This window comes from Rossellomorea sp. LjRoot5 (assembly GCF_964253455.1).
Classification (GTDB): Bacteria; Bacillota; Bacilli; order Bacillales; family Bacillaceae_B; genus Rossellomorea.
The window spans coordinates 1,204,862-1,319,669 of record NZ_CAXUQN020000001.1; the positions used below are offsets into that span (position 1 = coordinate 1,204,862).

Sequence of the window (114,808 nt, forward strand, 5' to 3'; positions counted from 1 at the left end):
GGCAGCATTCTTGAATAACAGAAATAGAATGGAAGGGGGATTAAAAAATGAGGAAATCAGCAGTTGAAGCTGCAAAATGTTTTGTTATAGAAGAATTTCCAAATAGTGATTTTGCTATATTGGCTGGGAGTGCTTCCAGAGGAGAAGAAACGCCTTCTTCTGATTTAGACATAATTATCTTTGATGCAAATTCGGAAAGTTATAGAAAAAGTGTTGTTCTTTATGATTGGAGAATTGAAGCTTTTATCCATAACTATCAGTCATATTTGATAGAATTCGAACGAGAAAAACAAAAAGGAAGACCTATTTTAGGTAATATGATTTCCGAAGGTAAAATTCTAAAAAATAATAACGAATATTTACAAGTCAAAGACAATGCTTTTCAACACGTATCAAGTGGACCTGTTCCCTTAACTGAAGAATATATAAAAGCATCAAGGTACTTCATTGGAGACTTATTAGATGATTTTATAGATGCGAAAAGCAATGAAGAAGCTCTGATAACGTTAAATAACCTTTCATTGGAAATGCCAGATTTTATTTTAAGGTTGAACAAACAATGGTCTGGAAGAGGGAAAGGACTAACTAGGGCTTTACGCTCTTTTGATGAAGGTATTTATGATGAATTTTTCAATTCTCTAAACGAGTTCTATATAGGTAACAATAAACAACCATTTGTCGATTTTGTGAATAGAGTTTACAAACCACTTGGAGGACTATTGTTTGAAGGCTTCTCCACTAAAAAGTAGCGTTATTTATTTGCAGTATCCAACAATCGGTGGCAATAGCAGAATCAATGATCCTGCTATTGTCCTTATTCAATTATTAGGCAGGTTGATGGAAGATGCTTAAGTTAATATATATTGGTTATGTAACATTGTTTTTAAATTATGAGTTGAAAATTTGAACTTAAGGAGGAGTGTCCATTGAGCAACACAGATATAGATTCTAAAGAAGTTCTGACTGTGCGTGGCACATTAACGTTTAAAGAATATAAAAAGTTCTCATCTTTTCATAGTAGAAGATGGGTTATATGGTTTACGCTTTCTACATTTATACTGTTCTTTGCTTTAAGTATTTACTTTCTTTATAATCCAGGAGACATTTTTTCTTTTGGAGAAATGGCAGCCATTTTATTTGTGAGTTCTACGGTTTCAGTTTTTATTTCAGTAATATTTTTTCTTTACGCCAAAGCAGTTATTAGAATAAAAGCTACAAGAGAATATAAGAGTGACCAATTGATAAAGAAAGAATTCATTTATACATTTAGTGAAGAAGGGATAAATCAAAATAGAGGTAGATCGATAAATTATATTGAATGGAATGAAATTGTTTTTGTTCGAGAAGACCCTCCTATGTTTCTTTTATATGTGTCAAAAAATAAATCCATCGTAATACCGAGAAGGTTTTTTGAATCAATTGAAGAATTAAAGCTATTTAAACAAATTATTAGAGAGAATGTTCCATCAAAAAATAATAACATTACCTAGAGATTTCCTCCATTAAAGGGGGCGTTTGCTGAACAAGCAGCCGCCCTTTGTTCAAGTAAAGGGCAGGTTAATTGAATAACAACAGAATTAGGAAATATAGGGGTGATCAATTTGGAACTTATTTTAGCATTATTAGGTATTCTATCTACCGTAGGCATTCTTTATTATATGGGGAAGTCTGGATTTGAATGGGGCAAGAATATCGACGAAGATGAAAAGTGACAATAAGGAAAATTTAGGTCTTTCATTAGATGTTCAAGTAGAGGAACTCTTGCTGAACAATCAACCACCCTCTATTCCAGTAAAGTGCTGGTTAACGGAATAATCGAAACACTGGTGAACTATAAATCGTCTAACTAAAGAGGAGGAGTGACTAATTTGAAGAAAATGTACCTTTTAATATTTGTCTTAATGATTGCTTTTCTAAGTGCCTGCGGTAGTAATACGTGGGTGTTGGAGAAAAATAAATTGGATGAAGTGGAAAGTGTAAAGAACTATGTAGAGCAACTACAAAATGACTACACGGATTTTAGAGGGTTCAAAGTCTTTACTATATCAGAAGGTAAGAAAATGGTGGTTGTTTCATCAGGTACAAGTAACCAGGCTCTGGAATTTAATGGAGCAGATGTGTCGAATAACAGCACAACAATAACTGTTGAAGAGAAAAGTACGGAGACGGACGAAGAAAATCCCTATATTCTGATAGGTATAGATGAGATTGAGGGAGAATTTTCTGTGGTTAATGAGAGTGGGGAGAAATTTAAAGAATATGAATAAGTTAAAATCGGTACCCTTCAATTAACGGGGGCGATAATGGCATAAAAGTCTGTACCCTATTTACATATAAGGGCCATTTAAGATAATAACTTCTTGTAAAGGCCCTGGGAAAGGGAGGCTCTCTGTATGAAGTATGTAGTGGGTTTGTATATAGTTATGGCAGTAATGGTATTTGTTAATGGGGCAAGTGTATTTATTTTTAAAGACGAATTTTCTGCCATTGCAAGCTGGCTTACAGTTATGTTATTTCTTTTGGGGACTATATTTTTCGTTAATGTGAGATATTTCTATCCAAGAAATAGCTTTTGGAGTTCTTGAGGAAAGAGGCCCATACTTCCAGAATCGGGCGCCTTTATTGAAGAATGCGTCCTTTTCTTGTTTTGGGCCATAGATTGGATTACAGGTCAGATTATTCATTCAGAAGGTGGATTTAGAAGATAAATCAAACTGGGCTCTAGATTTAGAGCCTTTTTTGTTGTGAGACATTGTATTAAAAATAACGGGTAGTGATCTTTCAATTAGCGCAAGCCGACATAATGGATCTTCCGCAATCGGGGGCAATAACTGAAGATCGGGCAGCTGATCTCCAGCTTTTTCTTTGTTCCGTTAACGGGCAGGCTAGTTGAATAAATCGAAACTTAAATAATTCGGCTTCGTCTAATTAGTAAAAGGTTATTATAGAAAAAAGGAAAGAGGAGGGATTTGATGAGTGTCTTGAGAGTAGGAATAAATATACTAATTCCTTTTCTAATACTATTCTTGGTTTTTGCTACTTGGATGGGTTATATCGCTGAAAATATTAGGGATTACTATAATTTTAAATGGGGTGCGATTTTACTATTGTTAGCAGGATACATTCTTCAATTTTACAAAAAAACAATTGGCCTTATTCTCGTAGGGTTAAGTATTGTTAGTTGGTTCTTGTTATAAACCCATTTTTCAAGTAAAGGGCAGGTTAACGGAATATTCGAAACTTGTATACTTTGGTGTTCGTCAAACTTAGGATAAATTCAACTAAAAGTAATTTAATTTTAGGAGGAATTATGAAAAGGTTAGTTATTATCACAGTAGGTAAAACCCATAGTGGAAAAACTACATTCGCAAAAGCTTTAGAAAGTAAGTTAAACAATTCTTTTATAATGGACCAAGATAATAATGCTGAATTTTTAAATACATATTATAAAAATCTATTACCAAAACAAGGACCTAACGTTCTAAAGCATTCTATATCAAAGGTAATTATTGATTATGCTAAAGAACATACGGATTTTCATATTATTGCTAGTAGTGCTAATCGTACTAGAAAAGGGAGAAAATATTTGCTCGAAGAAATATATGATAGGGATGCGTTTGTAAGTATCTTGGTTCATTTTGATATTCCTGATGAAGTTCTTCGTGAAAGAGTAACTAAAAGTCAACGAAGTGCCAATATACTAAGGGGGAGTTATTCTAACTTTGAGGAAGTGCTTGTTAGTCAGCAGAATGGTTCTATGAATAAGGATGTTGTGGACCCAGAAGAAGGGGAAGCTGATTATTTATTTGTGATTAGAAATAATAAGGAAGTTGATTCTATAATTAAGGAGATCGTTCAAATAGCAAAAAGTTTATGATTCATTTTCATCCATTGTTAAGTTAACGGGGGCTTATCCGGAATATGGGTGAGCTTCTTTTTTTGTTTGAATTTCCCTTGAGTATGCTGCTCTATTTTGAAATAATTGGAATAATGAAATGTATTTTGGAGGCTTGCAACAAATGAAGGTAAATCATTAATAGATATCGTAAAAAGGACACATCCGGATATCCAGATAAATGAAGTACAGACAAATATCAATGGATGGGATAATGACATTCTCATTCTGAATAATAATATTGTTTTTAGGTTTCCGAAGTCGAAAGGAATAGCAGCAAAGGTTAAAGATGAGGTGGCTTTGATGAGCCAGTTGCAGTTAAAGAACCCTTTGGTTCAAATTCCTAAATATGAATGTGTTTACTTAGATGGAGTATTTAGAGGTGTGAGATATGAATATCTAGATGGCGAATCTTTAAGTGACTTAGAAGTTATTAATACATTAAAACCACAAAATGCAGAAATTATAGGGGACTTCCTTACAAAACTACATAGTATTGACTTATCAAAATTAAAGGATACAAAGATAGTACCGATCCATACCAAGGAATATTGGGAAGACTTATATAACTCTGTAGAGACTTTAGTTTATCCATACCTAAAACAGCCTCAAAAAACAGAAATTAATAACCTCTTTAAGAACTTCTTTAATAATTCTATTTTCTTAACCCGCAAAAAGGTATTGATCCACGGAGACTTGACAATAGCAAATATTCTTTTTCAAAAGGACAAAGGACTTGTAAGTGGTATCATCGATTTTACAGATGCACAAATAGGAGACCCTGCATTTGACTTTGCCGGGCTATACTGGTCTTTCGGTCCTGATTTTACAAATAAAGTTCTATCTTTTTATCAGGTTAAAGACAAAGAGTCCATCTTTAACAGAGTACAGTCTTTCTATGGATTACAACCGATTTTTCATAACTTGCTTTATGCAATAAAAGAAAATAAATATGTGGATTGGGAAACAGCGCTAGACAGGTTCTCATCCCTTTATTCAATAAGAAATAAAAGATTTTAATGAACCCTTGCCAATTAAGGTACAAAGGGTGCCCTTTTAATGTTATTCAATTATTGGGCAGGTTACTTGAATAAAGCGAAACTTAATGCTCTTGCCTTATGTCTAATTCAAAAAGGTGGAGAACTGGGTTGAAATCAAGTGAAAGTACACCGTCAGAGGAGGAATTATTTGAATACATCAGTCTTAAATTTTTTGGCAGGATTTATTTTTCCGTTATTTATAGTGGTAGCTTTTGTTTATTGGACGATAAAAATTAGCTACCAAAAAAGATTTATACCAACACTTACGGTAATATTCTTAGCCATTTTAGCGTTTTTCTTGCCTTTTTTACTTGCTACCCTAGATGTAATAGATAAAGGTTTTGGAGCAGGCATATTAAGTATTTATTTCTCAGGTTTCCTTGGGTTGGGTGTATTGGTGAATATTATTGTAGCGACTTCTATAAAGAAGAAAAAAGAATCTAATAATAAATTATAGGGGCAATAACTGAAGATCAGTCAACTGATCTAGCCAATTGTCTTCTTCCATTATTGGGCAGTTTAGTCTAACAAGGATTAACTATAATATGAGGTGTGATAATGAAAATTGAATTCTATAATATAGGATCAGTAAATGATAAAGAATTAAAATTTGCTGTAATAAGTGCAATTTATAAAGATAAGTGGGTTTATGTTAAGCACAAGGACCGAAACACTTGGGAAATTCCTGGTGGGCATAGAGAATCAGGAGAAACAATTGATGAGACAGCTAAAAGAGAGTTATTTGAAGAAACAGGGAGCAAGAAAGCTGATTTACTTCCCATTTGCGATTACTCAATGAATAATTCCGGTCAAAAAATTTTTGGGAGGTTATTCTTCGCGAGAATACAGGGAACTGGTCAATTACCTGTATCGGAAATTGACGAAGTAAAACTATTTGAGAACCTCCCATTAAACCTAACCTATTTCGAGACTCAGCCAAAATTATTTGAGAAGACACTTGCTTTTATTAAAGATTGTAATGATTTACTCTTAAACTAACAGGAGCATTTGCTGAAAAACGCCCCTTTCTTCAAGTAAAGAAGCAAGATATATTATGGAATAAAGATATGAAGGGTGATTATATGGAAATCATTATCGGATATTTACTTGGCGCTTTTGTCTTAGTTTTATTCTTTGTTTCGTTGTTTAAAATGGTGTCCAATCGAATGAAAAACTCCACTAATGAAAGGATAAATAACTTAGAAAAACGTATAGAGGATGTAGAAAACAAGTAATTATTCTTCAACTATAAGGGAGTTCGCTTAACACGCAGCCGCCCTTTGTTCAAGTAAAGGGGCAGTTTTGTTGAAGAACGGATTTTATAGAAATATCTTGATTAAAAAACTAATAAAGGGGTGATCAGATGAAAAAGATTGGACTTATTCTAGGTATTGTAATAGTTATTATTGGTGTGTTCATATTTGTAAATAAACCATATTATCCCTCTCTTCCAATAGAAAATTTATCAGCAAACCAAGCAATTGATAACCTAAAAGAATCGGATAGTAAGATAGCTGAAATTGCAGTGGAAGGGGATTTTATTTGGTATATCACAAGTAGTGAGGATAAAGGTATATCAATTGCTGATGAAAATATAAAGAAATTGATTGTTTCAAATGGATGGGAATTTAAAGATAAAGATGGTGCTGGTCTATTCTTTGAAAAGGATGATAATAGTTTAATTGCGACCACACAGATGTGGACTAAAAATTATCTTCTCGTTAAAATTCCGAGTGATTTTAAACAGCTGCCCTCTTAAGTAACCAAATGTTAGCATCCTCAGCTAGAGGGCAGTTTTGTAGAAGGAACAGTTTCAATATTCAGGATAATTTAAATATTTTGGCATTAATCAATATACATCTTCTATGTATTTAGAAAAAAAGTATTGCAAGATAAGTTGAGTCAAATGAAATCCAGGGGGGACAAAGTGATGAAAACGATTGGACTTATAGGTGGAATGAGTTGGGAATCCTCAGTAAAGTATTACAAAGTAATTAACGAAGAAGTAAAAGAAAAATTAGGAGGTTTACATTCAGCAAAGTGTCTATTATACAGCGTAGACTTTGAAGAGATTGAACGCTATCAAGCTGAAGGTGATTGGGAAAATGCGGGTAGAGCATTAGGAGAAGTTGCCTCCTCTTTAGAAAAAGCAGGTGCAGAATTCATAGTCATTTGTACAAATACGATGCATAAAGTCATTGATCATGTTGAGGCACGGATCAACATTCCGGTATTACATATTGCGGATGCAACAGCAAATGAAATTCAAAGAGCCGATATGAAAACAGTTGGCTTACTTGGGACTACCTATACAATGGAGCAAGATTTTTATAAATCTCGGATTCAATCTAACGGAATTAACGTGCTGGTTCCAGACAAAGAAGAAAGAAACAACATCAATAAAGTTATTTTTGAAGAGTTGTGTTTAGGGAAAATGGAACAATCATCTAAGGATTATTATATGAGTGTTATTCAAAAATTAGTGGATAGAGGAGCTGAAGGAATCATCTTGGGATGTACAGAAATCGGATTGTTAGTTAAACCCGAAGATTCAGAAGTTCCATTGTTTGATACAACAGTTATTCATGCGACTGAAGCAGTAACTACGGCTTTAATTAAGAATTCTTAAAGTAGCGGGGCAATAATTGAAGATGTGTTCATTGGTCCAACTACTGCTCTTATTCGATTATTGAGGCAGGTTAGTACTTCCTATTTAAATTCTTATATAAGCTATAGGGCAGTTTAGTAAAAAAAGGATAGGTGGAGGGGATTATAATTCAAAACAGTAATAGTAGTCTCTCAAATGAAAGGTTATGGTTAAGGGAATTTACTACGAGTGATTGGATGGATGTACATACATACGCATCAAAAGATATAGTTTGTCAATATCAACCTTGGGGACCAAATACAGAAAAAGATTCGCAGGATTTTGTAAATCAAGCGATAAAAGACTCTACAGAAAACCCAAGAACAAGGTTTATTTTTGCAATAATATATGATGGAATTTTGATTGGAGCTGGAGAGTTTAATATAAGGGACTTTACTAATAAAGTTGGAGAAATTGGCTATATTGTTAATCCAGATTATTGGGGAAAAGGGATAGCCACAGAAGTTGCAACGCTATTAATTGATTTTGGATTTGGAGAACATAAACTTCATCGTATATATGCAACCTGTGACCCAAGGAACATAGGTTCATCAAGAGTTTTGGAGAAAGTTGGAATGACCAAAGAAGGTAGAATGCGTGAAGGTTTGTTAATGAAAGATGGTTGGCGAGATTCATTACTATACAGTGTTTTGGAACACGAATGGAAATCGTAATATAACACGTGGGCTATAGCTTAAGATCTATCGGGAAGCAAATCTTTAGCGTTTTTTCCCTGATCATTCAAGGTTCACTTAATGGCATAAGAGGATTAATTAAAATGATATATTCTTTATTGTAAGATGTTTACTCATTATATAGAGGTGGAATCATATGCCCAAAATTGACAATATGCTAGCCATTCTATGGATGCTTCGTTCAGGTAAAAAAGTGACGGCACAGCAAATTTCAGAAAAGCTAGAGATGAATATAAGGACGGTGTATCGTTATATTGATACCATTTCTACAAGTGGCGTACCGATCGTTTCAGAACCAGGACATAACGGTGGATACTCTTTATTGAACCATTTTGTTGAGGCTCCGCTTTTTTTTGATTTTGAGGAGCAAACTTCACTATTTCATGCGGCTGTGTTTGCAGAGGAAGCCGGATATTATGGAGGGGAAGCACTCGATAGGGCCATATCTAAACTAAGTCACCACTCCAATCAAGAGCAGGAAACAAAGTTCAACCAACATGTATCGAGTCTTGAAGTCATAAGTCGATTACGTTCACACCCTATGGAACCTTTTTTGAAAGATTTGGAGCAGGCCGTAGCTGACGGGTACTCAGTCAACATTCTTTATCATAAAAGTGGCGAACAGCCGTTAAGTGAAAGATTGGTCGATCCGTACAGAATGATTTATTGGAATAACAAGTGGTATGTGATTGGGTTTTGTCATCTTCGAAATGATATCCGTAGTTTTAGAGTGGATCGAATGGAAAGTTTGGTGCTAACCGAAAATACGTTTATCCGGCCGGAGAACTTTTCAGCACGTGACTTTTTCGTGAAAAGCCTTCTTCCAACGATAGAAGATAAGGAAGGAATTATTTCTTTGGTTCTTAATGGGGGAAAAAGTGCATTGGATGATATTTGCCAACATTGGTTTTTAGGGCATTATTTACAAGTACGGTCGTCCAATAAAGCCGTCTTTCTTCTTGAAAAAGATGTGATACATACCTATGTACCTTATTTACTTTTACCGTACAATACCTCGATTAAAGTGATTGAGCCAATCAGTCTTAAGAAAAGAATTATTGAAGTTTTGGCGGAATTAATAGAATTTCATCAAGTATGAGAACTTCCCTGACGCTAGCTGTCAGGGAAGTTTTATTATAATGGCTATATCAATGGTGATTGGAGTGTGATTGGATGCAAACAACAAAAGCTTTTCTCTATGTATTTGATACAATGTCCGACTGGGAATATGGATATTTAATGGCTGAATTAAACTCAGGAAGATATTTCAAAAAAGATGCAGCACCTATAAAAGTCATGACAGTAGGAGCTACTAAAGAAATGATTACGACGATGGGAGGACTGTGCATAAAACCGGATATTTCGGTTGATGAATGTACTCTTGAGAGCAAAGATCTTTTGATTTTACCGGGAGGGACTACTTGGAATGAAGAAATTCATCAACCGATCTTGGAGAGAATTAGCCACGCTTTAGAGCTTGGCACGATTGTGGCTGCCATCTGTGGTGCAGTTGAGGGCCTCGCAAATATGGGGTACTTAGATACCAGAAAGCATACAAGTAATAACTTGGAATATACTAAAATCGTATGTCCTAACTATAAAGGAGAAGAGTTCTATGAGTCGGGACCAGCGGTAGCTGATGGGAATTTAATTACGGCATCAGGAATAGCTCCTCTGGAATTTGCGATGGAGGTACTGAAAAAAATTGATGTGTTTACGCCGGAGACATTACATTCATGGTATCACCTGAATAAGACTCATCAACCCCAATACTTCTTTCAGTTAATGGATTCAATAAATAGATGAAGGTACTGAAAAGCTCAATTTCTCTTTTTAGTTTTTGTAGAGAAATGGAAGAATTGCAGTTAGTGAAAAAAGCGGATGGTAAGGTTGTGATGACGGATCATCCGGGGGTGTTTTTGGATTATCTATAAAAACTAAAGGGAACTGTCTAAAGGGTACCGATTCGAGGTGCTCGTACATAAGTATAGTGTCACTCTTTTTGACACTTAAACTGGCAGCAATAAAGAGATTCGTCTATTGACGAGTCTCTTTGTTTTGGAATATAAGTTATTTGCGACATATTAGCGAGTATGCACGAAAAAATTATATTTCTGAAGGAGTAGTTCTGGAAGCAGCCAATGCAGTTAAAGCCTTCTCAATATAACTATATACTTCTTCTGCAATCCCCAGAAATTCTTCAACATCTACATTACTATCCATGTAACACGCATACAGATAGTCCACTAAAGCTGAATCAATAGTGCAATAATTTGATATCGCACTCTTCATCTTAGTGATGTCATCTTGCCAAACCCCTGTATCTGCTAAAACCAAAGAGTATAATGCACGAATTAATTTCTTAGAGTAACCTTTGGTATATCTAGATTTCAGTGTATCATCATTGGCATTAGATAGAAATCCGCGAACGCGCTCCACTGCCTCTTGAGTGTCTGAATTCAAGTCTAATATGAACTCAGGTGAAATAAGAATAGGCGGTACTTCTTCGCCAATATCAGTACCATGTATACAAACACAGATTATCTTGATCCAAAATCCCCATTCATTGGGCTTACTTCTTACATCATCCAGTGAACAAATAACCGTATCAATCTTAGTTACGAATCGATATTTTAGTAAAATCTGGTCCTTCAGACATGATACTCTATCATAATCTATATCTTCGGGTCTTTCACATACTATTGTAAAATCTGCATCAGACTCAAATGGCTTAGCAGTACCTTTAGGAATTGAGCCACATATATAAATACTGTGAATCTTCCCATTGAATTCTGAAAGCAAGCTAGCTGTATACTCATCTACAAAAGTCTTGTACTCACTCTGAATATTGATCTTCTTAATAGCCTTCTCCAAAACCATATCTGGTCTCTTTTTATCTTCTAAAATCATGTTATCTCCCCCTCTTTATAAGTATATTATTTTATGAATTTTTCTCTTATTGCTTTTTCACTATCCTGCCCCGATAATGGAATAACTTAAATTCTAATCAATTTCTTTGAACTCGATGTACGGCATATCATCTTCCTTTGCCTTTTTCCTTGAACGATACAACTCTAAAACTTCTTTTTCATACTTGTTTTCCGCACCGAAATTTTCTTCATAATACTCACCTATATATATTGCACGATACTTATTACCCTCATTGTCGATAACGTCTACCAATCCTGAAGAAAAGTGGTCATTCAACCCAGAAAAACTATCTGCAACATACAGTCTAGCAGCTTCTTCACCCACCTCTGCTATCTCGACCTCAGTGTATCGCATTGTTGTATTGTCCATCTCTTCCTTGCTTAGTAGAGTGAACTCTGGAACAGCTTCATCCTGTGATACTTCTAGCTTCTCAAAAACTATTGAATCCCTTGAATCATCAAAACATCCGACAAGAAGTAAGGCAACCATTATTATATAAAAACAATACTTGATCATAACGCCCCCTTTTGAATTAGATGAAACCCAATAGAATTAAGTTTCCCGTTAGGATATACCTCTTATCAAGAACATGGTTGATCTTTTAGAAATAATAAAAAAACCTTTGGGTCCCCTTAATCTTTAGACTTCTTCTTTTCAATCATGGATAATATCGAATACATGATAATTCCACAGGCGATCATCAGAAGAAAAGTGTTTGTGATCAGGTTAAAATCAAGCTCATGAATGACTTGTTCTACTTCTCCGTTACCACTGACCGTAATGTATTTCCAGCCATCATATTCGAGGGTAAAGAAAGCGATAATCAAGCCTGAAATAAATCCACCGACCATTGAAATCCAACCTTTTTTCATTGTTTCACCCCTTAAAATAAGTATAAAGGAACAAATGATATATTATTAGTAAATTCTGTAATATAGGTTGATATCGGAGGTGGTTTTTTTTGAGACAGGCAACATTCAATAAACCTAATAAGAGGACAAAACAAACAAAACTATTGCAAACGATTACAAACATATGTTACCTTATATGTAACCGGTTACATAATAACCAACCAAGCGAACAGGAAGTGACAAGCGTGGCAACAATCAAGGATGTGGCGAGTGAAGCGGGGGTGTCGGTGGCGACGGTCTCCCGGGTGCTGAATGATAACGGCTATGTAGGAGCCGAGACGAGGAAGAAAGTGCTGGGGGCGATCGAGAAGCTGAATTACAGCCCGAATGAGGTGGCCCGCTCCCTTTATAAACGGGAGTCGAGACTGGTCGGGCTGCTGCTTCCGGATATCACGAACCCATACTTCCCGCAGTTGGCAAGAGGGGTCGAGGATGAAGTGAGCGAGGCAGGGTTCAGGCTCCTCCTTGGAAACAGTGACGAGAACATCCAGAAGGAGCTGGATTATATCCAGACCTTCGTTCAGAACAATGTCGTCGGCATGATCTCAGCAACCAATCATGTGGAGCATGATCAGCTGTATAGTGAATTGAATCTCCCACTCGTCCTCCTTGACCGAACCACGGACAACTATCCTGCTGTCTATGCGGACGGCCGCAAAGGAGGACGCCTGGCGGCAAAGACCTTAGTTGAAAAAGGAACGAAGCGGATCACCGTCATGAAGGGGCCGGCCCACGTGAAGCCGGCACAGGACCGATTCCGTGGAGCCGTCGAGTACTTAAGCGGGACAGACGTCGATTTCACCGTGATGTCCACGACTTCGTTCTCCTTTGAAGAAGCAAAGGGCTGGGCAGAGGAACTGTTCGCCACCTATCCTGATACGGACGGGGTCATCGCGAGCAATGATATTGTCGGGATTGCGATTCTCCATGAGGCACTCCGGCTCGGGAAGAAGATACCTGAAGACGTACAGATCATCGGTTACGATGACATCCCTCAGAGCAGCCTTTCGTATCCGGCGCTCTCCACGATCAGGCAGCCGGCATACGAAATGGGCAGGCAGGCCGCTGCACTTCTGATGAAATTGATAAAAAAAGAAAAAGACATCGATACAACGGTTCAGCTTCCCGTTGAACTCATACAGCGAAACACAACACGAAAGGGATGAAGGAAGATGAAAAAAGCGAAGATTGCCGTGATCGGCAGTTCATCCATGGATCTGGTGGTGACATCAGCGAAACGCCCCGGAGCAGGGAAAACAGTGCTTGGCGACAGCTTTGACACGGTACCCGGCGGAAAAGGAGCCAACCAGGCCGTCGCAGCAGCAAGGCTTGGGGCTGAGGTTTACATGATCGGATGCGTCGGCGATGATCCGTACGGCAAAGAAATCTTGGGAAACTTTAAGAGCAACGGTGTTCATACGAACTATGTGGAACCGGTTACAGGTGAGAAATCCGGCACCGCTCATATCATCCTTGCTGAAGGGGATAACAGCATTGTCGTCGTAAAAGGAGCCAATGACCTTGTGACACCAGAGTACGTGGAGAAAACAGCCGATTTCCTCAAAACCTGCGATCTCCTCATGATTCAGCAGGAAATCCCGGAGGAAACAGTCGAGTATGTGGCAGACCTTTGCAACAAGATTGAAGTACCATTGCTACTAAACCCGGCTCCGGCACGAAAGATTTCACAAAAAGTTATCGATGGTGTCAGCTACCTGACACCGAATGAACACGAAGCAGATGTCCTTTTTAACGGAATGAAGCCGTCGGAAGCGCTGAAACAATATCCCGACAAAGTCATCATAACCGAAGGAGCAGCGGGAGTCCGCTACCATAATGGAATAAAAGAAATTCTCGTTCCTTCCTTCAAGGTCGAGGTCGTTGATACGACAGGGGCAGGCGATACCTTCAATGCCGCATTCGGAACAGCCGTGGCTGAAGGACAATCAATGGAAGAAAGTCTCCGATTCGCAAACCGCGCCGCATCGCTTTCGGTTACCGGATTCGGGGCACAGGGCGGAATGCCGACAAGAGACGAAGTGGAAAGGAAGCTGGCAGAATGAAACGACATGGCATCTAGTCACATTGCAAAAATACTAGCGGATGCCCATTGGGTCATGTAACAAAATTAGTGAGACAGCCACTAGGTCTTAAAAAAATTTTGATTTATATTAACATATAAAGCGTGAAAAGGACCTTCTACCCCAAATTGAGTTGCATTCAAGGAGAGCGACCAATTTGAAAGAACTACTAGGAAGGATTGTCAGGATTTTTATTGAAGTTAATCTATAAATGGTGTGGATAGTTTACTAGAAGAACATAGGAAATCAATGGACGGTTTACACTCAGTTGAAGCTAGCATGAAGAAAACAGAGTATTAACGATTAAGTAAAATTGTATCTGGAATTATTGAGTTACTTAATTAAGAATAAGATTAATGGCACTTAACATAACAGTGGAAATTTTGAATAATAATTATAATACTTAAATGTACCGAGCGTGTAGTACGGCTCCAAATGAAGAATAACTAGGGGGAATTTGATTGTGAAACATTTTGCAGAAGTATGTGGACAGGGAGAAAAAACAGCTATATTTTTACCTGGTACGGGTTGGGCAGGTAATTTCGGAATGCCCATAGCAGAATTATTAGTAGATGAATATATGATTCATATGCTGGACTTGCCTGGAATTGGTAGGAGTGATGGGCTTGATGGTATAGTGAAAATGAATGATGCAGCTAACTGGTTAAATGAGTATTTAGAAGAGAAAAAAATAGATAAAGTTACAATAATTGGTCATTCTCTAGGTGGAGGTATCGGAATGTCTTTTGCTTATTATTATCCTGAAAAAGTAGTAAAGATGATTTTACTTGATATTGGTTTTGCTAGAATTGAAAGGTTTCCGGTTGATATGTTTGGTTCAGTAGGGTACTTCCTTCCGATGATAAGTATGTTACATAGGATTTTTGGACAAAGATTTTTAGGAGAAGAAAAAAACAATAGTACTAATACAGAACAGATCTCTCAAGAAGAAATAAAAGAAAAAATCAAGAGTTTTGGATTTGAAGACAATGAATTCATCAGGAATGCAATGAAAAATCAACAAGAGGCTTCTTCAAAAGGCCTTAGTCTTCTCTTGGCATTATATCGTTGGAATTTACCAAAAACGTTAAACCGAATTAAAACACCCTGTCTTGTTTTATACGGGAATCGTAAGGACAAACCAATTAAATTTCAAAAAAAATTACATCGTCAAGTTAATCGAATAAAGAATCCCAATATTATTTTTAAAAATCTAAATGGTGGACATTATGCTCATGTTAATGATAACCGAGCATTAAGTATTATCAATTCCTATTTACAATAATAAGGGGCAGGCTTCCGGTCAAATTAAATAATGAAAGTATTTGGAGCGTTTGTGTTCCCTTTAAAAAAATTTTTTAACCAGTTTACGACATAAAGCGAAATAAGGCTTCTTCTTTAGCTATCCCAACATTCAAATGTTTCTATTTTGTTTGAGGGAAAACTAAGCGCTTGGATAAGGCGATTCCCCCCTCATCAATGTCTGGCAATATCCATCCCTATAATAAGTGTCTGTTCATTGATTTGCTTAAGGCGTTCATTTTGTGTAAAATCGTCTCCCTTCGATACTTACTTCGAGGTCATGTATGACACTCTCTATCGTACCAAGGGGGCTTTTTTTATGCCCATCAAAAACTTCAATATAACCCTAATTTACTTTTTGTTACAGAAATTCCAAATCAGTGCCTCTCCTGCGGGGTCTCACATATTCCGCATTTCCCGTAGAAGTCTTAGCCTTGCGCTCCGTTCAACAGCTTGAACCAGTAAAAGTACACATTATATGTTATATAAAAATATGTTATATAAAAAAATCCGAACGAATTCGAGTTTCATTACGGAATTTCGAAGATCGTTAGGATTTTTCTTTGGCTAAAACACTATTCTCCCAGTCTCATCTTTTAGTTCATTAGATTTAAACAAAGAAAGATTGGCAAGGGAATATGAGAAAACACCTATATAGAACAAAAGGCAGTTCATATTAGATATTTAATATGAGGAATTTACAGGTTTATTAATGATTTCATAGGCATATTGTCCTTTCGCTTGCATTAATTGTCCCGTAATTATCGTTTTTTATAAAAAATAATTGAAATATTCCTAAAAGAATATATATATAGAATATTAAAGAAATTGACCTTATTCATTACTTTTTTGGATTAAAATGGATAAAATAATTAATTTAACAAATTTGGATATATTTAGAAAAATGATATTATATGGTTGTAAGTTATTTCTTTAAGTGTTTCATTTGAAGGAAGAATGGTAGAAATTAGTTCCGAATTACTAGATCTATACTACCGCTTGTTTCAAATATGAACCTTATTTAGAGGAGGTGAAAATAATGAAAGCAGTAAAAAAAGAAGAAGTTTCAGTGGATATCGTTATTACAAAATTATGATAATTCATCAAGGGACTTAGAAAGCAATTGATATTATCAGTACATCAAAAAACCAGACAAATTGGGTATGAAGAAGTCTTCCATACCCAATTTGTCTGTCTATCTACAGAAAACGCTGACTTGCTCTTTTGAATGATGAATGTTTAACAAAGGATATTTTATCAAGAATGAGAATGGTTGGGATTTAGAGATGAAGAAAAGGTATGGGAATATATTATTGCTAATTAATTTCACTGATGGGTTAGTATCTTCAACTTATGCCCTTGCGATTCTATATTTTATGCAATTAAATAGTAACAGTATTTTTAAAAATAGTGTTATAGCGAATTTAGGATCTATCGCATTAATATGTGTAACTTTATTATTAGGAGCATTTATTGATAGGAAATCAAGTAAGTTCATTCTAATAACAGCAAATTTAATCATGTTTATCATAGCTTGGATTCCTGGACAATTTGTTTCGTCTGCCTACTTTTTTCTAATTGTACTAATTGTAGATTTGGTGGTGACCTTGCTAAATTTGATGATTAGTATTACTTCTGAGGCATTTATTAAGCTTATTATTTCTGAAGAAAATATGAGTAGATATGTTTCCGTTTCAAGTGGCCTCGTAATGTTGGGAACAATTTCTGGGATCGTATTCCTTTATTTTGGTTTTGATAATATTAGACCACAGTTTATTTTTTTGCTAATGGCAAGTGTTTTTCTATTGAATGTATTATTATCACTATTATTGCCAAATAAAAAGGTGGTAAAACATGAAGGGGAAAAGATAAGCACGTGGGAAGAGTTAAAAGAAGGAATTAGATACATGAAGTCATCTACATATCAAAAGAATAATTTGTTGTTGTATACAATTCTAGGGACAATTCATACTGTCTCTTCCAGTTTAATTATCTATTATTGGGCACAAGTCGATAAGCAATTTATAGAAAGTTCATTTTTACTTTATGGGCTTGGCATTGGAATTGCTGTAGGTGTAGTTCTGACAAATGTAATAAAAAAACATAACTTAACAGTACTATGGATATTTAGTATTCTCATTTCTCTGGCGTTGTTCTCGTTAACGGTTGCGCATACTCCACTTATGTTAAGTGCCGTTTTTGGTAGCATTTTAGGGTTTTTAGTTGTACCTTTGTCCATATTAAAGACCGTAAGAATTAAGAGGACAACTTCTGAAATGCAGGCAAGGGTATTGAGTATGAATCGTATGTTTATAGCGATTTTATCACTTGCCGTCGTTATGATTTTTGGTGCAGTCGGAGAGTTCACTGGTTTTATTTATGCACCAATGGTATTTCTAGGTGTATTAAATATTATAGGTTTAATTGTTTTTTCAATAAGAGATTCAAAAGACAGCTTTACACAGCATGTCGGAGAATTAGAAATGTCTAGTAGCGTTTCAGAATAGATAATCTAGGTGGGATTATATTATGAGTGTTGTAATCACAGGGTTAGGGCAAGTATCTTCATTAGGAAGTAATATCGAGGAATTATGGTCAAATATTTTAGTAGGTAATCGGGGAATAAGTAGACTAAAGAACATTGATACTTCTGGATTCAGTACATTAAATGGAGCGCAGATAGAAATCGAGAAGATAAAACAGGTAATTCCATTAAGTAAAATGTTCGAAAAATCTATTCAAATATCTCTTGTAGCAATGGATGAGGCTATAAAATCAAGTGAACTAATTATTGAGAAAGATGATTTATCAACAGGAATCGTAATTGGAACTTCTTTAGGTGGAAATGAAAGCTTCTTTAAATGGAAAGATAGGCTAGAGGGGAAAGATATTAATCAAAAAGAATTATTACCTCTTGAAGTATTATGGAATAATGTATCGAAATTTTTAGCAAGAAGGTACAACATTTCTGGACCAAACTCAACAATGGTGACAGCATGTGCAGCTAGTGCCAACTCATTAGCTTATGGATATAACCTAATCGAGACTGGAAAATGTAAACGAGTGATTTGTGGAGGATTTGATTTATTAAGTAGAACTTCCTTTTTAGGTTTCTCCGCATTAAAATCTCTCGCAAAGGATTATTGTCGCCCATTCGATAAAAATAGATCAGGAATATCGATTGGAGAAGCTGCAGCATTCCTTGTATTAGAAGCGGAGGAGTCTGCAATTGAAAGAGGAGCAAAAAATATGGTTAGATTCTCCGGTTATGGTATTGGAAATGATGCTTACCATGCAACAAGTCCTGATCCGAGTGGAGTAACTGCTCAATTTGTAATGGAAGAAGCAGTAAAAAAATCAAAAAAAAGTTTAAAATCTGTTGATTATATCAATGCACATGGGACCGGAACATTATTAAATGACAAGATGGAAACTTTAGCCATAAAAAATCTTTTTGGTTCTGATGCATATTCAATTCCCGTGAGTTCAACCAAGTCTATGCATGGGCATACCCTTGGAGCTGCAGGAGCCTTAGAGGCCATCATAACCATTTTGGCTATTAAGAATAACGTAATACCTCCTACTATTGGGTATGAGCATCAAGATTCAGAATGCGATCTGTTTTATTGTCCCAATGAGGCTTTAAGTAAAAATGTCGATTTTGCAATTAGTAATTCTTTTGCTTTTGGGGGTCACTCCGTATCGTTAGCATTTGAAAAGATGGGGGATGTTTGATGATGGGCGGTAGATGTGTACTCTCTGGTATCGGTATTGTCACTCCAGGTGATAACATGGTAGGAACAAGGGACATATTAAAGAAAATAAGAGAAACAGAATCTCTTTTTTCATTTGATAAAGGAGAGTGTTATCCTTCAAAGGTTGGAATTGTAGATAAACAACTTGTAAATCAAAGTCTATCCATACCAAAGAATAAGCAAAGGAGAATGGATAATTTAACAAAGTATCTGCTTCTAAGCACTCAGTTTGCTATTGAGGACGCAGATCTAGATGTAAGTAAGGTTACCCAAAGAAGATTTGGAAATATTACTGGGACATCATTTGGATCATTTAGCGTAACAGAAAAATTCCATGATGATATCAATGAGAACGGAGTAGAAGCTGCAAGTCCTTTACTATTTCCAAACACTGTACTCAACCAGGCTACAGGGCAAGTAAGTATCCAATATAATGCAAAAGGTGTGAGTACAACTATAAATGGTGCAGGGAATTCAGGTTTACAAGCTTTAAGCTATGCAATAGACAACATTGAAATGAACATGTTGGATGTTTGCATAGTAGGTGGAGTAGACTTGATTTTTCCGACATTGTACAAAACATATAATCATTTAGGCTATTTGGCTAATAAAGGGAATAATGAAGAATTTTCAAGCCCATTTGATAGTAGTAAAAGCGGACTGATTTTAGGTGAAGGGTCTGTATCCTTAATAATTGAAAGCGAGGAACATTGTATTAATAGGGGTGGTAATCCTATTTGTTATATAGATAATGTGTCTTGTTCTTATAGTTTGGACAAACAGATTTCAAAAAATATTATGCTGAACACCTTAGTAAATGCTTTGGAAACTTCGAAAATAGAGTGGGACAATATTGATTATATTTCTTCAAATGCACGGTCAGATTACTATGATGACATTGAATTAAGCATCTATCAAGAAATGGTTAATAAATGCAACAAGAAATCATCGCCCTATATTACTTCACTAAAATCAATCACAGGTGAGCTTAATGCGGCAAGCACATTATTATCAATTGCGGATGGAGGTTATTCTTTACATTCAAATGAAGTCAGTCCATTAAGGAATTTTCACAAGAACGAAAATTATGAGATGTTAAATTTGGGTGGGGAAAAACCAGAAGAGATATTCACTTCATTAGTCGTTGACTTTGATCCTTCAGGATATAATGCTATAACAGTTTTAAGGAGTTTATAGAAATGAATATTGGACAAGAGGAAAAATACAATTTACATTCGTCTTGGCTTTCCTGGACAGATATGGACTCATTTATTAATGACTGGGGTGGAACGGTTTTTGTAGATTCATATGATAATACTTTGATAGATAATAAGGGAAAACATTATCTTGACTTATCCTCTGGTCTTTGGAATGTTTGTTTGGGATATAGTAATCAATCTATAATCGCATCAATTCAAAAACAGTTTGAAGTTCTACCATTTGCATCTAATGCTTGCTTCTCAAATGAGCCCGCAATTAAATTAGCCACAAAACTCTATGAAATAACAGGATATGAACATTCCTTCTTTACTTCTAGTGGTTCAGAAGCAGTAGATACGGCACTAAAAATGTCGAGACAATATTATTACAATCAAGGATATAAATTCAAAACAGGGTTTGTTTCTTTAGAAAAAGCATATCATGGCTCAACATTTGGTGCTTTAAGTGTATGTGGAATTGAAGAAGATAAAAAAGCCTTTGGCCCACTACTAGAGGATTCTTTCCAAATTCCTGCCCCTGACTGTGATTTTTGTCCGTTCAAAAAAGAAAAAGGAAGCTGTAACTTAGAGTGTGCCTATGCTCTGGAAGATTTAGTGTATGAAATTGGGACCGAGCGAATTTGTTCATTTATTGCTGAGCCGATACTAGGTTCGGGTGGTGTGATAATTCCCCCGAGCGGTTACTTTAAAACAATAAAGCGAATTTGTGAAAAAAATGACATCTTGTTTATTTCTGATGAAATTGCTACAGGTATGGGAAGAGTCGGAGAATGGCTTGCTTTAAAGAAATCAGAAGTTAAAGCAGATCTTGTGTGTATGGGGAAAGGACTAACCGGTGGTTATGCGCCATTAAGTGTGGTTCTTAGTACCTCTGCTATTTATGAAGGGTTCAAAGGAATTAATCAAAATGATAAAAAGTTTTTTAACCATGGATTCACATCATCAGGAAATCCAATTGGCTGTGTAGCGGCGCTCAAAACAATTGAATATATTGAACAAAATGATGTCTTAACCCATATTAAACAATTAGAAAAAGAAATAGAGGAAAGTTTACAAAAAATTTCATCTGAAAATTCTCATGTGAAGAGAATTACAGGAGAAGGGCTAATGTGGGGCATATGGTTTGAAGACAGACCAAGTAAGATGAATCCTAATTTTAACCTGGTGGAAATAATTTGCTATGTCGCGAAAAGATTGAATATTTTGTTGTTTCCCACAAATGGTAATTGTCTGATTATTATCCCCTCTTTTAGTTTTGAACCTACTGAACTAAAACTTGCTTTAGAAAAAATTAACCGGATATTAAGGATGGTAGAGTAATGGAGATGAAATATTCAAAGAAGAAAATCATTCTTCCCCATGGATGGACGACATTTTCTAAACTAGCTGAAAGGTATTTTAGTCAAAATGGATTTCATGTTGTAAAGCTGAATTCTAAATTTCTCAATACAGTGAACTCAATTAATTGGGAAGGTCACTTTGAGCAGCATCTTAACGAGGAAGCCATTGTTATTATTGGACCACTGGATTACTTGAAATCGACCTCAATAATTCAAGAGTCTAAGGAAGTTATTCAATCTATTACAACTTTAAATGAATATTTAAGAGGAGCCTCTACTAGAGTAAAATTAATAACCATTTTATCACTAGCTTCTATATTTCCTAGGTTTTTTGAAAATTCAACACATGTTGTTCAACATGAATGGAAAGTAGAAGGAATGACTCTATCAAACATTCACGCTTTAGGTAGGTTGGGTAGTGAATCTATTATTGTTAAATGTGGAATAGTAGACTTCTTAGAAGATATAAATGAAATCCTATCAAACAAGGAAATTAAAAGGGAGTATTTTGTTAATGAGAAGGATATCATTTCCCAAGAGGAGTTATTTGATGCCATAAGTTTTTTTACTGAGGATCAAGCAGGCTATATATATGGTAATTCTTTCACGATTGATAAAGGGGTATTCATTCAATGATTATGGAAAAGAAGTATGCGGTGATTACTGGTGGAACAAGAGGTATTGGAGCTGCCATTACAGAAAAATTTCTATACGAGGGTTATGAAGTTATTGCAACGTATGTTTCAAATTATGAAGGGGCAATGGCTTTCAAGCAAAATATGATTGATAAGGGCTTCAGTCCCGAAATACGGAGATTGGACATTAGAGAAGAAAAGGAGGTACTAAAATTTTTTTCAGAAATAGAGGAAAAGGTAGGCTGTCTTGATATTCTGGTAAATAATGGAGGGGTTACCGACGACAATCTCATTACAGAACTAAGTATAGATAGTTGGAATAATGTGATAAACGTTAATTTAGCAGGTACATTTTTATGTTCAAAATATGCAATACCTATGATGAAAAATAGTAAGGATCCAACTATTATCAATATGTCATCTATCAATGGGAAATTTGGATCGGTAGGACAAGTAAACTATTCTTCCTCAAAAGCAGGAATCATTGGCTTTACAAAGTCATTATCAAAAGAATTAAAAAGATATGGAATTAGAGTCAACGGAATGATGCCTGGTCTTATCAAGACAGACATGACGGAAAAGGTTTCACCAAGAATGATAAAAAGATACTTAGATTCAACATCTTCTTGTGAAATTGGAAAGAGCTCTGAGGTAGCAAGTCTTGCATACTTTTTATCAACAAGAAAATCACGAGGAATTAATGGACAGATGATACCAATTTGTGGTGGATTTCATTTATAAATTGAGAGGGGAAATAAAAAATGAAAACTGAAATATTAAATCGAGAAGAATTAGTAAATCGATTAAGAGAAATGATTATTAGGCGGCTTGGATTAGAAATAGAAAGTAGTGAGTTAAGTGAAGAAGAGTTATTATTTGACCCCGAAGGAGTCGGTCTCGATTCTATAGATGCATTTGATATTGCGCTAGGATTAGAATTGGAGTTCGACTATAAGTTAGAAGAAGAACAGTATTCAACTAGCTTAGAATCTCTAAAGAAGATAACTGATTTATTATTATCAAGAGAAGAGGTTAATGTAAATAATGATGTATGAAATTGAAGGGATGGAAGGGGGATTATTGGAATTTGTTACTTCTAAAGCGGATGAGAAGATCCTTTTTTCATCCGCTGTAAATAATCTTCAAAGGTTGAATCTATTTGATTCCTATACAGGGGACCTTGAGCATATAATCTATGAAACGAAGTATAACTTTGGCAGTTTTAATTTTATTGATAACAATAAAAAAGTATTCTTTTCTATTATAAATTCTAGTGAAATATGTTCACACTTTATATATGATTTGGCATCTGAATATGTGGAAGAGATTCTGATTAGTGACACAGTTACAGATGGAATGTGTATGGAGAATGTTTATTACTATGTAGATAGAAATAGCAGTAGTGACCAAAATAACGTTTTTAAACTGGACCTTAATACAGGGAAGATTGATCAAATTTATGAAGGGACTAGTGGGGTATCGTCTATATTAAACGTATCACCTTATGGAGAAAGTGCAATTATATCTCAAATGTATAGTTCCACCACCTTCAAAGCATTATTTTACCACTCGGAAAACATAATCGATTTGCACTCAATTTCTAAGTTGAGCTCCATTCAATCAGTAGATTTTTTGAATGAAAAGGAATGTATGATTTTAGGTCGCGAGGAAAAGGGCAGTTTATGCATTTTCCGTTACATCTATCCAGACCAAATAACGAAACTAGCAGAAGGTATTGAGGATGAAAGTTATTGTGTACTGTATAATTCAGATTTAAATAAATGGGTTAATGTTGTTCGTAAAGGAGTCGTAGATAAATTATATATCTTAGGCGAAGATTTTAAATTGGAAAAAGTAATACTAGATGGTTTCAAAGGAGTCATTCACGATATCCAGAAGGTAGGGAAAGATTATTTGGTAAGTACCTCTTCAGTGAAGGAAAGGAAAAATATATATAGGATAAGGAGTAGCGGAAAAGTAGAAAAAATCACGAGTTTTTCACTATATGAAAGTTCCATAATTCCAAGCATAGAAACATTTAGGAGTAAAGACGGTACTTCAATAGAAACTTTACTCTATAAAAATAATGAGTATGATGAAGCTCCTGTCATTATCTATTTACATGGTGGGCCACATGCTGCAAACCGTTATCAATTCTCTATATTGCCACAAATATTAGTTTCGGAAGGGTTTCATGTCATGCTACCTAATTTCAGGGGGAGTACCTGTTATGGTGAACTATTTGAAAAGGAAGTTTATGGAGATTGGTCAACTAAACCCTCAGAGGATATTAAAGCAACTATAAATTTTGCTCGGAAATTAGGTCTTTCACAGGATAAGTTTATTCTTTTCGGAGCTAGTTATGGAGGGTATCTTTCATTGATATGTGCAGGTAAATACCCTGATTTAATTTCAGGAGTCATCAGCATGGGAGGACCGACGGATTTAGAGGCATTTATTAAGCACGTTCCATCAAGTTGGAGTTCTATGATGAAAGAGTGGTTTCCATCAAAGAATTCAAGATCTATGTCACCTTTACATTATATTGAACAATATTCTAGTTCTACCCTATTAATATACGGTGAGGATGATATCAGAGTACCTTATCAAGCTGCTGTGGAATTTCATGATGAACTGATAAAAAAGAATATTGACTCTACATTTGTTAAATTGTCCGGAACTGGTCATGATTTTTCAATAGCAACTTCTCAGATTTCTGAAGCTTGTACATCCTTTTTAACCGAAGTCATTGAAAAGGAGCAATTAAATTAATATGTTACATATTCTGAATTTTATTGAATTTAAAAAAGACCCTGATTTTATCCATTTTTTTGATAAAAGAAAAAAAGTAATAAAAAAATATAAACAAAATGAGGAACTGTGGTACTTTTTGACACTTTTAGAGGAGACAACTTTAAGTGAAGAGGAAATCTTTCATAAGGTAAAGGAGAATTTTCCTACATTGACTAAGGAGGAATTTTCAGAAACTGTTCAATTGCTTATTGAAGATTCCATATTAGGTGATGAAACATCTGCCGTAACTTTAGAGGAAAATATATATGATTATGAAAGAAATAATATATTTAAATACGATAATTTAGAAGGGTACAATCCTTTATTTCATGCATTAAATGATCAAACAGCTGATGAATTTCTACAAATTTTAATTCAGCTAAGAAAACTTGATGAAAAGCATGTAGGTTACCTACAGTACAAAAATGAAGTTGTCGAAAAGATTCGTGAAAATTTAAAATTCACGAATCTTTCTCATCAAGAGGAACTATCACAGGGGATTTTTGAACAATATCGAAAATCTTTGATGTTGACTTCATTTTTTCTAAATCTCTTGAATAGAAATAACCTGCATAACTATGTGGAGTTTGAAAATTATGAACTGTTTGAAGAGGTGTATGAATCTGGAGGGGTTATTTTATTTCAGCATCATGGGGATTATGAATTAGGTATTGCAGTTCTTTTATTAATGGGATATGAAAATCTGGTGGTTGTAGCAGACGAGAAAGCGATAGATGGTTATAAATCAATTTCAAATGTTGGAAAATATAAATCCTCAAATGAATACCTTGCAGTTAATGATGAATTCCTTTTAATGAATTGTTATAAAAAGTTAATGGAAAAAAAGACACTTGTGATGGCTGGAGATCATTCTACCTCAGTGAATCGACCAAAACGAGAGACCATTGACTTTTTAGGAGCACAAATAGGCGTACCATTAGGTTCATATAAGTTGTCTGAAAGGGCAATTAAACCAATTATTCATTTCCATGTGTACATTACCCAAGAAAACAAACTAAAGATTATTTTCAACCACAAAATAAACGTACCAGGAAGAGATTATGAAGCACCTATTAAGAGCACCTTTCAATGTTTTGAAGAGCAAATTAGAGAAAGGCCCGAAAGCTGGATTGGGTCATGGAATTTCAACCATATGCTTATAAAAAATTGATAATTGAATGGAGTATATTATTATGGGAATTAGTTTAGGGATTGATGAAATTATAAAATTATTGCCTCATAAATACCCTTTTTTACTATTAGATAAAGTAATTGATCTTGAACCTGGAAATTTTGCAAAAGGGATAAAAAATGTATCAATTAATGAAGAATATTTTCAAGGACATTTCCCGAAGGAAAAAGTAGTACCTGGTATTCTGTTAGTAGAAAGCTTAGCGCAGCTTACTGCAATAGTATACTCATATGATGCACAGCAAATTAATAATAATCAGTCATCTGAAAAGGTAGGCTATTTGGCCGCAATCAAGAATGTGAAATTTATAAAAAAAGTAATTCCTGGTGACCAGCTTATTTTAGAAGCAAGAATAAAGAAAAAAATCGGCATGCTAAGTGAAGTGGAAATAAAGGCATTTGTAAACAATGTTATTGTTTTAAAGGGTGAAATTATTGTTAGTGAAAAAGAAGAGGGAAAGGATAATGATTGATAATAACATGTTTAATGTAAATGATCATGTTGTGATAATAACTGGTGGAGCAGGAGAGATTGGTCTTTCCATTGTTCATACTCTAGTGTCAGCGGGGGCATTAGTAGCAATCCTTGATTTCAATCTGGAGCCGATCAGAGAAGTTTTTTTCGAAAATGACAGAGTGAAATTATACAAGTGTGATGTGACAAATGAGAGGAGAGTAACAGAAGTTGTAAAAGAAATTCAAAATCATTGGGGAAGAATTGACGTTCTCATAACTGCAGCAGCAGTCATTGAGGACGAGAAAATGAGTGGAACCAATGTGACTAGTTATTCGACTAGTGAATTTAGTCACATTCTAAATGTGAATGTAAATGGAGCGTTTATCATAAGTAAGCAGGTCTCAAAAGTGATGATGAAGCAAAAATCAGGATCCATCATCTATTTATCCTCAATATTTGGAAAAGTAGGAGAATTTAGTGGGAAAATAGGTTATTGTGTATCAAAAGGAGCAATAGAGCAACTTACAAAGTCTTTAGCTGTTCAATTGGGGGATTATAATATTCGAGTCAATAATGTAGCACCCGGATTTATCGATACGAAATTTTTCTCGAGAGAAATAAATGGGAAAAATAAAATGATTTTATCTGAACTCAAGAGAAGAACACCACTTAGAAAATTAGGTACAGTTCAGGATCTTCAAGGAATCCTCCTTTTTCTTTCTTCAGATTCTTCATCATTTTGTACTGGTTCAAGTTTCGTCATTGATGGAGGCTGGGTTGCACAATAATGAAAGGGGAAGCATATTGAATTTGGGACCTAAATTCATTTCAAAAACTATTCACTATCAATTTCCATCCCTTCTTTCAAATTTCTTTATTATATCATTTGGGTATTTGCAAAATGAGAGTGAGCTTTCATTAGAATGTCTTGATCCTCGTGAAACAGAAGACCTAAACAAAATATATCGTGTGAAAAGAAGAAGGGATTACCTCATAGGTAGATATCTTGCTAAAGTTTCAATTGCTAAGTATCTCAAAAATATTGAGCTGAACCAAATAATCGTCTATCGAGGTCTTGCTAATCAACCAATTCTTTCACTACCTTCCCACCATACGCATAATCAAGTAAGCATAGCACATAGTAATGGATATGGAGTTACGGTTGCTTATAAAGAAGACATTCTTTTAGGAGTAGATGTTGAATTAATAGATCATTCAAAATCTCATTTTTTTGGAGAATACTTGGAAGGTCTTAATCATAACTTGCCTTTTTCTAATAATATAGTAGGATTATTAATTTTTACAGCAAAAGAGGCTTTAGTAAAATCAATTAAGCTAGGGTTAATATTTCCTATACACTTATTAAGGGTTAAAGATATTATCATGATTGATAATTCTTATTTCGTTATAAAGTTTGAAAATTTCGATAAATTCAAGGTGATTTGTATTAAAATATACGACGTCATCATATCAATTGCTTATCAGGAATCTTTGGGACTGTTAGAAAAAGACCTAAAAGAATTTAGTTCAAGCATGGAAGAGTTTTGTAATAGTGGTTTATTTTAATTAGTAAATAGCAGGGAGATTTGGTTTTGATTTAACTTTTTTAAATTATTTACGTAAATAAATATTACTAGAAGGGTGCATCTTGAATGGGAGAATTTATTGAAATTAAAGTGAATGTGGATTTACAGACTAAAAAAAGCCTCAATAATATTGTGCATGAAAAATATAATAATAAACATGAAGATTTTTATCGTGACTTGATAGAAAAATATCTCCAATCACAAATTCCTTATACTGAATTAAATTTTGCTATGGGCATCTCTTACCTGACAAAAAGAAAGTTAGAAAATTTAGTGAGAAATAACAAGAAAGTTAATGTCATTCTTATAGGTACAATGGTCTTTAGTAGAGAGATTTCTTTTGAACTTGCAAAAAAAACCTTAAATTCTTTAAAAGTATACGGGATTTTAATATGTAATAGTAAAATGAAAAAAGAATTGATATCTAAACATATATTAATTTAATCAAACTGAATGTAATCGATTTAAAAAATGGAAAATGAACAGTTATTCTGATGCACATTGGGACTGTTTTCATTTGTGATAGATAAAATAATACTGATGCCTTTCAAAATAATTAGTATTTTGAGTAGGTTCTTTTATACTTGTAAAAGTATTAAATCGATAAACTGACGCGGAACCAATAAACTTAGAGAGGAAGAATTATCATATATATGAAACCAAGAATTCGTGGGTCTCAATGCACTAACGCTCATCCTGAGGGATGCCGTGCTCAAGTAAAAAAACAAGTGGATTACATAAAAGAACAACCAAAAATATCCGGCCCCAAAAATGTGCTAGTCATTGGTGCCTCAAAAGGGTATGGTCTTGCAGCTCGAATTGTTTCTGCATTTGGTGCAGGTGCAAGTACAATAGGAATTTCTAATGGAAAACCAAAAACCAAATATCGTAGCGCTTCCGCTGGTTGGTATAATACGATTGCATTGGAGGAGTGGGCAAACGCTGAAGGAGTGTATGCTAAAAGTATAAACGGGGATGCTTTTACTCACGAAATCAAGCAGAAAACAATAGATTTGATTCGTCAAGATTTAGGTGAAGTGGATCTAGTTATTTATAGTTTAGCTACTGGGAAGAGAGTTGATCCTCAGACTGGTAACTTTCAACATTCAGTGCTAAAACCAATAGGAACTACTTTTACCAATAAAACGGTTGACTTCCATACAGGTAATGTAACAGAAGCTGAGCTACACCCTGCTTCGGAGGAAGAGATCGCTGATACAGTAAAGGTAATGGGGGGAGATGACTGGAAAGAGTGGATACATGCATTGAAAGAGGCAAATGTACTGAGCAACGGTACTAAAACAGTTGCCTTCTCCTACATTGGTCCAGAGATGTCGTTCCCAATTTACCGTAATGGGACAATAGGACAAGCCAAAAGTCACTTAGAAGCGACTGCTCATGACCTAACCAAATATCTACAAATGATTAATGGACAAGCTATTGTGACTGTTTGTAAAGGTTTGGTAACTCAATCTAGTACTGCAATTCCCGTCGTACCTCTTTATTTATCAGCACTTTATAAAGTAATGAAGAAAAAAGCTATTCATGAAGGCTGTATTGAACAAATGCATCGCCTTTTTAATGATTTTTTATATACCAAGGGCACATTTCATACAGACGAAGAAGGTCGTATTCGAATTGATGAATGTGAGATGCGAACCGATGTTCAAGCTGAAGTATTGGAAATTATGCAAAAAGTTAACTCAGGGAACATCTTTGAACTTACAGATTTACATGGCTTCCGAGAAGATTTCTTCCATTTGTATGGATTTGAATTAAACGATGATCTCGAAAGACAAAAGGACCATTCCCCGACTGTGAAATAAATACAAATGTCACAAGGAATCATGGCAATATTGTCATGTTTTTTGATTTTTGTATTGTTAAGGAGAAAATTATAAGCTTCTTTCAGCAAAAAAAAACATGCCATTTGTGAGCATACTCATCTCGGGCATCCAAGTCATGATCTACTCCATTGGCGGTTCAATGTTGGCATTTGTTGTAGCTATCTCGACTCGCGTTCAGGACGAAGCGAAGAAACAAGGCATGGAAGTCGTCGTCGTCGATGCCCAGAACGATGCCGCCAAGCAGATCAATGACGTAGAAGACCTCATCCAGCAGGGCGTCAACGTCTTACTCATCAACCCGACGGACTCAGCGGCCATTTCCACCGCCGTTCAATCTGCCAACAGCCTGGGCATCCCCGTCGTCACCCTTGACCGCTCAGCGGAAAAAGGAGATGTCGCCACACTCGTCAGCTCGGATAACGAAAAGGGTGGCGAAATGGCCGGAGAATACCTCGTCAAACAGCTAGGGGAAGGTGCGAAAGTAGCAGAACTTGAAGGGGTCCCTGGAGCATCCGCCACTCGTGAGCGTGGAGCCGGGTTCCACAACATCGCGGATGAAAAGCTTGATGTCGTGGCCAAACAGACGGCGAACTTTGATCGTACCGAAGGATTGAATACAATGGAAAACCTGATCCAGGGGAATCCAGATATCAAAGCGGTGTTCGCTCATAACGATGAAATGGCATTGGGAGCACTGCAGGCGATCCAGAGCTCCGGTCGTGACGTTCTAGTCGTTGGATTTGATGGAAATGAAGATGCGATGACTAGCATTCGGAATGGCAACCTGTCTGCGACTGTCGCTCAGCAGCCTGAGAAGATTGGTCAGTTGGCCGTTCAGGCTGGGGCTAATGTGTTGCAGGGTAAGAAAGTGAAGAAGAAGATTCCGGTGCCGTTGAAGTTGGTGACGGAGGAGAATATAGAAGACTCATCAGAATAAATTGTGGTGGTAAACCTCATTCGTGCATTTGTACGAATGAGGTTTTTTCTTTTGTTGATCAAAGTAGTGGAGAAAAGAATTCAGCTTTTCTTGCTTGCGTTTGCTCTAAATGAGTTGGGGGTCGCCTTGTTTTTCAGATAACTATTGGATGGAGATGTCTGTAAAAAGGAGGTGTGATGATTCTGGGATTGACCGACTTAATGATAAAAAATCAGGATTGTACCAATCATTAAGATTTGAACAAAACTACATTTTACCTTGCAATAAAATAGGTTGTCAACAATGAATTTGTATTTTTACCAAAAAAATGCTATAATTACTACCTAGTAATTTTTTGAATTGAACGTTTAGTTAAATACCTTATTTATTCCCAAGGGAAATTCGAACAGTTTTTGTGAGCTTTTTAGGCAATAGTACCCAAGTTATTATACAAGGAGGACTAATATATTGAATTTAATCAATAAGAAAGTTACACATGAGCGGTTTGGTATGGGAAGTATCGTTAAACATAATGATACGGTAGTTGAAATACATTTCGCCTCGGAAAATAAAAAATTTGTTTACCCGGATGTATTTGGACAGCACTTGAAACTACATGATAAAAATGCTGCCAATTCACTTGAAAAAATTTTACACGAGCAGGAAATGGAACTCAAAGAGGAAGCAATGCAGAAGGAAGAGGAAAAGGCAAGGCAAAGAAAATATCAGGAGCTTCGAGTGGGTCATGAAAAACTTATGAAAAATCATAAACTTCATCCCGAATCGCAGATGGTTTACAGGTGCGATACAGAAGAAGAACAGAGTAGCTCCTTTTCAGATTGGACGGTTTTCTCTGGTGAAATAAAAAGTGGTAATAATAAGGGTAAGCCAAACAAGCCCAGTCGCTTACACCAAAACAGTGCGGTCCTGCTGACAACGGTCGATCCCGGTATGCCTGAAAAAGACAGACGGATATTAGGAGTCTATATGGTGAAGGATAATTTCATCGGTAAACTTTGTGAAGATGGGAATATTCCTGCCCATTCCCATTACAGACTCAAACTTACAGACGAGGAATCGAAGCAGATGCCTTTTTGGAAGTACTATGTCAATGAAAAATCCCCTCAAAAAACGACATGGAATACAGGTAAGTATCGTTATTTTGATAATTCGTGGATGGCTCAGATTTTGCGCGACATCGTTTCATTGAAAAGTGATACGGAGGAACAAGAGCTGGCACAACAATTTCTGGACCACTTCTCTAAGATGAATCAAATAGTAGAGCAGGAGTTAAAAGAACCAAATGGAGCATTAATGCGTGCTTAGATAAGAACAGCGGGGGAACTGGCACATATAAGGTAAGAGAGTGTGTTAGGTTCACTGCGAATAGTGTTAAAAAGGGACAAGGCGGCCGCCTTGTCCCTTTTGGTGGTTTTTGGACACTTTACTTGTTCCTTGGTTTCCCTGATTTAATGGTGAATCGTTAGTACGGGGAAAACGCCCCTAAAATGTTGGTGTTGAAAGCACCAACAAGGATGTCTCCAACACCATTCATATAGCAGGAGTGACTACCACTCTGCAATCGATCCATCCTTATGACGCCAGATCGGGTTGTGCCAGTCGACTTCGGTTTCCGCGATTTTCCTTACGTGGTCTTCATTGATGTCGATCCCAAGTCCTGGACCTTGCGGGATGTTCACATAGCCGTTTTCGTATTGGAATACGTCTTTATCGGTGATGTAGTCCAACAGATCGCTGCCGACGTTGTAATGGATGCCGAGGCTCTGTTCCTGGATGAATGCGTTATGGGAAGTCGCATCCACCTGCAGACAGGCTGCCAAGGCGATCGGGCCGAGCGGGCAGTGCGGCGCCACGGCTACATCAAAGGCTTCTGCCATGGAGATGATTTTTTTGCATTCGGTGATTCCTCCTGCATGCGAGAGATCAGGTTGGATGATATCGACATATCCATCCATCAGTAATGGCTTGAACTGCCATCTGGAGAACATTCTTTCTCCGGTTGCGATAGGGGTGGACGTGTGATTGGCGATCTCTCTCAGTGCCTCATTGTTTTCAGGCAGGACCGGTTCCTCGATGAACATCGGTCGGAAGTGTTCCAGCTCTTTCGCTAATGTTTTCGCCATCGGTTTGTGGACGCGGCCGTGGAAGTCGATTCCGATGCCGACGTATGGGCCGACTGCTTCACGTACAGCTGCCACACGTTCCAGTACCTGATCAATTTTTTCGTGCGAATCTACATATTGAAGCTCTTCTGTACCGTTCATCTTAACAGCGGTAAATCCGGTGTCGACGACTTTCTTGGCGGCAGTGCCGACGTCGCTCGGGCGGTCGCCGCCGATCCAGGAGTAGACCTTGATGGAATCGCGGCATTTTCCGCCGAGAAGCTGATGAACAGGAGCATTATAGAATTTCCCCTTGATATCCCACAACGCCTGATCGATGCCGGCGATGGCACTCATCAAGATCGGACCGCCACGGTAAAAGCCGGAGCGGTACATCATGTTCCAGTGGTCCTCAATATGGGCCGGATCCTTGCCAATCAGATTGGACATCAGTTCGTGGACGGCGGTGCGAACCGTTGCCGCTCTGCCTTCAATAACGGGTTCACCCCAACCGGTGATGCCTTCATCCGTTTCAATTTTTAAAAACAGCCATCTTGGCGCGACCTTAAAAAGTTCATAACCTGTAATCTTCACAATGATAACCTCCTACATTTATTGAACAGAAGCAACTTTATCTTTGAATCGGCGTGCTTTCTCGGTAAGTTTCTGCAGATTTTCATCTGTCACGGCTTCCCTGGAGTTGACAAGTGAGCTGCCGAGACCAACACCTGCAGCCCCTTTTTCGATGTATTCAGCAATATTCGTCAGATCGATTCCTCCCGTCGGCAGTAATGGTATCTGGGGAAGCGGACCGTGAATATCCTTTACAAAACCGGGTCCGAGGGAAGAAGCAGGGAAGACTTTGATGATGTCGCCACCTGACTCATAGGCCTCAAGGATCTCGGTCGGGGTGAATGCCCCGGGGATGCTGACGGCGCCGTAGCGCTTCGTCATTTTAATTGTGTCACGATTGAGGGAAGGGGAGAGGATGAACTGGGCACCCGCGAGTAAGGCCGACCGAGCTGATTCCGGATCAAGAACTGTTCCCGCACCCACTACCAGATCATCTTCCAATTCACTGCGGACCTTCTCGATGGAAGAGAGGGCTCCGGGTGAATTGAGTGTGATTTCAATGGCACGAACTCCGCCTTTGTACAATGATTTTGCAATCGCGAGAGCCTCACTTGGTTCGGAACCGCGAATGATGGCAATCATCTTTTCCTGTTTGATCGTTGAAAGAACATGCATACTCTTCACTCCTTATCTTGAAATATCTTCGCCTATGGTGCTGCTCATGAATTGATGAAGCCTTTTTTTATCGGGGAGGCCTTCATAATCACCTTTGACGGTCACGGTCAGGGCTCCCATCGCACAGGCTCGTCTAACTGATTCTTCTATGCTTTCGCCGTCCAGGAGTCCTGAAAGCAAACCGGCGGCAAAACTGTCCCCGGCACCGACGGGATCTACCATTTTTCCGACGTCGAAACCTTTGACGAACCCGTTCTTGCGCCCATCTGTGTAATAGGCACCGTCTTTACCTGTTTTGACAACCACGAGTGATGCACTAAGTTGTAAAAATGATTCGGCCATCTTCTCGGCATCATTCGTTCCAAAGAGGAATTCCCCTTCACTAAGGCCGGGCAGAATGATGTCAGATTGTCCTGCGATCTCCAGTAGGGTCTTTTTCGCGGTTTTTTCATCCCATAGTTTCTTTCTGAGATTAGGATCGAATACAACCTTGACGCCATGTTCTTTCGCGGATTTTATACTTTGAAAAATGGCTTCTTTGGCAGACGTGCTCAACGCCGGAGTGATCCCGGTGATGAACAGATATTTTGCTTTTTTTATATAGCTTTCCTGTATGTCGAAGGTACTGATTGTACTTGCCGCTGAATAATCCCGGTAATACTGAATCCTGACTTCACCTTCACGGATGATTTCCTTAAAAAAAGTGCCGGTACGGTATTCCGGATCCATCTGAACCTGGCTTGTATCGACGCCTTCCCCGCGGACGGCCATCAGGATCCTGCGGCCGAACTCATCGTCCCCTAGCTTGCTGATCCAGCCAGTCTCATGACCGAGCCTGGACAGGCCGATCAATGTATTGGATTCTGCTCCTGCGATTTTGGCAGTGAACGAATCAGCATGTCTCATGAGCCCTTCTGATTGAGGGGAAAACTGAATCATCGTTTCACCGATCGCGACTACATCCATTCTATCTCCCCCTTGTTTGGCGTTTGCGGCCGTCCGCCGATGTTCACTGTAATCTTTCCGGCGGTTTCGGTCAGTGATTTCACGATGGCTTCTTTTCTTGAAAGCATCCGTTGTTTCGGGCCTGCAACACTGATCGCAGCGACCAGCTCTCCTGCTGACCCGAATAAAGGAGCCGCCAGGCAGTAGAGCCCCTCTTCGTTTTCCTCATCGTCAATGCTGTAACCTTGTTCTTTAAAAACGTCCAATTGGGCTTTTAACTCTCTTCGGTCCGTGATCGTGTGCTCGGTGATTGGAATCAGTTCTGTCTCATCGAGAATTTGTTCACGTATGCGGGGCGGCATAAATGCAAGGAATGCCTTCCCCAGTCCGGTGCAGTACAGGGGCTTCCTAAGTCCGGGCTGGGCGGTCGTGCGGATGGACCTGTTGTTGTCGATCTTAGCCACATAAAATAATTCTTCTTCAGATAATACAGCCATGAATACCGTTTCCTGTACTTCTTCCATTAATGAGGTTAAGTACGGGGTACCCACCGTTGAAAGATCGAAGGAATCCATGGCGCATCGGCCGATATGGATGAGCTTCGCCCCGAGCTTATACTTTTTCCCTGAGTCCTGGGAAAGGTAGCCCTCAGTCTCAAGTGTCTTAATGACATTGAACGTACTGCTTTGCGGTGCTGAAAGCAGGTGACTTATTTCCTTTACTGTCAGCCCATTAGAATAGGCAGCCAGCAGTTCAAAAATATCGAGCACTCTTTTTGCAGATTTTACAGACATTATTCTTCACCTAAAATTCATATATGAGATTTTGATTCACAAATGTGAATTTGTTAATAGAACCCTATCACTTGAAAGCGTTTCAGTCAACTGAATTTATTTTATTCAAATAATTTAAAATTTAAGTTGAAGCGCTTTCAACCGTGTGTTACCATATGGAACAAATAAATCGCATATATGAATATAAATCACATATGTGAATTTTAATAAAAGGAGGAAATACAATGAGTGGAGGTACTTTAATACTGATCGCCGCACTTGGGGTGGCATTATTGCTATTCCTTGTCATGCGCACGAAGCTTCAGGCGTTTCTGGCATTAATCTTGGTCAGTTATATTATCGGATTGGTAGCAGGATTGACTCCTGCAGAGGTGTTGAAAGCCGTCCAGGACGGAATGGGAGGCACCGTCGCAGAGATCGCGGTCATCATCGGGATCGGTGCGATGTTCGGTGAAATTTTGAAAGTATCGGGCGGAGCAGAACGGCTTGCCCTGACGTTAATGAAGAAGTTTGGAGAAAAGAGAGTCAACTGGGCTTTAATGCTGACAGGTTTCATCATTTCGATTCCTGTATTCCTTGATGTAGCATTTGTTATTCTTGTTCCTATTCTATACAGCTTGGCCCGCAAGACAAAAAAATCACTTCTATACTATGGGATCCCGCTACTCGCAGGTCTTGCCGTCACGCACAGCTTTGTCCCGCCAACACCGGGACCGATCGCCGTATCTTCTTTACTCGGAGCCAACATCGGGTGGGTCATCCTGTTCGGGCTGATTTGCGGTATCCCTGCAGCGATCCTTGCAGGACCAGTATTTGGAACCTATATCTCAAAGAAAATCCACGTCAAGGTTCCTGAAAATATGATTCCTGAAATGGAAGAAAGTAAAGATGTAAAAGAACTGCCGAGCTTTAGTATGATTGCGACTCTTGTAGGGCTCCCCCTCTTGTTGATCCTTCTTAATACTGTTCTATCAGCTACCCTTGCAGAAGGGAATAACTTGAGAACGACAATGTCATTCATCGGAGACCCAGGTGTGGCCCTGACTATCACTGCGCTTCTTACCTTTTACTTGCTGGGAACGAGAAGAGGATATACGAAAGAAGAAATCCAGACGATTGCCACGAAATCCCTGGAACCTGCTGGAATCATCATCCTGATCACTGGTGCCGGTGGTGTATTCGGACAGGTGCTCGTTGAAACCGGGGTAGGGGATGTTCTCGCTGAAACGATGTCCAACCTGAATGTACCGATCATCGTATTCGCATTCGTCGTAGCTTCAGCTGTCCGTATAGCGCAAGGTTCTGCGACAGTCGCCATGATCACAACAGCGAGCTTGATCTCGCCAATCATCGACTCACTCGGAATCGGCGGGCCGATGCTTGCGCTCCTTGTAATCACGATCGCATCCGGTGCAACAATCGCGTCCCACGTAAATGACTCCGGATTCTGGATGGTCAACCGATTCTTCGGACTTACCGAGAAAGAAACACTCAAATCATGGACAGTCATGGAAACAATTATCGCATTTGTCGGTTTCGGAGTTTCATTATTGATCAGTCTCTTTATCTAGTTTCATAGTTTGACAGAAAAGCCTGCCGGTTGATTGGCAGGCTTTTCTGTTTTGTGCCGTGGGCAACGAAAATATGTTGCGTGGTGGCCGGTTTATAATAAGTAAGGTGGCGAGCTCTACGATCGGCAGCCTACTCGGAGCGCTAAAGGGAAAAGGAAAAATTGCCCCATTTATCGGGACATTTGCTACGATGTCGATGTTCCGTGTTTTGATGCTAGTGTAGCGTATAGAGGATCAGACTCTGATTTTAAAGTAATAATTATCTTTAAGAAAACAAACCTGCTCTTCATTTTCTCCTCCACTTCAAGCGTTTAGCCTTCCTCTACTTAATAACAACATATTTTAAAAAGAAAATTGATATAAGGGGTATCCTTTCCCAGCCAATCTCACTATATAAGGGTTGAATACATATTGAAACAGGAGTGAATCAAATGGATAGATGGAGAAATTTAAACCAATGGATGTTCGATGTGGATACATTTAATCACCTGTATTTGTGGATTCTGTTGAATGCCATGTTTGAGGGCCGAGTTAAGTTAGGGTGTGTAGTGTTCGGTGAAAGGAACTATATCTGGTAGATTGAGAAGTTTCGAGATGGTCTGTTTTATAAAGTGTGTGGCCATTTTGTAAGTGGTTGGAGTCTGAGAAGTATAAGTATGGGAGTGTCTGTACGTTTAAGCCGATGAATGATTTAGCTTTTGGGTATTATGTCTATTGGATCGGTATGTCTGTAAAAAGGGATGTGATGATTCTGGGATTGCCAAGCTTGATAATAAAGCTGATTCCGGAATGTCTTCGTGTGGCGAAAAGCATGTGAATTGGGTGCGGAAATAACCTTGCAAACAGACTTAAGATCTTAGAGAAAGAATAGATATTATAGAACACCACCAACATAGCGACGCTAAGTATGTAGATAGAGTGTAGATTATGAGTGGACATTTTGTTAGCAGTGAATCCTGGAGTCTTGAGGTATTGGGGTCAGACCCTCGTCACGGTGAAGCATTAATGGGTCGGGGGTCTGACACAGACATTCAAAAGGCGTTCTAATAAATTATTTATATCTTTTCCGCCTATCTGCTTTCTTTATTTCATTGCTAGTCATTATTGGGCTTATTCTTTCTCTAATTCTATTGTGAATAAATTCTTCATCAAATCCAAACTCTTTAAGTAAGTAATATTCTAGTATGTTACGAAGGATATGGAAGGCAGTTATTAACTCTTCCCCTTTAAGAGCCTTATGTTCTAGGTTTTGATTATAGTGAGTATAGTAATTCCTTGTTTTTGCAACAATTTGAGGAAAATCCGTTAATTTGAAGTCACCAGTATGAAAGATGAAGCTATATTCTGCTAGTAAGAGGTCTGCCAGGCGACATCTTAATGTGACAAAACCTCTGCAACCTTCTAATAAAAATTTCTTATCTTGTTCATGGAAGGGTTCTGGTCGTACTTCAAGTAGTTGCTCTACTCTTTTCTTAAAGTCATCAAGAGAGTATGCAATTCTTCGAGAATGATAAGTCTCTAAAGCCTGTATCATGTTCAAAAAATGTCGACTTACAGAAAGGTCTTTATTGTACAAACTATCAATATATAACTCTATAATTGGCTCCATAATGGTTGAAACCTCTTGCCATTTTGGAAAGTCACCTTGTTTAAGTTCGTTCAAATTAAATAAAAAGTCATGCTTTAACTTATTTTTAGTGTTGTTTACTTTACTCATGTTCTGCTTAAAAGCATGAACAACTTCTAACGGCCGAATATGTTTCTTATCGTTACCGTTTTCAAATTCATAATTTATTTCAGGTGACTCTACAACCATAGAATCAAAACCTAATGGGATACCTACAGCAATTTCAATTAATCTTTTCATTTGATTGGCTATTTTCATAAACCACTCAATTGGTTGGCCTGATTGAGCTTCAATAATAAGATAAGGAATTTGTTTTAATATGATCTCCTCCCTCATCATTTCAAATGGAGAGTTAAAAGTTAAGTCGTAAGATAAAGTGTAATCTCTACATGAGTATATTTCAATCGGCTCTATAATCTTTAAACCGATAAGAGTTTCTCTATTATCTATATCAGGTATTACGTAGTTTGAGGCATCCCCCCATTGAATAATTCCTGGTATACTAATCCTCATTTTAGTGAATTTGATTTTTTCTTCTTTATTAAAACTTACACCCTCGATCATAAATTTTGCCTCATATCCGAATACTTCTTCTGATCCAATCCTGCTTTGTGTGCTTATTCTTTTACAATCGATAAGTGTAAATTTAGCTCCATTTGGTGTGGACCCGGCAATAAATGGGATGGTAAGAGGTAGCTCCAAATAGCTCATAATAGAACTATTATTAGGTATGCGAATATAGAGAACTATTCCTCCCTCATCTTTATTTAAGTATAAGTCTCCGTGATAGTGTTTATTTGAATTATCTATTTTCCAAGTTCCAGTCGCGGATAAATTTATATTTATGATGAGCACCTCCCTATTTTCTCTTATTAATTATAACAATATTTCCCTTTTTTGTATCGTTGGATAGAAAGAGTGATAGTAAAGATAAAATAGAAATGTATTAGGATATCATTGCAAACTAAGATGCTCTTTTCTAAATAGCTCCATTTTCCAAAACATTATCTAAATCTCTTCTGCCATCTTCTACTGGTGTTACAAGTATGTGAACAGCTTTGATATTGTGTTTGTCCATTTATTTTTTATGTTTTACTAAATAAGAAAATAGGAAATTTTTAAAGGCCATTTACTATAGTTAAGGTCTTTTATTTTATGTTATTATTTGAATTATTTGGTAGAATGTTAGTATAGAAGAAGAGGGGAATGCGTCTTAATGGCTATAGATTATAAAGACAGTATACAATTTTTTGATGAGCAACATGATATAAGCAACCATATGAGTTATCTCCAATCATTACCTGACTTTTGTCCAGTGTGTACTTATTCAATTTCACCTAGCTACATCCTTATGTATGATAAAGATGATTTCACATCAGAATTATTATGTGGGTGTCCAAGGAATGAATGTGGCTCATTATTTATTGCTGAGTATAGAGGAAATGGACATTACTTCTCATTGGCTAGGTGTTACCCAAATAATAAATTAACTAAGGAATTTCCTGATGAAATATCTGAATTATCAGCTGATTTCTGTGAAATATACAATCAGGCTCATCATGCTGAACAGGAAGGACTTGACTTGATATGTGGAGTAGGGTATAGGAAAGCACTAGAGTATTTAATTAAAGACTATGCTTTAGAAATTAGTCCAACTGATATTACAAAAATTCAGAGAATGAATTTACAACAATGTGTTCAGAAATATATCACTGAAACAACCATAAAGGAAATGGCAGAGAGGGCAGTTTGGCTAGGAAATGATGCGACTCACTATGTAAGAAAATGGGAAGGTAGGGACATCCAAGATTTAAAAAACCTGATTGAGTTAACTGTTTTCTTTTTAAGTATGACTATGAAAGCTAAAAAGTATATAGATATAATGAATTAGGATAGTTGTTAGTTGGAGGTTTAAGATGAATTTAAGATTTATTCAAAACACCTTAAAAGAATTGGAATTAGAGAGATATAATGTTCATGACCTTATTAATAAGGTATTAAGGATTGCCCAACATAAGGTAGATTTGGATGTAATAATCTATGCAAGATTAAATAAAATTACTATCAATGAGGATAATGTACTTCAAGTATTTAGAGAATTATATAAAATTGCTGTAAAGAAGAAGCAGAATTCTTCTTTTAAAGATCTATTTGAGAAGATCTATCAACAGGTAATAACAATGAGAACAGTAGATATGTATGATGTTAGTACAAAAAAAATAGAAAAGAATTGTATAGTAGCTTCCTCTATAAGTGAGATGACTAGTCATTTAAGTCATCTAGAATTTCTTGTGGGTAATAATAAATTACCTGAGGGTTTACATACTCAAGATATGTACTTTGCGAATGAAAGAAAACAACAACTTGATATTGCTTACTTTAATCAAATTGGGAATTATAAGAGCATTTTAAATAAGGTTAAGGAGCACCTGGTTGATTATTTAATTAGAGTAGAAACTGATATGCTAGAAATAGAGGAGAGAGAAAACTTGGATGCAAAAAAGGAATTAGAATTGTTAATAGAAGATGGTAATAAAGTATTCCACCAATGTATTGTGAGAAGTCAGGATGGCTATCTGGAATATATTAAAGGCTCAGAATATATAGCTTGGATTGAAAGAAGTAAGAGTTTTATCAAAACAAATATAAGCGATAAAGATATTTATGAAGAATTCTTATCATATTCAAAAAATGCAAATGGTAATGATGAGAGTCATTATGAGGGCATGATAGGGATATTAACTGCCGTGCAGGGTATGGAACTGTCCAATAACCAAAATACAGAGGCAATAAAAGACACTAAAATAAAAAAAATATTTATTAGTCATGCTACCAAAGATAAAAAGTATGTTGGGCACTTAGTACAATTGCTAAATGATATTGGAATAACTAAAAGTGATGAGAAGATATTCTGTAGTTCTTTACCTGGATACGACATTCCTTATGGTGAGAGCATTTATGACTTTTTAAAAGGGGAATTAAATAATAGCAATATCATGGTTCTTTTTGTCTTGTCAAATAACTATTATAAAAGTGCAGCATGCCTAAATGAAATGGGAGCTGCTTGGGTTACATCTAAGGCACAAAATTTTATATTACTGCCTAATTTTAATTTTAACCAGATTAGTGGGGCAATAGACGCCTCTAAGATTAGCTTTAACATGGACGATGAGCATGGACTAGACAAGTTTAAGGATAAGATAGTTGAAATATTTGAACTGGAGAACATAAACTACAAGATTTGGAATGAAGATAAAGCTAAATTTCTTGAATTCATAAACACCCTAGCAAAAGAAGATCAGGCTGTTATGACATCTAATATTGAATTAGAAAAAGTAAGGAAAGTGGAAAGTAACTTAGAGTTTCAATTGAGGTTAATTAATAATACTGACAGAGCAGTTGAGTTTAAGTTTATTGACATTGAGCTGACTGATTCTTATGGTAAAACAGCTACATTTTCTTTAGAGGATGAACTTGATGAATTTATTTTGTACAAAAATGAAAATAAAATTACTAATTGGTCACTTCCTATTGGTGATAAAGATATTAGTGCAAGAAGAATTGAAAATAGTAGAACAAGAATAAAGTATGAGGTAAGTTGATTTAGTTTTTTATTACAACTCTCTTATTTATCAAATAATTCAGTGAATGGAAGACTTATTTGCATGAAATATTCCTCACAAATCTTAAGCAATTATCTGGATAGATACTCGGTAATTGAGTGAAAATGCAGTTCCAGTAAGAATAAAAGTTGAACAGACCCTATCCCTCTTTACGCTTATCACTAATATACCTTGACAGGGTAGAGGTCCATTGTAATAGACATAATTATCATCATGTGTAGTTAATTCGAGATGTTAATTCTACATTATGGAGGACATAATGTTGAGATAATGATGCATATTTTTACTGGAAGGACAGGTATTTACATTGACTATTCCTTGGATATTATTGATCAAGAAAGAGTGAACCTAACAAACAGGTTCACTCTTTTCACTTAACCAAGTTTCTGAACAGGCTTCTGTTCTTCCACCTTACTTGTTTTTTTACTAAACACATATATAATAGAGGTCAAAATAAAACAACTAAACCCCGGCGAAAACGAATCAGGAATCCCCAAATAAACCACCATCCCAATCACTAAAATGTACAACGCCTCACGATTAAAATTCGACTCCCCACTCGCTAGCCTCACAAGCGCACTCTCAGAAATCCTCCCTTTCCTAATAACCAAATAATCAGCCACCACAATCGCCGATATTGGAATGATCAGGATCCCGAGATAAGAAATATACTCCTGAGCATTATAAACCAGCTGCGGAAATGAGCTTAAAATAATCCCGGCGACACTAAACAACAGGGCACTTTGAATTCGCGACAGGGACGGCAATGCATTAAGCAAACTATATCCCCCTGTATACGCATTACTAAGATTAATCGAAATCATCGACACCATCGCACAAGCGGTGATTACCAATAGTAGCAGACTGGAGTCGGTCAGCTGCCCAGCTGCCACGAATGGATTCAGATCCTTGAACAAGCTGGCACTCAATCCTCCAAGAAGTGCGGTCATCATGAATCCGACGACGTTTCCTCCGTACAGTCCCCAGAATCCGTGGCGGTCGCTTTTGCTGTAGCGGGTGATGTCGGAGGATGCGCTGACGCCTGAGATGTATTGGACGAAGACGAGGCTTGAGTAGAATAGGAACGTTCCAATGGAGAAGGGTTCCTGGCCTTGTGTTAGTGTTGAAAGGGAATCGGCACCTTTCGTTAGGAAGAGGTACAGGATAATTCCCTGGCCGATCACGAGGATCGGGATGAATAGTTTGGTCGCTTTCTTGACGGCTTCGAAGCCGATGAGGGCTAGAAGGGTCATGATGATGGCGAGTCCGATGGCGACGGGTACGAATGGTATAGTGTACGGTGTTACTTTTTTCACCATGGAGATGATGACGAAGGTGCCTCCGATGGTTTGGACGCTGAACCAGTAGAGGGACGTCAGGGACCGGATGGGGGATGCGATGAGCATCGACAGCCGGGTTCCGATGATGGATCTCAAGACGTATTGAGCGGGCAGGCCGTAGCGTGAGCCCGGTAGTGATAGGAATGATACGAATAGGAAGGCGACGCTTGCTCCGAGTACGGTGGCTAGAAATGCTGCCTGGAAGGATAGTCCGCCTTCAAGGACGGCCAGTGCCGGGATAAGGAAGTTTCCTGCGTTCACGGAGAAGGCGAGCTGTATGATGAAGTATTCGATCCATGTAGTTGATTTTAACTCGGGTGGGACCTTTTCGAGTCCGAGCCGTTCGATCATGGGTTGTTTCATAAAAAAAGTCTCCTTTGGGTATACTAGGATGCATGGTTTCTATTTTAAAGAATTTTTGAAAAAAAGCGAAGAAATAATCATTTATTTTTTTAAAGAAAAGTAGAGATATTTCCTAAATTTTTTGTTAGAATGTAAGTGCTTACAGGGTGAGTAATTGCCCTTCGCTATTATATATGAATAGTGTTATATTTAGGAAGTAAATGCTCCAAGGAGCAATAGTGCATTTAGGAGGTTGGCTTAGTATGCGTATTGGTGTACCAACGGAAATTAAAAACAACGAAAATCGTGTGGCCATGACGCCGGCTGGTGTTGTGAACCTTGTTCAATTCGGACATGAGGTTTACATCGAAGCTGGAGCGGGAATGGGTTCAGGATTTACAGATGAAGATTACAAAGCAGCAGGTGGACACATCGTTGATTCTGCAGCGGAAGCATGGTCCATGGATATGGTCATGAAGGTAAAAGAGCCACTTCCAAGTGAGTACTCTTATTTCCGCGAGGGGCTTATCTTATTTACATATTTACATCTTGCTCCAGAGCCGGAATTAACGAAAGCGTTAATCGATAATAAAGTGGTCGGAATCGCGTACGAAACGGTTGAACTGAATCGTGCCCTTCCATTACTGACTCCGATGAGTGAAGTGGCAGGACGTATGGCGACTCAAATCGGTGCCCAGTTCTTAGAGAAGATCCACGGTGGTAAAGGTGTACTCCTTTCAGGTGTCCCTGGGGTTCGCCGCAGTAAAGTAACGATCATCGGTGGAGGAGTTGCCGGTACGAACGCCGCCAAAATGGCTGTCGGCCTTGGTGCCAACGTCACGATCCTTGACCTTAACCCAGATCGCCTTCGTCAGCTTGATGATATCTTCGGTAGCGACGTAACAACGCTTATGTCGAACCCGTTAAATATCGAACAAGCTGTAAGAGAAGCAGACCTAGTCATCGGTGCTGTACTGATTCCAGGAGCGAAAGCACCTAAATTGGTAACAGAAGACATGATCAAAGCGATGACACCTGGTTCAGTTGTTGTCGATATCGCCATCGACCAAGGCGGAATCTTCGAAACAACGGACCGCATCACAACGCATGACGATCCAACTTACGTGAAGCACGGCGTTGTACACTATGCCGTTGCCAATATGCCTGGTGCCGTACCACGTACGTCTACCATCGCACTGACAAACGTAACCGTACCTTACGCGGTTCAGATCGCAAACAAAGGCTACAAAAAAGCGTGCCTAGACAACGAAGCTTTATTAAAAGGTATTAACACATTGAACGGATATGTGACGTACCAAGCGGTTGCTGAAGCGCATACTGTAGACTACTCAGATACTAGAACACAATTAGAGCAACAATAACAACAGGAAGCCGACTGCATGGGAATGTTCAGTCGGCTTTTTTGTGTTTTTTTACCGAAAATTGACTAGCGTTTTTAAAGTGAACTGGGTTACGCCAGTTAGCTGATTGAAGCGGAAGGTGCTCGACTCCGACGGGAAAAGCGGGAAAGTTGAGACCCCGGAAGCGAAGCTGAGGAGGCTCAACTCACGCCCCGCGGAAAGCGAGCACCTGCAGCGGAAATCAGCCTGCACTCGCTTAATTTTATGAAATTCGGGTATAACATAAAATAGCATACGAGAGTAAGAAAAATAGATAAATTTATTTGGAGGAGAGAAATTATGAAGATTTCATATCATGGACATTCAGTAGTGAAAATCGAAACCAATGAAAAAACGATCCTTATCGATCCATTCATCACCGGAAACGAACTGACAGATCTTAAATTGGAAGATGAAAAGCCAGATGTCATCATCCTTACACACGGTCACAACGATCACGTAGGGGATACAGTGGAACTTGCGAAGAAAAACGATTCCCTTGTCATCGCAAATCACGAACTGGCAACGTACCTAAGCTGGCAACTGGTGAAAACTCACCCAATGCACGTCGGTGGAGCCTATGAATTCGACTTTGGTAAAGTGAAATTCACACAGGCCTTCCACGGCTCTGGTTTAATTACAGACGGCAATGAAATTATCTACATGGGGATGCCAGCAGGAATTCTCTTGATGATTGAAGGGAAAACCATTTTCCATGCAGGGGATACAGGATTATTCTCAGACATGAAACTGATCGGGGAGCGCCATCCAATTGATCTGGCATTCCTACCAATCGGAGATAATTTCACAATGGGACCTGAAGATGCGGCAACGGCAGCAAGCTTCCTAAAAGCGAAGAAAGTCGTGCCGATTCACTATGATACATTCCCGCCGATTAAGCAGGACCCACATAAATTCGTGGAGATGCTTGAGGATTCTGAGGGGCAGGTTATGAAGGCTGGAGATGTGATTGAATATTAATAGGGTTTACGTTACCTGAATAAGAAGTGAGTTAACAATACAATTAACACAACAAAAAGCTTGGGGTATTCCAAGCTTTTTGTTATTGTTCTTATTCAATTAAAGCTCCCGTTTATTGAATAACTCAATTTCCATATTTATCACCTCTTATTGGAATACCGTACCTTTCAGGATGATTAAAGTAGTCTTCATATGTTAATGAGCTAACAACTTCAAAATCTTTTGTTTCAGGATTATATTCAAAAACAACAAGTTGTTCCCAACCACTGTTATGACCACTATCAATCACTCCAACTCTGTTAGGTGCTAACTGAACAACTCGCCCACCTTGGTTATTAACCTCTACATTCGGTGGTGGTTGTTGAACATTCTGGTTGGTATTTAATTTGAGTGCTATTACAATTAAACAAACTAAAATTCCACTTAAAATCAATTTGGTAAAAACATCATTTTTCATTACCAGAATTCCTCCTCTTTTACTTCATTTAACCATAAAATTTCAGTTTTCCTTTGTTGATTAATCCTGCCCTATAGCAGAAGATGCTAACGATTGCTGGTGTAGTTGCAAGGAGGATGCTTTATCAGCAAACGCCACTTCACTTCAAGACAGAATTGAAAATTTACTTCTTAATTATTCTTTTTAAATCTGTTTCCTGTATTTGCATAAACTAATCCAAAAACAATAAGGCATATAAATAAAACCAGACCAATATAAAACATGAACTGGATTTCTAACACTTCGCTTAATGCCCATAAAAATATACTAAAACTAATTCCATACATCATTTTACTCATGAACTTGCACAAACTTAATTCATTGTATTTAGCCTTTTCATTATCAGACATTGTATTATAACCAGCAATTAAGAATGCTCCTTTTCCTTTCGATAGAAAAATAGCGAAAATTAAGAAAGCAATAGAGCCGATAAGGTTAATAATAGCTACCTCCATAACAATTATCCCTCCCCTTTTACTATCTTTACGAATAAAGAAAGTAAAAGTTCCAAACTCGTCTAAAAGAAGACGAATTATCCAATGACTCGCCCGTTAACTTGATTTAATATTCTAATTTATATGCCATTTACGATGTTCCTCCACAAAAACTGAACTCCTTAGTTGCAAATGCATCGCCTTTTTCGCAAGTTCACACAACATCCCCCACTCACTCGCATATACATGATACAAGCCTAGAAAGGAGGAACCACCCTTGAAACAACGATACATTCTCTGCTTACTCATCACAGGGGCACTCATCTACTACGGAGCCCCACGAATGTCTATTTTTGCAGAAGGTCTCCAAGGAACCTTCGCCATCGGCTGGCTCATCCTCGCCACCTGTGTCCTAGCCGGCAACCTGGCAGCCGTGCTTTACACACCGAAAGGAACAAGCAAAGGTAAAAAGTTGAAATCGAAGCCGGTTCGTAAGGTGAAATCACGATCATTTGGCTAAAGAAAAGCGGGGCTTGTATCACTCAAAGCCCCGATTAAATTGAAACACCGCGCTTTTCACATTATAATAAACATATAAAGTAGGACGTTACAAAGAAGGGTGAAAAGCTTGGCTACAAAACACGAACAAATACTAGAGTACATAGATACCCTGCCTGTCGGAGAAAAAATCTCCGTCCGCCAGATCGCAAAAGCACTGACCGTCAGCGAAGGAACAGCATACCGGGCGATCAAGGATGCCGAAACCAAAGGCTACGTCAGCACCATCGAACGCGTCGGAACGATCCGCATCGAACAGAAGAAGAAAGAAAATATTGAAAAACTCACCTACGCAGAAGTGGTCAACATCATCGATGGACAAGTACTCGGTGGACGATCCGGCCTGCATAAGATGCTCAACAAGTTTGTCATTGGAGCCATGAAGCTTGAAGCCATGATGAGGTACACGGAAGCCGGAAACCTCTTGATCATCGGGAACCGGACCCAGGCTCAGGAACATGCCCTGCGCGCAGGGGCAGCCGTCCTGATCACAGGGGGATTCGATGCAGACGAAGACGTAAAGAAGCTCGCGGATGAACTCGAGCTCCCAATCATCTCCACTTCCTATGACACCTTTACCGTTGCCACCATGATCAACCGGGCCATTTACGATCAGCTCATCAAAAAAGAGATCGTGTTAGTGGAAGACATTTTAACCAAAGTGGATGATACGATCTATCTGCATCTGGATGACACGTTGGAAGAATGGTTCGAAAAGAATCAGTACACATTCCACAGCCGTTTCCCGGTCGTGGACCGAAACCTGAAAGTCCACGGGATGGTGACGTCAAAAGACGTTATGGGCCAGGAAAAGTATGCAGGCATCGATAAAATCATGACAAAGCAGCCAATCACCGTCAGCCCAAATACGAGTGTCGCATCTGCCGCCCATATCATGATCTGGGAAGGGATCGAATTACTTCCCGTCGTCAATGAACAGAACAAGCTGCAGGGAATCATCAGCCGCCAGGACGTTTTGAAAGCCCTGCAAATGATCCAGCGTCAGCCGCAGGTCGGGGAAACGATTGATGACCTCATCTCAAACGCAGTGGAAGTAGTCGGTGAGAAGAAAGACAACAAAGAAATCTACCAATTTGCCGTCACACCGCAGATGACAACCGGAATCGGAACGCTCTCCTATGGTGTATTCACCACCTTAATGACAGAAGCCGCCAACCGTGCACTGAAACCATACAAAAAAGGCGACCTCGTCATCGAAAACATGACCATTTACTTTATCAAGCCTGTCCAAATGGAAAGCATACTCGAAATACATCCAAAGGTACTCGACGTCGGGAGAAAATTTGGTAAAGTGGATGTAGAAGTATATAGTGAAGGGGTATTAATGGGGAAATCCCTGATGATTTGTCAGTTGATTGACCGGCATTAGGTCATTTTAGAAATAATAAGTGAGAGAAAGTAAAAAGCTAAAACTCATGTTGATTGTAGCGGAAGATGCTCGACTCCTGCGGGAAAAGTGGGACAGGTGAGACCCCGCAGGCGAAGCCGAGGAGGCTCACCGCCCGCCCCGCGGAAAGCGAGCATCTGCAGCGGAAATCAACCACTACTCCCTAATTAAAAAGTACTTACAATCAAAAAAAAGACTAGATAAACATCTAGTCTTTCAAATTCCTTATTGGTTATCCAGTTCCTTCGCTTCCCTCTGTGCAAAGGGGAGCACATGCTTGTACATTTTATATCCGGCCCAGCAGCTTCCGAGTCCCAGCACGATAAAAAGCGCGCCGATGACATACGTTAGCGTACCAGGGAATAAAAACAGCTGATTGATCCCGAACAGGGCAACGAACAGCCCAAGGGCAATGCTTGCTTTAGCCGATAACCATTTCTTTTCCATCGGTCGTCTTGTCCGCACTTGTCTTATTTTATAAAAAACATAGAACGTGAACGTGACGACGATCAGTAATGCGAGAAAATACATAGTTTTGTCCTCCATCGTTGACATCTCTCGCTACTATTTTACAGATAACCGAGCAGAATGCCAAATAAAAATTCCACCACAAAGGAGATTCCCATGAAAGAACAAATCCTGAACCTAATCAAACAATATGAAACGATCATTGTACATAGACATGTCCGTCCCGACCCGGATGCATACGGATCCCAGGGAGGGCTTGTGGAAATGCTGAAAGCCTCATTCCCTGAAAAACATATCTACGCTGTCGGGAAAGAAGAAGAAACCCTTCACTACCTAAAGCGTCTGGATGTTATCGAAGATTCCGTATTCGAAGGGGCCCTGATCATCGTCTGTGATACGGCTAACGAAGAACGGATCTGTGACCGTCGCTATAAACTTGGGGATAAGCTTGTGAAAATCGATCACCATCCAAACGAGGATGCCTACGGGGATCACCTGTGGATTGACACGACAGCGAGCTCGGTCAGTGAAATGATCTATGAATTTTACCAGTTCGGAAAAGACAAAGGATTGACCCTGCCTGATTCAGGGGCACGACTCCTGTTCGCAGGGATTGTCGGGGATACGGGAAGATTCCTGTATCCGAGCACGACCCAGAAAACCTTTGACATTGCGGGTGAATTGATCCGCTATGATTTCGACCGGAATGAATTATTCAATAAAATGTATGAAGTCGATTCCAACGTTACGAAGCTTAACGGATATGTGTTGCAAAACTTCGAGATGGATGGGGATGGCTGTGGGATGATGGTCATGACGAAGGATATCCTCGAGGAGCACGCGGTCGTCCCATCTGAGGCATCCTTGCTTGTCAGTACTCTGGGGAATGTGAAAGGAATGAAAGCATGGGTCTTCTTTATTGAAGAACATGATCAGATCAGGGTTCGCCTTCGCTCGAAGGGTCCTGTCATCAACACCATCGCCAAGAAATACAACGGCGGCGGACATCCCCTGGCTGCAGGCGCGTCCATTTATTCTTGGGACGAGAAAGAAGAAGTGATGAAGGATTTACGGGAAGTGTGCAGGAATCATCAATAATTTTTACCAAGAGTCGGCGGATGCCGGCTTTTTTTGTTGCCTGAATCATTCAGATAGGAAAGGGAAAAGGCACAACGGGTTTAAGCAGGAGCTTTTTCCGATTTCACAATCAACTCCGGTCCATTGACGGGAGTCTTTTTGGATTCTTCCTTACGCCATGTCCCTACAAAATAGGCTTATGTATCAGTAACAATACCCAGCGAATTTACATAAATTGTTGAGGATGATTCACCTTTATAGTGCATTGACCTAAATGCTGGCAACTCTTTATAAAAAGACTCATGACTACACGTTTCGAGAGCCATATGATACTTTTTTGGGAGGTAATGAAGATATGAATAATTTTTATAATGAACTTCAAGGTTTGAATGTAGGTGATTTCCAGGCAACACAGCCCGTTTCCTGGGATCAAAACATGTATGATCCGAATGACGAACGGCTTTTCCTAGGAGGATTTGGAGGCTGCTTTGGATTTGGATTCTCATGCTTCTTTAGTTGTTTTGGGTGCGGTGGTTGTGGAGGATGCTTCCGTTGCGGCGGGTGCGGGAGATGTGGCGGAGGTGGCCGTTGTGGCGGCTGCGGAAGATGTGGACGCTGCGGTCGTTAATCGGCTTTTAGAATATCGTGTTCGGATTGACTCCTGTATGAGTTCGTGCAGGGGTCTTTTTATACATATGGGACAAAGTGAGACTCATACTATGGTAATGACAGCCAAAATACAAGAGATAAGTGGGGGTAAGGAGGAGCATTATGGGAAAATTGGACCCTTCGATGCGTTTAAAAGTGAAGAGGGATACGTTTTACCTCCCTGAACGGGACAGCGGAGTTTACTTCAGGAATAACCTATGTTCTTTCCGTATGGAAGGTAGTGGAATTGATCAATGGGTTGAGAAGCTGCTGCCGATGTTCAATGGGGAATACTCCCTTGAGGAATTGACGAGTGGACTGCCTGGACCTTACCGAAACAGGGTCATGGAAATGGCAGAGGTTTTGCATAAAAATGGATTTGTCCGGGACGTCAGCAGGGACCTTCCACATCAGCTGTCCCCACATGCCTTGAAAAAATTCGCCTCACAAATCGAGTTTGTCGATAGTTTGGCAGACTCCGGAGCTGCAAGGTTTGAAACCTACCGGCGGGCCAATGTCCTGGCAGTGGGATCTGGTCCTTTTCTGACTTCATTGGTTTCATCACTTATCGAATCAGGAATCTCAAAGCTGCAGGTTCTCGTGACCGATGAGGTACCTACGAATAGACGCCGGGTGACCGAGCTTGTGGACCATGCCCGGAAAACGGATCCGGAATTGGAGCTCATGGAAGTCGGGTTCAGTGAAGGTGGTTGGCGGGAGACGCTTGAGCCATTTGATTCGATTTTATATGCGAGTCAAAACGAAAAACATGAGGAACTCGACCTCCTCCATGCGATTTGCAGGACGGATCACAAGTTGTTCATTCCGGCCATTTCTCAAAAGGAGAAAGGAATGGCCGGACCCATCATCCATCCCGATACGGAGGCAGGGTGGGAATCAGCTTGGAGGCGAATCCATGCAACAGCCTTGGAAAAAGAGGACGGCAAATCGCTTGAATCGGCGATCCCTGGAGCCATGCTCGCGAACATGATCGTCTTTGAATTATTCAAAGAAATAACAGGAGTGGCAAAAGCCGATCAGCGAAATCGAATTTTTCTCCTGGATAAAGAGACTCTTGAAGGAAGCTGGCATTCCTTTTTACCACATCCGTTGGAGACAGGGCGTTTGGCAGCTGAAGCTGTTCAAGGTCTGGAGGCATCGCTGGAACAGGTGACGGAAAGGTCTGATCCTGAAAAAATGCTGTATTTCTTCAGTCTGCTGACGTCAAAAGAGACAGGAGTTTTTCATGTGTGGGAAGAGGGGGATACGAAGCAGCTGCCACTCGCTCAATGCCGTGTCCAGCCCGTCGATGGACTGTCGGAAGGTCCTGCAAAACTGCTGGATGAGGTGATCTGCAATAGCTTGACCCATGCAGATGCACGTCGGGAAGCCGGGTTAAGAGGAATAGAGGCATACGCTTCAAGACTTGCCGGTTTGATCGTTCCTCATCATACAGGTGAATCTATGGCCATCAGCACAGGAGCGACGTTTACAGAATGCGTGGGACGCGGGCTTCATCACTGTCTGACTGATGAGCTGCGAAAAAGAGAATCCGCTCAAAAAAACACCATTTCACCTCTTGCACTAGATGCGGTTGAAGATGAAACATGCCGTTTTTATGTAAACGCATTGACCACCATGCAGGGAGAGCCGGAAATTGGAATAGGGGAGGATGTGGCTGGCTTTCCTGTCGCCTATGTCCGGGGTAAGAAAGGCTGGTATGGAAATACCGGCTTCACCGTCACAATGGCGCTGAGGAACTCTCTGCAGCATGCACTCTTTCACGCTCAGAACGCTTCGGATGCTCTCGACGCAAACCCTGTTGCCGTTACATTAGATGAACAGAGTGTGCACAGGATAACCATTCCGGCCATTGATGATAGGATCCAGTATGAAAACCTGAGAGAAGCAATCGACACCTTGAAACGGAATCGGAAACAGGTAGTGGCGTACGAACTGGATATGGAACCTGCTTTTAAACAGGAGCTCGCAGGCGTGTTTGGTGTGCTGCTGCGAGAGGAGGAAGGGCAATGAGTTCTTTCGTGGTCATTGTGGGAGAGGGGATGCTCTCAAACCTTGTATGTGAGCAAATGTCAGCCCGGTACCCCGTTTTCAGGCAAAAAAACGTAGACAAAAACATCCCGGCCAATACCGATTTGGTGCTGACACTGGACGATACGTGGAATCCGGCCGTCCATGAAATGGCAGAAGAGGTAATGAGGGGGACCGGGGTTGCTTGGCTGAGGGGCTTCGTTGCCTTTGGAGAGGGAATCATCGGACCACTTGTGCGACCGCATACACCAGGATGCTCACATTGTGCCGATGTGAGACGTCTCCTTGGAGGAAAGGAACGGCATGAAATGCGGGAAGTGCAAAGGAAACTCGCGGATGATGGTGGAATGACGAAAGACCCGTGGGCTTCAAAAACAGGTATCTTGCACATGGCTCACATCATCACCTCAGAAGCTGTCAGGATCCTTGAGGGTGACGAGGCCAATGCTGAAGGACGGGTATGTTTCACCGACTTGAGGACGTTGAACAACTCTTGGCACTCTTTTGTTCCGGACTCGTTATGCCCGGTTTGCAGCGGCATTCCGGATGATTCACCGGAGTTGGCACATGTGTCCCTCAAGCCCAGCCCGAAAATCCGTGCCGACAGTTTCCGCTGTACACCACTCGATGAACTGGAGAACGTTCTGATAAAAGATTATCTGGATAATCGGACCGGACTCTTCAACAGCAAGATGTATGACCTGGTGACGCCATTTGCCGATGCGAGCGTCAATATGCCGATGTTCTCCGGGGATGAGGGGACAGCGGGACGGACTCAAGCTTACTCAGACAGCGAGCTGACCGCCATCCTTGAAGGGTTGGAGCGTCACTGCGGGTTGGAGCCACGGGGGAAACGGACCGTCATCCATGACTGCTATCGGAATGTGGAGGAACACGCACTGAATCCATTAGACGTCGGCGTGCACACCGACGAACAGTACAGCATGCCGGGATTTCCATTTGAAAAGTTCGACCCAGTCAGGGCCATTGACTGGGTGTGGGGATATTCACTCATCGAAGAGCGACCGATTCTTGTTCCTGAGCTCCTTGCCTACTACAGTCTGGGTTGCGGCTCATCCGGCTTTGTCTACGAAACGTCCAACGGCTGTGCCCTTGGGGGAAGCAGGGAGGAAGCGATTTTCTATGGAATCATGGAGGTCGTCGAACGGGATTCATTCCTTATGACCTGGTATGCAGAACTGGGGCTGCCTCGTCTCGATCCCATGACAGCAGAAGACGAGGAGCTGCAGTTAATGATCGAACGGATGCGTGCGGTCGCAGGTTATGATCTCCATTTATACAACTCCACCATGGAGCACGGAATTCCAAGCGTCTTTGCCATGGCCAAAAACAGGAAGGACAGTGGATTGAATCTGATCCTCGCGGCAGGTGCCCACCTGGATCCCGTTAGAGCTGCCAAAAGCGCGATTCAGGAACTGGCCGGGATGATGCTGAATCTTGATGAAAAGTTGGAGAAGAACAAGGCGAACTATGAAAAGATGCTGTACGATGATTCCCTCGTCAGGCAGATGGATGATCACGGCATGCTGTATGGATTGCCCCAGGCGGAAGACCGTTTTGCCTTTTTGCAGGGCTCGAGCCGAGGCTTACGGAGTTTCCAGCAGGAATTCAATTGGCGATCAGAACACACCGATCTGACGGATGACCTGAAGGAGATCCTTGAAAGATTCCGAAGCCGGAACCTTGACGTCATCGTCGTGGACCAAACGGCACCGGAACTTGAAAAGAACGGACTTCACTGCGTAAAAGTCCTGATCCCCGGCATGCTTCCCATGACGTTCGGGCATCACCTTACCCGGCTGACAGGGCTAGATAGGGTCCTGAACGTCCCGGCGGAACTGGGATACAGAGACCGGCCATTGACATTTGAGGAGCTCAATCAAAAACCGCATCCGTTTCCTTAAGGTGTGAGGAGGTGAGGAGGATGAGTCTGGAAGAATTTCTGCACAATCTGCAATTCGATATCAACCGGGCCAATCAGCCAAACTGGGAAGTAGACTGGGAGGATGCGCCCCTTCCCTATAAGCTGTACCGGGGATTGCCGGTTGTACCATTGTCACTTGAAGTACCGTTGTCACTCACCGGGGAACAGCCTCCGTTGAAACCTGATGTTGAAAGGATCGGTCATTTCCTTTGGTATGTCTACGGCATCTCAGGGGTAAGTCAGTCGGAGCATCCCGACGATTCCGGGGAGGAGTCGTATCCCATCCACTCCTATCGACGGTTTCCTCCATCCGGAGGGGCGCTGTATCCGAATGAACTCTATCTCTATTTGAAACTCGAGGATTTGCCCCAAGGAATCTATCATTATGATGCCGCCCACCACCGACTTGTCCTGCTCCGGGATGGGAATGTCGATTCGTACTTAGAACGGGCACTCGGCAATCACTGCGACATCACGACGTGTTTTGCCACTGCCTTTGTGTCGGTGAGATACTGGAAGAACTTTTTTAAATACAATAACTTTTCCTACCGGCTGCAGGGGCTCGATGCCGGCGTTCTGATGGGGCAGCTCTTGGAAACATCCAAACGGTTCGGATTCGAGACAGGGGTGTATGCTCAATTTCTCGACTCCCCGATCAACCATCTGCTTGGACTGTCTGAGGAAGAGGAAAGCGTCTATTCCGTCATCCCGCTTTCGGTTGCTGCAACGAATTGGGGTGGCAGGGGGATGGAGCGGTCAGTCACCGCTGAAGAATTATGCCGGGAACTGCCGGCTATTTCTCTTGGACATTATGAAAGGTCTGAAAAGGTTCGAGAGTTTCCTAGGTTACTGGAGGTGAATGAGGCTTCTAGAATCGATTGTACGGGTGATTTTCAAAAGGTGATGAAAAAGCCGGTTATGAGAACGGGAGAGAAAGAAATCCATCTTCCTCAAATCGAGTCCGTTCAGTATGAGTTTGTTGAAGCCTGCCAAAAGCGCCATTCCCCGGAGATGGATTTTGTCATGGGGAAGGTCAGCCAGGAGAGTCTCGCGGCCTTATTGAAAAGGGCCACTCATTCATACTCGTTTAGAAGTGACCTAGACAACGTTTTTGACGGTGAAGAACCCCGTGTTTCCATATACGGCTGTTTGTATAACGTAGAAGGCATACCAAATGGCGCATACGCATATGACAGTGGCCGCCATTCCTTGAGGGAAATCGGTACCGGGGATTATCGTCTCCAGCTGCAATCGGGATTGTCACTTGATAACGTTAATTTGTTGCAGGTGCCGTTGTGCCTTCATATCATCGGGAACAAAGATTATTTCAAGGATTCTCTTGGATACAGAGGGTACAGGATCATGCAGATGGAAGCGGGAATGCTTGTCCAGCGCCTGCTCTTGGCGTCTTCGGCTATAGGATTTGGGGGGCACCCGCTGCTTGGATTTGATACGGCGGTGACGGATGGGATTTATCAACTGGAAGCTGAGAATCTAACCACCTTGATCCAGATCCCAATCGGACCTTTTCGGGAAAAGGCTTGGATGAGGGGGAGTTTGATGAGTTGAAAGGTAATGAGCCGCGGTGCCTGTTCCCCGTGGCTCATTTCTTCCACGGATAAAAAAATTCTACACCGTGGCATGATTATCGAATATCTCGCATGATTTCTATTAAACTCGCACGATTAGGACGTAAGCCGCATGATTAACCCAAATCCCGCACGATTATTTCAAATCTTGCATGATTCTGCTGATGCACTTTATCTAGGAAGTGAGTTAAGAAGGGGATATGGTGGAAAAGAATAGATCTTTAGAAGTAACATTGAAAAAAACGTCCCTTGAGTAGGCCACGGGACGTTTTTTTGATGAAAGTAGATGAAACTGGGGATCAAGCACATTTTCAATTTAAAGTAGGGAGGTATCTTTTTTTAGATTAGGTGGTTATTCGGTTATAGGGCCAGTTCGTTGAAGAAGGATATTTTAATCCGATGTCGTAATTATTTCTTAGAGATATCACTTAGGAGGATTTAAATGCCACTGTCTAAAGATAATGTAGAATACATAATTCGAAACGTGAAATTAGAGGATGCGGAGGTACTTTTGGATATTGAGAGATCTGTTATTTCTGAAGGTGAATATTTCATCGTAGTATCAGAAGAGGTAGAAAAAAAGCCATTGCAGGAGGAGAAAGAACGAATACAAAGTGTATTGGATAACATAAAAGAAACTCTTATTGTAGCGAAAGTAAATGGTGTGGTTGTCGGATCGATAGAATTTCGTTCGCAAACTAGGAAGAGATTATCCCATACTGGCTCTGTTTCAATGTCGATAAGTAAAAATTACAGAGGCATGGGAATAGGGAAGGCGCTTTTAAAGGCATTATTAGAGTGGGCAGAAGAGAACCCATTAATTGAAAAGGTAAGTTTAGGGGTCCTATCAACAAATCAAAGAGCAATTTCCTTGTACAAGCAGATGGGCTTTTTGGAAGAAGGTCGTTTAATTAAGGAATACAAGTTAACTGATGGGAAATATATTGATGATATTCTTATGTACAAATTTGTACAATAACCTAATGTCGCTTTAGTTAAACATTCATTAAGCAAACGGGCGCAGTCTAGACTATTGGATAGCGTCCATTGTTCCGTTATAGGGGACAATAACTGATCCAGCTATTGTCCTTCTTTAATTATCAGACAGGTTAAAGCAAGAAGAAGTTATACATTATAAAGAAAATGTAGTATTTAAATAGAATTGAGGAGAAATGGATGTCTCAAGATGGAATTGTATTAGTAGCAAGTGTATCAATTTTTAGTCATGATAAAGTCTTGATTATAAAAGAAAATAAACCCAATGCCGTCCATAAGTGGAACTTTCCAAGTGGGCATATAGAGTATGGTGAGGATATTCTTTATTCAGCTAGGAGGGAAGCTAAGGAGGAAACGGGGTTAGATGTAAAACTGATCGGCACGACAGGTGTAAATAATTTTACCAGTAATACGAACAATCAAGTCATCTTGTTTCATTTTATTGGTGAGGTTACTGGAGGTACATTAAAGCTCGAAGAAGATGAAATTACCGACAGCAGGTGGATAAAAATGAATGACCTTTTAGCATTTGATAAAGAAGATTTACGGGAACCGCATTTATTAAAACAAATCATTCATAACTTAGTAGAAGAAAACATCTATTCAATTAGCGTAATGAATGAGCAACTTTTTAAGGGCTAATAAATTATCGCCTTTTCAAATATAGGGTAAGCTACGGTGCCGATCCCGTTGGCTCTAAAAATCACCTATCAATTTTGGATAGGTGATGTTAGTTTTATTTAATCAGTATCTGCTTCTATATCTGCCTTCAATTCCTTAAACCATTTTAAATTCACTAAATGGTGAGAACGGGAATTTTCGTTCATGCGACCAAAATAATCAATCTTACCAGGTAATTCCTCAATGGTAGCTAAGTATTCATCGAGAAGAGCAATTCTGGCTTCAGTTTGATCAATTTGGGATTGGATTAAGTCTACTAATTTGTTTTTATCGAATACATCTGCAAAGAGTAATGCGCCATAGACTGGTAAGTTGACATACTCGGATTTCGTTCCGTATTTGGCCATTAATTTATCAAATTCTGCTATTCCTGAAGACGTGACTTTAAAGGTGTGAATGTCACGACCGTTGTTTGGACGTCCTTCATGTGTTTCTTCAATCAACCCTTTTTCTTGGAGTTGTTGCAAATTGTAATAAAATGATCCTTTAGTAAAATTGACGATATATTTATAATGTCGTTTTTCCATTAAACTTAGTAGCTCATATCCATGTGCGCCGGGGTTTTGAATAAGTAAGCCAAGGATGAGTAAGGGAATCAAGGTTGCATCACCTTCGCCATCTGTGCTTCAAATTCAGCGTATGTGATTTTGCCCAGAGCCAAATTCATACTGTGAATATACATTTGTTCCGTTTTCGAATAGGTATGGTTGACCGTTAGGGATTGGTCTTCATCCGAAAGAGGCCCAGAGATATGACACTTTTTTGAAAATGCCTCGAAGTAGCGAAAACCGAATTTTCGTTGGGAATCGGCGTTCAAATGAATACCATCCGGATTGGCAGTTAGACCTTCTGCCGAAACAAAATAACAATTTGGCTGCTCATGAGCAAACCGATGTAATTCAGCGTTGATTTCATGAAACTCTGATGAGTACTTTCCGAAACCTTCCTTCCCTAAGAAATGACCAAGCTCACCAATGATTAATGGGACGTCTTGAAGGTTTAATTCTATACGTAACGTTTCAATGATAAGAGATAACTTGTCGTAATACGTTTCATTGAGAGAATGATGGCTATCACTTTCACCTTGATGCCAAAGGATGCCACAAATTTCACTGGTTTCAAGAGCAAATCGCGCTTCAGACAAAGCATGTCGGAATAGAGTGCCTTGCGGGTGCCAATCATTCAGGGAACTGCCGCCTTCCGCACAAGGAATCAACCCGATTTCATCATCCGGGTTGGCTTTCGAACACAGGTCTGCAAAAGAGGCTGCCAGACTTACACCAGCCACAGGACGGTCATAATTAATGGGCTCTGTCATCATTTGCCACTGACCGTTGCGAAGCATTTTTATTTTTTCATTATAGATCGGTTCTACCTCATGCAAGAATCCACGACCTGCCATATTCGATTGCCCTAACATTAAAAAAGATTTGATCATTTCATTTTCATTCCTTTACACAATAGTCTAATTAGACTAAGCTAGTATAAAGTCTAATTAGACTATTGTCAATAAAATAGGAGAGGAATGATGATGTTGAAAAGTGTCAGAATGTTAAAAATCTGGATGTGTGTTGGACTGTTAAGTTTAAGTCTTATCGGGTTAAGCCTCGTTGGAGACGGATTAAAGCAGGCGGAGGCAAAAGAAAAGGGAGACGAAACACAAGGTACAAGTCATGGGTCTGCTCATAAGTTCATGCAACTCGAGAAAAAGTTTGATGCACGGCTCGGCGTCTATGCTATTGACACCGGTACAAATCGCACGGTGGTCTATCGACCTGATGAACGGTTCGCTTACACATCCACCTATAAGGCTTTGGCTGCAGGGGCAGTGCTACAGCAAAACTCGATTGACGAACTTGACGAGGTCATCACCTACACCCAAGATGACCTGGTCACGTATTCGCCCATTACTGAGCAACACGTGGATACCGGGATGACCCTTAGGGAAATTTGCGATGCGGCTATCCGGTACAGCGATAATACCGCGGGGAACCTTTTATTGCAGGAACTCGGAGGACCTGACGGCTTCGAAAATGCACTGAGGCAAATCGGAGATCAAGTCACCGAGGCTGATCGCTTTGAGACTGATTTGAACAGTGCCATCCCAGGAGACATCCGTGATACCAGTACAGCAAGAGCACTTGCCACCAGCCTGAAGGCTTTCACCGTCGACGACGTGCTCCAGGAGGGTAAGCGTACACTCCTAACCGATTGGATGCGGACGAATACTACTGGGGACGAACTGATCCGAGCCGCTGTACCTAAAGGATGGGAGGTAGGCGATAAATCCGGAGCAGGAGACTACGGAACGCGAAACGATATTGCTATCGTTTGGCCGCCGAATCGAGCTCCCATCATCATCGCGATCCTATCCAGCCGTGATACTAAGGATGCTGCCTATGATAATGAACTTATAGCAAAGGCAGCCAAGGTCGTACTGAATGCTTTCAAGTGATTTTCCGAAACGTTCTTTAATCTTTTTTTTTAAATGAATTCTTCTTAGTTTGTTAAGAGGAAGTTAAAGTATAGTGTTGTTACTATCTATCATAAAAAAGGAGAATCCAAAATGAGAAAACTTGTTCTATTTTTGCACGCATCGCTTGACGGTTTTGTAGAAGGGCCGAAGGGGGATATGGACATTGGCTGGGTTTCCTACGATGCTGATCTTGAGAAGCACGCGAAGGAAATTCTGAGTACTGTCGACACCGTCATCTGGGGACGTGGGACATACCAGATGATGCACAGTTATTGGCCATCTGTCTCTTCGAACCCATCAGCTTCACAGCATGAAAGAGATCATGCCGAATGGATCGAAAAGACAGAAAAAATCGTATTTTCGAGGACACTGGAAAAAGTCGAATGGAACAATTCCAGACTGGTCAAAGAAGATGTCATGAAAGAGATCAACAACCTCAAACAGCAGCCGGGTCAGGATATGGTCATACTCGGAAGTCCAAGGTTCGCACACTACCTTATGCAGCTAGATTTAATAGATGAGTATAAAATGACAGTTTCCCCCGTTCTAATCGGGAGCGGGCTGCCGTTATTCCAAGGTATCAAAGAAAAGATCAATCTTAAGCTGATTGAAAACAAGACATTTGACTCTGGGGCCATAGGGCTCGTTTATCAGACGATTAAATGACCTTGTTTCCCAAAATGAGTTTACGCAAAGTCAGCACGAAAAAAACATACTTTTCAGATCTTCATTCGACGTGATCCTTATAGGATTGCGTCTTTTTGTAAACAGCATTTAAGAATTAATTAAGAACTACATAAGAAATCATTTAGAATTGCTCCTTACAATGAGTACATGTCAGCCGTTGAGGTGACAAAAACGAATTGAGAAGGAGTTTTTTACATGTTCAAAAAAGTAGGTTATTACTCCGTTTTATCCCATCTTTGGATCCAGTGGATCATATTGGGAGGCATCTTGCTTAATACATTTATGGTCTATCCGAATATTTTTCACAACGTACCGGAGACATTGGAATCATCCATGGATTGGATGCAAGTCGCAAGTCCCCACACATACTTTCCGCCATTGGGGTTTGTCAGTATCCTGACGGGTGTCCTGGCAGGAATCTTTGTGTGGAAAGTGAAACCTGCAAGAAAATGGGTACTCTTCAGCCTGATGGCCATCATATTAGAAGGGGCAGCCTCCATTCTTTTTGAGTGGCCGCGGAATGAAATCATGTTTATTGAAGGTGCTGACGTCCATTCTGTTGAATTTCTAAAACAAACGTTGAAGGAATTCAAAATCGTCCATTGGTTCAGGGTTATGTGTAATATCTTTGGTTCATTGTTCATTTTTATCGGGTTTATTAAGTTCGATCGTTTTGTGACAACTGAAAATCTAGGGGAGAATCGTAAATAATATGAACGCTTGCCGGACAGTCCGTTTTATGCAACTGGAGAAACGTCCGGCATTTCCGATACTTATATTGGAGTTGTGATGTTGAAAGAGGAGGTGACAGTGCGATGTCCTTAAAGAAAAGACTGGTTTTATCGAATATCGGAATGATTTTTATCCCGATACTCAGTTTAATCATTGTCGAACTTGCTGCCGGGTATTTGTTTTTTTATGTGCTTGGAAAGAAACCTGAAGGGGAGGATATGCACGTCTTTCAAACCTTTCGTTTTGGGGCGATGATTGTGATACTCTTCGTCACCAACGCGATCCTGACTTATTTTATTTCCAGGAGTATTCTCGAACCAATCAAGAGTTTATCCCTGGCAGCAAAAAGGATCAGTGAAGGGAATCTTGATGACAGCTGTGCTTCAGAGAAGAAGGATGAATTGGGGGAACTGTCCAATACCTTTGAAGACATGCGGTTGAAACTGAAGGAAGCGGCTGCGGTTCAACATCAGTACGAGCTGAATCGTCAGGAGCTCATTGCCAGTATTTCGCATGATTTGAAGACGCCACTGACCTCGATCAAAGGATATGTGAGCGGCATTCAAGATGGAGTGGCGGGCACTCCTGAGAAACTGAATCGTTATATTTCCAAGATTGAAAAAAACGCTCATGATATGGATGCTCTCATCGATGAACTGTTTCTCTATTCCAAACTGGACCTTGAACAAATTCCATTTATATTTGAGAAGATAAAACTGGATGATTATTTTCATGACTTCATTGAAGAACTCTCGTTAACCCTTGAACATGACCATGGGAAAGCGGTACTGATCCATGATCCTCTAAAGTCTTACGTTGTGAAGGCGGACAGGGAAAAATTAAACAGGGTCGTCATGAATATCACACAAAACAGTCTGAAGTATATGGACAAATCAGTGAAAGTAATACAGGTCATCCTCAGTGAGAGCATGAATGAAGTCCAGGTGGAAATCAAAGACAATGGGAGCGGAATCCCGAAAAAGGATTTATCCAATATCTTTGACAGCTTCTACCGAACAGATGAATCGAGGAATTCAGCCACGGGAGGCACTGGGCTCGGACTGTCGATTGCCAAAAAAATCATCAAAAACCACGGAGGGAAAATCTGGGCAGAGAGTGAGCCGGGAGTGGGGACGAGCATTTATTTTACATTGAAAAAGGTGAATGAGCGTGAAGAAAATATTGATTATTGAAGATGAGATGGATATTGCTGAACTGGAAAGGGATTATTTAGAGGTGAACGGATATGGCAGTGATATCGCTTCGACAGGGGAGGAAGGGTTGAGCCTTGCAAGGACATATTCATACAACCTCATCCTGTTAGATTTAATGCTGCCTGGAATCGACGGATTTGAGTTATGCAAAAAGCTGCGGGAATTCTTAGATATTCCGATTCTTATGGTGACCGCCCGAAAAGAAGACATTGATAAAATCAGGGGATTTGACCGCGGAGCAGATGATTATATCGTGAAGCCCTTCACACCGAGTGAACTGGTTGCCCGGGTAAAGGCGCATATGTCAAGATATGACCGATTAATCAGTAGGGAAGCCCCGAAAGATGAAATCCAAGTCAAGAACCTCAGGGTGGACCTCGATTCCCGGAGAGTATACGTGGACAATGAAGAAAAATCATTAACAGCAAAAGAATTCGATTTATTGGTGTTCCTGGCAACCCATCCTGACAGGGTCTTCACAAAGGAACATCTATTCGAAAGACTCTGGGGATATGATTCTTTCGGGGACATCACGACGGTCACCGTCCATATCAGAAAAATCCGGGAGAAGATTGAAAAGGACCCTTCAACCCCTGAATTTATTGAAACTATTTGGGGCGTAGGGTACCGATTCAAGAAGCAATAGGAAATCCACATTGATTCATGGGGATCTTTCCCCCAATCATTTCCTTATTGATAGCGAAACAGGTGAACTGACAAATAGCCAATAGTGGATCGTGGGAATCCCAGGCCCCGTGGTACCTTTTTTACTCTCGGACAAAGAAAATCCGACACTGTGGCATGATTATCTGAATTCTTGCATGATTGCCTCTGAAACCCGCACGATTACTTGTGGAGCCGCATGATTGTTCCAAATCCCGCTTGATAAATGTGAACCTCGCATGATTTTTTTTCAGACCTCTTTTCAAGGGTAAGAGATTGAGTGGCTAAACGGTTGAAAAAGAAAATTTAGAGGAAATACATCCAAAAAACTCCCTTCTTTCATATTTCTTTTTGAAAATTCTATAATTTGATATGATGGACTTTGTAAGCAGAAATTATAGTATACAGAGGGAGTGCTTAGACATATGGAATACATCACGCTTAATAATGGGCTGAAAATGCCGATTGTAGGTACAGGTACAAATACGTATGGGAAAGAAAATAATGAATATAACGCGGCGTTAACCAATGAAATTCCTGAACTTCTATCAGCACTTGAGTTGGGGTACCGTTCTATTGATGCAGCCATCGTTTATCGAAACGAAGAACTTGTCGGAAGAGTGTTAGCAGAAAGTACAGTGCCTCGGGAAGAGTTATTTATTACGACAAAAGTTCCAGGTGATGAAAAATATATTTCTTCAAAGGAAGCGACTCGTGCAGCAATCGATAACAGTCTAAAAAACTTTCAAACCGACTATCTTGATCTGCTTCTTATTCACTTTCCTATCGAAGACAAAGGACAACTTCAAAACACTTGGGAAGTCTTTGAAGAATATTACGAAGCCGGCAAACTAAAAGCTATCGGCGTTTCAAACTTTAGAAAAGAGCATCTGGAAGAATTGAAATCATTCGCTAAAGTGAAGCCAGCAGTTAATCAAATACAAATCAACCTAACAGAACCTAACAAAGATCTCCTTGCTGTATTAAAAGAAGAGGGCATTGCACCGGTTGCATGGGGACCTATGAAAGCCGAAGCCCATCAAAAAGAGGCTTTGGATGAAATTGGTGAATCTTATAAAAAATCTGGCGCACAAGTTTTATTAAAATACCAAATCCAACGTGGTGTGATCGTTATTCCTAAATCTCATAACCGAGAGAATCAAGCATCTAATCTAGATCTTTTCGATTTCGAATTGTCTGCAGAAGATATGAAAAGAATTGAAAACTTATAATTCGTTTGTCCTTGATCCTAGTGATAGAGATAGTATCGCTAGGATTTTGATTTATTAAAGCAATGAGATTGGCGGAGTACGGCTTTTTAGAGAATGGGCATTGCATAAGTGAAGAATAATTGAAATAATGAGGATTAGTATATATTTAACAAAATAAGGTAATCCGAAAGGTGTTTCCAAGTAGACTGGTTACACCTTTTTTTAATACAAAAAATTTTTATGAAAAGAAGCAACTTTTTGCATCCCCACACGTCTCACTAATGAAGCTGATCATTAGAAAGGAATATTCATGAAAAAATACTTTAGGAAAGACACGTTCAGTTTAATTGAAAAAGAATATACCATGAACTATTCCTACTTGAAAAATTTTTTGGTGAAGCTGACTAATGACCAGAATCTAGCTGAAGATGTAGTGCAGGAGGTTTTTTCAAGGTTGTTAAAAGAACCTGAAATAATCTTGGAAGTTCAATATATAAAGAGTTGGCTAGTTTCAGTGTCTAAAAACATTTTGATTGATCACTATAGGAAAAAGAAACCCCACTTGTTAGATGAAGTGGATCTAATGGAAAATCTCCTTGAGGATCATCTAACACCTGAAAAGATTACCATGAGAAAAGAAATTTTCGATGACGCTCTTTCTAGTATCAGTAAAGAAGAAAAGACGATCTTTTTGGCGAAGGAGTACTATGGATATAAGTATGAAGAAATATCGACGCTTATGGGGTTACCTGTTTCCACAATCAAATCCAGATTATTCAGGGTAAGGAAGAAAATACTCTCAAGTTTAGAGAGAGGTGAAAGTATTGAATGAACATAAAAAAATTCATATCCTTTGTAATGAGCTAATGCCACTATATAGTGAATTGGATCAGCCAACACAAGAAATTATGGATGAACATGCTGAACACTGTAAAGCATGTAAGGAGTCCATTCATAGGTTTAAGTATACTTTTTCTGAAGAAGTATCACCAGAATTCAAGGACCATTCGGTAACTATCAAGCCATTCAAAAGTCTTATTCTATTTAAAACCTTACTTACTTTATTCTTTATTTTAATAAGGGGAGTAGTACTTGGCCTCTTAACAGCTAATTGGATAAACCATTACAGTAATGAGCAACCGGCACTTCTTATATCTAGTCTGCTGCTTTATTATTTCCCTCTAGTCACATTAATCAATTCAATTAACTTTGTGTTTTTTAGGAATAAATGGTTCTGGATAATGTTGAGTATCGACATTTTGATTTTATGTTTCTTTGACAATATGATTATTTAACTAAAAATGGAGAGTGATTTAATTATGAAAGGTTTAGCTATTACCGGAGGGTTGCTGGGTATAATCCTACCCCTATTTGCTCAATTGTTTGCAATGATTGATGATTCATATACATTTGGAAATATTGGATTTTTAGGTGTGATCAGTGGAATAGTGGCTTTAATTGGTGCATTCCAGATCAATAAGAGAAGCAAGCTGGCAGTAACCTTACTTATCATCTCTTCCATTGTAGGATATTACTCAGTCGCAATCTTTTACTTGATACCAGCTATCATCACGATGATTGCCGGGGTTTTACTTCTATTTAAAATAAGTAGGTAGGATAAGGCATCTCAATCGTTATAGGTTTTTATTATTATTGAAAATGGAGGTGTGAAATGGCTACTTTCTTTATCACACTAATGGGCATTTTTATCGTAATGGCAAATGTTTATGGATTCATAACTTACAAAAAGAAGCAAAATTTATTTTCTGCTGCGTTTTCAATATTTTTATTAGCCATTGTATTTGGGGGAATTGGTGCGCTGTTGGCACTGGCTATTATTCGTGATCCTTTTGCGATATTTTATGGGTTGAAAGTTGGGTACTATTTGTTGATAAATAGCTTCATTGTTTTGTTTATTGCAATCATAGTTACATTTATAAAGAAATTCAGCAATGGTTAGAGTTGCTGAGACCATCTTTCAAATTAAATTAGAGAGGCGTCTGTTTTAGAATAGATGATTATTTCTTAATAGGGCAACACGTTTTCTTTCACCGGTGAATGATTTCCCCCTCTCTGTAAACAAAAGTTGATATAAAGTTTATATTCAGGCTTTACAATGAGTAACGAATTACATACGAGGAGGTTACATAATGAAAAAATGGCTGTATCCCATTACAGACTGGGTATCGACAAAGCGGGGGATGTGGATGACGATCATCGTCTGGCTTGTGCTGATGATAGGGTTGAGTGCAGGGCCTAAGATTGGTGATTATCAAGTGAGTAATTTTCAATCACTTCCTGATGAAACGGCGTCGATGATCGCTGACGATAAAATAGAAGAATTATTTCCAAATGAGCAGGGAACTCCCGGTATCCTTGTGTTCCATAATGATTCCGGTGACATCAAGTTGGATGAAGTCAATGAGATTCTAAAAGGGATCATGGATGAGGATATTAAGGGGATTGATCGTATTGTTGATATCAGTAAGCTCCCCCCTCAAGCTCTGGAAGGGTTTATTTCCGATGATGGATCAACGGTGATCGCCCCGATGGAATTGGAAAAAGGGCTTGGAAGTAAGGATTATTCTGAAATCAACGACCGTGCATCGGAAGTCGGTAATAAAATTGCAGATTCTTTCGAAAGCACGAAATTCTATATAACCGGTCCTGCGGGAATTGCGGGGGACGCGACGAAGCTGTTTGAACAGGCGGATGTCGTTCTATTGCTTGCGACGATTATGATTGTATTGGTTTTACTCATTGTCATTTATCGTTCACCGTTGCTGGCGTTCATTCCACTTCTCGCGACGATCATCGTCTATCAAGTGGTAAATCAAAGTGTGGCTCTGATGGGGGCTGCCGGGTTGGAAATCAATAACCAGACAACTTCCATCATGAGTATTCTACTATTTGCGGCCTTGATTGATTACTCCTTATTTGTATTTTCCCGATACCGGGAAGGGCTCCTTCAGGTGGAAAGTAAATATGATGCCATGAAGAATGCCATGCGTGCTACGGGAGAGCCTGTCTTTTTTGCCGGTGGTACGGTGCTTGCGGCCATGCTGGTTTTATTCTTTGCGAATTTCCGTGATTATCAGAACTTTGCCCCGATCTTTGGACTGGCTATGTTCTTTATTATGTTGGCGTCGATCACGCTAGTACCTGCACTGTTTACGCTGTTTGGGCGGAAGGCGTTTTGGCCGAAGGTACCGAAATATGGTCAGGAACAAATAGTGAAACACACGTTTTGGGGATCGATTGCCAAGTTTGTGGTGAGAAAGCCATGGCTCAGTGGTGGATTGGTCGGAATTTTCCTAGTAGTGACAGCGATCAATGTTGTGAATATTGAGTTTGAGTTCGATACGGTCAAGAAATTTCCTAAAGATTTACCATCTCGTGTCGGATATGAGATCGTGGAGTCGGGGTTTGATAAAGGAGAGCTTGCTCCTTCTACTTTACTCATTGAAAGTGATGAGGCCCTTACACAAGAGAAGACGGCTGAAATCAAGTCTGAATGGGAGAAATTGGACGGGATTTCATCGGTCCGGATATCAGGACAAACAGAAGATGATAAGGCAGTGAAATTGAGTGTTGCTTTTTCCATGAATCCCTATTCAAAGGATGCCATTGACTTTATGGAAGATCTAAGGGAATCGACACCTGATATGCTTCAGGACCTATCCATCGATGGAGAAGCGTATTATGGGGGTGTGACGGCAAAGCTTGTAGATGAGAGGGACCTGAATAATAAAGATATCGTGACGATTGTGATCCTTGAAACGGTCCTTATTCTGGGTCTCTTATTTGCCCTTACCCGTTCAATTAAAATGCCTCTTTATATGGTGGGAACCATCCTGCTATCATATGTCTCTGCATTGGGACTTGGAAGCTTCCTGGTGGATGTGTTGTTTGGTTATGATGCACTCAGCACAAGGGTACCTGTTTACGCCTTCATCTTCCTGGTGGCATTAGGGGTTGACTATAATATTATCCTCGTTTCCCGATTTAATGAGGAACGGAAGACTCATGGTGTGAAGAAGGCCCTTGAAATCGCTATGACAAATACAGGTGGCGTAATTTCATCTGCAGGGATCATTCTGGCCGCCACCTTTGCAGCCCTGACAACGATGCCGATTGCTGACCTATTTATATTTGGTTTCATGGTGGCCGTCGGGATTCTGATGGATACCTTCCTTGTGCGGGGAGTGCTGCTGCCGACGTTGATTTTGGCATTTGAAAAGGATCATCAAACCTCTCATAATAGTCAATAGTAGACATACGAAGGTTGCCTTTGTGTTGAGCAATAGGAGGTTCTATCGATGAAAATTCTGGTTGTGGATGATGATGTCTATATACAACAACTTGTTTCCATCCATTTAAGCCGTGAAGGATACCAGGTATATAAAGCGAATCATGCTGATGAAGCATTGAAGATATTAGAAGAAATGACGGTTGATTTAGCTGTAGTCGATGTGATGATGCCGGGAATGGACGGTTATCAACTGACGAAGATCTTATCACAGGATTATGACATTCCAGTGATTCTTTTGACGGCAAAGGGACAGTTGGACGATAAGGAACAAGGCTTTTTGTCCGGATCGGAAGATTATATTGTAAAACCCTTTGAGGTCAAAGAACTGTTATTCCGTATAGCTGTCATCCTGCGACGAGTGGAACGGGCAATGGAAACGGTGATCACGGTAGGGAATGTGAAGCTTGACCGGAAGAACTTCGAAGTGGTGATCAATCAAGAAACCATCCTGTTTCCATTAAAGGAGTTTGAATTGTTGAGTATCCTTGCATCCCGGGCCCATAAGATTGCCCCTCGTGCTGTATTGATCGAGCACGTGTGGGGGATTGATTATGAAGGAAATGAACAAACGCTCAATACCCACATCAACCGGATCCGTGACCGCCTTAAGAAATATGAGGCCACAGTAGAAATCCTCACCGTAAGAGGGATCGGCTATAAGCTGGAGGTCACGGGATGAGGACGCTCTACCGAAAATTCGTTGTTGCGACCCTCTCTATCCTGACCATCAGTGTCATTACTGGTTTCATTCTGGCAAATTGGGTTTACATGACGACCACTAAGGAGAAAATCGATCGTCAAAACGTCGAGGTAGCAGAGGAAATCGTGTCGAGTCTCGAGGGGATGCACGGTCACCAATCTGCTCTGTCTCCATATTTGGAATCGGTCGGGAAGCTGGGTTATCAGGTTCTCGTGATCGATGAGAAAGGGAGAAAAACATTTTTTGGAGAGCCATTTTCTAAGACCGATCTTTCTGGGGAGGCCCGGAAAGTGTTGGAGGATCAGGAGATTTATCATGGAATGAGTGAGGATTCCAGTCGGTCCTTCGTGATGGAACACTTTTCTAACGATGTCCGGAATACGGTCGGGGTACCGTTTACGTCTAATGGACAACAATATGCACTGTTTATGCGTCCAAACAACAAACTGCTCTTCTCTGATATTCACATGATTCTCGCCTGGTTCGTTTTAGCGGTTTCAGTCGTCAGTATCATCGGGATGATCTGGTTTGCCAAACATTTAATCCAGCCCATCACCCAGCTGACGGAAGCCACAAAGGAATTGACCCGCGAGAACTTCCATTATGACTTGACGATCAAGCGCCGGGATGAAATCGGACAACTGGCACAAAGCTTCACCACCATGCAGAGACAACTGAAGCATAATAATGAAGCCCGTAAATCCTTCATTAATAATGTGTCCCATGATTTCCAATCACCCCTGATGAATATTCAGGGATATGCCGACCTATTGAAGTCGGATGTGGCAGAAGAAGAGAGGAATGAGTATCTCGAAATTATTGATCATGAATCCAAGCGTCTATCTCATTTAACGAAACAATTATTAATCCTCACTTCCCTTGATCAGAAAGCCTACCCGATGAACTATTCCGAGGTTCAGGTGGAGGAACAGATCAAGCAGGCCATCCGCAGATATCAGTGGCTAATAGAGGAGAAGGGCATCGAGGTCTCGTACAAGCTGCCTTCCCGTCGATTTAAATATGATGCCGAACTGATGACAAATGTGTGGGATAACCTTATGACCAACGCCATCAAATATAGCGGTCGTGGAGACAGTATATGGATTGGATTGAACGATAGAGGATCAGACCTGGTTATCACGTTTAAGGATAGCGGAATTGGAATGTCAGAAGAAGAGATGGGGCAGATCTTTGACCGCTTTTACCGTGTTGATGCAGCTAGAAAAAAGGGAGGAACCGGTCTCGGTCTCTCAATTGTCAAGCAGATCATCGACTTGCACAAGGGGAATATCACTGTTCAAAGTACAGTCGGGGAGGGAACGATCTTCACGATCACCCTTCCTTCTAAATAAAGAAATAATGGGAGAGAAGAATATGGAACAAATCTGGAGTATACGCTTGATCCGGTTTGCCGCAATCTTCGGGTTGGTCGGTACCTTTATCGGATCACATATGGCCGGGCAAATGGACTATGCTTTAAAACCAATTCATGCACACATTTTGCTGGTCGGCTGGCTTTCGGTATTCGCCTGGGGAATTTTTTACAAGGTCTATACAATAAAATACAAAAAGCTGGTAGCAATTCATAGCATTTTGGGAATGGTGGGAGCACTGGGGCTGACAGTAGGCATGTGGATGTACAACTTGAATCCATTTCAACTAGATGAATCATTCGTCACCGTGTTTTTTATCGTTGGGGGAACCCTCCTGCTACTGGCATTTTTGTTATTTGTGGTCATTACGTTCATGGTAGAAAGAAGGACAGTATAGGATTTATTCCTATGCTGTTTTTTTCGAAAGTGTCTTTCTTCGGTTCCTCTAACTATGTGAATGGAGAAAATGAATAGGATGAATTTAAAAACTATATGCGGGGTATCCATGGGGACAGGCTTCTTAATTATGATTAGGAGAAGCGGTGTCTCTTTCAAATAAGTTGTCTTGCTCTTTATAGAGAAACCAGCAGGAGTAGAATAAGCGGAGTTTTTCCGGTTAGATTCAGCGTGGAACTTGGTTTAGGTATAAATAAGAGGAGGAATTCCGCTTATACAGAAAAACATTATCCGTTTTTGTGTTTTTTGAGTTAATAGGCGGAATTCCTCCGTCTATTTCATCCTTTTCTCATATCAAAAAGTTCAATAAGCGGAATTTTTCCGTCTATTTATCAGTTCTCAGTTCTTGGGCTTAACCTAATCATTGCAACTCATGAAACTTGATGCGGTAATCTGCAGCTTTTTAGACCATTTTATAACAATCAAAATAAGAGCATTGCTCAAATACATAAAATTTGGAATAATTAATATTGAGGAAGATTCTTCTAAAAAATATCTTTGCAAGAAAAACGAAGCAGGTGAAAAAGTGAATATAGCAATAGAAAAACTGAAAGAAATAGATGTAGGAGAAGTAGGAATAACGATCTATTCCACTAAAGAAAATAAAGAATGTATCTCTTTAAATAGCGAACTCACAATCCCCCTTGCTTCAGCAGCAAAAGTGGCAATAGCATACTGTGTAGCGAAATGGGTAGAGGATGATGAGGTTAAGTGGGATTCCATTGTTGAAGAAGTATCCTTTAATCCAGAAGAAGATAGCAAAGAACTTTATCCACATCTACAAAATAGACAAACCCTTCCTTTAAGGGAGGCGGTTGAAGTAATGATTGCTTGTCACGATAGTTATATTGCTAGATGTATTGTGGATTTTTGTGGTGGTTGGGAAAAGGTAAATGAGTCTCTCCAGTCTTATTATCCCTCCATACAGGTTACTGAAAACCCAAGGGATATTAATAATATGGGTCAGCTTAACGAATTGCTAGATTTGATGATACATATTTATCAAGGGTACAAAATACAGCCTCTCTTGTGGACACCTATCATTAATGGCTTGGTGAGACAAAAGGGAGATATAAACCAAGTTCCACCACACCATTTAAACCATATGACAGGTGGACTGGAAAATGTGGCTGTTGATATCGGTATAATGGGTGATTTCAATGAAAACCCTTATCTCTTTGCATTAGGGGCGATTAACTTACCCAATCGATTAAACCATCAGGATGCTGACCGTAAGATTATGGAAGCGATGGAGATGCTTTATAATGAATATGTAAAGCAGCGGGGGGGGGGGATATTTCTGAAGAACATAAAGTTAAGAATCATTTAGATTATTCCTAATGTATTTTGTTACTTCATGCTGATTGGATTATCAATATGGGTAGCGGCTAACAATGAAGGTTTACAAGATATCAATAGATTATCCATTTACGTTATATTTATGATTTTACTTTTATTAGTGTCAGTATTCGGTAGCTACCTTATTTGGAGAGGGATTAAAGAAGGTCGAATGTAAAAGTCTCTTATTTTAAAAGAAGACTAGTATCCAACGTACGTTTATTCAAGGGGGAAAATGATGAAGAATGCACTACTGGTAATAGACGTTCAGAATGGGATGTTCGAGGAAGGTAATGTTGTTTACAAAGGAGAAAGGTTACTACAAACTGTAAAAGGTCTAATCGAAAAAGCACGCTCTAACGAGACAACGATATTCTTTATACAACATAATGCACCTGCTGGAAAACCATTAGAGCATGGTACAAGGGGATGGGAGATCCATCCTGAAATCACTCCAACCCCTCAAGATATCATCATTCAAAAAACGACTCCAGATTCATTTTATAATACTTCTTTAGATGATGAACTGAAAAAACAAGGGATCGAACATGTAGTCATTGCGGGAATTCAAACAGAAGCATGTGTGGATACAACGTGTAGAAGAGCCTTTAGTTTGGATTATAAGGTCACTTTAGCTTCAGACGCACACAGCACTTGGGATTCGCAAGATATTACGGCCCAACAAATTATTAACCATCATAATGGAGTGTTGCGTTGGTTTGCAGATGTATACCCAAGTAAGGATATTACGTTTGATAGTTGAGTGTGCAACTATACATATTGTTTAAACAATAAAGGACGGTGGTTTCCATGAATAAATTAAATACAGGTGACAAAGTGGGGATCTTCACTCCATCATCACCAGCAACAGTTACTGCAAGAAAACGATATGAACGGGCAAAATCATTCCTGGAGAGCAAAGGTTTATCTATAGTCGAAGGGAATTTGACAGGAAAGGCTGAAGGGTATCGCTCAGGTACCCCTAAAGAGCGCGCAAATGAATTAAATGAGTTATTGCGAGATCCAGAAATTAAAATGGTAATGTCCACGATAGGTGGCACCAATTCTAATAGCCTTTTACCCTATATAGATTACGATGCGTTGATAAAAAATCCTAAGATCGTAGTAGGTTACTCAGATGCAACGGCTATACTTCTTGCTCTTTATCATAAAACAAATATCACTACTTATTATGGTCCTGCACTCATTCCTTCCTTTGGTGAATTTGAACCATTAGTTAATGATACTTACCAATACTTTGTTAACTACTTTATGAAAGAAAGCAGTCTTCCATATGTAGTTCCCATGCCTACATATTGGTCTGATGAACCTGTTAACTGGTTAGACAAAACAAAAGAAAAAACTTTATATAGAAATGAATGGATAACAAGAAACACTGGAGTCGCGGAAGGCAGATTAATAGGTGGAAATGTTAATGCGATGTATGGTTTTATTGGTACGGACTATTTCCCTCCTATAAAAAATGGGGATGTCTTACTGATAGAAGATTGTGCGAAAGATGCGTCGATAGTAGAAAAGAACTTTGCAATGTTAAAAATGCACGGGATTTTAGAAAAGGTGTCAGGAATCATTTTGGGGAAACATGAGGGATATGATGATTTAGGAACGGGTAAGAAGCCAATAGATATTCTTATGGAACAATTAGACGACAAAGAGATTCCTATTATAGCTGAGTTTGATACGTGCCATACTCATCCCATGCACCCTTTGGCTATAGGAAAGAAAGTAAAAGTAGATACAAAGACAAAATCAGTCCATTGTATTGAAGCGTGGATCTAGATTTATCTTGATTCACTAATTGCGATTGGTTATCTTGAATTTGAAATAATTGGTATTGAGTTTAAGTGATGATATACCGTAGGAAAAGGTTGTTATTTTGGTATTTCCATTAAAATAAATCATTCTCTAGGAACGAAAGTGTTTATATTATTGATTTCAAATTAGATTACAACTACAGCGAGGGATTCAAATATGTTTTTCATTCAGATGTCCGGTTTTCCAGGCTCAGGGAAGTCTACACTATCTAGACAGATTGCAAAGCGAACAGGAGCTGTACTCATTGATCACGATATTGTTAAATCAGCTTTATTAGAAGCCATTGAAGGCGAAATCGATAACAACTTAGCTGGGAAGATTTCGTACAATATTGATTGGTCTTTAATTGAATTTCATTTATCCCAAGATCACGATGTTATTTTTGATAGTCCTTGCTTATATGATGAATTGGTTAGTAAGGGCACGAACTTATCTACTAAATATAATGCTAAGTACAAATATGTTGAATGTTATATCGATGATGTAAAGGAAGTTAATTTTCGATTAAAGAACCGAGAAAGGATGACCAGTCAAATAAAAGAAATTACTTCAGAAGAAGCATTTAGATATACAATCAATAACAGTAAAAAACCAGCGGATATCAAATGTTTGTTAGTAGATACAAGTAAACCTCTGGAAAGCTATGTTGAGGATGTTTTGGAGTATGTGGAGGACTGACTTTCCTACTTGAATAAACTTGGTCAATAACTACAGTTCAATAACCGGTACGGCTATTGAACTTCTTGAATTAATGAGCAATTAACCTAACGAGTCTTCAACAAAATTTCCAATCAGGACCCATCATAAACCTGGTACGTTAGAAGAGGGAAGGATTTTTTATTTCGGGGTCCTTCCAAGCGAAAGAGGGAAAGGGAAAAGCAAACTCCTACACCAACAATCGCTAGAAATCTTAAAAGAAGACTTTAACGCTTCTTATTACATTGGCTCAACTGGTCATCACAACCTCCCGATGCTTAAGACATTCCAAAATAATGGTTGTACGGTGATAGAACGAAATAAAGTATTCAAAAGGAAAAATTAAAACATGGTGTCGAGTAGTCCTTAAAGTAGCGGGGACAAATACATAAGATGAGCTTCAACCAGGTATTGTCTTGTAATGGGTGGGATAACGAAAAAAGGAGAATAGTAAATGGGCTTAATGCAGTCTTCCTCAGCTGAAGTTGAAAGTATTATTGTAAGTATACAAGAAGAACTCACTACTATATTAAACGATGACCTTGCTGGATTGTATATTCACGGTTCCTTAGCAATGGGGGGATTTAATCCAGACAAAAGCGATATAGATTTATTGGTCGTCACGAAAAAAACGATTCCAGTTGAAACGAAAAGGAAGTTGGCTGAATTCTTTTTGAATTGTTCCAATTCCCCATACCCAGTCGAAATCAGTTTCATTAATAAGGAACAATTAAAAGATTGGCAGCACCCTTGTCCATTTGATTTCCATTATAGTGAGTTTTGGAGAAAGCGGTATGAACATGATTTGGTAAGGAATACACACGAGTTTTTAAGTGGAGGTAGTAGCACTGATCCGGATTTAGCAGCCCATATCACTATTTTGCATAAGAGGGGGATTTGTGTGGCAGGCGAACCTATAGCTGAAGTTTTCCCCATAGTTCCGCGTTCAGATTATCTATCGTCAATAGTCGGAGATTTCCAAGAATGTCTAGATCATATTCAAGAGGATCCTATTTATTGCACGCTAAATATGATTAGAGTGTTCTGGTTTGTAAAAGAAGGAGTCATATCTTCAAAGGAAGAAGCTGGGCGTTGGGGTTTAGCAACCTTGCCGAAAGAATTGAGCAGCACCGTCAATAAAATAATTGGTTGTTACTCGAGTGAAAAAGATGATTGTCAATTTGAGAATGATGAACTAATGAGGTTTAGAGATTATGTTGCTAATAATGTTCAGGTCATTTTAAGCTAAGCCTTTAATCACTTAAGATCAGCTAATTGTCCCGTTACTCACCTTATTTAACAAATGGGTACGTTAGTGATAGAAAAAATACATTAAGTTCGAATTGAGATACCGATTCAGAAAGCACATAGAACAATGATTTTCTTATTTAACAGGAGGCATTATGACTTATAGATTTAATGTTATGACACAAGAACAGGCAGAAAATATTGCATTTAAATGGCACTATGATGTTGACTATTCATTTTACGATATGGAAGCTGATGCAGAAGATTTAGATGAATTTTTAAACCCGGAAGAACGAGGGAATACAACGTTTGCTGTTTCAAAAGATAAGGAACTGGTTGCCTTCTTCAGTGTTAATAAAATAGCTGACGGAATTTTTGATATTGGGTTAGGGATGAGACCGGATTTAACTGGAAAGGGTAATGGGATCGAATTTCTAAGGGCAGGTATTAGCTTTGTACAATCAGAATTCAAATCTGAAAAAATCACATTATCAGTAGCAACCTTTAATCAAAGAGCAATAAAACTGTACAGAAAAGTTGGATTTAAAGATGTAGAGACTTTTATGCAAGATACAAATGGCAGCACATTTGAGTTTCTAAAGATGGAATATACATGTTATTAAAGCATGGGGACGGTTCTTCTGCCACCTTTTTATCGAAAAGGGAGCACAGGAACCGTCCCCGCGCTTCCTGATGATTATGCGAGAAAGTCGAGAACCCGCTTGATCACAAGCTTCGTCGCGTCAGCATCGTAAGAGGGTATACTGCTGTCGGTGAAGAGGTGTTCCTTGCCCTCATATAGAAAAAGCTCAGCGTGATTTGCTGACTTCACTAGTTCACGTGCTGCATCGATGTCGCCGTCTTCCACGAAGAAAGGATCTTCATTCATGGCATGTATTTGCACAGGCAAGTCGGATGGCCATGGAGATTCGAACTCCGAGGTCGGGAGGCAGGCATGGAAAAACAGTGCGCCTTTTGCGCCATCGCGCGTTTGAGCGAGCTGCTGTGCTGCCGGAACCCCAAGTGAAAACCCAGCATAAACGACATCTCGCGATAGATCGCCGGCTGCCTGAATGCCACGCGCAGTCACTTCTCCAAATCCGATTTCTTTCACAAATCCCAAGCCTTCTTCCAGCGAGGAAAATGTGCGGCCATCAAATAAATCCGGCACATGCACAGTATGCCCTGCATCTCTCAGCTGATCTGCGAATGCTTCAATCCCCTTCGTTTTGCCCAAAACATGGTGGAACAATAAAACTTCTGCCATCATTTACGCCCCCATTTAATACGTCTTATGTATAAATTTCGACATAAATACTGTTTGACCTGCCGGAGCCTTAACTTCTTCTCCAAGGTTATAGCCATGAAAGCCATTGTTAAATTTTTCTTGCATTTTATAAGCTTCATTTGAAATAATTGGGATTAATAGTAGAGGAACCCATTCTGGGGCGTGCTCTTCAAGAATACGAGCTTAGTCCCGAAATAGACATTACAGACAAAACAATAGTAAATTCTTCTGCTTGTATTTATTTAACGAATGTGAAGCTCACACCTTTAACATCACCGAATTCAACTATGTATCTAGAAGAGTTTATCTTGTTTTCAGATCATATATTAGGGTTATCAATTACATAAGATGTTCTACTGAAGGCGCATACCAAATCTGGAGAATATGTTTTTGAAAGGAGGCTTTAACAATGGGCGTTAAGAATTTTCTAATTGAAGGGGTTTCCTGCACCGGTAAAACTACCGTCTGTAATGAATTGCAGCGGCGCGGCTATCAAGCCATTCATGGTGACCGGGAATTGGCTTATCAGGGCGATCCAGAAACTGGTAATCGGACCGATACTGCCTCCCATGAGAACCATATATGGGATGTAGAGAAAGTGAAAGACTTGATCAATAACAAGAGTGAACCAGTAACATTTTTCTGTGGTGGGTCTAGGAACTTCTCGAAATTTATCGATCTATTTGATGGTGTGTTTGTTCTCCAAGTCGATATTGAAACATTGAACCGACGACTGGACGCTCGACCGGAAAATGAATTTGGTGGTAAGAAATCGGAAAGGGAGCTCATTGTTCGTTTGCATGAGACGAAAGAAGACATTCCAAGAAATGGGATGATCATTGACGCAACTAAACCAATTGAACACATAGTCGATGAAATCGTCCGTCAAAGCGAAGGAAACTAGCTGCGGTAAAGCATTGCTCAACCAACTGAATGGTGGTCAATTTGTCACAGACGATGGTGATCAAATTAGAAAGAAATAATTCTTCTTTTTATAGAATATCTGTGTAAAGGAATGAGTATGGAATAGGTCCAAGCTGGGGGCAGAAAATTTGAGTGTAGCAGTACATAAAACAGTAGAACTACTGATTAAGAAAAATATAAGAAAAGACACAGAAATAGAGATAAAGAACTTACAAACAAATAAAGATGGGTTTAACAATAACATTGCAATGTTTCATCTTACCTATTCCCATGATGAGGGGGTATTTAGTGATGATGTTGTCCTAAAAGAATTTAGCGAAAATCTGAAGCTTACTAAAGAATTAAAACTTCTAAGGAGTAATGCTGTAAATTCCTTAATTAGTACTCCAACTGTCTATTTTGTAGATATTGAAAAGGGAATAATGCTGATGGAATTTGTGAAAGGGGATACATTGGACAGATACATCACATCCAATTCAGAAGATAAGGAATTAGCGTTTGGAAAATTTGGTGCAACCCTTGCGCATGTTCATTCCATTTGCACTGAAGAGGTACATGGCGATATCGATATACGACAAAAAAATGATATTCACTTTTATCTAGAAAGTTTAAAAAATAGAGTCTCAAAGTTTGAAAACTCTATTTACGTTAATTGCCTTCAAAACATATCGAATAAATTTAGGGATGTTTCATTTACTGAAGCTTTAAATCACGGAGATTATCACTTTGGGAATACCATCCTAACGAACGAAAATAAATTATATATTTTAGATTGGGAAAAAGCTTTTATAGGAGATCCTCGTTTCGATATAGCGAATAGCCTCACATTGGGATATTCGTGGTATGGAGTGTGCCACAAAGAAATGATGGTAGATACTTATCAGAGCATCATTAATAAGAAAATTGAACATTTGGAGTGCTTTGAAGCTTTATCAAGTTTCGACTCATTTACTAAAATGGTGCCCCTAATTCAAGGTGCAGATGACTCGCATATTCGTGACAGGTCTTTTGAGTGGTCAAAGCGACGTTATGAATTATTTGTAAAACATAACGGAACAAGGATCAATGAAGCGGAAGAATACTTACTATCTAAAGGTTTATCATTTAGTATTTTGTAATATCTAACGGGGGCAATCACTGAAGAACAGCTAATTGATCCGGCTATTGCTTTATTCGCAGGATAGCTAAAATTGAATTTATTTTTAGGGGGAATATTTTGTGTTTGTAGTCAATGTAGAAGGTGCTATTCACCGAGATGGGAAGTGGCTATTAATCCTTAGAAGTGAAAAGGAGGAACACGCTGGAGGGACTCTTTCATTAGTCGGCGGAAAGTGTGAAATTGAAGGTGTTTCATCTGATATTCTAGAAAGGACTTTAAAACGAGAGATCTTTGAAGAAGTAGGTTGCGAGGTTACAGGCCTTAAATACGTAAATAGTTCTTCCTTTGTGACTGAATCAGGAATCAATGTGATTGATATCGTTTTTCTGTGCCATCACAAAACTGGAGAACCTTACTCTAAAAGCACTGAAGAAGTTGATGATGTTATTTGGATGACTACTTCAGAGATCCTTGTCCATACGGAATTACCTGTATATCTAAAGGAGAATATTAAACTGGCGGAGAAGTTGCTACAAGATAATTTACATGTATGAAAAATTAACTAAGGAAGGAATTGAAACAGCAATAAATGAGCGTGTTTAAAAAGATCCTCACTCTAAAGTATGTACTATGTGGATCTCCATGAAAACCACTCAAGAGGTGAAAGATATGAAAAGAAAAATCCAACCAACTCCAGACACTATGAAAAAATGGATAAAAATGTATGTACCAAATAAAGACCTGTTTTTCCTCCCAGAGAGCAACCTTGCCAGTTTTAAAGAATATCTAAGTAATGTCTTAGTGGTTCCCCACGAAGAGTTCAAAAACCATTCCTCTTATAAACAGGTACAACTTGCGAACAGCTTTGAGTATTGGAATCTATCAAAGGACGTTGACTATGTACTCGTAACACCTCCAGGCTGGGTGAATCATCTACCAGTTGAGAAGAAAATCGAGCTTTTTCAGATTCAAGTGGCAGTGGGCAGGGGCTTGATTCATCCAACCTCTGACTTTTCTGTAGACATATCATTCCTCCGTAACAATGTTGTTGAAGTGAATGGAGAGAAGTATCTAGTTCTTCATAAAGCGATATGGGAAGACCTCTCTTATACTCGTAAAGAAGACCTCATAACAGATATTGCCCAACAATGGGAGGAGTGGACTTGCTATGATGTTCCGACCCAAACTTCTCCGCACTTGCTACGGTTTGCCAACACCTTCTCATCCAGAGCGGGAAGTAATTGTTTATCGGCTACACTCTTCGCCATCACTCAACAAGAATGGATGATACATGAATGGGTCCATCCTCAAACGTTTCTTCAAAGTTTAGAAAATGAGAATTATCACTTGATCACTTCTGAAGATATAAGAGCAGGTGATGTGCTTACATGGGAAAATGCAGACGGAATTATTCAACACGCCTCTTACTGCATAGATGGTCACTTCTTTTTTAACAAACGGGGACAGACCTTCTTTAATGCCTGGAGTATTGTGCATAGTGATGATCTTAAAGAAGACTGGGGTCACTATCCTATGAAGATCTTCCGGAAACATTCATAGGGAGGAGCAATCCATGACTACATTCAAAGAACTGACCTCAAGTTTTTTACTGATCATCAGTTGGTTTCTGTTTGCCATAAGTGCGTATCTCCTTTATTGGACGATCATTATGCCCGCATATGTCATCATTCCGTTCCTTCTTTTTGTGGCTACTGGTTTGGTGTGTTTTTATAGTTCTAGAAAACTTGATAGTAGAAAAAAAGCTAATAAGTAAAATTTCGAGATTGTAAGGGAGAGAAGAATATGAGCAAATCATTCATTGAACAAGTCCACTATATTAGGATTCCTGTGAAAGATGTGGAACAATCTGCACACTGGTACAGAGATGTATTAGGACTCCAGTTAGTAAACATGACGGAGGAACTTGCCGCTCTTAAAGTGAATGAAGGACCTTTCCTACTGATCCTCATCCCAACGGAAGATGAAACCTTTGCCCATTTTACAGTGAATCATGAACAAGAGTTCAGCATCGGCTTTGCTAGTCCGGAGCTTGCTAATTTTCATCAACACTTGATTGATCACGATGTGAAAGTCGATGAGATGAAAGAAGATGCCGGCCACGCTTTTTTCCACTTTTATGATCCAGATGGCAATAAGCTGCAAGCACATTGGTAATAGGTCATACAGCAAGTCGATCTCCGAATGTAACGGAAATCGGCTTTTTTAATTTTTCCAAAAATATGGTTTACTATTCAGTTGAACTGTAATAAACTGTTATTAAGCTGAACTATATAGTTGAACTGAATAAAAGGGTGAGAACATGAAACATAAATTATTGCCATTATCAGAAACGATGCATTACATTTTATTAGCTCTCCGTGAGCCGCTTCACGGTTATGCCGCCATGCAGAAGATTGAAAGAATGAGTAATGGGACCGTTATGTTAGCGGCGGGTACATTATACGGTGCGATTGAGAACCTAAGTAAACATGGTTGGATCGAACCTGTCGGACATTCAGGCAGGAGAAAAATTTACAGTATCACTTCAGAAGGTAGCGCCATTTTGAAAATGGAGCAAGAAAGGCTCGTGCATATTTTATCCTTGTATGAAGGAAGTGAAGCGAATGAAGAAGTTTAATTGGTTCATCAGTATTGAAAAGGAAGAACGTTGGCTGAACGAGCAATTGCAACAAGGTTATCGCTGCACTAACATCAGTGGACTGGGCGTGTATACCTTCGAAAAAACCGACAAGAGATATGTGATGCGCCTGGACTATCAGGATAATCTATCCAAGAAGAAGTTGGAGGAATACAAAGGGATCTATGAGGATTTCGGTTGGAGCTATCTGAAAGGGTACTGGCTAAGTAGAATACAGTATTGGCAGAAAGAAAGTGATGATCAAAATGAAATCTTCTCTGATCGAGAGTCAAAGCGTCATTATTACAAACGAATCATGCGCTATTCCTTTTGGTTCGGTATGATGTTTCTGATTTATTCATTTAGGTACTACAGGGAGCCGGAATTATATCATGAAGGTCTTTGGAGTATGGAGAATGAGATATTTTGGAAAGCGTTTATCTTTGAAACTCCTTTTGTTCTGTTGAAATTGTTCCCTGCCTTTTTGGTTGTTTTATTTGCCGGGAGCTATTATAAGGCTTATCGGAAATATTCGGTGTTGAAAGAGCAATAGAGGGAATGAGGGCTTATCCGGGGAGGATAAGCCCCTTTTATTTAAGTTTTCCTTGAGTAAGATGCGTGATTTTGGAATAATTGGTATTAAGTTACATAATTTCAGCTTATCTTCTCCGTCACGCATTGTACCTTGTCGTTCTTAATGGGAGGTAATTAGATGGAAACAATAAATAGAATACAAGAACTATTAACCAGTGGGAAGAATCACTAGGAGGACAGATAAGTATGTCTGATAAAAAGTATCATAGAGCTTTTGGAGTATATGGCATCTATATAGAAGATGGAAAACTCTTAGTTATACATAAAAATGGTGGCCCTTATATTAATCGGTTTGACTTACCTGGAGGAAGTTTGGAAGAAGGTGAGAGTTTAGCAGAAGCGATGAGGAGAGAGTTTCTAGAAGAAACAGGTATAGAGATTGAAATTGAGAAACAAATCGGGGTTATTGATTTCAAGTTTCCCTCAGTGTGGAGAGATTTTACGAATGTTCATCATATTGCCGTTTATTACTCTGTGAGAAAGACCGGTGGAGAAATAGGCATACCGGAACAGTTTGAAGGACAAGACTCACTAGGAGCTGTGTGGGTATCCGAGCATGAGGTATCTCGGGAAAACGCTTCCCCTTTAGTGATGAAAGCTTTTGAGTGTTTGAAAACCAATGAGTTGGGGTTGAACGCAGAGGTTTATGAAGAGTGGGAAGTTTTGAAATGACGGTTTTTCATTAAAAGTGGTTGGGGGGACAATTAAATGATATTACATACAGAAGTATATGGAGAAGGAGAACCGATTGTTTTTCTCCATACGGGGCTACAAACGGGAACTACTGATTTTGAAAAACAAAGAGAGGTACTTCAAAAAAGCATGAAGGTCATAGTGCCGGATTTAAGAGGACATGGAAAGTCAGTAAGTGATGATTTCAGCAACTATTTTGAAGACGTTGCAGATGATTTAAGAGAAACACTTGATTATTTACAAGTAGATCAACTTCATATAGTAGGGTGCTCACTGGGAGGATTAGTGGGTTTGCGATTTGCCAAGAAATACCCTGATCGATTACGAAGCTTAACGTTGTCTGGTATTACTTCTGACAAGCCGGACAATTGGGCGGACATGCATGCTCAAGATGTTCAATTCCAAAGAGAATTATTGGAAAATAGTGAATTCACCAGTCAATTAGATCTACAGCACGAATCGGACTGGAGACAGTTCATTTATATGGCTAGAGACGAAGACTGGTACCCATTTGAATATACGTCTGACTTAGATAACATAAGTGCTCCTATCCTCTTTATGGTGGGTGAAGGGAATCCAGCAGAAGTCGAAACTGCCGCCAAATACCGGAACATACATAGTCAAATACATGTGTGCGTCATTCCATTTGCGTCGCATTTGGTTCATGTGGAGAACCCCAATTTGTATACGAATGTACTGTTAGAATTTCTAAGTGAAGTACAGAGTAAGAGCTGATTTGTCTACCAGTAGGGGGGGAGTACCAAAAAATGAACATAGAAGCTGTTTTCATTGACCGTGATGGAACGATTGGTGGTACGGGACACTTTATTCATCCGAAAGATTTCTCCACATATTCGTTCAGTCGAGATGCATTACAAATGTTAAAGGATCATTCTATTAAAACCTTTGCCTGTACGAATCAACATAGAATTAGCAAGGGTGAAGCTACTCTCGATGATTTCTATAAGGAATTTCAATCATATGGATTTGATGATGCCTTTATTTGTCCTCATGGTTCAGATGATGACTGCCATTGTCATAAGCCAAGACCAGGATTGCTTTTAGAAGCATCACAAAAATATAAGCTGGATTTAACCAAAACTGTGTTTATCGGTGACGTTGGTTCAACAGATATGTTGGCAGCTCATTCTGTTGGAGCCATGAAGGTTTTAGTGCTTACGGGATGGGGACATGGTTCTCTAAATCAATACAGGGAAAGCTGGGCAGATATTGAACCGGATTATGTTGCTAAAAATCTTTTAACTGCTGTTAAATGGGTCATAAGTAAAAATGAAGAATAATATATTAATGCACAACAGGGGGATTATCTAATTGATCTCCTTTTCACCATTCAGCGGACAAACAGGAGGTGTTAATGATTTGAGCTTACCTTTTATCCTTTATTGGATTCTACGTTGGCTTTATCCTACTGGCTTCCCTTGCAGAAAACTACGACATCTCATCCTTGTACGTTGTACATGTAAAAGAGGATGGGGTAGAGATTTTCCCAATGATAAATCCTTTCATCATCATGTTTTTATATGTATTAGGTTCTCATAAATTGATTTCCAGAATGAAAAAGAAGGCTTGAAAATCGTGATATCCTAATCGTTGTCGGAAGGGGATAAATACTATGAATTCCGCCAAACAAGATAAAAATCAGCGGCTTCGAATAGCGCAGGGTTTATACAGAAAGAAGAAGCATAGAAATATAAAATATAAAGAAAGCAAACTGTGGTCAGCGGTTCTTGTTATTTCTGTCTTGCTGGCACTCTGCATTCTTATTATTACGGAGTTGTACTATATTGATAGTGGTGTAGCATTGCCTGGTTTTTTGAAGAAGATGGCTGAAGCATTTAACCTTGTTTTCTGGAAGAAAGAATTTATATTTATGTTGAAAAATATTTATTTGGAGTGAATGGAATGATAAAAGAATTAATAGAAGAGAAGGAATGGCTTGAAGCATTTCCAGTTTTAACCGAATTAAGAACCGATCTGAACAAAAGCACATATCTTGGATTTCTCCAAAGTATGAGAGATGAAGGATATAAGCTGTTTGCGATATATGTTAATGAAAAAGCTGTTGCAGTAACAGGAATAGCAATTCGAACCAACTTTTATTATGGAAAGCATGTTTTTGTTTATGACTTGGTTACTCAATTTTCACAACGTTCCAAAGGATACGGTGAACAATTACTTTCATATATACACCAATATGCTATTCAAAACGGGTGTGGGATCGTTGCGTTAGAATCAGGCTTATTTCGCGAAGAAGCACACAGATTTTATGAAACTAAAATGGGTTACGAAAAATTTTGTTACTCATTCAAAAAAGTTTTATAATTTTTTTCAAAAATAAAGTTGTGAAGTGAAGATAAATGTCTAAGTATGCATGTGAATATCGAAGAAAACGAAAACCAAATATCCATCCCCGTCGAATGGTGGATTGGAACAAATACTAATTTTGAGGAGCACGGCACCTGTCTCCGTGGCTCTTTTAGATGTATTTTTTGAAAATTAGGAAATCAATGCTTGTTTATTCACTAAATTTCGTGTTAGAATACATTAATTTGTGTATTACGCGATGACAGAAATTAATAAAAAAGAAGTAGATTGGGAGATGTTTCAATGGAATTCAGAGGAGCCAGTGTGTACGATCAATCGGATTTTTTTTCAAATTATATGAAAAGAAGAAATAGACAAGACAGTCCAAACAATGCCATTGAAGGTCCAATGATACATGAATTAATTGGCAGCATTCAAAATAAAAGTATCTTAGATTTAGGATGTGGTGATGCCTCGTTCGGAAAAGAACTCATACATAAAGGGGCAAAACACTATACAGGAGTAGAAGGTTCAAAACAAATGGTAGAAGCGGCTTGCTCTAACTTACTTGAACAAAACGGAACAATATACAACGAAACAATGGAATCGTATGATTTTCCGAAAGAGACATTTGATCTAGTAACATCTCGATTTGCTATCCATTACGTTTCTGACATTAACCACCTGTTCCAACATGTTCATAAAACGCTTAAAGAAGACGGTAGATTTGTTTTTAGTATCCAGCATCCCCTTACCACTTCGTCATTTGCGAGTAAGCAAACCGGTGATAAACGTGGTAATTGGATTGTCGACGATTATTTTCATGATGGTGAAAGAAAAGAGCCTTGGATTGATCAAGTAGTGGTTAAGTATCACCGTACAATTGAACAATATTTTTCAGCGCTTAGACAAACAGGCTTTACTGTATTGGATTTACGTGAAGGTACACCTAAACGTGAACATTTTAGTAGTGAAGAGGAATTTGTTAGAAGACAGCGTATTCCAGTCGTATTGGCTTTTTCATGTGTAAAGTAAATGAATTCCAAAGATCATTTTTAGTATAAGTTGGCTTATCCAGAATAGGGTAAGCTTTTTAAATAGCAGAGGTGAATCTCATGAATATTAAAGGAATTAATCATTTTCTCTTCTCTGTTTCAGACCTGGAACGCTCCATCCGTTTTTACCAGCAAGTGTTCAATGCAAAGTTACTCGTAAAAGGGAGAACCACAGCCTACTTTGATCTTCATGGCTATTGGCTTGCCTTGAATGAGGAAAAGGATATCCCTAGGAATGAAATCTCACAATCTTATACTCACATAGCCTTTTCTATTAAAGAAGAAGATTTTGAACAGGCGTATAAAGAGTTAACGGATTTGAAGGTGAACATTCTGCCTGGTCGAAAAAGAGACAGTCGTGATAAGAAATCAATTTATTTCACAGATCCCGATGGTCACACATTTGAGTTTCATAGTGGCATGTTGCAAGATCGAATCGATTATTATAAGGAAGCTAAACCTTATATGGAATTTTATGAGTAGGGGGGAAGCTATGCCGCTGATTAAACGCGACTTGATCCTTGATCACAAAGACAATCCAATTTTCACACCAGTAGTTGACCACGTAAAATCAACTTTTAATAATGTCATCTGTTCAGGAGCCTCCACTCTTATCATTCATCAAGATTCCATTGTGTTGGAGCGGTACATAGGGAAGCAGTCGGGTAAAGGAGACGCTAGAACCGTTCAGGCTGATACTCAATTTCATGTTGCTTCAGTTAGAAAAAGCTACATCGGTTTTGCAGTTTCTTATGCATTGTACTATGGCTGCATAAACAGCATAGATGATCCGGTTTTATCCTATTTGCCTGAACTTGCTGAGAACGTCTGGAAAGGTACAACGATAAGACATTTACTTACTCATACACATGGACTGACACATGAGTCGAATGAAGACGTTCGTGAGTTTACTCCAGGCTCAAGCTGGTCTTATAAACAAATTGGGATCGAGTCACTGACTCAGATTGTCAAACGCACAACAGGTAAATCAGTTGCTGCCATCATTCATGAAAGCGTCTTTACCCCTTTAGGGTTTACTGAATCTGGTTGGTATTCACAGAAGCACGAAAGGCTGGTTGATGTCTTGTTGCGTTATGAAGAGGATAAAGATTGGAAAACGAGTGAAAGCACTGAAGGGGACAAAATGAACATGTATGTCTCGACCAGGGAGCTCGCATACTGGGGATACCTTCATTTGAAGAAAGGAAAAGTGAATGGAAAGCAAATGGTTCCCAGAGAAATAATTGAGGTCGCCACCTCTCTTCAGAGTCCATCCACCCTTCATAAGGACTTACCTCAAAATGGTTTCTTGTGGTTCGTTAAAGATTTACCCGCCAAAAAGACAGAGATAGGTGATCAAGTCCCTAAAGGTTCCTATCAAATACTTGGATTTACAAATGTAACCCTATTAGTCATCCCTGAAGAGGATATTGTGGCAGTTCGGATGTTTAATAGTTTTGGCTCTCCGGAGGGTTATGATTACTTATCCGATGTACGATCGTTTGGAGATACGGTTATGTCATGTGTGAAGAATGTAAGAGGAGTAAGAAGATGAAGAAGCTTTTAATAGAGTCTCACTGTATTTTTCCAACACAGGATATAATGAAAACGGCGAATTTTTATGAACAGAAACTGGGGTTTAAAGCTGTTCAATATTTGAATGCGAATGAACCACATATTTGTTTGTATCGTGATACAACGGAGATCATCTTAACCCAAACGAATGGACAAAAGGTCATTCCGAATCGAGACTTATATGGTTATGGGTATGATGCTTACTTCATTACAAAAAATCAAGAAGAACTTCAGGAAGAATTGGTGAGTTCTAATGTTAAAATAGTCCGTTCCTTAGATCTTACCGATTACAATAATAAAGAATTTGTAGTCGAAGATATTGATGGAAGATGGTTAGCTTTTGGGCTGAAGGTGGATTGAAGGCAGTGGTGTAATGTGAACCAACTGCTCTGTGTTCAAGTGGAAATAATCAAAAAGAGAGCCAGCTTGCCAGCTCTCCTTAGTTGACCTCCTCATCCAAATAAGAAACCACTATCTGAAACGCCTTTATCCTTCTCTCAATATACGTCCGCTGCCCACTCCCGGGCTTTGTCTTCTCAAGAAAGGAAGGAAGCATCAACAACAATCCCTTCAGCACCTCTTTTGCCATAAATAATTCCTCTTTGCTGACAACCAACTCCTTGCCTTCCCAGCATGCATGAAGAACCTCTTCGCCAATCCTTGCTGCTTTCAATCGTTTCTCAAGCAAGTTCGTCTGCGGCGTACCTGGTTTCATGCGAGCAAGAGCATTTTCCGATTTACGGATGACCGAACGAAACGCTTCAATCGACTGCTGTTGTTCTTCCGGAGTGAACTGTTTCATAACCATCACCTCAATTCTCTATAATTGAACTATATGTAGTGTACCAAAAATGAATCCCCATTACTGACTTTTGATATAATGACAACAAAGAAACTTAAATAGGAGTGTGACTGATGGAACAGAACGTCTTTGAAGAAATGGCCAAGCGATACGATACAGAAGAGCGCATGGAATTGGCCAAGGTTGTCGTGAGGGAAGTGAAAAAAGAACTGCTAGACAGTCAATCTAAATCCTTGATCGATTATGGGAGCGGTACTGGGCTCGTAGGTTTGGAGCTGACCGATATGGTCGAATCCGTTCTGTTAATCGATTCATCTGAGCAAATGTTGGAAGTGGCAAAAGCAAAAATTACTCAGAGAGGAATCACCAACTCAGATGTCCTTCATTCCGACTTTACAAAGGGAACACCTGATGTGAAAGCAGACATTGTCCTCATGTCGCTCGTTCTTCTCCACATCCCAGATACCCGAAAGATTTTACAAGAAATGTTCACGATCCTCCATGACGGCGGCAAGCTTATCATCGTGGACTTTGACAAAAACGAAGAAATCAGCCATCCAAAGGTACATAACGGATTTGTACAAGAAGAGTTAAAAGAAACACTCTCTGACGTAGGATTTACTTCTACCGGGATTAAGACATTTCACCATGGAAAGCGCGTATTCATGAAGAAGGATGCTTCGATGTTTATTGCGAGCAGTACGAAGTAAAGAAACAGTCATTCTAAAAGAAACCGAGTCGGAGGTAATGACTCGGTATTTTTGTTGTGTGACAAGAATTCTACTTGTTCCACATAGGGAGGGGATTTTAGAATAATTGAAGAATAAGTAGACAGAGATGTAATTTATTTTGGAGGATTAATATGAAGATAAGACCAGTAAAAAAAGAAGAATATCGTTTCATTGAAGACTTTGTCTATGAGATATTCAAGAACACCACTTTTTCAGATGGAGTCATTGAAAAAGCATTGGTAAGGGAGATCCGTGAAAACGCCTATTATATTCCCCAGCTAGATCTGGTTGTGGAGGAAGAAGGAAAGATCATCGGTCACTTTATCCTCTCAAATCTCCCCATTAGTCATAAGCATGAACATGAAATCTTGATGTTATCCCCCGTTTCAGTCGTAAAGGATCAACAACAACAGGGCGTTGGCACGTTTATGTTAGAGGCAGGAATCACGTTAGCGGCTGAAATGGGGTTTAAAGGAATCGTGGTTGAAGGAGATCCCCGGTACTATCACCGTTTTGGATTTAGGACATCGACTGCATTCGGAATCTACGCGTCGGAGAAAAACCTCCCACCTTCTGAAGAGAATTTAATGGCCCTGGAATTGGGTGAAAATGGGATGGAAGGTATCTCAGGCGAAGTGGATTATTCGATTTATCGTGCGTTGAGACATTAGTATTTAAAATGCTCAAATGTTAGACCAAAGGAAAAGGGCTCCACATTCCCTTCCCTTTTCCTTTGGAAACTAAATGTTTATTCAGGAAAAGATGAAACATTCTTTCTCAGTTGGACTGTTTCACGCTAAGTACGGTGATCGTCACCAGGATGACTGCCATTCCCAACATTTGAATGAGGTTCAAGTGATCACCGATTACCAGAACACCAAATAATGATGCGGTCACCGGCTCTACCATAGCAACCATTGAAGCATTTGCCGGAGTAGTCCTTCGAATTCCAATTACATACACTAAAAAGGACAGTCCAGCACCCAGGAGCCCTAATAGTAAAAATAGCCCTAAATCCTTAGACGCCAGTACAGCTGCTGATTCCCCTTTGTCCGTAAAGAAAAAAAGGATGAGACAAAATGAAAAAAAAGCAATGGTTAACGTGGTAGGTGGTTTTCCATGAGAAGATGCATTCTTAAACCCGAATATAAATAAAGCATAGGAAAGGCCAGCAGCAAGCCCGGCAGCCATTCCTAAAAAACTTACTGAAATCGACTCAGTATTATAGGCACCAGTAAGCAGGATAATCCCCAAAAGAACACCGGTAATGCAACTCCATTTAAACCAAGTAGAACGTTCTATTCGTAATAAAAAGGAGATTAAAAGGACGAATACAGGCGCGGTGTACATTAAGGTAGCGGCAATGGCAACGCTCGAGGCTTGGATACTTAGAAAATAAAAGGTGAAGTTACCAGCAACGCCAACACCTGCTAAAAGAGACCATATCCAAATACGAGTAGAGATGCCACGGTTTTGTTTAAAGCGAAGGAGAAACCACACGAAAAAACAAATAAACCCAACAGCCCCTCGGTAAAGTGAAATCACTCTAGGATCCCAGCCCTTATTCATTAAAATATCGGCAATTCCCCCACTAATGCCCCAGCATATAGCGGCAACAATAACTAATCCTATCCCTGTAAATTTCATCGTGTGCCTCCTAAAGATAATATTTGGTACGAAAAGCTTGAGCAAGATGAATAAAGTTGTTAACGGTGATTCCTTTAAACTGCCTTACCTAAACCAATGAAAGGATAATTTCTAAAAAATGGGTAAAATGAAACAAAAATAAAGGGTTACAAGAGGTATGGGTACATAGTAGCGTCAGGGGAATATAGCAGTTATCTTAATAAGTTTTAAAAGAAGCTTAAGAAGGAGCAGGTTAGTAGAAGAATTGAGGATCCGACAAGCAAAGATTAAGGAAGTGAAGTAAATTTTGTAGGGGGGATATGTGATTAGAAAACTATTGTTTTTGTTACTGGTCATATCGATTATGGGGGCTTGTAGTCAACAAGAAACAGAAGAAAACCCAACTGAAGGGAAGAACTTTACGTTGGAAGAAGTAGAAACGATCATAACGGAGCAGGGGATTGAATTAGATAAAGAGACAGATTTGCCAAGTGAGAACGTCTTTATACAAGAATTAAACGGAATTACTCCCGAAGTATATAATGTGAAAAGTCATACATTATCGGTTTATGATTTTTCTTCTGGAGGGGATAGAGAAAAAGGATTTCAACGGTTTGAAGAGAATACAGCAACAGCAGAAGTAGTTGAACATAGAGCATACCAACTTAATAATATTCTAGTGTTTTATATAAGTGATGATGAAAAGATGCAGAATAGATTGTTTGAGGCATTGGAGGAATTGGATGCTTCAAAATGAAATTCGGCCCTGCTGAAGAAGGTTAATTCGAAGTGATAAAAGTACATTAATAAGAAAAGTGAGGATTTATATGACTCAACTGACATTCCATGAGTTACAGAGCTACCTGGCACTAAAATACAAAGAAGGACGCACTTCGTCTGGTTTGTTTATGAAGCTAGTAGAAGAAATTGGCGAGGTTGCAGAGGTACTGAACCAGTTAGAAGGCAGAAAAGAAAATACAGGGAATGCTTCTTTAGAAAAAGAGTTAGTGGATGTTATACACTACGCAGTTGCCATTGCGAGCATAAATGGGATTGATCTAACAAAGGCCATCATTGAAAAGGATAAACAAGCTGCAATAAAGTATGATCAATCTCCAAACTTAGAAGAATATTTAGTTGTACATAATAAAGAGGATCAAATCAAAGGTAGTTTAGCAGAATAAGAAGTAAAGAAGGGGGTTCCTATGGAAATTATTTTTATCAGGCATGGACAAGGAGAACACACAGTGGATTTACCAGGGAGTTTGCAAATTCAAGATCCTTCATTAACCCAGGTGGGAGTGCATCAAGCTGAAGCACTTGGGACTCAGTTCACACTAACGGAGAGAGATCTTGTAGTCGTTAGTCCAATAAGAAGAACGTTAGAAACGGCAAAGGTTTTAACGGAAGACATAAGTTGCAGAAAAATCGTGAGCCCTTTCGTATCTCCAAGAATGTTTCCGCAAAACCCTGAGTGGAAAACCCTTCCCTGCGATAGGATGTTAGATAAGGAATTAATAAAAAAAGAGTTTCCAAGCTTTACGATTGATGAGGCACTTTCAGAAGAGCTATGGACTTCGGGAATCAATACAATTCCGGAGCAAGAATTTAGTATAGTAGCAGAAACGTTTCTGACTTGGTGCAAAAGCCAACGTGTTGAAAATATATACGTGGTTTCTCACGATGGGACAATCAATTCGTATAGGGAGTTTATTGGAGGCGAAAAACTGACGAGAGAAGACTTTTTAACAGATGCTGGGTGGATGAAGCAAAGTATCTAATCTATAGAAAAATCAGCCCATTTAGATTGTGCTGGTTTTCCATATCATTATTAGTCCTTTATTTCCCACTCTGGATTCAATACAACTTTCCATACATGACCGTCTAAATCAAGGAAGAGAATATGTCGGTTGGGTGGTCAGGTTGAGTTCGAGAGCTGGCTGATAAATAGACGGAAAAATTCCGCTTAATTAGAGATTTCTATTAAAAAAGATTGAAATAGACGGAAAAATTCCGCCTATTTACTCCAATAGTCCCAATGATAGGCGATTTTTCTGGGCGTAAGCGGAAAAACTCCGCTTATTTAACCCGAAAACAGGTTCCAACTTAAAGGTAACCGGAAAAACTCCGCTTATTAAGTATTCCTAACATTATGAAACTCGTCAAATACGGCGAGTTCTTCTTTTTTAAGCGATGGCCAGAAGCTCTTTTCAACTTTACGGCTGACTCGGAACTTTAATCGCTTTAATCATCTGACGTATGGAACCAAGGTGGTAGGCGGAGTGGGCGATTGCCCCAAGCATTCCTGTTACTTTCTGTTCATCTAAGGAGTCAAGCGAGTCAATCGTTGTAAGCAGTGAGGTATATTCTTGTTGAAGTTCAGAGGTGTATTGTGTCCATGTGTTTGCGTCTACGCTCGTGATTTTCCAGGAAGCTTCCCAGTCCTTGTCAGGTTCTTCTCCATTCAAGTAGGATCTCGCAACCCATACATAATAGCGGGTATGATCGGTTTGGGAGGCGATGGTCGTGCCGTTGACCGGTATCGAAGCGTCTTCTGCCGATAATCCTTCAAGCGTTCCGAATAAACCACTTCCAGGCTTCGATTCTGTGTACCAACTTCCGTTTCCTTCAGGTCCTTCAAATGTTTCCTTTAACAACGTCTTAACAGCTGCCAACATCGGATTCTCCATCTTAGTACCTCCTGAATTTGTATTTAACCATCTAAAACACTTTAGATGGTTATAAGTTTACTCCGGTTGTTTCTAACTGTCAATATGTATTATGATGGTTAGAGTAAAGGAGTTATGATTATGTCGGAAACAAACCCTTATATGATGGTCGGAGAACGTTTGTGTATGGATTTCATCAATACCGTCAGCTGGCGGGAAAGTACGGAGAAAAGGCGGGACTGGTTTACGAGTTACGCCAAATTGGTCGACTGGTCCGTACATGCAGAAGTTTTGACAGTTCAACAGGCACAAGGTCTTCTTAGTGAAGCAGAGAAAAACCCCTCAAAAGCAGAAGATGTCCTGAAGCAGGCAATCGAACTGCGTGAAGTCATGTATCGATTGTTCAAGAGCATTTCAAAGAAAACCTCGCCCCACGAGGAGGATCTGGCACGCTTCAATGAATCAGTGAGCCACTTCTATCAATCATTACAAGTCATCCAAGACGAGGATCAATTCACATTAAAGTTCAAACAAAAAGAGAAAAACCTGGATACCATGCTGCCACCCATTCTACAATCAGCTGTCGATTTACTCACTTCAAAAAATGAGTTGGAGAGGGTCAAACAGTGTGAGGGAGACCCTTGCGGATGGTTATTTTTCGATACGAGCCGGAATAAAAGTCGCCGATGGTGTTCCATGGCAGATTGCGGGAATCGTGCGAAGGTACGGAGGTTTTATCAGAAAGGAAAGTGATGATGCTGGTTTACTTACCTCATCATTCTGTAATCAACCTAATAGGATAAGTATGTCAGAAAGATTGACGTACTTTTTTCAATAGAAAGTTCAAAAATCGAAAGGACGAATGCAATTGAAGCGACTATGGATCATAATGGTCATCTTGCTCTTGTCAGGGTGTAATGCTGCTGAACAAGGAGAGAAATCTTCTAAAGAAGTAGAAAAAACTCCTTCAACAGTAACTAAGACAATTGGAAATCTCAAAGAGGGGTACACTTTCGATGAGTTCATGGAAGATCAGGAGGTCTCGTTAAAGGGGACTGACATTCCTTACAGGGTGGAAGAAGAATTTACAGATCAATCAATTGCTCTTGAAGGAAAGGCACAGCTCGGCAGGTATTATAATTATGGCTTCAACAAGCTAGAAGGCAGTCACTTTGTCATCAAGGTGACGAAAAAAGATGAGTTGGATTGGTATGTTTATTTACCAAGGGAAGAGTACCCGGACCTGTTTGAAGCGTTAAAGAAAGGACCGGTTGATGTGTACGCGACAGTGTCCATACCGAAAGAATATTTCGAAACGGGGCAAGGTCACCTTTCAATCGTTGAGGAAATATTGTTTAAACAAAGCGATGTAGAAGAAAAGCCTCTGGATGACGAGCTGGCAGATTATATGAAGGAACACTCCGTTGACCTTACAGCAAGGGATATTCTGTATGACTTAAAGGGGATGTCTGATCGTCCATTCGCCCTCAGTGGGAACGCACAGCTCGTGACCTATCGCTATGCCAGCGCATACAAGGACCTGGAGCCGACCCATTTCGTATTAAGTGTGCGGGACACGGTAAACAGTGAGGAGCAGCTTTGGAGGATCGTCTTTGACAGGATGAAGTACAAGGAATTGTATGAACAGGCACTTGGTGGGATGGTCCATGTCAATGTCACCGCGATGGTGGAGGAGGATCGCTTTACCGAATATTCTGGAACAAATGCCGTCGGACAGGATGTGGAGTTTGAACCGTTGGAACGCTATGCCGATACGTCGGTGGAGGGACAGTCCTATATGGAGGAAAACGGATTATCATTCATCGGAAGGGAAGTATTGTATGATCCGATTTCCTATATTGAAGAACCTTTCTTTGTAGAAGGAACGGCCGAGATGGACCCATATGCCACTGCCAGCGGAGAGTATGAAGATCTGCAGAACACCCACTTCCGGATGGATATCGTCGAAGATCCTTACGGTGAACAGTATGTCGATTATCCCCGGGCGCTGGAAGGGTGGACGCTCTACCTTGACCGACAGAAATATCGGCATATCTATGAGAAACTCAGCCAGGAAAAATACCTTGGTGTCATGGTGACTGCACGCATTCCCCGGGACAGATACAAGATGGGGCAAGGCGGGACAGCGTTGGTTGAGAATGTGGTTATCAAGTAGTGCAGTCCATTTTTAATTATCAAAACTAATCAATTTACTAATGATGTGAATTGTTTCGCAATATAGTAAAGGGAAAAATCACTGGAGCGTGAACCGATGCCCCCAATAAAAAAAGCATACGCCTACGTCACTAGAGTAAGAGATGGAAGACTACAAGTACTGGTATTTCAACACAGGGATATTCCTGAAGCTGGTATCCAGATACCTAAAGGTACAGTAAAAGAAGAGGAAGACACGTATAACGCAGTAATAAGAGAAGTTAGAGAGGAAACTGGAATTCAAAAATTCGAAGTGGAAAAATTGATATCAGCCGACAATTGGGAAAATGATGACGGCGCTATGCATAATAGGTATTTTTATAAGATCGTTTGTAATGAAAAGGCTGATGCGTGGGAGTACAACCCAACAGGTGGAGGAGAAGAAGACGGACTTACCTTTCAATTCTTTTGGATTTCATCCGATGAGGAAGTCGAACTAATAAGAGGTCACGCTGACTATTTGAATCTGGTTTTTGATGAATAAGAAGTGAATCATATCATTGCAGTGGGCTTATCCAAAACAGGGTAAGTCCTTTTTTTTGAAAATTCAAATCTCTAATTGCTAAAAAAAACCAGTTTGTTATAATTAAATAGGATATGAAATTGATTAGTGAAGGAGGTTGAAAATCGTGCGTTCAAAGAAACTTCATACAAGAACAACTACATTTACGATGTCAAAACCTTCTTATCGCATATAGTAAATCCTGAGATTTTTTAATCTTATTAGTGAGTGGGGACTATCGTATCTTGATAGTCTCTTTTTTTTATTCGGAAGAGAGCAATTGAATGAAGTTCAATAGGAGGAATTGTAGATGGTGGATTTTCGATCAACAGAGTTGGTAATGGAAGAACAGGAACTGAAAAGATACTTACAAGAATATAAGAGCGGAGATAAACCATGGGGCGTAAAGAATCATGTTCGTCTTGTAAAGTCCATGATGCATTTCATCGGATCTACGGATAGTGAGCTTAGGGACAAATTGATATACAGCACCTTTTTTCACTTAACTATAGACAATCAATTGGAGCATGATTTATTGAGTGATCTGCTGGATTACAGTTTAAGTAATGACATGTTATTCAAAGGGATTGGTGAAAACGGTACGGATACCGTGTTTACAAGGGCGTTTAGTTCACTTGTCATCGCCGTTATTTTATACAAGGATAATAAGGATGATTTTCTCTCCCGGGACACTGTGTATAAAACCAAAGATCACTTAATCAACTACATCAACTCTGAAAATGACCTGAGAGGCTTTATCCCGGTGAAAGGCTGGGCACATAGTATAGCCCATGTGGCAGATGCGTTTGACGAATTGGTACTCAATAAAAAAGTTGAACAGAAAGATTTTTTAGTCATGTTGCCTGCACTTTGGGAAAAGATCCTTGTATCTGACAGTGTTTATGTTCATGGTGAAGACGAGAGAATGATCACACCGATCCTCGCCATGGTGGAAAAGGGATTGGACATCGTGGAAATAGAACACTTATTAAAAGCAATACCAGCTGATCTGAAACGTAGGAAGGAACATCTAAAGGAAGAGAATTATTGGTTTTTAGAAGCGAACTGTAAGACATTTTTAAAAAGCTTATACGTAAAAATAAGTTCCCGTGAAGAGTTGATTTCTCTTCGTCGGGATATTGAGTTGTGCTTATCTGAATTGTAGAGGAGGCAGGGGATGAAAAAGAATAAAATGGTGCGAGCATTCGTTGATTCGGAATTCAAAGCAGAAGAGGGATATGAAGATATTCTAGAATTATCCCGGGGTTGTAAGTATTCGAACTGCACTCATATAACCGAGGAAGACTGTGCGGTTCAAAGAGCCATCGAGGAAGGCACGCTTTCTGAGGAAAGATTTAACGCCTTTTATAAAGATAAAAACGAAGCAGAATATGTTTCTAAACAAAAAAATAAAACCAAGGCCATAGAGTATATGAAGCAAAGGGATTTATTTAAAAGATCATAGAATCAAGCCATTACGACGATAGTATCTGTCATTAAGGATAATGCAGCTATTAAGCTATATGAAGATCTTGGATTTCTTAGAAGTAAAACGATCATTGATATGTATTTAGCATGAAAAAGGGAGTAGAAGCTATGTTGAAGAAGCCAGAAACAAACGAATACCCACCGTATTATAAGGAATATGTAAACAATGTACCCGACGGAGAATTGCTCCAGATTCTTGATGATCAACAAAAGGAAACCAAGGAATTGTTGAAAGACTTAAGTGAGGAAACGGCAGAATATCAGTATGCTCCGGGCAAATGGACCATCAAGGAAGTCATAGGCCACATAACCGACACGGAGCGAATCATGTGCTACCGCCTTCTCAGTATTGCCAGGGGAGAAAAGGGGATGCTGCCTGGATATACCGATGATGATTATGTGAAAAGAGGGCAGTTCAATTGTTTTTCACTATCGGACCTTCTCCATCATCAGGCACTTGTCCGCCAACACACCATTCTTCTTCTAAGCAGCCTGGATGAAGAAGCGTTGCGCCAACGTGGAAATGCCAACGGTTCGAAGGTGACGGCTCTTGCAATCGCTTATATTATTGCGGGACATGAAATCCATCATCGAAGGTTGATTGAGGAGCGATATTTGAGGGACATCTTGGAAAATAGTGATAATAATTTGAGGTGATCATTATGGGGAATAGCTGAATCGCTTAACAAGCATCAGCACTCATTATTAAAAGGGGTGAATCCATTGTTATCCACAGAAAGATGCGAGTTACATATGTTAAAGGAAAGTGATTCTCACCACATGAAAAAATTATACGACAACGAGCAGGTACGAAAATATTTAGGTGGAACCGTAACTGAAGAGTCATTTAAAAAAAGATTTTATGAGATGGTCCATTCACCCAATAAGGAACATTACTGGACTATTTTCAATAAAAGTTCCCAGGAATTTGTCGGGATGGTCTTCCTTGATACCTATCATGATGGAATTTACACTGAGATCGGCTATCAATTTTTACCGGAATTCTGGGGGAAAGGCATCGCCAAGGAAGTAATTAGTAGAGTATTACACTATGGGCTCCATACTATAAAATTAGATAAAGTGATGGCCGAAACGCAGTCACAAAATAAGGCGTCTTGCAAACTATTATTATCCGTAGGGATGAGGTTGGAGAATAAGATTCAACGCTTTGGAAATGAGCAATCCGTTTTTGGCATTTCGAATGGCTAGTTTATCAATGTAATACATATGAATGCGAAAAGAAAATGGTAGGTGAATACATGAGTTTATTAAAAGGAAAAAAGATCCTCATAACAAGCGGAGGTACGCTGGAGAAATGGGATACGGTTAGGGGACATACTAATTTAGCAAAAGGGACGATGGGGTGTTATCTAGCGGAAGAAGCGTTGAATCATGAAGCAGAGGTGATTTACTTACACGGCTATTTTGCAAAGGTTCCTGAAAACCATGGAAGCATGCGATTGATACAATTTGAGGGGATAGAAGATCTGGGTGAGAAAATCAAATCGATTGTACAATCTGAACCTATCGATGTCGTGATCATGGCAGCTGCCGGATCAGATTGGGTGGTCGATAAAATGTTGGACCAACGAGGGAATCCGATTTTGGAAACAGGAAAAATGACGAGTGATGAACCCCCGATCATTCAATTTAAAAAAGCCCCCAAAGTATTATCAGAAATAAAAAAGTGGAATCCCAATGTCTTACTTGTTGGATTTAAGTTAGAGCATACAGATGACTCAGAGTATTTATTCAAGAGGGCAAACCTTCGAATGGATTCTTCCGGGGCGGAATTCATGGTTGCGAATAAAACGGCGTCACTCTATGGTGAAAATGCCGAGCATTTTATTGTTTCAAGAGGTCAACTTTCCCAAACGTACATAAGTAAGAAAGATACAGCAGAGGGGTTGATGGAGTTACTTGCAGGTCGTGTAAACTATTGATTGCCCCCAATCTGGCGTAGCCCTTTTGAGTTACGCCTTGAATGTGGGATTCCTTGGATTGAATAATGTATCAAAACTTCATTTATTAACAGAATTTTTATAACCAAGCCTTCGCTAGCTGAGATACCCCGCTCGTAATCTCTTCTTCAGACAAATTACCTAATCCAAGTTGCACATGAGGGTAGGTTGGTTGTTCTCTTACGTAATACCTGGAGCAAGGATAGATCATGACTCCTTCTTCAAAGGCTCTGCCAATAAGCTGCTCTTCCCTTAGGTTTACTTTCACTTCAATGATGATAAAAATACCTGAGTTTTCTCCTTTTATTTGAATGAGGTCGCCAAAATGCTTTTTTAATTCGGTTACTAGTAAATTCATCTTCCGTTTATAGACGGCTTTCATTTTCCTTAAATGGGGGTACCAATGTCCTTCATTCATGAAAGTGGCAAGTGTTCTTTGATGGATGGCTGAAGCGGTTTGTTCGAATACCGCCATTTTCTCTCTATACTTCATCATCAGCACCTCTGGTAAAGCCATGTAACTGATTCGGATGGTTGGAAGCAATGCTTTAGAGAAGGTACCCATATAGATCACCTTTTGAGTCGAATCAATACTCTGAAGGGAAGGTACCGGTTGATGGATGTATCGGAATTCACTATCATAGTCGTCGTCGATGATATATCCCCCCACTTCGTTAGCCCACTGGATCAATTCGACGCGTTGGCTGACCGGAATGGTCCCGCCATAAGGAAAGTGATGCGTAGGCGTCACATATACCAATTGGGTAGCCGCTGAGACTAATTGATCGACCATGATGCCATCATCTTTCGCCGGGATGGGGTGAACGGAGAAGGACATTAAGCTGAACAGCTCTCTTGCCACATCATATCCTGGGTCCTCAACGGCGATTGAACGAACGCTATCTTTTAGCAATAGTGATACTAACACTAATAACTGTTGGGTACTGCTCCCGATGATAATCTGGTCCGCACTCGTCTTGACCCCTCTGGATTGAAAAAGATAATCTTCCAATTCCATCCGCAACCATCTATCTCCCTGTTTATCTCCATACGAATATATGTCCGGATTTTTCATGACTTTATTTGTGAGCGTCCTCCATTTTTTGAGAGGGAAATTCGCTTCGTCCACTGTTCCAAGCTTGAAATCAATAAGCCCAGGTTTCGTTAGGGTTTCAACATGAAGAGATTGATTCTTTGTGTCAAAGGCAAGCATGTCATCGGAAATCATCGCTTCGACAAAGTAGCCCTTCTTGTTTTCACTCCGGATATACCCTTCTGATTGCAGTTGTTCATAGGCAACTTGTGTCGTATTCCGACTTACATTGAGTTGTTCAGCCAAACGCCTGACGGAGGGAAGCTTCGTGTTTTTCTCTATTTTTCCAGACAGAATCTGCTTACGCAGATACTGATAGATTTGATGATACATCGGGATATGGCTTTCTCGATCGATACTGAATAAAAGCTCAAACATCTTAGGTCCTCCGATCTGTCATGTACAATTATTGTAAACTGACCCTTTAGGAAATGACAGTGAAAACCAATAATAAGTGGAGAAAACATCTACTGGAGGCCATCGTATGACAAAGCTTTTATTTGGATTCTGCACATTGGTTTGGGGGTTGAATTTTATTGCGGTTAAGATTCAAGGAGATCCGGTCCCTTTGGAACTATCGTTATTCTTCCGATTGATCATCACAACACTTCTGTTCTTACTGCTCCTCTTTGTAAGGAAACCTTTTTACACACTTAAGAAGAAAGATTATCTGACAGTCATCCTCTTTGGCTTATGCAATTTCGCATGGAGTTATTTATTCCTTTATTATGGGACGATCATGAGTTCAGCGTCTATCGTCACGATGATCTTTTCCCTGAAAGTGGTGCTGACACCGGCAGCCCTTGCACTAGTGAAGAAAGAACCTGTAAACAAAAGGTTAGGCATTGGGGGAGCACTCGGAATCATGGCAGTGTTTCTATTGTTATTTCCAACCCTGATGAAGGACCCTGAAACGTTATCGGTTAAAGGAATTCTCTTCGCACTGACAGGAACCATCATCACGTCCATAGGAGATGTATGTTCCTCCATTAATTCTGACAGGGGGATTGATCCAGTTTATTCGAATGCCATTGGATTCACGGGTGCAAGCATCTTCCTTGGAGGCGTAATAGTTATGCAAGATACCGAGATGACGTTCCCTGCCATACCTTCCTACTGGATGGCAGTTGTGTATCTTTCATTGTTTGCTTCCTTTTTCGCCTGGCTGTTTTATTTGAAATTAGTGAGTGAAATGGGAGCGGGAAAGAGTGGCTACATGGTGGCTTTGTTTCCTGCCGTTGGTGGTGCTGCCTCAGTCATCATCGGTGAGACGGAACTGAACGTATTTTTAGTGGCGGGATGTTTGGTATCGTGCCTGGGGGCATTTATTGCATTGAGAGCTAATAAGAAACAGGCAGTAGGGAGAAATAACATTGGATTCTATCACAATCAAACAACTGGTAACCGATGAGGAGTGGATATGTGCATATGAGATCATGAAACAGTTAAGAACAGATTTGACGCTTGAGAGGTATATGGAGCTTGCTCAGGATATGAGGAAAGATGGCTATCTATTGTTTGCGTTGTTTGTTAAAGATGAAATCGTCTCGTTGGCAGGTGTAAGAAAGTCGATTAACTTCTATAATAAGCATCATTTATATGTATATGACCTGCTTACTCTTCCGTCCTATCGGTCCAAAGGGTACGGGGAGGAACTTCCAGAACATATCCATTTCTATACGAAAAGTATAGGGGCAGAATACGTTGCTTTAGAGTCAGGGATCACGAGAAATAAAGCTCATCGCTTTTATGAACAAAAGCTAGGGTATGAGAAGTGGTGTTATTCTTTTAGAAAGAAAATGTAAAAAGTGAGGCTAGGTAGCTTTTCCAAAGGGAGACAGAAAGTTCGTTCTGATAGTTGGAGAGGAACTATTTGAGTGATCGATCGTCTTGTTACCTCTCAGTATATTGTCAAAATTAAAAAAGTTTGAAATAATGGGTATTTGTGGCAGGTGATTTTTTACTGAAAGGCGGATACGATGAAACAACTATCAACCAACATTTCACTTATCATTTTAGGACTATGTATTTTAGCTGGTGCATGGATGATTTCGAATGCCATACAAACCAGCGACTATCAAAATGCGGATGAACAAGTTACGGTGAGTATGAACTCAACAGAGGAACCTCAATTAATGAGTTCTATGGAATTAAAAGATTACTTAGGAATAAGCGACGAGCAATTAGAAATGGTATATCCCAGAAAAGAAGATGATGTAGTTAAAAGTGAAATTCCGTACATAAAAATGGGCTATGAATACTACTTTCCTGTTAAAGCGATCGATCGATGGTTAGAGGAGACGGAAGGTAAAACCTTTCAGTGATAGTTTTATACTGGGCTCATTAAACAGCTGAAGGTCATTTCAATGACCTTCAGCTGTTCACATTTTTTTTAGGGGGAATGAGATTTTGCAGCACTGCAAGAACTGTCATACCCAATTCAATTGGAAAAAGGTCTACCGGTATGTATGGGGCCCAATCATAAAACCGTTCAGATGTCATGCATGCAATCAAGAGCACTTGATTACGATGAAGGGTAGGTTCATGCTTAGTCTGTTGTATTTACCGGCGACACTCTTTATCCTGTTCCTTACTCCTTTTCAAAGCATTTTATTGAATCTTGGAATTGGTATGCTATTACTACTTATCGGCTCTCTGCTGAGTCCATTGGTAGTGAGGTTCAAACTTGATCATACCATTTATTAAGAAAGGTTTAGTTAATAATTTAGAGGAGTGATACTATGAATCTTAAAACATATAGAATCATTCACCTTGTTATTACAGGAATGATCACTGTACCGGTTACTCTTTTTATCGCAAGTGGGGGATTGGGTGAGAATTATACAGGTGATACATTTGTATACGCTGAATTTCTTTTCGTTTTAGCAGTATGGATTATTGGTTCCGTACTCTCCTTTATTAAAAAAACAGCGAGATTGGGATTAGTCATCAGTGCCTTACCGGCATTGTTTTTCATTTGGAATGTTCTTATTACATTCTTCACATTTGTAAGCGGTTCGATTATAGTAAAACAAAACCAAGGATGGGTGTAATGATGGAGATACGGTTAGAAAAAGCAATAGTAAAAGATGCACCATCTATTTATGATCTTCAGGTTAAGTCATTTATGCCGCTATTGGATAAGTACAAAGATTATGAAACCAATCCAGCGAACGAGGACATTGAAAAAGTGAAGAAGAGAATCATTAGACCTGAAGGCGGTTTTTATAAGATTATGATGGAAGATAGACTTGTAGGTGCTATTTGTGTTTACTGGAAAGAAGATGTGAAGTTCAGGATTAGCCCAATGTTTATTTTACCTTCATATCAAGGGAGGGGAATCGCACAGAAGACGATCCTTTTAGTGGAAGAAATGTTCCCCCGGGCACAAATCTGGGAATTAGCTACACTATTAGAAGAAAAGAGAAACTGTTACCTTTATGAAAAAATGGGTTATAACCAAACCGGAATCCGTAAGAAATTAAACGAAAATGCAACGCTCATCTTCTATAAAAAAGTTGTAAGCCATGGGGCAATTTAAAAGACAAGTTCACTAAAGTAAATAACCTACAAGGAACATCCAGGAGGAAATACAATGCAAACACATATCCGAGAAGCCACAAAAAATGATTATGATGCAGTTCACCGAATCCAAAGACAAGTGCACGAAATGCATACAAAGAAAAGACCAGACCATTATCAGATGGCAGACACCACGTTAGACCGGCAGTATTTTAACAGCTTAATAGATGGAGAAAACACGAAGGTATTCATATTAGAAGAAGACCAGCCCATCGCCTATACCATCATCACAATCAAGAATTCTGCTGAAAGGCCGATTCTCATTCCTAAGAAAGTGGTCTATATGGACGACTTTGGTGTGGATCAGACGTTCAGAGGAAAAGGCTTGGGGAAAAGGTTCTTCGGGGAGGTAGTGGAGTACGCTAAGACGATTGGTGCAGATTCATTGGAGTTAGGCGTGTGGGAGTTTAACGAAGATGCGATTAAATTCTATGAATCCATGAATCTAAAGACTAAATCAAGGCTGATGGAAATCCGTTTATAAGATTCTCTCAAGCTTTCACAATTAGGGGAGGGACTGCGAGTTGAAGGAAATAAGGGAAATCAATCATTCTACATACGCCTCATTTTGTTCACTTGCCAACGGGGCATTCCCTGGTTTACATGCCGATCAGTGGCTGCAGGGGCATATTGAAGAAACACCGAGCGAAAGCTTATATGGATTGTTCAAAGGGAAGGATTTAGTGGCTGGCATGAGGACATTTCTGTTTGAAATGAACTTGAACCAAACCACTATCCCTGTTGGCGGAGTCGGGATGCTTGCCGTTGATTTGTTACATAAGAAAGAGGGAAATGCGCATCAACTGATTAAGTATTTTTATGAACTGAATAAGTCCAAAGGGCATCATCTTGTGATGTTATATCCGTTCAACGTTTCCTTTTATAAAAGAATGGGATTTGGAATGGGGACACAGGTTTATCAGTACTATGTCAGCCCATCCTCTTTTCAGAATGGTTCCCGTAAAGAGCATCTTGAACACTTAAACGATGAAGACAAAGAACTCATTCTGGATTGTTACAACCGTGTTTATCGAAAAACGCATGGGATGACGAAACGATTTCCAATAGAGCGGGAATTGAATCGACCATTTAATTTTGGAAAAGTGGTGGGTTTTAAACAGGATGGCCAAGTACTTGGCTACGTATTGTACGAAGGCAAGGGGAAGGATCTTTACATCCATGAGTTATTCTTTGAAACAAGGGAAGCGATTGAAGAATTATCTACCTTCTTACACCAACAGGCCAATCAATTTAAACGAATCATCATTAATTCTAACGATGATGACCTCATTCATTTTTTGAGTTCACCTGAAAGTGGTATGGACACCATACTTGATACGGCGCCTACAGTTGACAATAAGCATATGGTGAACCTTGGGGTTGGGGTGATGTACAGGGTCATTGATTGTAAAGGGTTATTGATGGAACTGTACGAGAAGAAGCATCGATTCGGCAGTGCTTCTTTAACGATAGGATTTGAAATACAGGACGATCTGCAAGGTGACGAGTCAAAGAACTTCACCGTGACGTTTTCACGTGGAGAGATTCAACGCTTTCATGGACAGGCAGTCGATACTGTCGTACGAATGGATATCTCCGAGTTCTCTTCGATGGTCATGGGGGCTGTGACTTTCCGTTCTTTAATTAAATGGGGCAAAGCAGAAATATCGAACCCAACCTTCGTGAATCAAGTCCATGACCTTTTCCAAACGCCAGAAAGACCGGTATGTACGAAAGCATTTTAAAGATGAAGGGGTACCTGAATGAATAAGAGTGATACATATTTAAGTATTGAAGAGCTTCTTTCCATACCTGCCATATCAGAACTACACATGAGTGAGGACGGACGACGCGTAGCATTTGTCAAAAACACGGCTGACTGGGAAGAGAATACATATAGGAATTCCATCGTGATATATGAAAAAGACAAGGGGGAATGCACCCCATTTACAGAGGGGACATCCCCACTATGGTCGCCGGATTCCACACGTTTAGCCTATCTTTCAGCGGGTGATGGAGGTACGGTGAATCAAATCTTTGTGGAGTCGATCGATGGTAATGGCAGGGTACAAGTCACCGATGAAAAAGAAGGGGTGATTCAATTCAAATGGGATCTTTCTGGCAAGGGAATTTACTATGTTGCCTCTTCACCGGAACCTGAGGAAATCAAGAGACGCAGGGAGAAGTATGGAGATTTCCACCGTGTAGGAAAGGAATACCGGAATCATTGTTTATGGTACGTTGAATTAATTGAGCAGGTTCCGAATCAACTGACGGACGGAAGAGATTTTCACATCCAAGAATTCGATGTTTCAACCGATGGGGACAAGGTGGTGTTCATGGTTACGCCAAGCCCGGAAGGAGAGGATAATCAGAATGGAGAACTCTACCTGCTCGATCGCCCATATGGACAGTTGCGGAAGCTGAAGGGAGATAAGGTAGTCGGAGGTAACGTATGCTTTTCTCCTCAAGCAACGAAAGTGTGTTACACGGCAAGCTTACGTGAGAAGGATTACTACAAGACTCATATCATGGACAGTACACTCGAAATCTATGATCTTACGAATGGTGAGCGGATTCAACCATTGCTGGATTTTGACCATGCGGTTGTTCCCATACGCTGGACAGCTAAAGGGATTATGCTGATGTGGCAGGACAAAACGAATTATCGGATCGGGTTATTATCTGAAGATGGGAAGCTGAACATGATAAACGAGACAGCGGAAGGTTGCACCATGGAGGCTTCTGTAACAGGAGATGGAAATCATCTCGCCTATCGCAAGGCTTCACACAATGAAATATTTGAAGTCTATGCTGATGGTGAAAAAATCACCAATGAGAATGGTCTGCTCCAGGGAAGCCTTACAAGTAACAGGGAGATCATCTCATGGATAAGCCGTGATGGCCTTGAAATAGAAGGGGTATTAACAACCCCGAAAGACATGGATTGGAATGAAAAACACCCTTTACTGGTCTTCATCCATGGCGGTCCGGACTGGGCTTCTTTCCCCATCCATTCAAGCTGCTTCAATGAAAAATATCCAGTTGAGTCGTTTATTGAAAAGGGCTTTATCATTTTGGAACCAAACTACAGGGGAAGCTCAGGATATGGGATTGACTTCTTGAAGGCAAACTATCGAAACCTCGGCTTCGGTGACTACCAGGATGTGATATCCGGTGTTGATGCACTCGTGGACCGGGGGATTGCAGATGGAGATCGAGTCGGGGTGATGGGTTGGAGTCAGGGCGGGTTCATCTCAGCATTCTGCTCAACCTATAGTGATCGATTTAAGGCTGCCTCAGTTGGAGGCGGAATAAGTAACTGGGTCACGAATTATGTGAATACAGACCTGCCTTCCTTTATCAGGATGCATGTAGGAGAGACACCGTGGAACGACCCGGAGATCTATGCCAAATCTTCACCAACGACCTATATTCAAAGAGCCTCTACGCCAACTTTGATCCAACATGGTGAGAAGGATGCAAGAGTTCCGCTTCCTAATGCATTTGAGCTCTATAAAGGACTCAAGGATATGGGAGTCGAGACAGAATTAGTCGTATTTGAAGGCATGGGATACAGCTCTGACAAGCCGGGAATACACCGGGCTATTATGGAACAGAATTTGAGTTGGTTTTTAAAGTGGTTGGTTGATTAGGGATGAAATTTATATAAAAAAGCCATGGGGACAGGTCCGATGTGAATAAACGGACCCGCACCGTGGCTTTCTATTTCTTACAATCAAGTCATCACGTCGATGATTTACCCCCGCATACAGCCACCGTATGATACCCACGCGACACGGGTCCTTCGAGTACGCGAAGATCCTTAAACTTCAATTGTTCCATGATCGGGAGTAATTCACCTTGAATCATCTTCTTGATTGTAGTCCAGTCTTCCCCGTCTTTCCCATCGCAAAGCGTGATCAGGACGGTTCCTCCAGGAGACAGCACCCGTTCGATTTCCTTCAATGATATGGACAGGTCCTCCCAGAAGTAAACAGAATGGATGCTGAACACGGCTGTGAATTTTTCATTAGGGAAGGGCATTTCTTCAACGCTTCCGTGAACGAGTGCCATCTGCTTTTGTCTGATGGCTTTTTTGTTGCGCAAAGCGGCTGACTGAAGAAGAGTTTCTGACACATCCAATCCGGTGACTTTGTGGCCTTCATTCAACGAAGCAATCTGTTTCATCGCAGATCCTGCCCCGCATCCAATCTCAAGGATCCGTTCATTTTCCTGGAGCTGGAGATTTTCAATGGTCCACAGGGTTTCAGGCTTATGCTGACGGATCATTTTCTCCCCGATGAACCATCCTAGAACCCCTGCGGGCCGGCTATACTGGGTGTCCATGAGGTGCTGGAATTTTGCTTTCACATTCATTAAACGCCCTCCTTTTATTCATTGTGTATTTACACTATAATTTTCTTGTAACCATTAAACAATCCTATATTACTTATAGTTGTTATAAGATATTTTTATAGTAGGAGGAGTCAAATTGGAAATTAATCAGCTGATCGCGTTTGAACTTGTTGCGAGGCTCGGTTCATATAGCAGAGCTTCGAGATACCTGGATGTCTCGCAGCCTACTATCAGTTTGCGGATCAAAGAGTTAGAGAAAGATGTGGGGGGATACCTTTTTGTCAGGGCAGGGAAACAAATGGAGCTGACAGATTTGGGTAAAGGGTTCCTTCCTTATGCCAGGCAGGCTCTTGAAGTATTACATAAAGGTAAAGAAAGGGCTCAGTCGATAAAAGAAGGGAAAAGAGGGGAGATCACGATCGGAACCCTTCCGACATTTACATCGGGACATTTCACGTCGATCATCAAGAAAATGTACACTGCATTTCCCGATATCCAGATCGCCATCCACACCGGTCATAACCAACAAATCATCGATATGCTTTATGACGGAAGCATCAAGCTGGGGATGATCACTTCCCCGTTTTTTAATAAAGATCTGAGAAAGCTTTATAGTATTAAAGAACCCCTGGTCTTCGTTGCCCGCCGTGATCAGCCATTAAGCGGGATGAAGGACGGGAGTTATAAGGTGGAAGATGTTTTTGAAAGGAGTAAACCGTACCTCATGACCGATTGGAGCGAGGAGAGTAAGCATTGGCAGAGAACCCATATGTCATTCGGTAGTGACTCCATCGAATTACCGCCTGCCACTGCTCTAGAATTCGTCCAGAACTACAGTGGAACAGCGCTTCTCACGGAGTCCATGGTTTCTGCCTTTTTAGAAGATGGAACATTGGTAAAGCTGGTACCAAATGATATGCCGGCTCTCTATAGGGAAGTCGCTTTAGTAAGCCTGGATAGCGAACAGTCCCTGCCTCCAGCTGCCCGGAGCTTTTTGGAAACAGTAAGGTCCGGGGCATGGGGACAGGTATAGAGCGGGTGCCATCCCCGCTCTACCGTTATGCCTCTAATTCCTCAAACAACCCAACTGAATTACCATACGGATCGCTAAACGAACACCAGGCAGCGGGAACGCCTTCCCGGGTTTGGACTTGCTCTATCATCATATTCAGCGATTCTATCAATCTTTCACGTTCAGAATGGATGTCTTGAACGCCCAATCGTAATGGACCATTCCCAACTGCAGGCTTCCCTTTTGCCACTTGCAGCCAGGTATCTTTCACGATTTCCCACTCGGCAAAGTCTTCATGTGGTATGAAGTCGGGGTTGCGGTTGAAGAGGGTTTTGTACCAACTAAGCCCTTTTTCGTAATCTGTCACTCGAACTTGAAAGGTGACTCCTGTATATTTCTTCATTCTATTTCCTCCTATTTTGTGATTACATTTTAATGGTATCGGAGGGATGAACTCCCTTATAAAGTAAGCAGAGCTCCCCGGATAAAAACGGTTGCCAAAAGGGGACCTGCATCTTATAAAGGGAAGCCAGCCAGTAGCAGCAAATGTAGGGGCGGAGAAACGATGCCGGTTGGAATTCCTTATATTTCGTATAGGGGCTCGGCATAATCATTGGCCGAAAAAAATCAAAACGTGTCATCGCTTGCCCTTCTTCCTTTCCATTCGTCTACTATAGTACATTCAAGTAAACGCTCCATTCTCCTGCCGTATCTTTCACACTTCTGGCATCTTTCCACCCCGTTAAGAATAAAGTGGAAACAAAAAGGTGCACGCCATTTATCTTCTACTTCAAATTACTCCTATTATTTCGAAACTTTTTTCGTTCATAAGACGTATAAATGACTAGAACAACTGTTTGATGAGCCGGCTCACAACGGTGTGGCATAGGGTCTGGTGTAGATGACGATCTGCCATAAATGGATTCTATGAAAATAAAAGAAGTTAACAGAATAATTGAAACTATTCCGATTCGGCACCCGTCTAATGAATAGTGTATAAGATAAAATACCCAAAAAAACAATACAGACAAAACAGACTGGGGGAAATAGGAATGTGGGAACAAAAGCTGATTCAAACAAACCGTGGGATTTTTGAAATCTTTGAAGCAGGTAACGGGGAACCGTTATGCGTGACGCACCTTTATAGTGAATTTAACGAGCGCGGGTATCATTTCGCTGATCGATTTGTCGAGGACTTTAAAGTGTACCTGGTGAATCTGAAAGAAACAGGGAACTCCACTGAAGTGACCCATGAAGACGAACTGAGCATGAGTGAGACTAGCAAAGATTTAGAAGCGATCCGCCAAGTTCTCGGATATGAAGACTGGAACTTTGCTGGGCATTCAACCGGTGGGATGCTCGGGCTGCATTATGCCGCTCATCATCCGGAGTCTGTCAAACGATTGGTTGTAGGTGGGGCTTCCGCAACAAACGAATATATGGAGCATCAGGATAGTATCTACTGCGATAAAAATCCGGAAAATGAACGTTTGAAGGAAATCGTTTCCGTCTTATATTCTGAAAAGGCAACGAAAGAAGAGCGCCGGCAGGCAGGGAAGGCGTGGACGGAAATGTCATTGTATGATGCGGAAAGATACGATGAATACTTCGGCAAGCTAAGCAGTGGAAAAATGGTTAAAAAACGGCTGGAATATTACTCTAAGAAGGAACTTCCTGAGTATGATATTCGAGAAACCATTTCGGATATTACCACTCCGACAATCATATTCTGCGGAAGGCACGATGCTCAATGCCCGTTTGTGTTTTCTGAAGAAATCTTTCATTTAGTACCAAATTCAACCTTTTATATTTTTGAAAATAGCAATCATTCTCCGCATGTCGAGGAACAAGAGAAATTCAATGACATGGTGAAGGATTTCAGATGTCTGGTGTAAACTTTAATCATTTACCTCGGGGAGCTCTCAGTATGATCTAATAGGAGGTTTCAAATGGATAAGCGGGTTCAATTTGACTTTGAAATCGATTTTACCAACGGTGGTGGTATTCAAGGACAGGAGTTCCGTCTTGATATTGACGGGGATGACATC

129 protein-coding genes and 1 pseudogene (1 of these 130 only partly in view) are annotated in these 114,808 nt (G+C 39.8%); 109 read left to right on the forward strand and 21 right to left on the reverse strand.

Annotated features, from left to right (window positions below; translation table 11 throughout):
* Positions 1-47 precede the first annotated feature (47 nt).
* From ACSQ2E_RS06090 to ACSQ2E_RS06155, 14 genes are all read left to right on the forward strand, one after another.
* Positions 48-749 (forward strand): nucleotidyltransferase domain-containing protein, encoded by a 702-nt coding sequence (locus tag ACSQ2E_RS06090; RefSeq protein ID WP_435989726.1) that lies wholly within the window; start codon positions 48-50, stop codon positions 747-749.
* A 177-nt stretch (positions 750-926) separates the two neighbouring features.
* Complete coding sequence (locus tag ACSQ2E_RS06095) at positions 927-1,490, forward strand: YcxB family protein (protein ID WP_435989727.1); 564 nt, start codon at positions 927-929, stop codon at positions 1,488-1,490.
* A 387-nt stretch (positions 1,491-1,877) separates the two neighbouring features.
* Positions 1,878-2,267 (forward strand): hypothetical protein, encoded by a 390-nt coding sequence (locus tag ACSQ2E_RS06100; protein ID WP_435994413.1) that lies wholly within the window; start codon positions 1,878-1,880, stop codon positions 2,265-2,267.
* A gap of 126 nt (positions 2,268-2,393) precedes the next feature.
* Positions 2,394-2,585 carry a hypothetical protein gene (locus tag ACSQ2E_RS06105; RefSeq protein ID WP_435989728.1) on the forward strand — a complete coding sequence of 64 codons (192 nt, stop codon included), beginning with the start codon at positions 2,394-2,396 and terminating at the stop codon, positions 2,583-2,585.
* A 387-nt stretch (positions 2,586-2,972) separates the two neighbouring features.
* Positions 2,973-3,197, forward strand: a complete 225-nt coding sequence (locus ACSQ2E_RS06110; protein WP_435989729.1) for a hypothetical protein — start codon at positions 2,973-2,975, stop codon at positions 3,195-3,197.
* A 113-nt stretch (positions 3,198-3,310) separates the two neighbouring features.
* The gene (locus ACSQ2E_RS06115) at positions 3,311-3,877 is read left to right on the forward strand and encodes an AAA family ATPase (RefSeq protein ID WP_435989730.1); all 567 of its coding nucleotides are present in this window, start codon (positions 3,311-3,313) and stop codon (positions 3,875-3,877) included.
* A 216-nt stretch (positions 3,878-4,093) separates the two neighbouring features.
* On the forward strand, positions 4,094-4,915 hold the full coding sequence (locus ACSQ2E_RS06120) for an aminoglycoside phosphotransferase family protein (protein WP_435994415.1): 822 nt from the start codon (positions 4,094-4,096) through the stop codon (positions 4,913-4,915).
* Between the two features lie 168 nt (positions 4,916-5,083).
* Positions 5,084-5,392 carry a hypothetical protein gene (locus tag ACSQ2E_RS06125; protein ID WP_435989731.1) on the forward strand — a complete coding sequence of 103 codons (309 nt, stop codon included), beginning with the start codon at positions 5,084-5,086 and terminating at the stop codon, positions 5,390-5,392.
* Positions 5,393-5,493: 101 nt separating this feature from the next.
* Positions 5,494-5,934, forward strand: coding sequence for an NUDIX hydrolase (locus ACSQ2E_RS06130; RefSeq protein WP_435989732.1), 441 nt, complete (start codon positions 5,494-5,496; stop codon positions 5,932-5,934).
* Positions 5,935-6,298: 364 nt separating this feature from the next.
* Positions 6,299-6,694: a hypothetical protein gene (locus tag ACSQ2E_RS06135; RefSeq protein ID WP_435989733.1), complete on the forward strand. Its 396-nt coding sequence runs from the start codon at positions 6,299-6,301 to the stop codon at positions 6,692-6,694.
* Between the two features lie 171 nt (positions 6,695-6,865).
* On the forward strand, positions 6,866-7,564 hold the full coding sequence (locus ACSQ2E_RS06140; RefSeq protein ID WP_435989734.1) for an aspartate/glutamate racemase family protein: 699 nt from the start codon (positions 6,866-6,868) through the stop codon (positions 7,562-7,564).
* Between the two features lie 146 nt (positions 7,565-7,710).
* Complete coding sequence (locus tag ACSQ2E_RS06145; RefSeq protein WP_435994417.1) at positions 7,711-8,256, forward strand: GNAT family N-acetyltransferase; 546 nt, start codon at positions 7,711-7,713, stop codon at positions 8,254-8,256.
* Between the two features lie 157 nt (positions 8,257-8,413).
* A complete protein-coding gene (locus tag ACSQ2E_RS06150) occupies positions 8,414-9,376 on the forward strand; it encodes a helix-turn-helix transcriptional regulator (RefSeq protein WP_435989735.1) in 963 nt (320 codons plus the stop codon).
* Positions 9,377-9,450: 74 nt separating this feature from the next.
* Positions 9,451-10,083 carry a type 1 glutamine amidotransferase family protein gene (locus tag ACSQ2E_RS06155; RefSeq protein WP_435989736.1) on the forward strand — a complete coding sequence of 211 codons (633 nt, stop codon included), beginning with the start codon at positions 9,451-9,453 and terminating at the stop codon, positions 10,081-10,083.
* Positions 10,084-10,383: 300 nt separating this feature from the next.
* Here ACSQ2E_RS06155 and ACSQ2E_RS06160 read toward each other — a convergent pair whose 3' ends face one another.
* The 3 genes from ACSQ2E_RS06160 to ACSQ2E_RS06170 all read right to left on the reverse strand — a co-directional run bounded on the left by ACSQ2E_RS06160 (position 10,384) and on the right by ACSQ2E_RS06170 (position 12,080).
* The gene (locus ACSQ2E_RS06160) at positions 10,384-11,157 is read right to left on the reverse strand and encodes a nucleotidyltransferase domain-containing protein (RefSeq protein WP_435994419.1); all 774 of its coding nucleotides are present in this window, start codon (positions 11,155-11,157) and stop codon (positions 10,384-10,386) included.
* Positions 11,158-11,280: 123 nt separating this feature from the next.
* Positions 11,281-11,724 carry a hypothetical protein gene (locus ACSQ2E_RS06165; RefSeq protein WP_435989737.1) on the reverse strand — a complete coding sequence of 148 codons (444 nt, stop codon included), beginning with the start codon at positions 11,722-11,724 and terminating at the stop codon, positions 11,281-11,283.
* A 116-nt stretch (positions 11,725-11,840) separates the two neighbouring features.
* A complete protein-coding gene (locus tag ACSQ2E_RS06170) occupies positions 11,841-12,080 on the reverse strand; it encodes a hypothetical protein (protein ID WP_435989738.1) in 240 nt (79 codons plus the stop codon).
* 224 nt (positions 12,081-12,304) lie between these two features.
* Here ACSQ2E_RS06170 and ACSQ2E_RS06175 point away from each other — a divergent pair, with 224 nt between their 5' ends.
* The 19 genes and pseudogenes from ACSQ2E_RS06175 (at position 12,305) to ACSQ2E_RS06265 (ending at position 32,568) form a co-directional block, all read left to right on the forward strand.
* On the forward strand, positions 12,305-13,285 hold the full coding sequence (locus ACSQ2E_RS06175; RefSeq protein WP_435994421.1) for a LacI family DNA-binding transcriptional regulator: 981 nt from the start codon (positions 12,305-12,307) through the stop codon (positions 13,283-13,285).
* Between the two features lie 6 nt (positions 13,286-13,291).
* A complete protein-coding gene (rbsK, locus tag ACSQ2E_RS06180) occupies positions 13,292-14,182 on the forward strand; it encodes a ribokinase (RefSeq protein ID WP_435989739.1) in 891 nt (296 codons plus the stop codon).
* A gap of 481 nt (positions 14,183-14,663) precedes the next feature.
* A complete protein-coding gene (locus tag ACSQ2E_RS06185; RefSeq protein WP_435989740.1) occupies positions 14,664-15,485 on the forward strand; it encodes an alpha/beta fold hydrolase in 822 nt (273 codons plus the stop codon).
* A 1,303-nt stretch (positions 15,486-16,788) separates the two neighbouring features.
* Complete coding sequence (locus ACSQ2E_RS06190) at positions 16,789-18,009, forward strand: MFS transporter (RefSeq protein WP_435989741.1); 1,221 nt, start codon at positions 16,789-16,791, stop codon at positions 18,007-18,009.
* A 22-nt stretch (positions 18,010-18,031) separates the two neighbouring features.
* Complete coding sequence (locus ACSQ2E_RS06195) at positions 18,032-19,237, forward strand: beta-ketoacyl-[acyl-carrier-protein] synthase family protein (RefSeq protein ID WP_435989742.1); 1,206 nt, start codon at positions 18,032-18,034, stop codon at positions 19,235-19,237.
* Positions 19,237-20,454 (forward strand): beta-ketoacyl synthase N-terminal-like domain-containing protein, encoded by a 1,218-nt coding sequence (locus tag ACSQ2E_RS06200; RefSeq protein WP_435989743.1) that lies wholly within the window; start codon positions 19,237-19,239, stop codon positions 20,452-20,454. The genes ACSQ2E_RS06195 and ACSQ2E_RS06200 overlap by 1 nt, the downstream gene beginning before the upstream one ends.
* 2 nt (positions 20,455-20,456) lie before the next feature.
* Entirely contained in the window at positions 20,457-21,797 is a 1,341-nt protein-coding gene (locus tag ACSQ2E_RS06205; RefSeq protein WP_435989744.1) for an aminotransferase family protein, read from the forward strand.
* Positions 21,797-22,453, forward strand: a complete 657-nt coding sequence (locus ACSQ2E_RS06210; protein ID WP_435989745.1) for a hypothetical protein — start codon at positions 21,797-21,799, stop codon at positions 22,451-22,453. Before ACSQ2E_RS06205 ends, ACSQ2E_RS06210 begins: the two co-directional genes overlap by 1 nt.
* Positions 22,450-23,193, forward strand: coding sequence for an SDR family oxidoreductase (locus ACSQ2E_RS06215; RefSeq protein ID WP_435989746.1), 744 nt, complete (start codon positions 22,450-22,452; stop codon positions 23,191-23,193). The genes ACSQ2E_RS06210 and ACSQ2E_RS06215 overlap by 4 nt, the downstream gene beginning before the upstream one ends.
* A gap of 20 nt (positions 23,194-23,213) precedes the next feature.
* A complete protein-coding gene (locus tag ACSQ2E_RS06220) occupies positions 23,214-23,507 on the forward strand; it encodes a hypothetical protein (protein WP_435989747.1) in 294 nt (97 codons plus the stop codon).
* On the forward strand, positions 23,497-25,224 hold the full coding sequence (locus tag ACSQ2E_RS06225; protein WP_435989748.1) for an alpha/beta hydrolase family protein: 1,728 nt from the start codon (positions 23,497-23,499) through the stop codon (positions 25,222-25,224). Before ACSQ2E_RS06220 ends, ACSQ2E_RS06225 begins: the two co-directional genes overlap by 11 nt.
* A gap of 1 nt (position 25,225) precedes the next feature.
* Complete coding sequence (locus ACSQ2E_RS06230; RefSeq protein WP_435989749.1) at positions 25,226-26,416, forward strand: LpxL/LpxP family acyltransferase; 1,191 nt, start codon at positions 25,226-25,228, stop codon at positions 26,414-26,416.
* Positions 26,417-26,438: 22 nt separating this feature from the next.
* Positions 26,439-26,909, forward strand: a complete 471-nt coding sequence (gene fabZ, locus ACSQ2E_RS06235; RefSeq protein WP_435989750.1) for a 3-hydroxyacyl-ACP dehydratase FabZ — start codon at positions 26,439-26,441, stop codon at positions 26,907-26,909.
* Positions 26,878-27,681 carry an SDR family NAD(P)-dependent oxidoreductase gene (locus ACSQ2E_RS06240; protein WP_435994423.1) on the forward strand — a complete coding sequence of 268 codons (804 nt, stop codon included), beginning with the start codon at positions 26,878-26,880 and terminating at the stop codon, positions 27,679-27,681. Before fabZ ends, ACSQ2E_RS06240 begins: the two co-directional genes overlap by 32 nt.
* A complete protein-coding gene (locus ACSQ2E_RS06245) occupies positions 27,671-28,459 on the forward strand; it encodes a 4'-phosphopantetheinyl transferase family protein (protein ID WP_435989751.1) in 789 nt (262 codons plus the stop codon). The genes ACSQ2E_RS06240 and ACSQ2E_RS06245 overlap by 11 nt, the downstream gene beginning before the upstream one ends.
* Before the next feature lie 86 nt (positions 28,460-28,545).
* On the forward strand, positions 28,546-28,923 hold the full coding sequence (locus ACSQ2E_RS06250) for a hypothetical protein (protein WP_435989752.1): 378 nt from the start codon (positions 28,546-28,548) through the stop codon (positions 28,921-28,923).
* Between the two features lie 203 nt (positions 28,924-29,126).
* On the forward strand, positions 29,127-30,305 hold the full coding sequence (gene fabV, locus ACSQ2E_RS06255) for an enoyl-ACP reductase FabV (protein WP_435994425.1): 1,179 nt from the start codon (positions 29,127-29,129) through the stop codon (positions 30,303-30,305).
* Between the two features lie 181 nt (positions 30,306-30,486).
* Positions 30,487-31,263: pseudogene (locus ACSQ2E_RS06260) on the forward strand (substrate-binding domain-containing protein); the annotation flags it as partial.
* Positions 31,264-31,710: 447 nt separating this feature from the next.
* Positions 31,711-32,568: a malate synthase gene (locus ACSQ2E_RS06265; protein WP_435989753.1), complete on the forward strand. Its 858-nt coding sequence runs from the start codon at positions 31,711-31,713 to the stop codon at positions 32,566-32,568.
* Positions 32,569-32,810: 242 nt separating this feature from the next.
* Here ACSQ2E_RS06265 and dgoD read toward each other — a convergent pair whose 3' ends face one another.
* From dgoD to ACSQ2E_RS06285, 4 genes are read right to left on the reverse strand one after another with little or no spacing between them, the layout of a single operon-like run.
* A complete protein-coding gene (dgoD, locus tag ACSQ2E_RS06270) occupies positions 32,811-33,959 on the reverse strand; it encodes a galactonate dehydratase (RefSeq protein ID WP_435989754.1) in 1,149 nt (382 codons plus the stop codon).
* Positions 33,960-33,977: 18 nt separating this feature from the next.
* On the reverse strand, positions 33,978-34,613 hold the full coding sequence (locus ACSQ2E_RS06275) for a bifunctional 4-hydroxy-2-oxoglutarate aldolase/2-dehydro-3-deoxy-phosphogluconate aldolase (RefSeq protein WP_435989755.1): 636 nt from the start codon (positions 34,611-34,613) through the stop codon (positions 33,978-33,980).
* Between the two features lie 12 nt (positions 34,614-34,625).
* Positions 34,626-35,579, reverse strand: coding sequence for a sugar kinase (locus ACSQ2E_RS06280; protein ID WP_435989756.1), 954 nt, complete (start codon positions 35,577-35,579; stop codon positions 34,626-34,628).
* The gene (locus ACSQ2E_RS06285; RefSeq protein ID WP_435989757.1) at positions 35,570-36,352 is read right to left on the reverse strand and encodes an IclR family transcriptional regulator; all 783 of its coding nucleotides are present in this window, start codon (positions 36,350-36,352) and stop codon (positions 35,570-35,572) included. The genes ACSQ2E_RS06280 and ACSQ2E_RS06285 overlap by 10 nt, the downstream gene beginning before the upstream one ends.
* Before the next feature lie 224 nt (positions 36,353-36,576).
* Between ACSQ2E_RS06285 and ACSQ2E_RS06290 the strand changes: the two genes are divergently transcribed.
* Both ACSQ2E_RS06290 and ACSQ2E_RS06295 read left to right on the forward strand, forming a co-directional pair.
* On the forward strand, positions 36,577-37,923 hold the full coding sequence (locus ACSQ2E_RS06290; protein ID WP_435989758.1) for a GntP family permease: 1,347 nt from the start codon (positions 36,577-36,579) through the stop codon (positions 37,921-37,923).
* Positions 37,924-38,354: 431 nt separating this feature from the next.
* Positions 38,355-38,501, forward strand: a complete 147-nt coding sequence (locus tag ACSQ2E_RS06295; protein ID WP_435989759.1) for a hypothetical protein — start codon at positions 38,355-38,357, stop codon at positions 38,499-38,501.
* A gap of 473 nt (positions 38,502-38,974) precedes the next feature.
* Here ACSQ2E_RS06295 and ACSQ2E_RS06300 read toward each other — a convergent pair whose 3' ends face one another.
* Positions 38,975-40,405 (reverse strand): HEPN domain-containing protein, encoded by a 1,431-nt coding sequence (locus tag ACSQ2E_RS06300; protein ID WP_435989760.1) that lies wholly within the window; start codon positions 40,403-40,405, stop codon positions 38,975-38,977.
* A gap of 361 nt (positions 40,406-40,766) precedes the next feature.
* Here ACSQ2E_RS06300 and ACSQ2E_RS06305 point away from each other — a divergent pair, with 361 nt between their 5' ends.
* Positions 40,767-41,441 carry a hypothetical protein gene (locus ACSQ2E_RS06305; protein WP_435989761.1) on the forward strand — a complete coding sequence of 225 codons (675 nt, stop codon included), beginning with the start codon at positions 40,767-40,769 and terminating at the stop codon, positions 41,439-41,441.
* A gap of 25 nt (positions 41,442-41,466) precedes the next feature.
* Positions 41,467-43,152, forward strand: a complete 1,686-nt coding sequence (locus ACSQ2E_RS06310; RefSeq protein WP_435989762.1) for a toll/interleukin-1 receptor domain-containing protein — start codon at positions 41,467-41,469, stop codon at positions 43,150-43,152.
* Positions 43,153-43,547: 395 nt separating this feature from the next.
* Here ACSQ2E_RS06310 and ACSQ2E_RS06315 read toward each other — a convergent pair whose 3' ends face one another.
* Complete coding sequence (locus ACSQ2E_RS06315) at positions 43,548-44,876, reverse strand: purine-cytosine permease family protein (protein ID WP_435989763.1); 1,329 nt, start codon at positions 44,874-44,876, stop codon at positions 43,548-43,550.
* Positions 44,877-45,118: 242 nt separating this feature from the next.
* Here ACSQ2E_RS06315 and ald point away from each other — a divergent pair, with 242 nt between their 5' ends.
* Positions 45,119-46,237, forward strand: a complete 1,119-nt coding sequence (gene ald, locus ACSQ2E_RS06320; protein WP_430337213.1) for an alanine dehydrogenase — start codon at positions 45,119-45,121, stop codon at positions 46,235-46,237.
* A 318-nt stretch (positions 46,238-46,555) separates the two neighbouring features.
* Positions 46,556-47,236: a metal-dependent hydrolase gene (locus ACSQ2E_RS06325; protein WP_435989764.1), complete on the forward strand. Its 681-nt coding sequence runs from the start codon at positions 46,556-46,558 to the stop codon at positions 47,234-47,236.
* Positions 47,237-47,360: 124 nt separating this feature from the next.
* Here ACSQ2E_RS06325 and ACSQ2E_RS06330 read toward each other — a convergent pair whose 3' ends face one another.
* Together ACSQ2E_RS06330 and ACSQ2E_RS06335 are read right to left on the reverse strand one after the other, a co-directional pair.
* Complete coding sequence (locus ACSQ2E_RS06330) at positions 47,361-47,693, reverse strand: hypothetical protein (RefSeq protein WP_435989765.1); 333 nt, start codon at positions 47,691-47,693, stop codon at positions 47,361-47,363.
* Between the two features lie 170 nt (positions 47,694-47,863).
* A complete protein-coding gene (locus tag ACSQ2E_RS06335) occupies positions 47,864-48,187 on the reverse strand; it encodes a DUF3784 domain-containing protein (protein ID WP_435989766.1) in 324 nt (107 codons plus the stop codon).
* Positions 48,188-48,443: 256 nt separating this feature from the next.
* Between ACSQ2E_RS06335 and ACSQ2E_RS06340 the strand changes: the two genes are divergently transcribed.
* Together ACSQ2E_RS06340 and ACSQ2E_RS06345 are read left to right on the forward strand one after the other, a co-directional pair.
* Complete coding sequence (locus ACSQ2E_RS06340; protein ID WP_435989767.1) at positions 48,444-48,686, forward strand: hypothetical protein; 243 nt, start codon at positions 48,444-48,446, stop codon at positions 48,684-48,686.
* 108 nt (positions 48,687-48,794) lie between these two features.
* Positions 48,795-50,114 carry a DRTGG domain-containing protein gene (locus tag ACSQ2E_RS06345; RefSeq protein ID WP_435989768.1) on the forward strand — a complete coding sequence of 440 codons (1,320 nt, stop codon included), beginning with the start codon at positions 48,795-48,797 and terminating at the stop codon, positions 50,112-50,114.
* Positions 50,115-50,357: 243 nt separating this feature from the next.
* On the opposite strand, the gene ACSQ2E_RS06350 is transcribed toward ACSQ2E_RS06345, so the two are convergent.
* Entirely contained in the window at positions 50,358-50,663 is a 306-nt protein-coding gene (locus ACSQ2E_RS06350; protein WP_435989769.1) for a YtpI family protein, read from the reverse strand.
* 93 nt (positions 50,664-50,756) lie between these two features.
* On the opposite strand from ACSQ2E_RS06350, the gene ACSQ2E_RS06355 reads away from it, so the two are divergent.
* From ACSQ2E_RS06355 to ACSQ2E_RS06385, 7 genes are all read left to right on the forward strand, one after another.
* Entirely contained in the window at positions 50,757-51,698 is a 942-nt protein-coding gene (locus tag ACSQ2E_RS06355) for a DHH family phosphoesterase (RefSeq protein WP_435989770.1), read from the forward strand.
* 334 nt (positions 51,699-52,032) lie between these two features.
* Positions 52,033-52,305, forward strand: a complete 273-nt coding sequence (locus ACSQ2E_RS06360) for a heterocycloanthracin/sonorensin family bacteriocin (RefSeq protein WP_435989771.1) — start codon at positions 52,033-52,035, stop codon at positions 52,303-52,305.
* 143 nt (positions 52,306-52,448) lie between these two features.
* Positions 52,449-54,359: a putative thiazole-containing bacteriocin maturation protein gene (locus ACSQ2E_RS06365; protein WP_435989772.1), complete on the forward strand. Its 1,911-nt coding sequence runs from the start codon at positions 52,449-52,451 to the stop codon at positions 54,357-54,359.
* Positions 54,356-56,302 (forward strand): TOMM precursor leader peptide-binding protein, encoded by a 1,947-nt coding sequence (locus ACSQ2E_RS06370; RefSeq protein WP_435989773.1) that lies wholly within the window; start codon positions 54,356-54,358, stop codon positions 56,300-56,302. The genes ACSQ2E_RS06365 and ACSQ2E_RS06370 overlap by 4 nt, the downstream gene beginning before the upstream one ends.
* A 20-nt stretch (positions 56,303-56,322) precedes the next feature.
* A complete protein-coding gene (locus ACSQ2E_RS06375) occupies positions 56,323-57,891 on the forward strand; it encodes a SagB family peptide dehydrogenase (protein WP_435989774.1) in 1,569 nt (522 codons plus the stop codon).
* A 462-nt stretch (positions 57,892-58,353) separates the two neighbouring features.
* Positions 58,354-58,890, forward strand: coding sequence for an N-acetyltransferase family protein (locus ACSQ2E_RS06380; RefSeq protein ID WP_435989775.1), 537 nt, complete (start codon positions 58,354-58,356; stop codon positions 58,888-58,890).
* A gap of 197 nt (positions 58,891-59,087) precedes the next feature.
* Complete coding sequence (locus ACSQ2E_RS06385) at positions 59,088-59,549, forward strand: NUDIX hydrolase (protein WP_435989776.1); 462 nt, start codon at positions 59,088-59,090, stop codon at positions 59,547-59,549.
* Between the two features lie 98 nt (positions 59,550-59,647).
* Here ACSQ2E_RS06385 and ACSQ2E_RS06390 read toward each other — a convergent pair whose 3' ends face one another.
* Positions 59,648-60,187 carry a PadR family transcriptional regulator gene (locus tag ACSQ2E_RS06390; RefSeq protein ID WP_435989777.1) on the reverse strand — a complete coding sequence of 180 codons (540 nt, stop codon included), beginning with the start codon at positions 60,185-60,187 and terminating at the stop codon, positions 59,648-59,650.
* Entirely contained in the window at positions 60,184-61,026 is an 843-nt protein-coding gene (locus ACSQ2E_RS06395; RefSeq protein WP_435989778.1) for a sialate O-acetylesterase, read from the reverse strand. Before ACSQ2E_RS06395 ends, ACSQ2E_RS06390 begins: the two co-directional genes overlap by 4 nt.
* A 90-nt stretch (positions 61,027-61,116) precedes the next feature.
* Here ACSQ2E_RS06395 and bla point away from each other — a divergent pair, with 90 nt between their 5' ends.
* From bla to ACSQ2E_RS06490, 19 genes are all read left to right on the forward strand, one after another.
* Positions 61,117-62,043, forward strand: a complete 927-nt coding sequence (gene bla, locus ACSQ2E_RS06400; protein ID WP_435994427.1) for a class A beta-lactamase — start codon at positions 61,117-61,119, stop codon at positions 62,041-62,043.
* A 111-nt stretch (positions 62,044-62,154) separates the two neighbouring features.
* Positions 62,155-62,730: a dihydrofolate reductase family protein gene (locus ACSQ2E_RS06405; protein ID WP_435989779.1), complete on the forward strand. Its 576-nt coding sequence runs from the start codon at positions 62,155-62,157 to the stop codon at positions 62,728-62,730.
* A gap of 216 nt (positions 62,731-62,946) precedes the next feature.
* Positions 62,947-63,462, forward strand: coding sequence for a hypothetical protein (locus ACSQ2E_RS06410; protein WP_435989780.1), 516 nt, complete (start codon positions 62,947-62,949; stop codon positions 63,460-63,462).
* A gap of 104 nt (positions 63,463-63,566) precedes the next feature.
* Positions 63,567-64,676 carry a sensor histidine kinase gene (locus tag ACSQ2E_RS06415; RefSeq protein WP_435989781.1) on the forward strand — a complete coding sequence of 370 codons (1,110 nt, stop codon included), beginning with the start codon at positions 63,567-63,569 and terminating at the stop codon, positions 64,674-64,676.
* A complete protein-coding gene (locus tag ACSQ2E_RS06420; protein WP_435989782.1) occupies positions 64,654-65,343 on the forward strand; it encodes a response regulator transcription factor in 690 nt (229 codons plus the stop codon). The genes ACSQ2E_RS06415 and ACSQ2E_RS06420 overlap by 23 nt, the downstream gene beginning before the upstream one ends.
* 442 nt (positions 65,344-65,785) lie before the next feature.
* Positions 65,786-66,592 carry an aldo/keto reductase gene (locus tag ACSQ2E_RS06425; protein ID WP_435989783.1) on the forward strand — a complete coding sequence of 269 codons (807 nt, stop codon included), beginning with the start codon at positions 65,786-65,788 and terminating at the stop codon, positions 66,590-66,592.
* A gap of 289 nt (positions 66,593-66,881) precedes the next feature.
* Positions 66,882-67,403, forward strand: coding sequence for an RNA polymerase sigma factor (locus ACSQ2E_RS06430; protein ID WP_435989784.1), 522 nt, complete (start codon positions 66,882-66,884; stop codon positions 67,401-67,403).
* A 487-nt stretch (positions 67,404-67,890) separates the two neighbouring features.
* Complete coding sequence (locus tag ACSQ2E_RS06435) at positions 67,891-68,187, forward strand: hypothetical protein (RefSeq protein ID WP_435989785.1); 297 nt, start codon at positions 67,891-67,893, stop codon at positions 68,185-68,187.
* Positions 68,188-68,243: 56 nt separating this feature from the next.
* Positions 68,244-68,531, forward strand: a complete 288-nt coding sequence (locus ACSQ2E_RS06440) for a 3-isopropylmalate dehydrogenase (protein ID WP_435989786.1) — start codon at positions 68,244-68,246, stop codon at positions 68,529-68,531.
* A 190-nt stretch (positions 68,532-68,721) separates the two neighbouring features.
* Positions 68,722-70,842, forward strand: coding sequence for an MMPL family transporter (locus ACSQ2E_RS06445; protein WP_435989787.1), 2,121 nt, complete (start codon positions 68,722-68,724; stop codon positions 70,840-70,842).
* Positions 70,843-70,890: 48 nt separating this feature from the next.
* Entirely contained in the window at positions 70,891-71,562 is a 672-nt protein-coding gene (locus ACSQ2E_RS06450) for a response regulator transcription factor (RefSeq protein WP_435989788.1), read from the forward strand.
* A complete protein-coding gene (locus tag ACSQ2E_RS06455; RefSeq protein WP_435989789.1) occupies positions 71,559-72,935 on the forward strand; it encodes a sensor histidine kinase in 1,377 nt (458 codons plus the stop codon). Before ACSQ2E_RS06450 ends, ACSQ2E_RS06455 begins: the two co-directional genes overlap by 4 nt.
* Positions 72,936-72,957: 22 nt before the next feature.
* On the forward strand, positions 72,958-73,353 hold the full coding sequence (locus ACSQ2E_RS06460; RefSeq protein WP_435989790.1) for a hypothetical protein: 396 nt from the start codon (positions 72,958-72,960) through the stop codon (positions 73,351-73,353).
* Between the two features lie 585 nt (positions 73,354-73,938).
* Positions 73,939-74,742 carry a serine hydrolase gene (locus tag ACSQ2E_RS06465; RefSeq protein WP_435994429.1) on the forward strand — a complete coding sequence of 268 codons (804 nt, stop codon included), beginning with the start codon at positions 73,939-73,941 and terminating at the stop codon, positions 74,740-74,742.
* Positions 74,743-74,988: 246 nt separating this feature from the next.
* Positions 74,989-75,513 carry a cysteine hydrolase family protein gene (locus tag ACSQ2E_RS06470; protein ID WP_435994431.1) on the forward strand — a complete coding sequence of 175 codons (525 nt, stop codon included), beginning with the start codon at positions 74,989-74,991 and terminating at the stop codon, positions 75,511-75,513.
* Positions 75,514-75,560: 47 nt separating this feature from the next.
* Positions 75,561-76,550: a S66 family peptidase gene (locus ACSQ2E_RS06475; RefSeq protein WP_435989791.1), complete on the forward strand. Its 990-nt coding sequence runs from the start codon at positions 75,561-75,563 to the stop codon at positions 76,548-76,550.
* A gap of 192 nt (positions 76,551-76,742) precedes the next feature.
* Complete coding sequence (locus ACSQ2E_RS06480; protein WP_435989792.1) at positions 76,743-77,264, forward strand: AAA family ATPase; 522 nt, start codon at positions 76,743-76,745, stop codon at positions 77,262-77,264.
* 472 nt (positions 77,265-77,736) lie between these two features.
* Complete coding sequence (locus tag ACSQ2E_RS06485) at positions 77,737-78,531, forward strand: aminoglycoside adenylyltransferase domain-containing protein (RefSeq protein ID WP_435989793.1); 795 nt, start codon at positions 77,737-77,739, stop codon at positions 78,529-78,531.
* Between the two features lie 154 nt (positions 78,532-78,685).
* Positions 78,686-79,153 carry a GNAT family N-acetyltransferase gene (locus ACSQ2E_RS06490; RefSeq protein ID WP_435989794.1) on the forward strand — a complete coding sequence of 156 codons (468 nt, stop codon included), beginning with the start codon at positions 78,686-78,688 and terminating at the stop codon, positions 79,151-79,153.
* Between the two features lie 74 nt (positions 79,154-79,227).
* Here ACSQ2E_RS06490 and ACSQ2E_RS06495 read toward each other — a convergent pair whose 3' ends face one another.
* On the reverse strand, positions 79,228-79,800 hold the full coding sequence (locus tag ACSQ2E_RS06495; RefSeq protein ID WP_435989795.1) for a dienelactone hydrolase family protein: 573 nt from the start codon (positions 79,798-79,800) through the stop codon (positions 79,228-79,230).
* Between the two features lie 427 nt (positions 79,801-80,227).
* Between ACSQ2E_RS06495 and ACSQ2E_RS06500 the strand changes: the two genes are divergently transcribed.
* From ACSQ2E_RS06500 to ACSQ2E_RS06580, 17 genes are all read left to right on the forward strand, one after another.
* Positions 80,228-80,722 carry an AAA family ATPase gene (locus ACSQ2E_RS06500; RefSeq protein ID WP_435989796.1) on the forward strand — a complete coding sequence of 165 codons (495 nt, stop codon included), beginning with the start codon at positions 80,228-80,230 and terminating at the stop codon, positions 80,720-80,722.
* A gap of 148 nt (positions 80,723-80,870) precedes the next feature.
* Positions 80,871-81,860, forward strand: a complete 990-nt coding sequence (locus tag ACSQ2E_RS06505; protein ID WP_435989797.1) for a phosphotransferase family protein — start codon at positions 80,871-80,873, stop codon at positions 81,858-81,860.
* Positions 81,861-81,960: 100 nt separating this feature from the next.
* Positions 81,961-82,395 carry an NUDIX hydrolase gene (locus ACSQ2E_RS06510; protein WP_435989798.1) on the forward strand — a complete coding sequence of 145 codons (435 nt, stop codon included), beginning with the start codon at positions 81,961-81,963 and terminating at the stop codon, positions 82,393-82,395.
* 115 nt (positions 82,396-82,510) lie between these two features.
* The gene (locus tag ACSQ2E_RS06515) at positions 82,511-83,401 is read left to right on the forward strand and encodes a hypothetical protein (RefSeq protein ID WP_435989799.1); all 891 of its coding nucleotides are present in this window, start codon (positions 82,511-82,513) and stop codon (positions 83,399-83,401) included.
* A gap of 13 nt (positions 83,402-83,414) precedes the next feature.
* Positions 83,415-83,615, forward strand: coding sequence for a hypothetical protein (locus ACSQ2E_RS06520; protein ID WP_435989800.1), 201 nt, complete (start codon positions 83,415-83,417; stop codon positions 83,613-83,615).
* A 29-nt stretch (positions 83,616-83,644) separates the two neighbouring features.
* Positions 83,645-84,016 (forward strand): VOC family protein, encoded by a 372-nt coding sequence (locus ACSQ2E_RS06525; RefSeq protein WP_435989801.1) that lies wholly within the window; start codon positions 83,645-83,647, stop codon positions 84,014-84,016.
* Between the two features lie 145 nt (positions 84,017-84,161).
* Positions 84,162-84,479, forward strand: coding sequence for a PadR family transcriptional regulator (locus tag ACSQ2E_RS06530; protein WP_435989802.1), 318 nt, complete (start codon positions 84,162-84,164; stop codon positions 84,477-84,479).
* On the forward strand, positions 84,466-85,032 hold the full coding sequence (locus ACSQ2E_RS06535) for a DUF2812 domain-containing protein (protein ID WP_435989803.1): 567 nt from the start codon (positions 84,466-84,468) through the stop codon (positions 85,030-85,032). The genes ACSQ2E_RS06530 and ACSQ2E_RS06535 overlap by 14 nt, the downstream gene beginning before the upstream one ends.
* A 227-nt stretch (positions 85,033-85,259) precedes the next feature.
* Complete coding sequence (locus ACSQ2E_RS06540; protein ID WP_435989804.1) at positions 85,260-85,745, forward strand: NUDIX hydrolase; 486 nt, start codon at positions 85,260-85,262, stop codon at positions 85,743-85,745.
* A 36-nt stretch (positions 85,746-85,781) separates the two neighbouring features.
* Positions 85,782-86,501: an alpha/beta fold hydrolase gene (locus tag ACSQ2E_RS06545; protein WP_435989805.1), complete on the forward strand. Its 720-nt coding sequence runs from the start codon at positions 85,782-85,784 to the stop codon at positions 86,499-86,501.
* A 32-nt stretch (positions 86,502-86,533) separates the two neighbouring features.
* The gene (locus ACSQ2E_RS06550; protein WP_435989806.1) at positions 86,534-87,067 is read left to right on the forward strand and encodes an HAD-IIIA family hydrolase; all 534 of its coding nucleotides are present in this window, start codon (positions 86,534-86,536) and stop codon (positions 87,065-87,067) included.
* Positions 87,068-87,399: 332 nt separating this feature from the next.
* Complete coding sequence (locus ACSQ2E_RS06555) at positions 87,400-87,684, forward strand: hypothetical protein (protein ID WP_435989807.1); 285 nt, start codon at positions 87,400-87,402, stop codon at positions 87,682-87,684.
* 5 nt (positions 87,685-87,689) lie between these two features.
* Entirely contained in the window at positions 87,690-88,109 is a 420-nt protein-coding gene (locus ACSQ2E_RS06560) for a GNAT family N-acetyltransferase (RefSeq protein WP_435989808.1), read from the forward strand.
* 285 nt (positions 88,110-88,394) lie between these two features.
* The gene (locus ACSQ2E_RS06565; protein ID WP_435989809.1) at positions 88,395-89,126 is read left to right on the forward strand and encodes a class I SAM-dependent methyltransferase; all 732 of its coding nucleotides are present in this window, start codon (positions 88,395-88,397) and stop codon (positions 89,124-89,126) included.
* Positions 89,127-89,206: 80 nt separating this feature from the next.
* Positions 89,207-89,629 carry a metallothiol transferase FosB gene (gene fosB / locus ACSQ2E_RS06570; RefSeq protein ID WP_435989810.1) on the forward strand — a complete coding sequence of 141 codons (423 nt, stop codon included), beginning with the start codon at positions 89,207-89,209 and terminating at the stop codon, positions 89,627-89,629.
* A 10-nt stretch (positions 89,630-89,639) separates the two neighbouring features.
* Positions 89,640-90,701, forward strand: coding sequence for a serine hydrolase domain-containing protein (locus tag ACSQ2E_RS06575; protein ID WP_435989811.1), 1,062 nt, complete (start codon positions 89,640-89,642; stop codon positions 90,699-90,701).
* On the forward strand, positions 90,698-91,081 hold the full coding sequence (locus ACSQ2E_RS06580) for a VOC family protein (RefSeq protein ID WP_435989812.1): 384 nt from the start codon (positions 90,698-90,700) through the stop codon (positions 91,079-91,081). Before ACSQ2E_RS06575 ends, ACSQ2E_RS06580 begins: the two co-directional genes overlap by 4 nt.
* 79 nt (positions 91,082-91,160) lie before the next feature.
* On the opposite strand, the gene ACSQ2E_RS06585 is transcribed toward ACSQ2E_RS06580, so the two are convergent.
* On the reverse strand, positions 91,161-91,523 hold the full coding sequence (locus ACSQ2E_RS06585) for a hypothetical protein (protein WP_435989813.1): 363 nt from the start codon (positions 91,521-91,523) through the stop codon (positions 91,161-91,163).
* Between the two features lie 113 nt (positions 91,524-91,636).
* Between ACSQ2E_RS06585 and ACSQ2E_RS06590 the strand changes: the two genes are divergently transcribed.
* Both ACSQ2E_RS06590 and ACSQ2E_RS06595 read left to right on the forward strand, forming a co-directional pair.
* Complete coding sequence (locus ACSQ2E_RS06590) at positions 91,637-92,233, forward strand: class I SAM-dependent methyltransferase (RefSeq protein WP_435989814.1); 597 nt, start codon at positions 91,637-91,639, stop codon at positions 92,231-92,233.
* Positions 92,234-92,385: 152 nt separating this feature from the next.
* Positions 92,386-92,925, forward strand: coding sequence for a GNAT family N-acetyltransferase (locus tag ACSQ2E_RS06595; RefSeq protein ID WP_435989815.1), 540 nt, complete (start codon positions 92,386-92,388; stop codon positions 92,923-92,925).
* A gap of 106 nt (positions 92,926-93,031) precedes the next feature.
* Here ACSQ2E_RS06595 and ACSQ2E_RS06600 read toward each other — a convergent pair whose 3' ends face one another.
* Positions 93,032-93,901, reverse strand: a complete 870-nt coding sequence (locus ACSQ2E_RS06600) for a DMT family transporter (RefSeq protein ID WP_435989816.1) — start codon at positions 93,899-93,901, stop codon at positions 93,032-93,034.
* A 301-nt stretch (positions 93,902-94,202) separates the two neighbouring features.
* Here ACSQ2E_RS06600 and ACSQ2E_RS06605 point away from each other — a divergent pair, with 301 nt between their 5' ends.
* The 3 genes from ACSQ2E_RS06605 to ACSQ2E_RS06615 all read left to right on the forward strand — a co-directional run bounded on the left by ACSQ2E_RS06605 (position 94,203) and on the right by ACSQ2E_RS06615 (position 95,661).
* Complete coding sequence (locus tag ACSQ2E_RS06605) at positions 94,203-94,637, forward strand: hypothetical protein (protein ID WP_435989817.1); 435 nt, start codon at positions 94,203-94,205, stop codon at positions 94,635-94,637.
* Between the two features lie 70 nt (positions 94,638-94,707).
* A complete protein-coding gene (locus ACSQ2E_RS06610) occupies positions 94,708-95,064 on the forward strand; it encodes a MazG nucleotide pyrophosphohydrolase domain-containing protein (protein WP_435989818.1) in 357 nt (118 codons plus the stop codon).
* A 21-nt stretch (positions 95,065-95,085) separates the two neighbouring features.
* Positions 95,086-95,661 carry a histidine phosphatase family protein gene (locus ACSQ2E_RS06615; protein ID WP_435989819.1) on the forward strand — a complete coding sequence of 192 codons (576 nt, stop codon included), beginning with the start codon at positions 95,086-95,088 and terminating at the stop codon, positions 95,659-95,661.
* A gap of 435 nt (positions 95,662-96,096) precedes the next feature.
* Here the strand turns inward: ACSQ2E_RS06615 and ACSQ2E_RS06620 are convergent, their stop codons facing one another.
* On the reverse strand, positions 96,097-96,570 hold the full coding sequence (locus tag ACSQ2E_RS06620; RefSeq protein WP_435989820.1) for a hypothetical protein: 474 nt from the start codon (positions 96,568-96,570) through the stop codon (positions 96,097-96,099).
* A 120-nt stretch (positions 96,571-96,690) separates the two neighbouring features.
* Between ACSQ2E_RS06620 and ACSQ2E_RS06625 the strand changes: the two genes are divergently transcribed.
* From ACSQ2E_RS06625 to ACSQ2E_RS06660, 8 genes are all read left to right on the forward strand, one after another.
* Positions 96,691-97,302, forward strand: a complete 612-nt coding sequence (locus tag ACSQ2E_RS06625) for a CGNR zinc finger domain-containing protein (protein WP_435989821.1) — start codon at positions 96,691-96,693, stop codon at positions 97,300-97,302.
* Positions 97,303-97,417: 115 nt separating this feature from the next.
* Positions 97,418-98,725, forward strand: a complete 1,308-nt coding sequence (locus tag ACSQ2E_RS06630; RefSeq protein WP_435989822.1) for a hypothetical protein — start codon at positions 97,418-97,420, stop codon at positions 98,723-98,725.
* A gap of 96 nt (positions 98,726-98,821) precedes the next feature.
* Positions 98,822-99,247: an NUDIX hydrolase gene (locus ACSQ2E_RS06635; protein WP_435989823.1), complete on the forward strand. Its 426-nt coding sequence runs from the start codon at positions 98,822-98,824 to the stop codon at positions 99,245-99,247.
* Between the two features lie 328 nt (positions 99,248-99,575).
* The gene (locus ACSQ2E_RS06640; protein ID WP_435989824.1) at positions 99,576-100,430 is read left to right on the forward strand and encodes a DUF2785 domain-containing protein; all 855 of its coding nucleotides are present in this window, start codon (positions 99,576-99,578) and stop codon (positions 100,428-100,430) included.
* Positions 100,431-100,442: 12 nt separating this feature from the next.
* Entirely contained in the window at positions 100,443-100,730 is a 288-nt protein-coding gene (locus ACSQ2E_RS06645; protein ID WP_435989825.1) for a hypothetical protein, read from the forward strand.
* Positions 100,731-100,861: 131 nt separating this feature from the next.
* Positions 100,862-101,410 (forward strand): DinB family protein, encoded by a 549-nt coding sequence (locus ACSQ2E_RS06650; protein WP_435989826.1) that lies wholly within the window; start codon positions 100,862-100,864, stop codon positions 101,408-101,410.
* Positions 101,411-101,476: 66 nt separating this feature from the next.
* Complete coding sequence (locus tag ACSQ2E_RS06655; RefSeq protein WP_435989827.1) at positions 101,477-101,962, forward strand: GNAT family N-acetyltransferase; 486 nt, start codon at positions 101,477-101,479, stop codon at positions 101,960-101,962.
* A 50-nt stretch (positions 101,963-102,012) separates the two neighbouring features.
* A complete protein-coding gene (locus ACSQ2E_RS06660; RefSeq protein ID WP_435989828.1) occupies positions 102,013-102,696 on the forward strand; it encodes a phosphopantothenoylcysteine decarboxylase domain-containing protein in 684 nt (227 codons plus the stop codon).
* Between the two features lie 97 nt (positions 102,697-102,793).
* Here ACSQ2E_RS06660 and ACSQ2E_RS06665 read toward each other — a convergent pair whose 3' ends face one another.
* Positions 102,794-104,185, reverse strand: coding sequence for a PLP-dependent aminotransferase family protein (locus ACSQ2E_RS06665; RefSeq protein WP_435989829.1), 1,392 nt, complete (start codon positions 104,183-104,185; stop codon positions 102,794-102,796).
* Between the two features lie 106 nt (positions 104,186-104,291).
* Between ACSQ2E_RS06665 and ACSQ2E_RS06670 the strand changes: the two genes are divergently transcribed.
* The 9 genes from ACSQ2E_RS06670 to ACSQ2E_RS06710 all read left to right on the forward strand — a co-directional run bounded on the left by ACSQ2E_RS06670 (position 104,292) and on the right by ACSQ2E_RS06710 (position 111,045).
* Entirely contained in the window at positions 104,292-105,218 is a 927-nt protein-coding gene (locus ACSQ2E_RS06670) for a DMT family transporter (RefSeq protein WP_435989830.1), read from the forward strand.
* Positions 105,181-105,612, forward strand: coding sequence for a GNAT family N-acetyltransferase (locus ACSQ2E_RS06675; protein WP_435989831.1), 432 nt, complete (start codon positions 105,181-105,183; stop codon positions 105,610-105,612). The genes ACSQ2E_RS06670 and ACSQ2E_RS06675 overlap by 38 nt, the downstream gene beginning before the upstream one ends.
* A 174-nt stretch (positions 105,613-105,786) precedes the next feature.
* Positions 105,787-106,131 (forward strand): hypothetical protein, encoded by a 345-nt coding sequence (locus ACSQ2E_RS06680; protein WP_435989832.1) that lies wholly within the window; start codon positions 105,787-105,789, stop codon positions 106,129-106,131.
* An 85-nt stretch (positions 106,132-106,216) separates the two neighbouring features.
* A complete protein-coding gene (locus tag ACSQ2E_RS06685; RefSeq protein ID WP_435989833.1) occupies positions 106,217-106,513 on the forward strand; it encodes a TIGR04104 family putative zinc finger protein in 297 nt (98 codons plus the stop codon).
* A 35-nt stretch (positions 106,514-106,548) separates the two neighbouring features.
* Positions 106,549-106,860, forward strand: a complete 312-nt coding sequence (locus ACSQ2E_RS06690; protein WP_435989834.1) for a hypothetical protein — start codon at positions 106,549-106,551, stop codon at positions 106,858-106,860.
* Positions 106,861-106,862: 2 nt separating this feature from the next.
* Positions 106,863-107,348, forward strand: coding sequence for a GNAT family N-acetyltransferase (locus ACSQ2E_RS06695; protein WP_435994433.1), 486 nt, complete (start codon positions 106,863-106,865; stop codon positions 107,346-107,348).
* Between the two features lie 54 nt (positions 107,349-107,402).
* Positions 107,403-107,873 carry an N-acetyltransferase family protein gene (locus ACSQ2E_RS06700; RefSeq protein WP_435989835.1) on the forward strand — a complete coding sequence of 157 codons (471 nt, stop codon included), beginning with the start codon at positions 107,403-107,405 and terminating at the stop codon, positions 107,871-107,873.
* A gap of 40 nt (positions 107,874-107,913) precedes the next feature.
* On the forward strand, positions 107,914-109,134 hold the full coding sequence (locus ACSQ2E_RS06705) for a GNAT family N-acetyltransferase (RefSeq protein ID WP_435989836.1): 1,221 nt from the start codon (positions 107,914-107,916) through the stop codon (positions 109,132-109,134).
* An 18-nt stretch (positions 109,135-109,152) separates the two neighbouring features.
* A complete protein-coding gene (locus ACSQ2E_RS06710; protein ID WP_435989837.1) occupies positions 109,153-111,045 on the forward strand; it encodes a S9 family peptidase in 1,893 nt (630 codons plus the stop codon).
* Between the two features lie 91 nt (positions 111,046-111,136).
* Here ACSQ2E_RS06710 and ACSQ2E_RS06715 read toward each other — a convergent pair whose 3' ends face one another.
* A complete protein-coding gene (locus ACSQ2E_RS06715) occupies positions 111,137-111,769 on the reverse strand; it encodes a class I SAM-dependent methyltransferase (RefSeq protein WP_435989838.1) in 633 nt (210 codons plus the stop codon).
* A gap of 115 nt (positions 111,770-111,884) precedes the next feature.
* On the opposite strand from ACSQ2E_RS06715, the gene ACSQ2E_RS06720 reads away from it, so the two are divergent.
* Positions 111,885-112,781 (forward strand): LysR family transcriptional regulator, encoded by an 897-nt coding sequence (locus ACSQ2E_RS06720; protein WP_435989839.1) that lies wholly within the window; start codon positions 111,885-111,887, stop codon positions 112,779-112,781.
* A gap of 25 nt (positions 112,782-112,806) precedes the next feature.
* On the opposite strand, the gene ACSQ2E_RS06725 is transcribed toward ACSQ2E_RS06720, so the two are convergent.
* Entirely contained in the window at positions 112,807-113,163 is a 357-nt protein-coding gene (locus ACSQ2E_RS06725) for a VOC family protein (protein ID WP_435989840.1), read from the reverse strand.
* A gap of 649 nt (positions 113,164-113,812) precedes the next feature.
* On the opposite strand from ACSQ2E_RS06725, the gene ACSQ2E_RS06730 reads away from it, so the two are divergent.
* Positions 113,813-114,655, forward strand: a complete 843-nt coding sequence (locus ACSQ2E_RS06730; RefSeq protein ID WP_435989841.1) for an alpha/beta fold hydrolase — start codon at positions 113,813-113,815, stop codon at positions 114,653-114,655.
* Between the two features lie 54 nt (positions 114,656-114,709).
* On the forward strand, positions 114,710-114,808 hold the start of the coding sequence (locus ACSQ2E_RS06735) for a cyclase (protein WP_435989842.1). Its footprint extends 129 nt past the window's final position; the window shows 99 of its 228 coding nt (coding positions 1-99); its start codon is at positions 114,710-114,712; its stop codon lies beyond the right edge, outside the window.

Excerpts from the sequence above, each read along its gene's own strand:
- ACSQ2E_RS06090 (WP_435989726.1), top strand. The coding sequence starts at position 48 with ATGAGGAAATCAGCAGTTGAAGCTGCAAAATGTTTTGTTATAGAAGAA.
- ACSQ2E_RS06100 (WP_435994413.1), top strand. The coding sequence starts at position 1,878 with ATGTACCTTTTAATATTTGTCTTAATGATTGCTTTTCTAAGTGCCTGC.
- ACSQ2E_RS06105 (WP_435989728.1), top strand. The coding sequence starts at position 2,394 with ATGAAGTATGTAGTGGGTTTGTATATAGTTATGGCAGTAATGGTATTT.
- ACSQ2E_RS06110 (WP_435989729.1), top strand. The coding sequence starts at position 2,973 with ATGAGTGTCTTGAGAGTAGGAATAAATATACTAATTCCTTTTCTAATA.
- ACSQ2E_RS06115 (WP_435989730.1), top strand. The coding sequence starts at position 3,311 with ATGAAAAGGTTAGTTATTATCACAGTAGGTAAAACCCATAGTGGAAAA.
- ACSQ2E_RS06130 (WP_435989732.1), top strand. The coding sequence starts at position 5,494 with ATGAAAATTGAATTCTATAATATAGGATCAGTAAATGATAAAGAATTA.
- ACSQ2E_RS06135 (WP_435989733.1), top strand. The coding sequence starts at position 6,299 with ATGAAAAAGATTGGACTTATTCTAGGTATTGTAATAGTTATTATTGGT.
- ACSQ2E_RS06140 (WP_435989734.1), top strand. The coding sequence starts at position 6,866 with ATGAAAACGATTGGACTTATAGGTGGAATGAGTTGGGAATCCTCAGTA.
- ACSQ2E_RS06150 (WP_435989735.1), top strand. The coding sequence starts at position 8,414 with ATGCCCAAAATTGACAATATGCTAGCCATTCTATGGATGCTTCGTTCA.
- ACSQ2E_RS06155 (WP_435989736.1), top strand. The coding sequence starts at position 9,451 with ATGCAAACAACAAAAGCTTTTCTCTATGTATTTGATACAATGTCCGAC.
- ACSQ2E_RS06160 (WP_435994419.1), bottom strand. The coding sequence starts at position 11,157 with ATGGTTTTGGAGAAGGCTATTAAGAAGATCAATATTCAGAGTGAGTAC.
- ACSQ2E_RS06165 (WP_435989737.1), bottom strand. The coding sequence starts at position 11,724 with ATGATCAAGTATTGTTTTTATATAATAATGGTTGCCTTACTTCTTGTC.
- ACSQ2E_RS06170 (WP_435989738.1), bottom strand. The coding sequence starts at position 12,080 with ATGAAAAAAGGTTGGATTTCAATGGTCGGTGGATTTATTTCAGGCTTG.
- rbsK (WP_435989739.1), top strand. The coding sequence starts at position 13,292 with ATGAAAAAAGCGAAGATTGCCGTGATCGGCAGTTCATCCATGGATCTG.
- ACSQ2E_RS06190 (WP_435989741.1), top strand. The coding sequence starts at position 16,789 with ATGAAGAAAAGGTATGGGAATATATTATTGCTAATTAATTTCACTGAT.
- ACSQ2E_RS06195 (WP_435989742.1), top strand. The coding sequence starts at position 18,032 with ATGAGTGTTGTAATCACAGGGTTAGGGCAAGTATCTTCATTAGGAAGT.
- ACSQ2E_RS06200 (WP_435989743.1), top strand. The coding sequence starts at position 19,237 with ATGATGGGCGGTAGATGTGTACTCTCTGGTATCGGTATTGTCACTCCA.
- ACSQ2E_RS06205 (WP_435989744.1), top strand. The coding sequence starts at position 20,457 with ATGAATATTGGACAAGAGGAAAAATACAATTTACATTCGTCTTGGCTT.
- ACSQ2E_RS06210 (WP_435989745.1), top strand. The coding sequence starts at position 21,797 with ATGGAGATGAAATATTCAAAGAAGAAAATCATTCTTCCCCATGGATGG.
- ACSQ2E_RS06215 (WP_435989746.1), top strand. The coding sequence starts at position 22,450 with ATGATTATGGAAAAGAAGTATGCGGTGATTACTGGTGGAACAAGAGGT.
- ACSQ2E_RS06220 (WP_435989747.1), top strand. The coding sequence starts at position 23,214 with ATGAAAACTGAAATATTAAATCGAGAAGAATTAGTAAATCGATTAAGA.
- ACSQ2E_RS06225 (WP_435989748.1), top strand. The coding sequence starts at position 23,497 with ATGATGTATGAAATTGAAGGGATGGAAGGGGGATTATTGGAATTTGTT.
- ACSQ2E_RS06230 (WP_435989749.1), top strand. The coding sequence starts at position 25,226 with ATGTTACATATTCTGAATTTTATTGAATTTAAAAAAGACCCTGATTTT.
- fabZ (WP_435989750.1), top strand. The coding sequence starts at position 26,439 with ATGGGAATTAGTTTAGGGATTGATGAAATTATAAAATTATTGCCTCAT.
- ACSQ2E_RS06250 (WP_435989752.1), top strand. The coding sequence starts at position 28,546 with ATGGGAGAATTTATTGAAATTAAAGTGAATGTGGATTTACAGACTAAA.
- ACSQ2E_RS06275 (WP_435989755.1), bottom strand. The coding sequence starts at position 34,613 with ATGCATGTTCTTTCAACGATCAAACAGGAAAAGATGATTGCCATCATT.
- ACSQ2E_RS06280 (WP_435989756.1), bottom strand. The coding sequence starts at position 35,579 with ATGGATGTAGTCGCGATCGGTGAAACGATGATTCAGTTTTCCCCTCAA.
- ACSQ2E_RS06285 (WP_435989757.1), bottom strand. The coding sequence starts at position 36,352 with ATGTCTGTAAAATCTGCAAAAAGAGTGCTCGATATTTTTGAACTGCTG.
- ACSQ2E_RS06290 (WP_435989758.1), top strand. The coding sequence starts at position 36,577 with ATGAGTGGAGGTACTTTAATACTGATCGCCGCACTTGGGGTGGCATTA.
- ACSQ2E_RS06295 (WP_435989759.1), top strand. The coding sequence starts at position 38,355 with ATGGATAGATGGAGAAATTTAAACCAATGGATGTTCGATGTGGATACA.
- ACSQ2E_RS06305 (WP_435989761.1), top strand. The coding sequence starts at position 40,767 with ATGGCTATAGATTATAAAGACAGTATACAATTTTTTGATGAGCAACAT.
- ACSQ2E_RS06310 (WP_435989762.1), top strand. The coding sequence starts at position 41,467 with ATGAATTTAAGATTTATTCAAAACACCTTAAAAGAATTGGAATTAGAG.
- ACSQ2E_RS06315 (WP_435989763.1), bottom strand. The coding sequence starts at position 44,876 with ATGAAACAACCCATGATCGAACGGCTCGGACTCGAAAAGGTCCCACCC.
- ald (WP_430337213.1), top strand. The coding sequence starts at position 45,119 with ATGCGTATTGGTGTACCAACGGAAATTAAAAACAACGAAAATCGTGTG.
- ACSQ2E_RS06325 (WP_435989764.1), top strand. The coding sequence starts at position 46,556 with ATGAAGATTTCATATCATGGACATTCAGTAGTGAAAATCGAAACCAAT.
- ACSQ2E_RS06330 (WP_435989765.1), bottom strand. The coding sequence starts at position 47,693 with ATGAAAAATGATGTTTTTACCAAATTGATTTTAAGTGGAATTTTAGTT.
- ACSQ2E_RS06335 (WP_435989766.1), bottom strand. The coding sequence starts at position 48,187 with ATGGAGGTAGCTATTATTAACCTTATCGGCTCTATTGCTTTCTTAATT.
- ACSQ2E_RS06350 (WP_435989769.1), bottom strand. The coding sequence starts at position 50,663 with ATGTATTTTCTCGCATTACTGATCGTCGTCACGTTCACGTTCTATGTT.
- ACSQ2E_RS06355 (WP_435989770.1), top strand. The coding sequence starts at position 50,757 with ATGAAAGAACAAATCCTGAACCTAATCAAACAATATGAAACGATCATT.
- ACSQ2E_RS06360 (WP_435989771.1), top strand. The coding sequence starts at position 52,033 with ATGAATAATTTTTATAATGAACTTCAAGGTTTGAATGTAGGTGATTTC.
- ACSQ2E_RS06365 (WP_435989772.1), top strand. The coding sequence starts at position 52,449 with ATGGGAAAATTGGACCCTTCGATGCGTTTAAAAGTGAAGAGGGATACG.
- ACSQ2E_RS06370 (WP_435989773.1), top strand. The coding sequence starts at position 54,356 with ATGAGTTCTTTCGTGGTCATTGTGGGAGAGGGGATGCTCTCAAACCTT.
- ACSQ2E_RS06375 (WP_435989774.1), top strand. The coding sequence starts at position 56,323 with ATGAGTCTGGAAGAATTTCTGCACAATCTGCAATTCGATATCAACCGG.
- ACSQ2E_RS06380 (WP_435989775.1), top strand. The coding sequence starts at position 58,354 with ATGCCACTGTCTAAAGATAATGTAGAATACATAATTCGAAACGTGAAA.
- ACSQ2E_RS06385 (WP_435989776.1), top strand. The coding sequence starts at position 59,088 with ATGTCTCAAGATGGAATTGTATTAGTAGCAAGTGTATCAATTTTTAGT.
- ACSQ2E_RS06395 (WP_435989778.1), bottom strand. The coding sequence starts at position 61,026 with ATGATCAAATCTTTTTTAATGTTAGGGCAATCGAATATGGCAGGTCGT.
- bla (WP_435994427.1), top strand. The coding sequence starts at position 61,117 with ATGATGTTGAAAAGTGTCAGAATGTTAAAAATCTGGATGTGTGTTGGA.
- ACSQ2E_RS06405 (WP_435989779.1), top strand. The coding sequence starts at position 62,155 with ATGAGAAAACTTGTTCTATTTTTGCACGCATCGCTTGACGGTTTTGTA.
- ACSQ2E_RS06410 (WP_435989780.1), top strand. The coding sequence starts at position 62,947 with ATGTTCAAAAAAGTAGGTTATTACTCCGTTTTATCCCATCTTTGGATC.
- ACSQ2E_RS06415 (WP_435989781.1), top strand. The coding sequence starts at position 63,567 with ATGTCCTTAAAGAAAAGACTGGTTTTATCGAATATCGGAATGATTTTT.
- ACSQ2E_RS06425 (WP_435989783.1), top strand. The coding sequence starts at position 65,786 with ATGGAATACATCACGCTTAATAATGGGCTGAAAATGCCGATTGTAGGT.
- ACSQ2E_RS06430 (WP_435989784.1), top strand. The coding sequence starts at position 66,882 with ATGAAAAAATACTTTAGGAAAGACACGTTCAGTTTAATTGAAAAAGAA.
- ACSQ2E_RS06435 (WP_435989785.1), top strand. The coding sequence starts at position 67,891 with ATGAAAGGTTTAGCTATTACCGGAGGGTTGCTGGGTATAATCCTACCC.
- ACSQ2E_RS06440 (WP_435989786.1), top strand. The coding sequence starts at position 68,244 with ATGGCTACTTTCTTTATCACACTAATGGGCATTTTTATCGTAATGGCA.
- ACSQ2E_RS06445 (WP_435989787.1), top strand. The coding sequence starts at position 68,722 with ATGAAAAAATGGCTGTATCCCATTACAGACTGGGTATCGACAAAGCGG.
- ACSQ2E_RS06450 (WP_435989788.1), top strand. The coding sequence starts at position 70,891 with ATGAAAATTCTGGTTGTGGATGATGATGTCTATATACAACAACTTGTT.
- ACSQ2E_RS06455 (WP_435989789.1), top strand. The coding sequence starts at position 71,559 with ATGAGGACGCTCTACCGAAAATTCGTTGTTGCGACCCTCTCTATCCTG.
- ACSQ2E_RS06460 (WP_435989790.1), top strand. The coding sequence starts at position 72,958 with ATGGAACAAATCTGGAGTATACGCTTGATCCGGTTTGCCGCAATCTTC.
- ACSQ2E_RS06470 (WP_435994431.1), top strand. The coding sequence starts at position 74,989 with ATGAAGAATGCACTACTGGTAATAGACGTTCAGAATGGGATGTTCGAG.
- ACSQ2E_RS06475 (WP_435989791.1), top strand. The coding sequence starts at position 75,561 with ATGAATAAATTAAATACAGGTGACAAAGTGGGGATCTTCACTCCATCA.
- ACSQ2E_RS06480 (WP_435989792.1), top strand. The coding sequence starts at position 76,743 with ATGTTTTTCATTCAGATGTCCGGTTTTCCAGGCTCAGGGAAGTCTACA.
- ACSQ2E_RS06485 (WP_435989793.1), top strand. The coding sequence starts at position 77,737 with ATGGGCTTAATGCAGTCTTCCTCAGCTGAAGTTGAAAGTATTATTGTA.
- ACSQ2E_RS06490 (WP_435989794.1), top strand. The coding sequence starts at position 78,686 with ATGACTTATAGATTTAATGTTATGACACAAGAACAGGCAGAAAATATT.
- ACSQ2E_RS06495 (WP_435989795.1), bottom strand. The coding sequence starts at position 79,800 with ATGATGGCAGAAGTTTTATTGTTCCACCATGTTTTGGGCAAAACGAAG.
- ACSQ2E_RS06500 (WP_435989796.1), top strand. The coding sequence starts at position 80,228 with ATGGGCGTTAAGAATTTTCTAATTGAAGGGGTTTCCTGCACCGGTAAA.
- ACSQ2E_RS06515 (WP_435989799.1), top strand. The coding sequence starts at position 82,511 with ATGAAAAGAAAAATCCAACCAACTCCAGACACTATGAAAAAATGGATA.
- ACSQ2E_RS06520 (WP_435989800.1), top strand. The coding sequence starts at position 83,415 with ATGACTACATTCAAAGAACTGACCTCAAGTTTTTTACTGATCATCAGT.
- ACSQ2E_RS06525 (WP_435989801.1), top strand. The coding sequence starts at position 83,645 with ATGAGCAAATCATTCATTGAACAAGTCCACTATATTAGGATTCCTGTG.
- ACSQ2E_RS06530 (WP_435989802.1), top strand. The coding sequence starts at position 84,162 with ATGAAACATAAATTATTGCCATTATCAGAAACGATGCATTACATTTTA.
- ACSQ2E_RS06535 (WP_435989803.1), top strand. The coding sequence starts at position 84,466 with ATGAAGAAGTTTAATTGGTTCATCAGTATTGAAAAGGAAGAACGTTGG.
- ACSQ2E_RS06540 (WP_435989804.1), top strand. The coding sequence starts at position 85,260 with ATGTCTGATAAAAAGTATCATAGAGCTTTTGGAGTATATGGCATCTAT.
- ACSQ2E_RS06545 (WP_435989805.1), top strand. The coding sequence starts at position 85,782 with ATGATATTACATACAGAAGTATATGGAGAAGGAGAACCGATTGTTTTT.
- ACSQ2E_RS06550 (WP_435989806.1), top strand. The coding sequence starts at position 86,534 with ATGAACATAGAAGCTGTTTTCATTGACCGTGATGGAACGATTGGTGGT.
- ACSQ2E_RS06555 (WP_435989807.1), top strand. The coding sequence starts at position 87,400 with ATGAATTCCGCCAAACAAGATAAAAATCAGCGGCTTCGAATAGCGCAG.
- ACSQ2E_RS06560 (WP_435989808.1), top strand. The coding sequence starts at position 87,690 with ATGATAAAAGAATTAATAGAAGAGAAGGAATGGCTTGAAGCATTTCCA.
- ACSQ2E_RS06565 (WP_435989809.1), top strand. The coding sequence starts at position 88,395 with ATGGAATTCAGAGGAGCCAGTGTGTACGATCAATCGGATTTTTTTTCA.
- fosB (WP_435989810.1), top strand. The coding sequence starts at position 89,207 with ATGAATATTAAAGGAATTAATCATTTTCTCTTCTCTGTTTCAGACCTG.
- ACSQ2E_RS06575 (WP_435989811.1), top strand. The coding sequence starts at position 89,640 with ATGCCGCTGATTAAACGCGACTTGATCCTTGATCACAAAGACAATCCA.
- ACSQ2E_RS06580 (WP_435989812.1), top strand. The coding sequence starts at position 90,698 with ATGAAGAAGCTTTTAATAGAGTCTCACTGTATTTTTCCAACACAGGAT.
- ACSQ2E_RS06585 (WP_435989813.1), bottom strand. The coding sequence starts at position 91,523 with ATGAAACAGTTCACTCCGGAAGAACAACAGCAGTCGATTGAAGCGTTT.
- ACSQ2E_RS06590 (WP_435989814.1), top strand. The coding sequence starts at position 91,637 with ATGGAACAGAACGTCTTTGAAGAAATGGCCAAGCGATACGATACAGAA.
- ACSQ2E_RS06595 (WP_435989815.1), top strand. The coding sequence starts at position 92,386 with ATGAAGATAAGACCAGTAAAAAAAGAAGAATATCGTTTCATTGAAGAC.
- ACSQ2E_RS06600 (WP_435989816.1), bottom strand. The coding sequence starts at position 93,901 with ATGAAATTTACAGGGATAGGATTAGTTATTGTTGCCGCTATATGCTGG.
- ACSQ2E_RS06610 (WP_435989818.1), top strand. The coding sequence starts at position 94,708 with ATGACTCAACTGACATTCCATGAGTTACAGAGCTACCTGGCACTAAAA.
- ACSQ2E_RS06615 (WP_435989819.1), top strand. The coding sequence starts at position 95,086 with ATGGAAATTATTTTTATCAGGCATGGACAAGGAGAACACACAGTGGAT.
- ACSQ2E_RS06620 (WP_435989820.1), bottom strand. The coding sequence starts at position 96,570 with ATGGAGAATCCGATGTTGGCAGCTGTTAAGACGTTGTTAAAGGAAACA.
- ACSQ2E_RS06625 (WP_435989821.1), top strand. The coding sequence starts at position 96,691 with ATGTCGGAAACAAACCCTTATATGATGGTCGGAGAACGTTTGTGTATG.
- ACSQ2E_RS06635 (WP_435989823.1), top strand. The coding sequence starts at position 98,822 with ATGCCCCCAATAAAAAAAGCATACGCCTACGTCACTAGAGTAAGAGAT.
- ACSQ2E_RS06640 (WP_435989824.1), top strand. The coding sequence starts at position 99,576 with ATGGTGGATTTTCGATCAACAGAGTTGGTAATGGAAGAACAGGAACTG.
- ACSQ2E_RS06645 (WP_435989825.1), top strand. The coding sequence starts at position 100,443 with ATGAAAAAGAATAAAATGGTGCGAGCATTCGTTGATTCGGAATTCAAA.
- ACSQ2E_RS06650 (WP_435989826.1), top strand. The coding sequence starts at position 100,862 with ATGTTGAAGAAGCCAGAAACAAACGAATACCCACCGTATTATAAGGAA.
- ACSQ2E_RS06660 (WP_435989828.1), top strand. The coding sequence starts at position 102,013 with ATGAGTTTATTAAAAGGAAAAAAGATCCTCATAACAAGCGGAGGTACG.
- ACSQ2E_RS06665 (WP_435989829.1), bottom strand. The coding sequence starts at position 104,185 with ATGTTTGAGCTTTTATTCAGTATCGATCGAGAAAGCCATATCCCGATG.
- ACSQ2E_RS06670 (WP_435989830.1), top strand. The coding sequence starts at position 104,292 with ATGACAAAGCTTTTATTTGGATTCTGCACATTGGTTTGGGGGTTGAAT.
- ACSQ2E_RS06680 (WP_435989832.1), top strand. The coding sequence starts at position 105,787 with ATGAAACAACTATCAACCAACATTTCACTTATCATTTTAGGACTATGT.
- ACSQ2E_RS06690 (WP_435989834.1), top strand. The coding sequence starts at position 106,549 with ATGAATCTTAAAACATATAGAATCATTCACCTTGTTATTACAGGAATG.
- ACSQ2E_RS06695 (WP_435994433.1), top strand. The coding sequence starts at position 106,863 with ATGGAGATACGGTTAGAAAAAGCAATAGTAAAAGATGCACCATCTATT.
- ACSQ2E_RS06700 (WP_435989835.1), top strand. The coding sequence starts at position 107,403 with ATGCAAACACATATCCGAGAAGCCACAAAAAATGATTATGATGCAGTT.
- ACSQ2E_RS06710 (WP_435989837.1), top strand. The coding sequence starts at position 109,153 with ATGAATAAGAGTGATACATATTTAAGTATTGAAGAGCTTCTTTCCATA.
- ACSQ2E_RS06715 (WP_435989838.1), bottom strand. The coding sequence starts at position 111,769 with ATGAATGTGAAAGCAAAATTCCAGCACCTCATGGACACCCAGTATAGC.
- ACSQ2E_RS06725 (WP_435989840.1), bottom strand. The coding sequence starts at position 113,163 with ATGAAGAAATATACAGGAGTCACCTTTCAAGTTCGAGTGACAGATTAC.
- ACSQ2E_RS06730 (WP_435989841.1), top strand. The coding sequence starts at position 113,813 with ATGTGGGAACAAAAGCTGATTCAAACAAACCGTGGGATTTTTGAAATC.